The 113,487-nt window shown below is 66.7% G+C and carries 104 protein-coding genes and 1 pseudogene (2 of these 105 only partly in view); 59 read left to right on the top strand and 46 right to left on the bottom strand.

The features are described 5' to 3' along the window. The 3 genes in view from RD110_RS18045 to RD110_RS18035 are tightly spaced (at most 25 nt apart) and all read right to left on the bottom strand, a layout consistent with a single transcriptional unit that may run on beyond the window. Window positions 1–250 carry the 5' portion of an urease subunit beta gene (locus RD110_RS18045; protein ID WP_076200824.1) on the bottom strand. 56 nt of this gene lie to the left of the window's left edge, so the window shows 250 of its 306 coding nt (coding positions 1–250); the start codon lies at window positions 248–250; its stop codon lies off the left edge, out of view. A 10-nt stretch (window positions 251–260) separates the two neighbouring features. Further along, complete coding sequence (locus RD110_RS18040) at window positions 261–863, bottom strand: HupE/UreJ family protein (RefSeq protein ID WP_076200823.1); 603 nt, start codon at window positions 861–863, stop codon at window positions 261–263. Between the two features lie 25 nt (window positions 864–888). Beyond that, window positions 889–1,191, bottom strand: coding sequence for an urease subunit gamma (locus RD110_RS18035; protein WP_076200821.1), 303 nt, complete (start codon window positions 1,189–1,191; stop codon window positions 889–891). A 214-nt stretch (window positions 1,192–1,405) separates the two neighbouring features. On the opposite strand from RD110_RS18035, the gene RD110_RS18030 reads away from it, so the two are divergent. From RD110_RS18030 to RD110_RS18020, 3 genes are read left to right on the top strand one after another with little or no spacing between them, the layout of a single operon-like run. Beyond that, the gene (locus RD110_RS18030) at window positions 1,406–5,059 is read left to right on the top strand and encodes an ATP-binding protein (RefSeq protein WP_076200820.1); all 3,654 of its coding nucleotides are present in this window, start codon (window positions 1,406–1,408) and stop codon (window positions 5,057–5,059) included. Beyond that, on the top strand, window positions 5,040–6,101 hold the full coding sequence (locus RD110_RS18025; RefSeq protein ID WP_076200818.1) for a response regulator transcription factor: 1,062 nt from the start codon (window positions 5,040–5,042) through the stop codon (window positions 6,099–6,101). Before RD110_RS18030 ends, RD110_RS18025 begins: the two co-directional genes overlap by 20 nt. A 57-nt stretch (window positions 6,102–6,158) precedes the next feature. Further along, on the top strand, window positions 6,159–6,962 hold the full coding sequence (locus tag RD110_RS18020) for a transporter substrate-binding domain-containing protein (RefSeq protein WP_076200816.1): 804 nt from the start codon (window positions 6,159–6,161) through the stop codon (window positions 6,960–6,962). A gap of 12 nt (window positions 6,963–6,974) precedes the next feature. On the opposite strand, the gene RD110_RS18015 is transcribed toward RD110_RS18020, so the two are convergent. From RD110_RS18015 to RD110_RS17960, 12 genes are all read right to left on the bottom strand, one after another. Next, the gene (locus RD110_RS18015) at window positions 6,975–8,030 is read right to left on the bottom strand and encodes a class I SAM-dependent methyltransferase (RefSeq protein WP_076200815.1); all 1,056 of its coding nucleotides are present in this window, start codon (window positions 8,028–8,030) and stop codon (window positions 6,975–6,977) included. 81 nt (window positions 8,031–8,111) lie between these two features. Further along, window positions 8,112–9,581, bottom strand: a complete 1,470-nt coding sequence (locus tag RD110_RS18010; protein WP_076205217.1) for an amidohydrolase family protein — start codon at window positions 9,579–9,581, stop codon at window positions 8,112–8,114. Between the two features lie 253 nt (window positions 9,582–9,834). Continuing rightward, a complete protein-coding gene (locus RD110_RS18005; RefSeq protein ID WP_076200813.1) occupies window positions 9,835–11,028 on the bottom strand; it encodes an amidohydrolase family protein in 1,194 nt (397 codons plus the stop codon). 3 nt (window positions 11,029–11,031) lie between these two features. Next, a complete protein-coding gene (locus tag RD110_RS18000) occupies window positions 11,032–11,667 on the bottom strand; it encodes a flavin reductase family protein (protein WP_076200812.1) in 636 nt (211 codons plus the stop codon). A gap of 10 nt (window positions 11,668–11,677) precedes the next feature. Further along, window positions 11,678–13,126: an amidohydrolase family protein gene (locus RD110_RS17995; RefSeq protein ID WP_076200810.1), complete on the bottom strand. Its 1,449-nt coding sequence runs from the start codon at window positions 13,124–13,126 to the stop codon at window positions 11,678–11,680. A gap of 10 nt (window positions 13,127–13,136) precedes the next feature. Next, entirely contained in the window at window positions 13,137–14,144 is a 1,008-nt protein-coding gene (locus tag RD110_RS17990) for an ABC transporter ATP-binding protein (RefSeq protein WP_076200809.1), read from the bottom strand. Next, a complete protein-coding gene (locus RD110_RS17985) occupies window positions 14,141–15,142 on the bottom strand; it encodes an ABC transporter ATP-binding protein (protein ID WP_076205214.1) in 1,002 nt (333 codons plus the stop codon). The genes RD110_RS17990 and RD110_RS17985 overlap by 4 nt, the downstream gene beginning before the upstream one ends. Window positions 15,143–15,275: 133 nt before the next feature. Then, complete coding sequence (locus RD110_RS17980) at window positions 15,276–16,226, bottom strand: ABC transporter permease (protein WP_076200807.1); 951 nt, start codon at window positions 16,224–16,226, stop codon at window positions 15,276–15,278. Then, the gene (locus tag RD110_RS17975) at window positions 16,223–17,188 is read right to left on the bottom strand and encodes an ABC transporter permease (protein WP_076200806.1); all 966 of its coding nucleotides are present in this window, start codon (window positions 17,186–17,188) and stop codon (window positions 16,223–16,225) included. The genes RD110_RS17980 and RD110_RS17975 overlap by 4 nt, the downstream gene beginning before the upstream one ends. A gap of 250 nt (window positions 17,189–17,438) precedes the next feature. Then, the gene (locus tag RD110_RS17970; RefSeq protein WP_076200804.1) at window positions 17,439–19,013 is read right to left on the bottom strand and encodes an ABC transporter substrate-binding protein; all 1,575 of its coding nucleotides are present in this window, start codon (window positions 19,011–19,013) and stop codon (window positions 17,439–17,441) included. 37 nt (window positions 19,014–19,050) lie between these two features. Beyond that, window positions 19,051–19,905: a GntR family transcriptional regulator gene (locus RD110_RS17965; RefSeq protein WP_076200802.1), complete on the bottom strand. Its 855-nt coding sequence runs from the start codon at window positions 19,903–19,905 to the stop codon at window positions 19,051–19,053. 349 nt (window positions 19,906–20,254) lie between these two features. Next, window positions 20,255–20,860, bottom strand: coding sequence for a hypothetical protein (locus RD110_RS17960; protein ID WP_076200801.1), 606 nt, complete (start codon window positions 20,858–20,860; stop codon window positions 20,255–20,257). 183 nt (window positions 20,861–21,043) lie between these two features. Between RD110_RS17960 and RD110_RS17955 the strand changes: the two genes are divergently transcribed. Then, window positions 21,044–22,066: a Bug family tripartite tricarboxylate transporter substrate binding protein gene (locus RD110_RS17955; RefSeq protein ID WP_076200799.1), complete on the top strand. Its 1,023-nt coding sequence runs from the start codon at window positions 21,044–21,046 to the stop codon at window positions 22,064–22,066. Here RD110_RS17955 and RD110_RS17950 read toward each other — a convergent pair whose 3' ends face one another. The 5 genes from RD110_RS17950 to RD110_RS17930 all read right to left on the bottom strand — a co-directional run bounded on the left by RD110_RS17950 (window position 22,067) and on the right by RD110_RS17930 (window position 26,616). After that, the gene (locus RD110_RS17950) at window positions 22,067–22,828 is read right to left on the bottom strand and encodes a maleate cis-trans isomerase family protein (RefSeq protein ID WP_076200797.1); all 762 of its coding nucleotides are present in this window, start codon (window positions 22,826–22,828) and stop codon (window positions 22,067–22,069) included. Between the two features lie 33 nt (window positions 22,829–22,861). Next, window positions 22,862–23,287, bottom strand: a complete 426-nt coding sequence (locus tag RD110_RS17945; protein WP_076200796.1) for a cupin domain-containing protein — start codon at window positions 23,285–23,287, stop codon at window positions 22,862–22,864. A gap of 664 nt (window positions 23,288–23,951) precedes the next feature. Beyond that, the gene (locus tag RD110_RS17940) at window positions 23,952–24,473 is read right to left on the bottom strand and encodes a GGDEF domain-containing protein (protein ID WP_076200794.1); all 522 of its coding nucleotides are present in this window, start codon (window positions 24,471–24,473) and stop codon (window positions 23,952–23,954) included. Window positions 24,474–24,640: 167 nt separating this feature from the next. Then, a complete protein-coding gene (locus RD110_RS17935) occupies window positions 24,641–26,167 on the bottom strand; it encodes an IS1182 family transposase (RefSeq protein ID WP_076200793.1) in 1,527 nt (508 codons plus the stop codon). A gap of 119 nt (window positions 26,168–26,286) precedes the next feature. Further along, complete coding sequence (locus RD110_RS17930; protein WP_076200791.1) at window positions 26,287–26,616, bottom strand: hypothetical protein; 330 nt, start codon at window positions 26,614–26,616, stop codon at window positions 26,287–26,289. A gap of 259 nt (window positions 26,617–26,875) precedes the next feature. Here RD110_RS17930 and RD110_RS17925 point away from each other — a divergent pair, with 259 nt between their 5' ends. The 12 genes from RD110_RS17925 (at window position 26,876) to RD110_RS17870 (ending at window position 39,833) form a co-directional block, all read left to right on the top strand. Beyond that, entirely contained in the window at window positions 26,876–27,514 is a 639-nt protein-coding gene (locus tag RD110_RS17925; RefSeq protein ID WP_076200790.1) for a flavin reductase family protein, read from the top strand. Window positions 27,515–27,549: 35 nt separating this feature from the next. Further along, window positions 27,550–28,149, top strand: a complete 600-nt coding sequence (locus RD110_RS17920) for a hypothetical protein (RefSeq protein WP_157900238.1) — start codon at window positions 27,550–27,552, stop codon at window positions 28,147–28,149. Window positions 28,150–28,176: 27 nt separating this feature from the next. After that, window positions 28,177–28,407 (top strand): hypothetical protein, encoded by a 231-nt coding sequence (locus tag RD110_RS17915; RefSeq protein ID WP_076200787.1) that lies wholly within the window; start codon window positions 28,177–28,179, stop codon window positions 28,405–28,407. A 134-nt stretch (window positions 28,408–28,541) separates the two neighbouring features. Next, entirely contained in the window at window positions 28,542–29,819 is a 1,278-nt protein-coding gene (urtA, locus tag RD110_RS17910) for an urea ABC transporter substrate-binding protein (protein ID WP_076200785.1), read from the top strand. 261 nt (window positions 29,820–30,080) lie between these two features. Next, on the top strand, window positions 30,081–31,655 hold the full coding sequence (urtB, locus tag RD110_RS17905; RefSeq protein WP_204249982.1) for an urea ABC transporter permease subunit UrtB: 1,575 nt from the start codon (window positions 30,081–30,083) through the stop codon (window positions 31,653–31,655). Window positions 31,656–31,677: 22 nt separating this feature from the next. After that, window positions 31,678–32,781, top strand: a complete 1,104-nt coding sequence (urtC, locus tag RD110_RS17900; protein ID WP_076200784.1) for an urea ABC transporter permease subunit UrtC — start codon at window positions 31,678–31,680, stop codon at window positions 32,779–32,781. Next, a complete protein-coding gene (urtD, locus tag RD110_RS17895) occupies window positions 32,778–33,653 on the top strand; it encodes an urea ABC transporter ATP-binding protein UrtD (RefSeq protein WP_076200782.1) in 876 nt (291 codons plus the stop codon). The genes urtC and urtD overlap by 4 nt, the downstream gene beginning before the upstream one ends. Before the next feature lie 2 nt (window positions 33,654–33,655). Continuing rightward, window positions 33,656–34,348, top strand: a complete 693-nt coding sequence (gene urtE / locus RD110_RS17890) for an urea ABC transporter ATP-binding subunit UrtE (protein WP_076200781.1) — start codon at window positions 33,656–33,658, stop codon at window positions 34,346–34,348. A gap of 109 nt (window positions 34,349–34,457) precedes the next feature. Then, complete coding sequence (locus RD110_RS17885; RefSeq protein WP_157900237.1) at window positions 34,458–35,831, top strand: HDOD domain-containing protein; 1,374 nt, start codon at window positions 34,458–34,460, stop codon at window positions 35,829–35,831. 205 nt (window positions 35,832–36,036) lie between these two features. Continuing rightward, window positions 36,037–37,311, top strand: coding sequence for an HDOD domain-containing protein (locus tag RD110_RS17880; protein WP_076200778.1), 1,275 nt, complete (start codon window positions 36,037–36,039; stop codon window positions 37,309–37,311). Between the two features lie 114 nt (window positions 37,312–37,425). Then, window positions 37,426–38,634 carry an alanine transaminase gene (alaC, locus tag RD110_RS17875; protein WP_076200776.1) on the top strand — a complete coding sequence of 403 codons (1,209 nt, stop codon included), beginning with the start codon at window positions 37,426–37,428 and terminating at the stop codon, window positions 38,632–38,634. Between the two features lie 89 nt (window positions 38,635–38,723). Next, complete coding sequence (locus tag RD110_RS17870) at window positions 38,724–39,833, top strand: adenylate/guanylate cyclase domain-containing protein (protein WP_076200775.1); 1,110 nt, start codon at window positions 38,724–38,726, stop codon at window positions 39,831–39,833. Between the two features lie 7 nt (window positions 39,834–39,840). On the opposite strand, the gene RD110_RS17865 is transcribed toward RD110_RS17870, so the two are convergent. Then, on the bottom strand, window positions 39,841–40,671 hold the full coding sequence (locus RD110_RS17865) for an urease accessory protein UreD (RefSeq protein ID WP_076200773.1): 831 nt from the start codon (window positions 40,669–40,671) through the stop codon (window positions 39,841–39,843). Then, complete coding sequence (locus tag RD110_RS17860; protein ID WP_076200771.1) at window positions 40,671–40,979, bottom strand: flagellar basal body protein; 309 nt, start codon at window positions 40,977–40,979, stop codon at window positions 40,671–40,673. The genes RD110_RS17865 and RD110_RS17860 overlap by 1 nt, the downstream gene beginning before the upstream one ends. Before the next feature lie 173 nt (window positions 40,980–41,152). Here RD110_RS17860 and cydD point away from each other — a divergent pair, with 173 nt between their 5' ends. From cydD to cydX, 5 genes are read left to right on the top strand one after another with little or no spacing between them, the layout of a single operon-like run. Then, entirely contained in the window at window positions 41,153–42,862 is a 1,710-nt protein-coding gene (gene cydD / locus RD110_RS17855; RefSeq protein WP_076200770.1) for a thiol reductant ABC exporter subunit CydD, read from the top strand. Further along, window positions 42,859–44,559 (top strand): amino acid ABC transporter ATP-binding/permease protein, encoded by a 1,701-nt coding sequence (locus RD110_RS17850; protein ID WP_076200768.1) that lies wholly within the window; start codon window positions 42,859–42,861, stop codon window positions 44,557–44,559. Before cydD ends, RD110_RS17850 begins: the two co-directional genes overlap by 4 nt. 28 nt (window positions 44,560–44,587) lie before the next feature. Continuing rightward, window positions 44,588–46,189 carry a cytochrome ubiquinol oxidase subunit I gene (locus RD110_RS17845; protein ID WP_076200767.1) on the top strand — a complete coding sequence of 534 codons (1,602 nt, stop codon included), beginning with the start codon at window positions 44,588–44,590 and terminating at the stop codon, window positions 46,187–46,189. Between the two features lie 6 nt (window positions 46,190–46,195). Then, on the top strand, window positions 46,196–47,350 hold the full coding sequence (gene cydB / locus RD110_RS17840; protein ID WP_076200765.1) for a cytochrome d ubiquinol oxidase subunit II: 1,155 nt from the start codon (window positions 46,196–46,198) through the stop codon (window positions 47,348–47,350). 14 nt (window positions 47,351–47,364) lie between these two features. Then, window positions 47,365–47,511 carry a cytochrome bd-I oxidase subunit CydX gene (cydX, locus tag RD110_RS17835; RefSeq protein WP_076200764.1) on the top strand — a complete coding sequence of 49 codons (147 nt, stop codon included), beginning with the start codon at window positions 47,365–47,367 and terminating at the stop codon, window positions 47,509–47,511. An 18-nt stretch (window positions 47,512–47,529) separates the two neighbouring features. Here cydX and RD110_RS17830 read toward each other — a convergent pair whose 3' ends face one another. Genes RD110_RS17830 through RD110_RS17820 form a run of 3 tightly spaced genes read right to left on the bottom strand, consistent with a single transcriptional unit; the run spans window position 47,530 to window position 50,206 of the window. Continuing rightward, window positions 47,530–48,105, bottom strand: coding sequence for a GbsR/MarR family transcriptional regulator (locus RD110_RS17830; RefSeq protein ID WP_076200762.1), 576 nt, complete (start codon window positions 48,103–48,105; stop codon window positions 47,530–47,532). A 50-nt stretch (window positions 48,106–48,155) separates the two neighbouring features. Next, complete coding sequence (locus tag RD110_RS17825; protein ID WP_076200761.1) at window positions 48,156–49,514, bottom strand: ATP-binding protein; 1,359 nt, start codon at window positions 49,512–49,514, stop codon at window positions 48,156–48,158. Beyond that, window positions 49,511–50,206: a response regulator gene (locus RD110_RS17820; protein WP_076205209.1), complete on the bottom strand. Its 696-nt coding sequence runs from the start codon at window positions 50,204–50,206 to the stop codon at window positions 49,511–49,513. Before RD110_RS17820 ends, RD110_RS17825 begins: the two co-directional genes overlap by 4 nt. A 179-nt stretch (window positions 50,207–50,385) precedes the next feature. Between RD110_RS17820 and RD110_RS17815 the strand changes: the two genes are divergently transcribed. Next, on the top strand, window positions 50,386–51,936 hold the full coding sequence (locus tag RD110_RS17815; RefSeq protein ID WP_076200759.1) for a methyl-accepting chemotaxis protein: 1,551 nt from the start codon (window positions 50,386–50,388) through the stop codon (window positions 51,934–51,936). Between the two features lie 107 nt (window positions 51,937–52,043). After that, a complete protein-coding gene (locus RD110_RS17810; protein ID WP_394329418.1) occupies window positions 52,044–52,379 on the top strand; it encodes a DUF1330 domain-containing protein in 336 nt (111 codons plus the stop codon). A 69-nt stretch (window positions 52,380–52,448) separates the two neighbouring features. Here RD110_RS17810 and RD110_RS28640 read toward each other — a convergent pair whose 3' ends face one another. The 4 genes and pseudogenes from RD110_RS28640 to argH all read right to left on the bottom strand — a co-directional run bounded on the left by RD110_RS28640 (window position 52,449) and on the right by argH (window position 56,184). Then, the gene (locus RD110_RS28640; RefSeq protein ID WP_076200758.1) at window positions 52,449–53,447 is read right to left on the bottom strand and encodes a substrate-binding domain-containing protein; all 999 of its coding nucleotides are present in this window, start codon (window positions 53,445–53,447) and stop codon (window positions 52,449–52,451) included. Window positions 53,448–53,449: 2 nt separating this feature from the next. After that, window positions 53,450–54,034: a Bug family tripartite tricarboxylate transporter substrate binding protein gene (locus RD110_RS28860; RefSeq protein ID WP_275425853.1), complete on the bottom strand. Its 585-nt coding sequence runs from the start codon at window positions 54,032–54,034 to the stop codon at window positions 53,450–53,452. Window positions 54,035–54,113: 79 nt separating this feature from the next. Continuing rightward, window positions 54,114–54,365: pseudogene (locus tag RD110_RS28965) on the bottom strand (Bug family tripartite tricarboxylate transporter substrate binding protein); the annotation flags it as partial. A 418-nt stretch (window positions 54,366–54,783) separates the two neighbouring features. Then, on the bottom strand, window positions 54,784–56,184 hold the full coding sequence (argH, locus tag RD110_RS17795; protein WP_076200756.1) for an argininosuccinate lyase: 1,401 nt from the start codon (window positions 56,182–56,184) through the stop codon (window positions 54,784–54,786). Between the two features lie 111 nt (window positions 56,185–56,295). Here argH and RD110_RS17790 point away from each other — a divergent pair, with 111 nt between their 5' ends. The 7 genes from RD110_RS17790 (at window position 56,296) to RD110_RS17760 (ending at window position 63,782) form a co-directional block, all read left to right on the top strand. Continuing rightward, window positions 56,296–57,366: a sensor histidine kinase gene (locus RD110_RS17790; protein WP_076200755.1), complete on the top strand. Its 1,071-nt coding sequence runs from the start codon at window positions 56,296–56,298 to the stop codon at window positions 57,364–57,366. 126 nt (window positions 57,367–57,492) lie between these two features. Next, window positions 57,493–58,233, top strand: a complete 741-nt coding sequence (locus RD110_RS17785) for a LytR/AlgR family response regulator transcription factor (RefSeq protein WP_076200753.1) — start codon at window positions 57,493–57,495, stop codon at window positions 58,231–58,233. 45 nt (window positions 58,234–58,278) lie between these two features. Continuing rightward, window positions 58,279–59,922: an MFS transporter gene (locus RD110_RS17780; protein WP_083686332.1), complete on the top strand. Its 1,644-nt coding sequence runs from the start codon at window positions 58,279–58,281 to the stop codon at window positions 59,920–59,922. Between the two features lie 403 nt (window positions 59,923–60,325). Continuing rightward, a complete protein-coding gene (locus RD110_RS17775; protein ID WP_076200751.1) occupies window positions 60,326–60,934 on the top strand; it encodes a 3'-5' exonuclease in 609 nt (202 codons plus the stop codon). A 10-nt stretch (window positions 60,935–60,944) separates the two neighbouring features. After that, window positions 60,945–61,328 (top strand): SMU1112c/YaeR family gloxylase I-like metalloprotein, encoded by a 384-nt coding sequence (gloA2, locus tag RD110_RS17770; protein ID WP_076200750.1) that lies wholly within the window; start codon window positions 60,945–60,947, stop codon window positions 61,326–61,328. 27 nt (window positions 61,329–61,355) lie between these two features. Next, complete coding sequence (locus RD110_RS17765; protein WP_076200748.1) at window positions 61,356–61,910, top strand: NYN domain-containing protein; 555 nt, start codon at window positions 61,356–61,358, stop codon at window positions 61,908–61,910. A 78-nt stretch (window positions 61,911–61,988) separates the two neighbouring features. Continuing rightward, window positions 61,989–63,782, top strand: a complete 1,794-nt coding sequence (locus RD110_RS17760) for a methyl-accepting chemotaxis protein (RefSeq protein WP_076200746.1) — start codon at window positions 61,989–61,991, stop codon at window positions 63,780–63,782. A 42-nt stretch (window positions 63,783–63,824) separates the two neighbouring features. Here RD110_RS17760 and RD110_RS17755 read toward each other — a convergent pair whose 3' ends face one another. Then, window positions 63,825–65,078, bottom strand: a complete 1,254-nt coding sequence (locus RD110_RS17755) for a YVTN family beta-propeller repeat protein (RefSeq protein WP_083686331.1) — start codon at window positions 65,076–65,078, stop codon at window positions 63,825–63,827. A gap of 211 nt (window positions 65,079–65,289) precedes the next feature. Between RD110_RS17755 and RD110_RS17750 the strand changes: the two genes are divergently transcribed. Together RD110_RS17750 and RD110_RS17745 are read left to right on the top strand one after the other, a co-directional pair. Then, a complete protein-coding gene (locus RD110_RS17750) occupies window positions 65,290–65,856 on the top strand; it encodes a sigma-70 family RNA polymerase sigma factor (protein ID WP_239467061.1) in 567 nt (188 codons plus the stop codon). A 77-nt stretch (window positions 65,857–65,933) separates the two neighbouring features. Beyond that, window positions 65,934–66,683, top strand: a complete 750-nt coding sequence (locus RD110_RS17745; RefSeq protein ID WP_076200743.1) for an anti-sigma factor family protein — start codon at window positions 65,934–65,936, stop codon at window positions 66,681–66,683. Here RD110_RS17745 and recJ read toward each other — a convergent pair. Next, window positions 66,622–68,343, bottom strand: coding sequence for a single-stranded-DNA-specific exonuclease RecJ (gene recJ, locus RD110_RS17740; protein ID WP_076200741.1), 1,722 nt, complete (start codon window positions 68,341–68,343; stop codon window positions 66,622–66,624). The two genes, RD110_RS17745 and recJ, sit on opposite strands and share 62 nt — an antisense overlap. Then, window positions 68,340–69,290, bottom strand: coding sequence for a hypothetical protein (locus RD110_RS17735; protein ID WP_076200740.1), 951 nt, complete (start codon window positions 69,288–69,290; stop codon window positions 68,340–68,342). Before RD110_RS17735 ends, recJ begins: the two co-directional genes overlap by 4 nt. Before the next feature lie 61 nt (window positions 69,291–69,351). Here RD110_RS17735 and RD110_RS17730 point away from each other — a divergent pair, with 61 nt between their 5' ends. The 5 genes from RD110_RS17730 (at window position 69,352) to RD110_RS17710 (ending at window position 77,932) form a co-directional block, all read left to right on the top strand. Beyond that, a complete protein-coding gene (locus tag RD110_RS17730) occupies window positions 69,352–70,611 on the top strand; it encodes a lipoprotein-releasing ABC transporter permease subunit (protein ID WP_076200738.1) in 1,260 nt (419 codons plus the stop codon). Beyond that, window positions 70,604–71,290: a lipoprotein-releasing ABC transporter ATP-binding protein LolD gene (lolD, locus tag RD110_RS17725; RefSeq protein WP_076200737.1), complete on the top strand. Its 687-nt coding sequence runs from the start codon at window positions 70,604–70,606 to the stop codon at window positions 71,288–71,290. Before RD110_RS17730 ends, lolD begins: the two co-directional genes overlap by 8 nt. Before the next feature lie 234 nt (window positions 71,291–71,524). Continuing rightward, window positions 71,525–73,303 carry a cyclic nucleotide-binding and patatin-like phospholipase domain-containing protein gene (locus tag RD110_RS17720; protein ID WP_076200735.1) on the top strand — a complete coding sequence of 593 codons (1,779 nt, stop codon included), beginning with the start codon at window positions 71,525–71,527 and terminating at the stop codon, window positions 73,301–73,303. Beyond that, complete coding sequence (locus RD110_RS17715; protein ID WP_076200734.1) at window positions 73,291–77,250, top strand: non-ribosomal peptide synthetase; 3,960 nt, start codon at window positions 73,291–73,293, stop codon at window positions 77,248–77,250. The genes RD110_RS17720 and RD110_RS17715 overlap by 13 nt, the downstream gene beginning before the upstream one ends. Next, on the top strand, window positions 77,243–77,932 hold the full coding sequence (locus RD110_RS17710) for a TVP38/TMEM64 family protein (protein WP_076200732.1): 690 nt from the start codon (window positions 77,243–77,245) through the stop codon (window positions 77,930–77,932). Before RD110_RS17715 ends, RD110_RS17710 begins: the two co-directional genes overlap by 8 nt. 18 nt (window positions 77,933–77,950) lie before the next feature. On the opposite strand, the gene RD110_RS17705 is transcribed toward RD110_RS17710, so the two are convergent. The 4 genes from RD110_RS17705 to RD110_RS17690 form a co-directional block, all read right to left on the bottom strand. Continuing rightward, the gene (locus tag RD110_RS17705) at window positions 77,951–79,042 is read right to left on the bottom strand and encodes a VWA domain-containing protein (protein ID WP_239467060.1); all 1,092 of its coding nucleotides are present in this window, start codon (window positions 79,040–79,042) and stop codon (window positions 77,951–77,953) included. A 17-nt stretch (window positions 79,043–79,059) separates the two neighbouring features. Then, window positions 79,060–80,055: a DUF58 domain-containing protein gene (locus RD110_RS17700; protein ID WP_076200729.1), complete on the bottom strand. Its 996-nt coding sequence runs from the start codon at window positions 80,053–80,055 to the stop codon at window positions 79,060–79,062. A gap of 113 nt (window positions 80,056–80,168) precedes the next feature. Further along, window positions 80,169–81,176 carry an AAA family ATPase gene (locus RD110_RS17695; protein ID WP_076200728.1) on the bottom strand — a complete coding sequence of 336 codons (1,008 nt, stop codon included), beginning with the start codon at window positions 81,174–81,176 and terminating at the stop codon, window positions 80,169–80,171. Window positions 81,177–81,203: 27 nt separating this feature from the next. Continuing rightward, window positions 81,204–82,142, bottom strand: coding sequence for a S1C family serine protease (locus RD110_RS17690; RefSeq protein WP_076200726.1), 939 nt, complete (start codon window positions 82,140–82,142; stop codon window positions 81,204–81,206). A 153-nt stretch (window positions 82,143–82,295) separates the two neighbouring features. Between RD110_RS17690 and RD110_RS17685 the strand changes: the two genes are divergently transcribed. The 11 genes from RD110_RS17685 to RD110_RS17635 all read left to right on the top strand — a co-directional run bounded on the left by RD110_RS17685 (window position 82,296) and on the right by RD110_RS17635 (window position 92,335). After that, the gene (locus RD110_RS17685; protein ID WP_076205197.1) at window positions 82,296–83,162 is read left to right on the top strand and encodes a TatD family hydrolase; all 867 of its coding nucleotides are present in this window, start codon (window positions 82,296–82,298) and stop codon (window positions 83,160–83,162) included. A 2-nt stretch (window positions 83,163–83,164) separates the two neighbouring features. Next, window positions 83,165–83,704 carry a DNA-deoxyinosine glycosylase gene (locus RD110_RS17680; RefSeq protein ID WP_076205195.1) on the top strand — a complete coding sequence of 180 codons (540 nt, stop codon included), beginning with the start codon at window positions 83,165–83,167 and terminating at the stop codon, window positions 83,702–83,704. 41 nt (window positions 83,705–83,745) lie between these two features. Then, window positions 83,746–84,480 (top strand): class I SAM-dependent methyltransferase, encoded by a 735-nt coding sequence (locus RD110_RS17675; protein WP_239467059.1) that lies wholly within the window; start codon window positions 83,746–83,748, stop codon window positions 84,478–84,480. Window positions 84,481–84,482: 2 nt separating this feature from the next. Next, window positions 84,483–86,282 (top strand): type IV pilus assembly ATPase TfpB, encoded by a 1,800-nt coding sequence (gene tfpB, locus RD110_RS17670; protein ID WP_076200723.1) that lies wholly within the window; start codon window positions 84,483–84,485, stop codon window positions 86,280–86,282. Window positions 86,283–86,390: 108 nt separating this feature from the next. Further along, window positions 86,391–86,879 (top strand): tripartite tricarboxylate transporter TctB family protein, encoded by a 489-nt coding sequence (locus RD110_RS17665; RefSeq protein WP_076200721.1) that lies wholly within the window; start codon window positions 86,391–86,393, stop codon window positions 86,877–86,879. 13 nt (window positions 86,880–86,892) lie between these two features. Beyond that, the gene (locus tag RD110_RS17660; protein ID WP_076200720.1) at window positions 86,893–88,404 is read left to right on the top strand and encodes a tripartite tricarboxylate transporter permease; all 1,512 of its coding nucleotides are present in this window, start codon (window positions 86,893–86,895) and stop codon (window positions 88,402–88,404) included. A gap of 100 nt (window positions 88,405–88,504) precedes the next feature. Further along, window positions 88,505–89,851: a DUF3422 family protein gene (locus tag RD110_RS17655; protein ID WP_076200718.1), complete on the top strand. Its 1,347-nt coding sequence runs from the start codon at window positions 88,505–88,507 to the stop codon at window positions 89,849–89,851. Between the two features lie 49 nt (window positions 89,852–89,900). Further along, complete coding sequence (locus RD110_RS17650) at window positions 89,901–90,812, top strand: DMT family transporter (protein WP_076205192.1); 912 nt, start codon at window positions 89,901–89,903, stop codon at window positions 90,810–90,812. An 81-nt stretch (window positions 90,813–90,893) separates the two neighbouring features. Further along, complete coding sequence (locus RD110_RS17645; protein ID WP_076200716.1) at window positions 90,894–91,688, top strand: SDR family oxidoreductase; 795 nt, start codon at window positions 90,894–90,896, stop codon at window positions 91,686–91,688. Window positions 91,689–91,793: 105 nt separating this feature from the next. Next, window positions 91,794–92,060 (top strand): hypothetical protein, encoded by a 267-nt coding sequence (locus RD110_RS17640; RefSeq protein ID WP_076200715.1) that lies wholly within the window; start codon window positions 91,794–91,796, stop codon window positions 92,058–92,060. Then, window positions 92,057–92,335, top strand: a complete 279-nt coding sequence (locus tag RD110_RS17635) for a type 1 periplasmic-binding domain-containing protein (protein ID WP_157900235.1) — start codon at window positions 92,057–92,059, stop codon at window positions 92,333–92,335. The genes RD110_RS17640 and RD110_RS17635 overlap by 4 nt, the downstream gene beginning before the upstream one ends. Before the next feature lie 53 nt (window positions 92,336–92,388). Here the strand turns inward: RD110_RS17635 and RD110_RS17630 are convergent, their stop codons facing one another. Further along, window positions 92,389–92,982: a response regulator gene (locus tag RD110_RS17630; protein ID WP_076200712.1), complete on the bottom strand. Its 594-nt coding sequence runs from the start codon at window positions 92,980–92,982 to the stop codon at window positions 92,389–92,391. Window positions 92,983–93,147: 165 nt separating this feature from the next. Further along, entirely contained in the window at window positions 93,148–94,083 is a 936-nt protein-coding gene (locus tag RD110_RS17625) for a LysR family transcriptional regulator (RefSeq protein WP_076200710.1), read from the bottom strand. Between the two features lie 116 nt (window positions 94,084–94,199). Here RD110_RS17625 and RD110_RS17620 point away from each other — a divergent pair, with 116 nt between their 5' ends. The 4 genes from RD110_RS17620 to RD110_RS17605 all read left to right on the top strand — a co-directional run bounded on the left by RD110_RS17620 (window position 94,200) and on the right by RD110_RS17605 (window position 99,214). Next, window positions 94,200–95,570 carry an acyclic terpene utilization AtuA family protein gene (locus RD110_RS17620; protein ID WP_076200709.1) on the top strand — a complete coding sequence of 457 codons (1,371 nt, stop codon included), beginning with the start codon at window positions 94,200–94,202 and terminating at the stop codon, window positions 95,568–95,570. Continuing rightward, window positions 95,567–95,932 carry an AtuA-related protein gene (locus RD110_RS17615; RefSeq protein ID WP_076200707.1) on the top strand — a complete coding sequence of 122 codons (366 nt, stop codon included), beginning with the start codon at window positions 95,567–95,569 and terminating at the stop codon, window positions 95,930–95,932. Before RD110_RS17620 ends, RD110_RS17615 begins: the two co-directional genes overlap by 4 nt. Window positions 95,933–95,982: 50 nt before the next feature. Continuing rightward, a complete protein-coding gene (locus RD110_RS17610) occupies window positions 95,983–96,984 on the top strand; it encodes a Bug family tripartite tricarboxylate transporter substrate binding protein (RefSeq protein ID WP_076200706.1) in 1,002 nt (333 codons plus the stop codon). Window positions 96,985–97,108: 124 nt separating this feature from the next. Beyond that, window positions 97,109–99,214, top strand: coding sequence for an alpha/beta hydrolase domain-containing protein (locus tag RD110_RS17605; protein WP_076200704.1), 2,106 nt, complete (start codon window positions 97,109–97,111; stop codon window positions 99,212–99,214). Between the two features lie 96 nt (window positions 99,215–99,310). Here the strand turns inward: RD110_RS17605 and RD110_RS17600 are convergent, their stop codons facing one another. The 8 genes from RD110_RS17600 to RD110_RS17575 all read right to left on the bottom strand — a co-directional run bounded on the left by RD110_RS17600 (window position 99,311) and on the right by RD110_RS17575 (window position 105,523). Next, window positions 99,311–100,657 (bottom strand): hemagglutinin repeat-containing protein, encoded by a 1,347-nt coding sequence (locus RD110_RS17600; protein WP_076200703.1) that lies wholly within the window; start codon window positions 100,655–100,657, stop codon window positions 99,311–99,313. A 109-nt stretch (window positions 100,658–100,766) separates the two neighbouring features. Next, on the bottom strand, window positions 100,767–101,123 hold the full coding sequence (locus RD110_RS28080; protein ID WP_157900234.1) for a hypothetical protein: 357 nt from the start codon (window positions 101,121–101,123) through the stop codon (window positions 100,767–100,769). Continuing rightward, a complete protein-coding gene (locus RD110_RS28075) occupies window positions 101,107–101,334 on the bottom strand; it encodes a hypothetical protein (RefSeq protein WP_157900233.1) in 228 nt (75 codons plus the stop codon). Before RD110_RS28075 ends, RD110_RS28080 begins: the two co-directional genes overlap by 17 nt. A gap of 442 nt (window positions 101,335–101,776) precedes the next feature. Then, window positions 101,777–102,184, bottom strand: a complete 408-nt coding sequence (locus RD110_RS17595) for an Imm63 family immunity protein (protein ID WP_076200701.1) — start codon at window positions 102,182–102,184, stop codon at window positions 101,777–101,779. Beyond that, window positions 102,181–103,773 (bottom strand): TNT domain-containing protein, encoded by a 1,593-nt coding sequence (locus RD110_RS17590; protein WP_157900232.1) that lies wholly within the window; start codon window positions 103,771–103,773, stop codon window positions 102,181–102,183. The genes RD110_RS17595 and RD110_RS17590 overlap by 4 nt, the downstream gene beginning before the upstream one ends. Window positions 103,774–103,841: 68 nt before the next feature. Continuing rightward, complete coding sequence (locus tag RD110_RS17585; RefSeq protein WP_076200698.1) at window positions 103,842–104,321, bottom strand: hypothetical protein; 480 nt, start codon at window positions 104,319–104,321, stop codon at window positions 103,842–103,844. 54 nt (window positions 104,322–104,375) lie between these two features. Next, on the bottom strand, window positions 104,376–105,200 hold the full coding sequence (locus RD110_RS17580; protein WP_157900231.1) for a hypothetical protein: 825 nt from the start codon (window positions 105,198–105,200) through the stop codon (window positions 104,376–104,378). Continuing rightward, window positions 105,197–105,523: a hypothetical protein gene (locus RD110_RS17575; RefSeq protein WP_157900230.1), complete on the bottom strand. Its 327-nt coding sequence runs from the start codon at window positions 105,521–105,523 to the stop codon at window positions 105,197–105,199. Before RD110_RS17575 ends, RD110_RS17580 begins: the two co-directional genes overlap by 4 nt. Window positions 105,524–105,945: 422 nt before the next feature. Between RD110_RS17575 and RD110_RS17570 the strand changes: the two genes are divergently transcribed. From RD110_RS17570 to RD110_RS17540, 7 genes are all read left to right on the top strand, one after another. Then, the gene (locus tag RD110_RS17570; RefSeq protein WP_076200686.1) at window positions 105,946–106,419 is read left to right on the top strand and encodes a (2Fe-2S)-binding protein; all 474 of its coding nucleotides are present in this window, start codon (window positions 105,946–105,948) and stop codon (window positions 106,417–106,419) included. A 30-nt stretch (window positions 106,420–106,449) separates the two neighbouring features. After that, a complete protein-coding gene (locus tag RD110_RS17565) occupies window positions 106,450–108,828 on the top strand; it encodes a xanthine dehydrogenase family protein molybdopterin-binding subunit (RefSeq protein ID WP_076200685.1) in 2,379 nt (792 codons plus the stop codon). A 123-nt stretch (window positions 108,829–108,951) separates the two neighbouring features. Then, window positions 108,952–109,743: an FAD binding domain-containing protein gene (locus RD110_RS17560; protein WP_076200683.1), complete on the top strand. Its 792-nt coding sequence runs from the start codon at window positions 108,952–108,954 to the stop codon at window positions 109,741–109,743. Between the two features lie 82 nt (window positions 109,744–109,825). After that, the gene (locus RD110_RS17555) at window positions 109,826–110,722 is read left to right on the top strand and encodes an AAA family ATPase (protein WP_076200682.1); all 897 of its coding nucleotides are present in this window, start codon (window positions 109,826–109,828) and stop codon (window positions 110,720–110,722) included. A gap of 12 nt (window positions 110,723–110,734) precedes the next feature. Then, window positions 110,735–111,919 carry a vWA domain-containing protein gene (locus RD110_RS17550; RefSeq protein ID WP_204249981.1) on the top strand — a complete coding sequence of 395 codons (1,185 nt, stop codon included), beginning with the start codon at window positions 110,735–110,737 and terminating at the stop codon, window positions 111,917–111,919. Window positions 111,920–111,965: 46 nt separating this feature from the next. Next, window positions 111,966–112,529, top strand: a complete 564-nt coding sequence (locus RD110_RS17545) for an SRPBCC family protein (protein WP_076200679.1) — start codon at window positions 111,966–111,968, stop codon at window positions 112,527–112,529. Between the two features lie 7 nt (window positions 112,530–112,536). Further along, window positions 112,537–113,487: the 5' portion of an XdhC family protein gene (locus RD110_RS17540; protein WP_076200677.1), read on the top strand. 132 nt of this gene lie beyond the right edge of the window; 951 of the gene's 1,083 nt are visible here — the first part of the coding sequence; the start codon lies at window positions 112,537–112,539; its stop codon lies off the right edge, out of view.

Genomic DNA, 113,487 nt, shown 5'->3' with positions numbered 1-113,487 from the left:
AGTCGACGAGTTCGACGGTACGTTGCTGCCCCGGCTCGAAGCGCACGGCCGAGCCGGACGGGATGTTGAGCCGTTTGCCGCGCGCCGCGTCGCGGTCGAAGCCGAGCGCCGCATTGGTCTCGGCGAAGTGGTAGTGCGAGCCGACCTGGATCGGCCGGTCGGCGGTGTTCTGAACCACCAGGGTCAGGCCGATGCGGCCGGGGTTGAGGTCGTGGTCGCCGTCGTCGATGAGCAATTCGCCGGGTGTCATGGGGCCTCCTTCAGACCAGTTGCAGCAGGAAGGCGCCGCCGAGCAGTGTCACCAGGCCGCCCACCACGCGCGGCCACCAGGCGCTGTGTCGGCGCAGGGCCAGGCCGAGACCGACGCCGGCCAGGTGCAGGCCCAGGGTGGCGATCAACATGCCCAGCAGCGGGGTGAAGCCGTTCGTGCCGCCGGCCAGTTCGGTGCCGTGCGCGATGCCGTGGAAGATGGCGAACACACCGACGATGCCCGCGGCCAGCATGGCCGGCAGCCTGGCCTGGCTGGCCACCAGCAGGCCCAGCACCAGCAGCGAAGCGGCGATCATCGGCTCCACCGCCGGCAGCGCGACGCCGTCCAGGCCGAGCAGGGCGCCGACCAGCAGCATGCCGGCAAAAGCGAGCGGCGCGAACCAGACGCGCCGCGCAGAGGTCGCGGTCATCGCGCTCCATAGGCCCACAGCCAGCATCGCGGCCATGTGGTCGGCGCCGGTGAGCGGGTGCAGCAGGCCGTCCATGAAAACGACGTCGTGCAGGCCACCGTCGCTGCCCGGATGGGCCAGCGCGGCAGCGGATGCGGTGCCAAGGGCGGCGAGGGTGAGGATCTTGGCGATCGATGGACGCATGTTCTGTTTCTCCGGCGGAATGAAGTTAAACAATCGGTTGGTGCACTGTGACGAGCTTGGTGCCGTCCGGAAAGGTCGCTTCGACCTGGATGTCCGGGATCATCTCGGCGATACCGTCCATCACGTCGGCGCGGGTCAGCACGCTGCGGCCTTCGCTCATGAGCTGGGCCACGCTTTTGCCGTCGCGCGCGCCCTCCATGACGGCGGCCGAGATCAGCGCCACGGCTTCGGGATAGTTGAGCTTCAGGCCGCGGGCCTTGCGCCGCTCGGCCAGCAGGCCGGCTGTGAAGATCAACAGCTTGTCTTTTTCACGAGGAGTCAGTTCCATTTTTCGTTTCACTCAATAGTTAGATCGTGCGGCCGCAAATGCCGGCCGAACACGAGGCGTGAGTTCCATGTCTTTGGTGTCGGTTCGGTGAAGAGGATTCGGAGCGACGCATCGGCCGCACCCGTCGAAGGATTTTGACGCAATACTTATGCCCGGCCGTGGGCCCGAAGCAGGTTGCCGCACCCTTCGGGCATGAAAGCTGCTCAATCGCTTCGTGCAAGACCTCCCCATTTCTCCGCCCGAGCGCCAGGTGCTCGTCGATGCGCCACAACACGTGGTGAAGGTGCGGCGCGACTACAACAGCTGGGTGGTCAGCGAGACCATGGAAGACTACGCGTTGCGCTTCACGCCGCAGCGCTTTCGCAAGTGGTCCGAATGGCGCGTGGCCAACACGGCCTTCGGCGCGGCCTCGTTCCTGATCCTCGAGGCCGTCGGCGCCACGCTGCTGGTGCAGCACGGCTTCGTCAACGCCTTCTGGGCCATCATCGCCACCGGCCTGATCATCTTCCTGGCCGGCCTGCCGATCAGCATCTACGCGGCGCGCCACGGCGTGGACATGGACCTGCTCACCCGCGGCGCCGGGTTCGGCTACATCGGCTCCACGCTCACCTCGCTGATCTACGCGACCTTCACCTTCATCTTCTTCGCGCTCGAGGCGGCGGTCATGGCCTATGCGCTCGACCTGGCGCTCGGCATACCGCCGGCCTGGGGCTACCTCATCTGCGCGCTGGTGGTGATCCCGCTGGTCACGCACGGCGTGTCCGTCATCAGCCGGCTGCAGGTGTGGACGCAGCCGCTGTGGCTGGTGATGCTGGTGGTGCCTTTCATCTATGTCGCCTGGCGCGAACCGGGCGTGTTTGCGGCGGTCATGCACTATGGTGGTGATTCCGGGGGCGAAGCCAAGTTCGACATGCTCTCATTTGGTGCATCCCTCACGGTCGGGATCGCCCTGATCACCCAAATGGGCGAACAGGCCGACTATCTGCGCTTCATGCCGGTGCGTACCGAGGCGGGCAAGCGCCGCTGGTGGTTCGGCGTGCTGGCCGGCGGGCCGGGCTGGGTGATCCTCGGCGTGCTGAAGATGCTCGGCGGCGCACTGCTGGCCTACCTGGCCATCAGCCACATGGTGCCGACCGAGCGCGCGGTCGATCCGAACCAGATGTACCTGGCGGCCTATGAATACGTCTTCCCCAACTACGGCTGGGCCGTGGCGGCCACGGCCTTCTTCGTCGTGCTGTCGCAGCTCAAGATCAACGTGACCAACGCCTATGCGGGTTCGCTGGCCTGGTCGAACTTCTTCTCGCGCATCACGCACAGCCACCCGGGGCGCGTGGTCTGGGTGGTGTTCAACACCCTCATCGCCTTCATGCTGATGGAGATGAACGTGTTCGAGGCCCTGGGCGACGTGCTCGGGCTGTATTCCAACATCGCCATCGCCTGGATGATGGCCGTGGTGGCCGACCTGGTGGTCAACAAGCCGCTGGGGCTGTCGCCGCCGGGCATCGAGTTCAAGCGCGCCTACCTCTACGACATCAACCCGGTGGGCGTGGGGGCGATGGGGCTGGCGTCGGCGCTGTCGGTGTCGGCCTATCTCGGCATGTTCGGCCCGATGGCACAGGCCTTTTCGGCGGTGATCGCGCTCGGCACGGCCTTCGTCACCTCGCCGCTCCTGGCCTGGTGGACGAAAGGCCAGTACTACATCGCGCGTGGTCCGCAAGCCGATTGGCAGGACCAGAGGTCCGACACGCTTCAGAAGCAAACCGTTCGCACTGAGCCTGTCGAAGTGCCAGTGCAGCACCGCCAGGCAACGACCAGCTCAGCCCGAACGGATGTCCGCAGGCCGAGCAGCGTCCAGGCAAGCCCGCAGGCCAGCGGCAGCTCAAAACCCTATGCCCTGCAGCACTGCGTGATCTGCGAACGGCCCTACGAAGGGCCCGACATGGCGCACTGCCCGGCCTACCAGGGGCCGATCTGTTCGCTGTGCTGCACGCTCGACGCGCGCTGCGGCGACCTGTGCAAGCCGCATGCGGCGCTGGCCGTGCAGTGGTCGGCCGCGCTGCGCTGGCTGTTGCCGCGCCGCATCTGGCCCTACCTGGACACCGGCCTCGGCCATTTCATCCTGCTGATGCTGGTGGTGGTGCCGCTCCTGGCCACGGTGTTCGGCCTGCTGTATTACCAGGAACTGCGCGCGCTGGCGCTGGTGGTGACCAATGCCGACATCCTCGGCGCGATGGAAGCCGCGTTGCGCTCGGGCTTCCTCAAGGCCTACATGGCGCTGCTGGTCACGGCCGGCATCGTCGCCTGGTGGCTGGTGCTGGCGCACAAGAGCCGGCAGGTGGCGCAGGAGGAGTCGAACCGCCAGACGCACCTGCTGCAGCGCGAGATCGAGCTGCACCGCCAGACCGACCAGGCCCTGCAGGACGCGCGCCTCGTGGCCGAGCGCGCGCGCCAGGCCGCCGACCAGGCCAACCAGGCCAAGAGCCGCTACATCAGCGCGATCAGCCACGAACTGCGCACGCCGCTCAACAGCATCCTGGGCTACGCGCAGCTCATGGGCGAGGACACGGCCGTGCCGCCGCACCGCCAGCAGGCGGTGAGCGTGATCAAGCGCGGCGGCGAGCATCTGCTGTCGCTGATCGAAGGCACGCTCGACATCGCGCAGATCGAAAGCGGCAAGCTCACGCTCAACGTCAAGCCGATGCGCTTCGCCGATGCCATGCACGAGATGTGCGAGATGTTCGAACCCCAGGCGCGGGCCAAGGGGCTGGCGTTCCGCTTCGCGCCCGAAGGCGTGTTGCCCGAGGTGGTGCGCGCCGACGAGAAACGCGTGCGGCAGATCCTCATCAACCTGCTCGGCAATGCCATCAAGTTCACTGCCCAGGGCCATGTCTGCCTGCGCGTGCGGTATGCACGCGAGCTGGCGATGATCGAGATCGAGGACACCGGCCCGGGCCTGGCCGCGCCCGAACTCGCCAGCATTTTCGAGCCGTTCGCACGCGGCGCCGCCAGCAGCCAGGCGACGCCAGGCGCGGGCCTGGGCCTGACCATTGCGAAGATGCTGACCGACCTCATGGGCGGCGAGATGACGGTGGCCAGTACGCTGGGCGTTGGTGCGGTCTTCCGGATCAAGCTCTTCCTGCCCGAACTGCATCCTTCCACCATCGGGCCGCGTGCCCTCTCCGCCGCGCCCCGGCCGCAGCGCCGCGGCTACCTCGGCCCGCGCCGGACCCTGCTGGTGGTCGACAACGAAGAGGCCGACCGCGAACTGCTGGTGCAGCTGCTCACCCCGCTGGGCTTCGAGCTGCGCACCGCCGCCAGCGGCCACGACGCGCTGGACCTGCTGGCCACCGGCTACCGGCCCGACGTGGTGCTGATGGACCTGGCCATGCCCGGCATCGACGGCTGGGAAACGATTCGAAGGATGCGGGCTGGCGGCCATGCCGGCATCCGGGTGGCCATCGTCTCGGCCAATGCCTTCGACAAGGCGCTGGAGAACGACGTCGGCATCCGCCCCGAGGACTTCATCGTCAAGCCCGTGCGGCACAGCGAGCTGCTCGACTGGCTGGAGCGGCGGCTGGCGCTGCAGTGGACCGACACGCCGGTGGCCATCGCCGAGCCCGCGCCGGTCGCGGCGCGCGTCTGGCCGAGTGCCGAGCGCCTGCAGGCCCTGGCCGAGGCCGTGCAGCTCGGCTACTACCGTGGCGTGCTGAACCATCTCGGCCATATCGAGGCCGAGGAACCCGCCTGCGCGGGGCTGGTGAACGAGATCCGCGGTCTGGCGCGACAATTCCAGTTCGAAACCATTGGCCGCCTGCTGGCCGAAGCCCCTTCATCGCTCACCGCCAAAGATGTCCCCAGCTCCCGTTGATTCACCCGTCGAAAGGCACCCTGCCGATGCCGGCCCGCTGGACCGCGCGAACAGCGACGTGGTGCTGATCGTCGACGACGTGCCCGACAACCTGGCCATGCTGCACGACGCGCTCGACGAATCCGGCTACACCGTGCTGGTGGCCACCAGCGGCGAATCCGCGTTGCAGCGCGCGGCCCAGGCGCGGCCCGACATCGTGCTGCTCGACGCCATGATGCCCGGCATGGACGGCTTCGAGGTGGCGCGCCGGCTCAAGGCGCTGCCGGCCACGGCCCATATCCCGATCATCTTCATGACCGGCCTGACCGAGACCGAACACCTGGTGGCCGCGCTGGAAGCCGGCGGCGTGGACTACGTCACCAAGCCGATCAAGCCCAAGGAAGTGCTGGCCCGCATGAACGTGCACCTGCAGGGCGCCCGGCGTGCGCGCCAGGAGGTGCGCGAGGCGGGGCAGGCGCGCAATGCGTTGGACGCGTTCGGCTACGCCAGCATCACCGTGCGCGCCAGTGACGGCCGGCTGATGTGGCAGACGCCGCTGGCGCGCGACCTGCTCACCCGGTACTTCGGCCCGCCCGCGCCGCACCAGGCGAACCTGGCACCGCAGCCGGTGATCGACTGGCTGCGGCTGCACCTGCCGATGCTCGACGTGCTGGCCGCACAGCAGCTCGAGCCGCCGCGGCTGAGCGTGGCGCAGGGTGCGCGCAGCCTCAGTTTCCGGCTGCACCAGCAGACCGGCGACGACGAAGGCGGCAGCGGGGAGGGCCACGACTGGCTGATCATCATGCGCGAGGTGTCCGACGCCGCCGTGATCGAAGCCATGAGCCTGAGCTTCAAGCTCACCGGCCGCGAAGCCGAGGTGCTGTACTGGGTGGTCAAGGGCAAGACCAACCGCGACATCGGCGAGATCCTCGGCTCCAGCCCGGCCACGGTGAAGAAGCACCTGGAGCGCGTCTACGTGAAAATGGGCGTGGAGACGCGCACCGCGGCGGCCGGCATGGCGATGGGCAAGATCCGGCAGCTGCATCCGCAGTTCGAAGGTTGAGCGGGCGGCATTGGCCGCAGAATGGCAGTTTCTTTTTCAATCCAACGGGAGGCGCACATGCGTTTGGTATCCACGGTCGGTTTCACCCTCATCGCCGCCATGCTGGCGGGCTGCGTCACGGCGCCTGCGTCCACGTCGGCAACGGCACCGGTCGCGCCGTCCCACCTCGACACCGTCCAGGCCGCTGCCACGCTGCGCATCTGCACCCCCGGCGACTACAAGCCCTTCAGCTTCCAGAAAGCCGACGGCAGCTACGAGGGCATCGACGTGGATCTGATGAACGGCTTCGCCGCCAGCCTGGGCGCCAAGCCGGCCTGGGTCAAGACCACCTGGGCCAACCTGTTGCCGGACCTGGCCGCGGGCAAGTGCGACATGGCCGTGGGTGGCGTGTCCGTCACGACCGACCGGCAGAAGAAAGCCTTCTTCAGCGCACCCTACATGGTCAACGGCAAGACGCCGATCGCGCGCTGCGCCGACGTGGCCAAGTACACCAGCGTGGCCGCCATCGACCAGCCCGGCACGCGTGTGATCTTCAACCCTGGTGGCAGCAACGAGCGCTTCGCACGCGCCAACTTCAAGCGGGCGCAGATGACGCTGCATGGCGAGAACATCACCATCTTCGACGAGATCCTCGCCGGCCGTGCCGATGTATTCGTCACTGAGGCGGCCGAGGCGCTGACGCAGCAGAAACTCAAGCCGGGGCTGTGCGCCGTCAACCCCGACAAGCCACTGCAATACGGCGAGATGGGCTGGATGCTGCCGCGCGACGACGTGGCCTTCAAGGCCTACGTGGACCAGTGGCTGCACCTGAACCAGGCCGGCGGCGACTTCCAGCGCACCATGGACCGCTGGCTCAAGTAGCCGCGGGACAGGCTACGGCCTGGCCTCGAACACGAGGTTGAACGGCGTTTCCGCCACGCGCCGGAAACGCGAGAAACCGGCGCCGGTGACGACGCCGCGCAGACGTGCCTCGCCGGCCTGGGCGCCAAGGCAGGCGCCGACGTCCTGCGCGCGCGAAGCCGGCGTGCAGATGAAGGTCGAGGCCGAATAGAACACGCGGCCGACCGGGTTCAGGTTGTCTTCCAATCGATCGCCCGCAAACGGTTCGACGATCATCCAGCTGCCGTCGGGCGCCAGACTCTCTCGCACATGCGCGGCGGCACCGGCCGGGTCGCCCATGTCGTGCAGGCAGTCGAACATCGTCACCAGCGCATAGCCGCGGCCCGGGAAATCCTTGGCGCTGGCGATCTCGAACCCGGTGTTGCCGGCCACGCCGGCCGCCTCGGCCGAGGCCCGTGCCACTTCGAGGGATGGGCCGTGGTAGTCGAAGCCGGTGAAGCGCGAGCGCGGATAGGCCTGGGCCATGATGGTGGTCGAGGCGCCGTGGCCGCAACCCACGTCGGCCACTTCCGCACCCGCCTGCAGCCGTGCCTCGATGCCGTCCAGCGCCGGCAGCCAGCTTGCCACCAGATTGGCGGCGTAGCCGGGGCGGAAGAAGCGCTCCGTGCCGCGGAACAGCGAGGTATCGTGTTCGTGCCAGCCCAGGCCAAGGCCGGTGCGCAGCGCACTGGCGATTTTCGGAATGGCCTTGAACTGGGCCACGGCAATCTGGAATGCACCAGGGATGAAGGCCGGGCTGCCTTCCTCGGCCAGCGCGAACGCCTGTTCCTCGCTGAGTCGGAATTGCTGGGTGGCCGGGTCGTAGTCCACATAGCCGCTCGCGGCCTGGGCGCTGAGCCATTCGAGCAGGTAACGCGGGTCCGTGCCGGTACGCTGCGCCAGAGTGGCCACATCCGCCGCCCCCGCGGCCATCGCCTTGTACAGGCCGAGCTGGTCGCCCACCACCACCGTGGCCGCGTGCATCACGGCACCGATGTCGTTCACGAACCTGCCCATGAAGGCGTTGAGCTTTGCTTCGTCGAGAGCCATGGCGATCTCCTGGAGCGACAGAGCAACTATAGGCAGCGGGCCACCGTTTTCAAGTGAGGGTGGCGATACGCGTCCCGAAACTCAGATCTCGCCCGCCCAGGGAAACACCGGCCGCACCAACCGTTGCTGTTGAGTATCGTCGAAGCGCCGGGCGCGCTGGTTCGCCAGCAGCTTCTCGAACTGCCGGTCGGCCTGGGCCTGCAATGCCGGTATGTCGACGCCGACCACCGCGAGGTCTTCCATCACGCAGCGCCCGGCGATGTAGCTGGCGCGGCAGTCCGTGCCCCGGCCGGCGAGGAACAGGTTCTTCAGCGGATCGAAGACCGGCCCGAGGTGGGGCGCCGTGAGGTCGAAGACCACGATGTCGGCCTGCGCACCCGGTGCGAGCCGGCCCAGGTCGTCGCGGCGCAGGGCCTTGGCACCGCCGAGCGTGGCGGCGTTGAACAGGTCGGCCATGCTGGTCTGGCCGGCGCTTTTTTCCAGCAGCCGCGCGGCGTAGAGGCCGGTGCGCATGTTCTGCAGCAAATCCGGCGGCCAGGTGTCGGTGCCCAGGCCGAGGTTGATGCCGGCGGCGCGGTAGCGGCCGAACGAATCGAGCGCTTCGCCGCTGCGGATGAAGACCTCGGGGCAGTGCGCGACGCTGGCGCCGCAAGCGATCAGCCGTTGCCAGTCCGCGTCCCCCTTTTCGGCCACCTGGGGGTGGCCGCTGAGGTAGATACCGTGCGGCAGGACCGCGCGTGTGTTGAGCAGGCCGAGCCCTTCGAGCCAGCCCAGCGGCGTCGTGCCGCGCAGGCGCAGCACGGTTTCGAATTCATAGGCCGACTGGCAGCAGTGCAGACGCACGGGGGCATCGAGCTCACGGCTCGCGGCGGCGGTGCGGACCAGCAGTTCGGGTGTGCAGGTCTCGATGCGGTCGGGCGCGAACATGCCACGCACCAGGCCGCCGTGCGCGCCATCGAAGTCCTTGAAGAAACGCAGCGCCTCGTCCAGCCCGGCCAGGCCGCGCGGCTCGTCCCACAACTGGCCGGCCGTGCGGTCGGCGCGCGCGTAGGTGGTGCCGCTCATGTAGGCCGGGCCGAGGTAGGCGCGCAGGCCGAGCTCGCCCGCCAGGGCCGCCACCCCGGTGAACTCGTCGTAGCCTTCGGCCCATGCGCGGTAGTACATCGAGGTGATCGGCAGCGCGGTGGTGATGCCGTTGCGGATCAGGTGCGTGAAGGCATAGCGGTATTTGAACAGCTGTTCCTCCGGCGTGTAGGCGTCCTGCGGGCCGCGGCGGATGTAGTCTTCCGACCAGAGCCGGCCGTTCTCGAACTTGCTGCCGTTGTCCACGCCGAGCACGCCGGAGTCGATGTCGCCGAGCGCGTCCAGGTCGATGAAGCCGGGGCAGATGACCGCCTGGCCGTAGTCCACGGTGCGGTCCACGTGGCCTGGGAAGTTGTGGCCGACGAATTCGATGCGGTCGCCGGAGAACACAACTTCGCCATTGCGCCAGAAGACGTGGGAAGTGCCGTCGAAGCCGACGACGCAGGAGGCTTTGAGGAGGGTGCGCATGGTGGGATCGTCCAAGTTCGTGGTGTGCGACGAGGGCACTTCGACAGGCTCAGTGCGAACGGGGTGGGTGGATAGGTTTGGGGGAGCCGGGGCCCTTCGACAGGTTTAGGCCCTTCGTCAGGCTCGGGATGATCGAATGCCCTTCGACAGGCTCAGGATGATCGGATGCCCTTCGACAGGCTCAGGGCGAGCGGGGGATATTTCCGTTCGCCCTGAGCCTGTCGAAGGGCTTGGTTGAATCGTTATGGCTGGTTCAGCCCGCCAGGAACACCCCATCCCGCGCCACCACCCGGCCCCGGCTGATCACCGTGCGCTGCTGGCTGCGGTTGACCACCGCCTCGGGGAGGTTCTCCGCCGGCAGCAGCACCAGATTCGCCTGGCAACCGACGTCGAGCCCATAGTCGGCGATGCCCAGCGCCCGGGCGCCGCCCTGGCTCACCACGTCGAAGGCGGCGGCCAGGTCTTCGTCCTTGCCCCAGTTGAAGCGCAGCGCCATCAGCATGGCGCGCTCCAGCATGTCGCCGTTGCCCATCGGGCTCCAGGCGTCGCGGATGCCGTCGGAGCCCGAGCACACGTTCACACCGCGGCTGCGCAGCATCGCAACCGGTGGCACGGTCACGTGCGGCGGCGCGCAGGTCATGATGGAGATGCGCAGCGCGGCCAGCCGGTCGGCCAGCGCGCAGAGGTCGGCCGGCGGAAACGCGCCCAGCGAATACGCATGGCTGATCACCACCTGGCCCTGCAGGCCCATGGCCTCGGTCATGTCGGCGATGCGCTCCACTTCCCAGCGGCCCATCTCGCCGAGGTCGTGCAGGTGGATGTCGATGCCGCGGCCGTACTTCACGGCCAGCGCGAAGATCTGTTCCAGGTGGCGGATCGGGTCGAGGTCGATGCCCGCCGGGTCGATGCCGCCGACCACGTCGCAGCCGAGTTCCAGCGCTTGCTCCATCAGCGCATGCGTGCCGGGGGCGATCAGCAGGCCGCCCTGCGGAAAGGCCACGAGCTGCAGCTCGATGAGGTGCTTGTATTTTTCGCGCAGCGCCAGCATGGCTTCGACGTGCTGGATGCCCCACACGGTCTGCACGTCCAGGTGGCTGCGGAAGTACAGCGAACCGCGCGCGATGCAGTGCTCGATCAGCGGGCCGGCGCGCTCGGCCATCGGCACCTTGAAGTCCTTCAGCACCGTGTGTTCGTTGGTGATGCGGTGGTTGCGCGTGGGGCCGGCGCTGTTCGGCCGCCAGGGTGTGGCCCAGAGCGACTTGTCGAAATGCACATGGCTCTCCACCAGGGCTGGCAGCAGCAGCTGGCCCTGGCCATCAACCAGTGTGGACATCTCGGCCGGTGCACCGCCCGCCGGCAGCAGGGCGGAAACCTTGCCGCTGTCGAGCACGACGTCGACGGCCTCGCGCCCCAGCGGGCGCACGTTTCGAATCACAGTGGAAGGCATGTTCTATTCCAGTTGGTCGATGGGGTTGGATTCCACGCCGGGCTTCTCGGGTTCCATCGCGAAGCGGTCGCGCGTGCGGATGTAATAACTCGCGCCGAAACGCGCCACGGGAAAATAGTTCTGCAGCTTCACGCGGTGGCGCTCGATGTCGATCAGGTCTTCGCGCGCGTGCAGCCACAGCACTTCGCCGATGAAGATGTGCCGGCTCGTGGTCTCCAGCGTCTCGCTGAGCCGGCATTCGAAGGCCACCGGCGACTCCTTGATGCGCGGCGGGCGCACGGCCATGCAGGGCGCCGTGGTCAGGCCCACGTGGTCGAGTTCGCTGTGCGTCGATGGCAGGGTTTCGCCGCAGCGGTGCATCTGCTCGGCCATGGGTTCGTCGGCGATGTGCACCACGAATTCACCGTTGGCCAGGATGTTCGCCGAGGTGTCCTTCAGGTGGTGGTCCTGCAGCTTGTTGATGCTGATCATCAGGATCGGCGGGTCTTCGCCGAGCATGTTGAACATGCTGAACGGCGCCGCGTTGACCACCCCGTCCGCGTTCTGCGTGGTGACCAGCGCGATCGGCCGCGGCACGATGAGGCTGGCCATCAGCTTGTAGCGCTGGTAAGCGGTGAGGGTGGCGAAGTCGATTTGCATGGTGGCCTTTTCAATAGTGGCTGGCACGCCAGAGCTTTTCCGGCGCGTCCAGCAGGTGCCGCAGCCCGGTGCGTTCAAGCATGCGGTCGGTGGCGCGCTGCGCGGCTTCCATCACCTCGGCTTCGTCCACGGTGGTCACTCGGCCGGACTCCATCACCACCTTGCCGTCGACGATGGTGGTGGTCACGTCGGCGCCGTTGGCGAAGGCCGTGACGCGGTACACCGGCATGTTCAGCGGCATCAGGTGCGGCTTGAACAGGTCGACGAGGATGATGTCGGCCTTCTTGCCGACTTCGAGCGAGCCGATCTCGTGCGCCAGGCCGATGGTGCGCGCGGCGTCGATGCTCACCATCTCCAGCACCTTGCCGTGCGGCAGCACACCGGCGTCGCGGAAGTGGCGGCGGTGGTAGTGCATCGCCTGGAACATGTGGCGGAACATGTCGTAGCTGCGGTCCGGGGCGATGCCGTCTGAGCCCAGCGCCACGGTCACGCCCGCGTCAAGCAGCTCGGGCACCGGACAGCGGCCGCGGATCGACATGATGGCGCTCGGGTTGTGCACGATGCGCGTGCCGGTGGCCACGCAGGCGGCGATGTCCCCTGGCGTGAGGTCGATCGCATGCGACATGAACGAGCCCTCGCCGAGCAGGCCCATCTCCTCGGCGAGCTGCAGGCTGCCGGCGCGGTGGCCGTCCTGCGTGAAGGCCAGGCCGTAGCCCTGGGCCAGGCCCATGTACTGCTGCGCCTGCACGCCGAACAGGTCGGCATAGGCCAGCTGTTCGGGTGTCTGGTCGGGGTGGTAGACCGGCAGCGTCACGCAGATGTTGACCCGGCCATCGGCACGGCCGTGCTGCGTGCGGATGACTTCTTCGCAGGTCTCGAACATCTGCTCGAAAGAAACTTCGCGGTCGGTGCGCCGGTCGCCGTCCCACCTGGCGTAGACGCGCGGCGCGGGCGGGCGCGACGGGCCGACGGCGAGGAAGGAACGTGTGCCGGTCTCGGCGATGGCGTCGCAATGGCGGATGGCATAGGCCGGCTCGTCCACACGCATGATGCTGTCGCCGCCGCCGAACAGGCAGACGCCGGTGGTGGTGCCGCAACGCACACGTTCCAGCGCAGCGAGCCGGGCTTCGGCGTACCAGAAGTCTTCGTCCGAGCCCACGGTATAGATCTGTTCGCAGGCGGCGGACCAGGCCTCGCCATCGCCGCCGCCCATGGTCTTGAGCAGGCCGTGGCCCGCATGGGCGTGGCTGTCGATCAGGCCGGGCAACACGGCCTGGCGGAAGGCATCGATGGTCTTCTTCGCGGTGTAGCGCGCCTGCAGTTCGGCGGTGGTGCCCACGGCGACGATGCGGTCGGCCAGCACGGCCAAGGCGCCGTCCTCGATGACGCGGCGCTCGGGGTCCACGGTGATGACGGTGCCGCGCACGATCAGCAGGTCGATGTTGGTCTTGTCTTGCATGGCTGGTTTCTCAGGCGGAATGGAACATGACGGGGATGCGGCGCTCCTGCACCGCGTGGCAGGCGACCTGCGACCCGTCGGGCTGGGCGGTGAGCTCGGGTTTCTCGGCCTTGCAGCGGTCGTTGGCGTGCGGGCAGCGCGGGTGGAAGGCGCAGCCGGAGGGCGGATTCAGCGGGCTCGGGATCTCGCCGGTGATCGGCGACTTGTCGCGCCCGCGCGTGTCGAGTTGCGGCAGCGCCGCCAGCAGCAGCTGCGTGTACGGATGCTTGGGCGCTTCGAACAGCGTGCGCGTCGGCGCCACCTCGGCCAGCCGGCCCAGGTACATCACACCCACGTCGTGCGAGACGTAGTTGATCACCGCGAGGTTGTGGCTGATGAACAGGCAGGTCAGGCCGAGCTGCTCCTGCAGGCGGCGCAGCAGATTCAAAATTTGCGCCTGCACCGAAACGTCGAGCGCCGAGGTCGGCTCGTCGCACACCAGGAAGCTCGGGTTGCCGGCCAGCGCGCGCGCGATCGACACGCGTTGCCGCTGCCCGCCCGAGAATTCGTGCGGAAACTTGAGCGCATCGGCCGGTGCCAGGCCCACCTGGCGCAACAGCTCGTGCACCCGCGGCATCACCTGCGCCTCGGGCAGCAGCTTCTGGAAACGGATCGGCTCGGCGATGGCCGTGCCGATGCGGTAGCGCGGGTTCAGGGACGCGTACGGGTCCTGGAAGATCATCTGGATGCGGTGGTCCTTCTGGCCCGCATCGGCAAACTTGATCGAACCCGCGCTCGGCGCATCCAGTCCTGCCACGAGTCGCGCCAGGGTGGACTTGCCGCAGCCCGATTCGCCGACCAGGCTGAAGGTTTCGCCACGGCGGATGTCGAAGCTCACGCCGTCCACGGCCTTCACCGAGCGGCCCGCGCCGAGTTTGCCGGCGAGCAGGCCGGCGCCGACCGGGAAGTGCCGGCCCAGGTCGGTGGCGGAAAGGGCGATGTCTTTTTCCACGATGGCTTCCTTCAAGACGGCGTTCATGCGGTCTCCAGTTCTTTGTGATCAGCGAACTCCGCAGACGCCAGCCAGCAAGCGACCTGGCGTGGGCCATGGCTGGTGACCCGCGGGCTTTCGTTGCGGCATTGGTCGGTGGCACTCGGGCAGCGCGGGTTGAAGGCGCAGCCCACGGGCCGCGCATTGAGCCGCGGCATCGCACCGTCGATCTGCGCCAGCGGCCCGGTGACGGGCTTGAGCGTGGGAATCGCGCCCATCAGGCCACGGGTGTAAGGATGGACCGGGTTGCGGATCACGTCCGCCACCGGCCCGATCTCGACGATGCGGCCCGCATACATCACGGCCACGCGGTCGGCGGTTTCGGCGATCACGCCCATGTCGTGGGTGACCAGCAGCATCGAGGTGCCCTTGTCACGGCACAGCTGGCGCAGCAGCTGCAGTACCTGGGCCTGGATCGACACGTCGAGCGCGGTGGTGGGTTCGTCGGCCACCACCAGGCGCGGCTCGGCGCACAGGGCCAGCGCGATCACGATGCGCTGGCGCATGCCGCCTGAGAACTGGTGCGGGTAGGCGGTGAAGCGCGCCTCGGGCGCCGGAATGCCTACCGCGCGCATCAGGCCGAGAGCACGCCGCACGGCTTCCTCCTGCGTGACCGGCAGGTGGGTGCGGATAGTTTCGACGAGCTGGTCGCCGATCTGCAGCAGCGGGTTCAGGCTCATCAGCGGGTCCTGGAACACCGCGCCGATCTCCTTGCCGCGCACCTTGCGCATCTCGCGTTGCGAGAGTTGGTCGATGCGGCGCTCGCCCAGGCGAATCTCGCCACTGGCCACGCGGCCTGGCGGGTCGAGCAGGCCGAGGATGGCCATGCCGGTGAGCGACTTGCCCGCGCCGGACTCGCCGACGAAGCCAAGGATTTCGCCGGGCGCGATGCTGAAGCTGATGTCGTCGAGCGCCAGCAGCGTGCCGCGGCGCGTGGGAATCTCGACGCGCAGGTTCTGCACCGTGAGTACAGGAGGGATGCTCATGACAAACTCCATTTCATCTGACTTTTCCAGAACACCGCGGAACCGGCTTTGCCGGGCCGCCCGTGTTGCCCCCTGCAAGGGGGAGGCTCCGCGACACGCAGTGCGCGCAGCCATGGGGGTGTTCCAAGTTTTCTCACTTCAGCTTGGGGTTGAACACATCGCGCAGCCAGTCACCGAGCAGGTTGATGGCCAGCACCAGGATCACCAGGCACACGCCCGGCACCACGGTGACCCACCATTCGCCGGAGAACAGCACCTCGTTGCCCACGCGGATCAGCGTGCCCAGGGACGGCGAGGTCGGCGGCACGCCGAGGCCGAGGAAGCTCAGCGTGGCCTCGGTGAGGATGCCCAGGCCGAGCGACAGCGTGGCGATCACCAGCACCGGGCCGAGCACGTTGGGCAACACGTGATGGAACAGGATGCGCATCGGCCCCATGCCGATGAGCTTGGCGGCATGCACGTAGTCTTTCGACTTCTCCACCAGCGTGGCGCCGCGCACCGTGCGGGCGTATTGCACCCAGGTCGAGATGCCGATGGCAAAGATCACCACGAACAGCGCGAGCTGCTCATGCACCGAGCGCGGCAGCAGCGAACGCGACAGGCCGTCGATCAGCAGCGCCACCAGGATGGTCGGGAAGCTGAGCTGCATGTCGGCCAGCCGCATGATGAGGTTGTCGATGCGGCCACCCGCGTAGCCGCTGACGAGGCCGAGCGTCACGCCCACCACCAGCGAGAACAGCGTGGCGCAGAAGCTCACCATCAGCGAGATGCGCAGGCCGTACATCAGCGTGGAGAGCAGGTCGCGGCCCTGGCCGTCGGTGCCGAGCGGAAACTGCCACTGCCCGCCCTCGAGCCAGGCCGGCGGGATGCGGGCGTTCATCAGGTCCAGTGCAGCCGGGTCGAACGGGTTCTGCGGCGCGAGCCAGGGGGCGAACAAGGCCACCAGCACGAACAGCAGCAGCGTGAGCGACGACACGATGGCCGTGGGCGAACGCTTGTAGGCGTAGACGAAATCGCTGTCGAGGAAACGGTGCCAGGCCGAGGGCGGCGCAGCTTCGGGCAGGGAGACGACGGTCGTGTTCATGCGATTCTCACTCTCGGATCGACTTGGAAATACAGGAGGTCCACCACCGCATTGATCAGCACGAACAGCAGTGCGATCAGCATCAGGTAGGCCGCGATCACCGGGATGTCGCCGAAGGTGATGGCCTGGATGATCAACAGGCCCATGCCCGGCCACTGGAACACCGTCTCGGTGATGATGGAGAACGCGATCAGCGAGCCGAGCTGCAGGCCGGCCACGGTGATCACCGGGATCAGCGTGTTCTTCAGCGCATGGTGGAAGTGGATGGAACGGTCGGCCACGCCGCGGGCGCGGGCGAACTTGATGTAGTCGGTGCGCAGCACCTCCATCATCTCCGAGCGCACCAGGCGCATGAACAGCGTGAGCTGGAACAGCGCCAGCGTGATCGACGGCATCACCAGCGACTTCCAGCCGCTGGTGGTGAGGAAGCCCGTGGTCCAGCCGCCCAGGGCCACCACGTCCCCGCGGCCGTAGGCCGGCAGCCAGTTGAGTTCCACCGAGAACACCAGGATCAGGATGATGCCGGTGAGAAACGACGGGATCGAGATGCCGACCAGCGACACCACCTGCATCGTCTGCGCCAGCCAGGAATTGCGCTTGATGCCCGCATACACCCCCATCGGAATGCCGAACCCGAGTGCCAGCACCGCGGCGCACAGGCTCAGTTCCAGCGTGGCCGGCACGCGCGACATCAGCAGCTGGCCCACCGGCTCGAGGTTGCGGTAGGAGATGCCGAACTCGCCGCGCACGGCGAGGCCAAGGTACTTGAAGAAGCGCACGATCAGCGACTGGTCCAGCCCGAGCGACGCACGCAGGGCTTCCTTCTGGGCCAGCGTGGCCGTCTCGCCGAGCAGGTTGTTGACCGGGTCGCCGATGTAGCTGAACAGCAGGAACGAGATGAACGACACGCCGGTCATCACCAGCAGGCCATTCCACAGGCGGGTTGAGAGGAAGCGGAGCATGGGTAGTGCCCTCGGGTTGGTGGTGGGACTTCGCCCGCTCGTTTGCGGGTCTTTTGTTCTAGTGCCGTTCGCCCTGAGCTTGTCGAAGGGTCTGGTTCGGGTCCTGCGACAGGCTCAGGACGAACGGGATGTCGCGAACGGTTGGGTCTTCTTCCGTTCGCCCTGAGCCTGTCGAAGGGTCTGGTCCAGGTGCTTCGACAGGCTCAGCACGAACGGGGGGTAGGGGCTCAAGACGAACGGATGGGCGGTTTCAAGGCGCGGTGATCAGCCAGAGCCGCAGCTGGTTGTCCGGCGCCTGCTTCAGCTCCACGCCCTTGCGCGCGGCCCAGGTGATCGGCTGCTGGTGCAGCGGGATGTAGGCCACGTCGTCGCGCAGGATGGTCACCGCGTCGGCCAGCAGCGCATTGCGCTTGGTGGTGTCGAGTTCGGAGGCGATCTTCGGCAGCACGGCGTCGAAGGCCGGGTTCGAGTAGCGGCCGGCGTTCAGGCCGCCGGCGGTGGCGGTGCGCGTGGCGGCCACGTCGTAGAGAAGGGCGTAGGAGTCGGCCATCGGCAGGCCGGCGTGGCCGACCATGTACAGCGACACGTCCATGGTGTTGAGGCGCACGTTCCACTTGGCCACGGGCTCGATCTGCGGCGTGATCTTGATACCCACGCGGCCCAGCATGGAGATGATGGCCAGGCAGATCTGCTCGTCGTACACGTAACGGTTGTTCGGGCACTGCATGCCCACGGTGAAGCCTTCGGGGTAACCGGCTTCGGCCAGCAGCTTCTTCGAGGCTTCGACATTGAACGGCAGGCGGGTGTTCAAGGCCTTGGGCGCGCCGTTGAGCTGCGGCGACAGCACCATGCCGGCGGGCCAGGAGACGCCGCGCATCACCGAGCGCTTGATGGCCTCCACGTCGATCGCCTGGTACAGCGCCTTTCTCACGCGCACGTCCTTGAATGGGTTCTTGCCCTTCACGTCGGCGTAGAGCAGTTCGTCGCGGAACTGGTCCATGCCGAGGAAGATGGTGCGCAACTCAGGCCCCTGCACCACGGTAAAGGCGCCCGAGCTGTTGATGCGTTGCACGTCCTGCAGCGGCACGTTGACGGTGGCGTCGAGCGCGCCCGACAGCAGCGACGAAGTGCGCGTGGCGTCGGACTGGATCGGCGTGAACACCACGTCGGTGAGGTTGTGTTTCGGCTTGTCCCACCAGGTCGGGTTGGCCACCAGCACGGTCTTCACGTCGACCTCGCGCGACTTCAGCATGAAGGGGCCGGTCCCGTTGGTGTTGCGGTTGGCGAAGTTTTCCTTCTTCTGTTGCAGGTCGCTGGCCTCCTTGGCGTTGTTGGCCTCGCTCCAGGTCTTGCTCATGATGGTGAGGTTGAGCAACTGGTTCAGCAGCAGCGGGAACGGGGCCTTGGTCTCCACGTCCACGGTAAAGGCGTCGACCTTGCGCACGTCCTTCACATCCGCCAGGTTCAGCTTGGAGATGGAGCCGGGCGTCATCACGCGCTGCCAGCTGAAGACCACGTCGTCGGCGGTGAAGGGCTCGCCGCCGTGGAATTTCACGCCGTGGCGCAGCTTGAAGCGCCACACCGTGGGCGAAACGGAGGACCAGGATTCGGCCAGCGCGGGCTCGATCTCGACCTTCTCGTTGAAACGCACCAGGCCTTCGTAGATGTTGTTCATGAACGAGGTCGTGAACGAGTTGTTCGTCGAGTACGGGTCCATTGACAAGGCGTCGGCCGAGGCCGTCCAGGTGAAGGTCTTGGCCTGCAGGCCGCCCGCGCCGAGGCCCATGGCCACGGCCAAGCCAAGCGTCATCAAATGCTTCTTCATCGGTATCGCTCCTAGGGGTGAATCAGGTGGGGAATGGTCAGATCGCGCCGGCCGCGCGCCGTGGCCTGGTGGCCGGTTTTGCGGCGGGCTTGGCGGCGGGCTTGGCGGTTTGGGGCGTGGCTGCTTTTGCGGGCTTCTTTGCCGGGGCTGCTTCGGGCGCGGGACCGCCGAGCGCTTGCGAGAGATCGACCGGCTTGGGTTCGTCGTCCAGCTTCAGTTGGCGCTCACAGCCGATCAGGTGTTCTTCCATCAGGCGTTCGGCCTCGGCGTGGTTGCCGGCCTGGATGGCGTCGAGGATTTCGAGGTGTTCGTGCACCGAGCAGGTGTTGGTACCGGGCTCGTCGTACAGCGCGGTCATGAGCGAAGTCTGAGCCACCACCCGCTTCAGGTGCTGGTTCAGCGCGGTGTTTTTGGTGGCGGCGGCCAGATCGAGGTGGAACTTGCCGGCCAGCCGGATGTAGCGTCCGGTATCGCCCACGCGGTTGGCTTCGCGTTCCTCGCCCACCTGCAGGCGCACCGCGTCGATCCACGGGCCGCATTCGCAGCGCGCCAGCGTGCGCACCACGCCGGCTTCCAGGATGCGGCGCAGCGCGTAGACGTCGCGCGTCACCTCCACCGACGGCTTGGCCACGAAGGCGCCGCGGTTGGGAATCTGCTCGACGAGCTGCTCGCTGGCCAGGCGGTCCAGCACCTTGCGCAACGTGCCGCGCGAGGTGCCGAGGATGCGGCAGAGATCGACCTCTGGCAGCTTGGTGCCTGGTGGAATGCGGTGCTCGAAGATGGCCTCGGCGAGGCGGCGCTGCACGCGGGCCTCTTCGCTGGTGTCGGTACTGTCGAACAGGTCCATGCCGGACTCGATGGCTTGGCGGGCGGTGGCGGTGGACTTGGGCATGGCGTGGCGGTGATCTGTGGATTGGGGTCGGATTTTGCGATGCCTGAAAATTTTGTCAACAAAAAACAGATTAATTAAATAATTTTGTTAACAAAAAATAGTGCGTGTGTTGACGATCAACGGCTTCACTGCAAGAGCCATGCCTGCGGATTGGCCGCTTGGGGGATGGCAGAGGCGCGGAAACGGCAGGCATGCGCACCATAAGTTTGCAAAATTCGACGCATGGTCGAGTTTTTGTTAACAAAATGGTGCACGGGCGCGCGCCATCCTGAGGCGCGCCAGAAGGGCGGCGCCACCGAAACAAATGGATGGGGAGGTGTGCCGCCGGTGCAAACCGGTGGCAGGGACTTCAGTCGCCGACGAGGGCGGTGTAGGCGCGGCGCGTGGCCGGCGCGACGGAGGCCACCAGCTGGCCATACGCCGTCTGGTGCCGGGCCAGCATGCGCGCCGAGGCCACGGCCTTGGACTTGCAGAACCAATGGCAGGTGTGCTGCATCAGGAACAGCTCGGCCGACATGGTGAAGGCCTTGTCCCGGTTGCTGCGGCCAGCCGTTTCATCGGCGGCGGCCGCAATGCCCTGGGCGTGGATCGCAAACGCCTTGCGCAGGTCGAAGGTGGCGTGGGGCAACAGCACATTCGCATAGGGCACGGCGACTGGCAGCCGGCTCACGCGGGCTTCCTCCGCCGGCACCTGGGCGAATTCGGCGGCGAAACGGTTGAACTGCTCGCTGAGCTGGACCTCGTTGCTGCGCAGCAGCCGCCAGATCTGCTCGCGGCGCTCGGCATCGTTCTCGCCGAGCGCGCGCAGATAACCCTGGGTCAGGGTCTCCATCAGTTTCTCGATCTGGAAGCGGCTGAGGTGGCTGCCGAGCAGGGCGATGCGCTGGCGCTGCTCCCTGGATTTGAGCAGGTAGACGCCGAAGGCGATCAGCGCCACGAGGATGAAGATTTCCATAACTTTCCGCAAAGACCTGACAGAGGGATTCGAACGGGCCGAACAAGGCCGAGAGTTTAGTCACCCGGGCAGCAGGCTCGGGGTTGCAACGGTTGCACCCGTGCCGATTTGCACAAACAATGCGCGCTGGCTGCGATCACCACAACGACGCGTCATCAACAACAGACTTTCGGAGACAAATCCATGCATTCCCATTCCGTCAACGCCTTGCCGAACCGGCGAACCACACTGCAGGCCGGCGCCGCCGCCGCGCTGGCCGCTGTTCTGGCCGGCATCGGCGAGACTGCCTTCGCCCAGGCCGGCCAGATCGAAACCCTGAAGATCGTCACCGGCTTTGCGGCCGGTGGCACCTCCGACACCTTGTGCCGCCGTCTGGCGACCAAACTCGCGCCCGAGTTCGCGCGCACGGCCGTGGTGGAAAACCGCACCGGTGCCGGCGGGCAGATCGCGATCCAGTACGTCAAGGCCCAGCCGGCCGACGGCGCGACGCTGCTGCAGACACCGACCTCGATGCTCACCATCTACCCGCACATCTACAAGAAGCTGCCCTACGACCCGGTGGCCGATCTCACGCCGGTCTCGGTGGCCTGCGTGTTCGATTTCGGTTTCGCCGTGGGGCCGGCCGTGCCCCTGGACGTGAAGACCGTGCCCGACTTCCTGGCCTGGGCCAAGGCGAATCCGGCCAAGGCCAACTTCGGCTCGCCCGCGGCCGGCTCCACGCCGCATTTCATCGGCGCGCTGCTCGGCAAGAGCGCGGGTGTGGAACTGCAGCACGCCGCCTACCGCGGCACCCAGCCGGCCATGCTGGACCTGCTCGGCGGCAACATCTCGGCCGTTTCCGGCCCGGTGGGCGACATCACGCAGCACCTGCCCACGGGCAAGGTGCGCATCCTCGGTGTCTCGGGTGCCAAGCGCAGCCGCTTCGCGCCCGACGTGCCGACCCTGCTGGAGCAGGGCCTGAAGGACATGGCGTTCAGCGAATGGTTTGCGATGTTCCTGCCGCCCAAGGCGCCGCCGGAACTGGTGGCGCGGCTCAACGCCAGCATCCGCACCGCGCTGGCCGCGACCGACGTGGCCGACGGCCTGGCCACCTTCGGCCTGGAGGTGATGCCGTCGTCGCCAGGCGAACTCGCCGAACTGTTGCGCAAGGACACGGCGCGCTGGGCGCCTATCGTCAAGCAGATCGGCTTCACCGCCGATACATAGTCATCTCCTCTCGAAGACCCGGCCCCAGGCCTTGCCGCGCGCGGTGTCCACGCCCACCAGCTTGAGCGCGTGCCACACGGCCATGCTCACGCTGTCGTAGATCGGGATGCCGAGTTCAGCCTCCATCTCGGCCACCAGCGGCGCGGCGGCGAAGTTGGTGCAGAAGGTGATGACGGCCTCTGGCTTGGCGCGCGCGACCTGACGCAGCATGGCCACGATGTCGTCCTCCGGCACGGTGGAGAACGAAAAGTTGTCTTTCAGCCCTGAATTGGCCGAGGCCACGCAGGTGTAGCCCTCGCGGCCGAAGGTGTCCTGGATGCGCTGCGCATAGGCATCGACATACGGCGAGACCAGCCCGAAACGCGTGACGCCATCGGCCTTGAAAACCGACTCGATGGCCAGCGTGGTGGTGGTGGCCGGCGCACCCGTCAGCGCCGTGATGCGCGCGATGAGGTCATGGTCGAGCGCGAAGCCCACGTTGCCACCCTTGCTGCCGTTCCAGACGATCGCGTCCAGGTGCGCATCGCCGAGCAGCTTGGCCGCGGCCAGCATGCTGTCGTAGTCGTAACTCGTCGGGAACGGATCGACCGCACCCACCACCGCCGTGCGCGAGAAATGCGGCGACACCTCGGGGAAATCGCGCAGGATGGCCAGCGTGACACGTTCGACCACGGTGTTGGCCGAGGGGGTGATGAAGCCGACGAACTTCGTCGGGGCGGCGATCAATTCGCGCGGGGAAGGGCTGGCGCCGGGGACTGGCATGGGGTTCCTTTTCGGGGAGTGTGCGACGGATGGTTACTTCGGGGCGGCCGGCACCAGGCCGTATCGCGCCATGACGGCGACCAGCGCCGCCTTGTCTGGGGGACCACCCGCGTTGATGACGGCGGCGACGTCTTCGAAATACTTGGGACCGATGTCGGGCGCCAGGGTGATCAGCGCGCGTGCGACGCTCTCGAACGGGTTAGAGAAGCCGTGCACGGAGCCCTTGGGGGTTTGCATGGTTTCGCCGGGTGTGAGGTCGCGCGTTTCGTCGCCCACCGAGTAGCGCAACGTGCCTTCGAGCACGTAGACGATTTCTTCGTTGTGGGTGTGGCTGTGGTGCGGCGGGACGTTGGAGCCCGGCGGGACGGAGAGCTCGAACATGCCTAGGCTCGCGGTTGGCGAGCCGTCGATGAGGTAACGGATGCGAAGCTGGCCGGCTTGGATTTCGGTGGGAGGCATGGGCGTTTCCTGTCTGGCTTGGCGATGGTAGGGAGGTGGTGATGCTCAACTCATGAGATGAGAGGCCGCTGGACGCGGGCGGAGCCTGCCAGAAGCGGTCCGCTCGATATAAGGTCACTCATCATGGCGACTCGCGTATGTGTTTTAGGTCATAGGTTGCGAGCGATGCACGCGCTCCGCAATTTCTCACGCATATTTGCATAGGTGCGCCGTCAAGACTGGAAATTCCGGCGGATGAAAACTCAATTGACACGGTTCAAACACCAAGCTCCCCGGGTTCCGCCGGTTGCTCGACTACGAGCCGATCGCGCTGCCACTTTCCTACACCGACCAGGGTGCAACTGTGCTCATTTTCGGCAGCGATAAATATCCGAACTGCTGCGGAAAATTTTGACAACGGGGTAATCTCGACTTCATCGCTGACATCGAACAGGCCGCATTGATCGTCATCGGTGCGAGAGCAATCCTCACTGTAATCTCGCACCTGGTAGGTCTTGCTGTACTTCCCTGAAATATGATTGGAATCTCTGTGGCCGCCGCCCAAACGGGCAGAGCTATTGCAAGAATTAACGTGGCAAGAGCGAAGCGCATGATTCTATAGACCGTGGAGTCAAGGGGCGATGCGCCTCTGCGGCGTCACTCTTGAACGTAAAGTTATACGTTCTCATATTACATAACGACCACGACCAGCTTCTTTGGCCTCATACATTTTGTCCTCTGCTTCTTGCAATAGCTGCAGATGACTACGTTCATCGGGTCGCATGGTGGCAATACCAATTGAAACTGTTAGTTTGATTGGCCCCTGACAGGGTTTGTCACCACAGTGCGTGGGTTGCGGTGGGGTTAATTTTCTTCTTGCGATATCACAAATTGTTTGTGCTAAATACTTTGCATCTTCCGTCGTAATTTCAGGAAGAATAACAACGAACTCATCACCGGCTATACGGAATACTATTTGTTTAGGGTCTAGCTGTGACTTTAAAAGGGTAGCAAGTTCTTTTAACACTTCATCGCCTAGTAAATGCCCGTTGTGACCATTAAATCGTTTGAAGTTATCAATGTCTATGTACAAGATGGCCAGTGTCGAGTCCGAGACCTGCGCTGCATGGTGCATATGCCGAAGGAGTTCACGCCCAGGGTTTGGGAGCAGAACTTGTGTTAGCGAATCAATCTCGGTTTCGGTCATTTCTGAACGGCCTCAACGAGGCTGACCAAAAACCCCAATCCGCGCGCTTTGGCCGGGGCATTCATCGCGTTGTAAGATCGGAAATTTCATAGCTGCACTGTCTCTGAGTTCCGAAGCCTTCGGAACCGCCATTGTGCCCTTGGCAGCCGCTTCCCGCGGCCTCTTTCTCACTGCCTCCACCCACGGTTGGCCAGCTTCTCAATGTTGTGCACCATGCAGTACAGATGCCACTGCGTGTTGACCTTCTCGCGCCCGCGCAGATTCAGCCGCGTAAGCCACTTGTTGTGCCGGATATTGCCGAACACCGGCTCCACGGTGCCTATGCGCTGGCTGTACAGGCGCCGCCCCTTGGCCGAGTCGATGGCTCCTTTCATCCGCTCGCTGGGGTGGTTGGGGTCTCTGGCTTTGGGCTCGAACCGGGTGACCTGTCTGCCGCGTGCCCTCTTGGGGTCTTTCAGGCACTGATGGCGCAGAGCGCATTCCTGGCAGTCCGCAGCCTGCGCGTTATATAGCTGATATCGCTGGCCGGTTGCCGTGGTGTATTTGCTGCCGTTGCTCCTGAGCGCCATTCCCGCCGGGCAGGTCGCGGTGTTGTCGTCATGGAACTCGAAGTCCTGCGGCCTGAAACGTTGGATCGGCTTGCCATTGCCCGTAGGCTGCTTGTCGTACAGCGCGTCCCCCTTGGCTTTGTGTTTGCCTTGGTCCTTGAAGCGTTCATCGCGTTGGCGCATCTGGTGGTCGGCGATCAACGCCGGGATGTTCTGTTGCATCAGCGCTTGCATGTTGGCATCGCTGTGGTAGCCCGCATCGGCTGTGACCAGGGTGGTGTCGTCGCGGTACGGCGCACTCTGTTCGATCATGGGCAGCAGCATCGATTGCTCCGAGCCCGCGCCGATCACATCGGCAGCCACTATCACCTGGTGGGCACTGTCCACAGCGGCCTGCGCGGCGTAACCCTGGACCACACCCTTGTTGGTGGCCATCTTGGCGCTTTCGGGGTCGGTGACGTTGGCCTTGAGTTCCTGTCCCTTGGCGTTGGTGCGCGGCTCGCTGGTGGCAACAAACTCCCGCGTGCGCGCTGCCTCTTTGCGCAGAGCGTCGATACGGGCCTGGCGTTTGGCCTCCAAGGGTTGCTCCGACGTGCTGTTGTCATGGCTCTGGTGAAGCTCCACGATGCGATCGGCGGCCTCGTCCAGGCGTTGTGCGCGGTGGCGCAGTTCTTCGTGGGTGCCGCTGCGCTCCTTGCTGGCGTTGCTTGGCAGCTTCACGCCGTCGATGGCGAACATCTCGCGCCCGATCAGGCCCTGGGCGTCGCAGGTTATCAGCACTTGCGCGAACAAGGGCTTGATCTGCTCGCCCAGGGTGCTGACGAACTTGGCGATGTGCGCGTGGCTGGGCTGGCTGTCACCTCCGATGGCGATGAACTGCACATCGCGCTGGCAAACCCGTTCGATGGCACGGCTGGAGATCACGCCCTGGCTGTAGGCCAGCAGCACAACCTTGAGCATCACGCGCGGGTCGTAGGCGCTGGCGCCCACCTCGTCGTTCCTGAAGCGGGCATCGAGCTCTGACAGATCCAGTTCGTGATCGACCAGGTAGTCCAGTGCGAAGGCAAATGTGCCTGGGACGATCTGCTCACTGAGCACCACCGGCAGCAGCAGGCTATGGCGTTCTTGGGGTTTGTAGCGCGGCATGCTTATGAACATGCAAGCGCGATGCCAATTCAACTGGATCAGCACGGCGCAGGAGGTTTTTTTACAGCCTCAACGTCTGACTTCAGCGGTTGCCAAAGGCGGTCCGCTGCAAGGATGGGTTAGCCCTTGTGGACATGATCACGATACGCTTCAAGGCCGCGGGCAAGCACAACGTGAAGATTGATGTCGTGAGCCATGGCTTCCAAAGGAGAAAACTTGGCAGCTACTGCAACCTCACGCGCCTGCTCGAAGTCTTTCACTCGACTGGAGCCAACCAGGTACATCGCAAGCACCTCGGAGAACTCGTCTGCGGTAAGCGAATCCAACTCGTCAAAGATTGCAACGTACTCCTCAGCCACCCCGGAACGCTCGCCGTCAACCTTCCCAACGCGAGCGGCAGATTGGGACACCAGGTATTCGATTACCGCGAGAGTGGACTGGGCATCCATAGGGCTAACGTGATTTCGTTTCCGTTTTCGAAATATATCCGTTAAAACGTTCACGCTGTCCATGTGCCTGCAGCGCGCGGGAGATCCAGTCCTGACGCCACTTCCGGCGATTGTGGCGAAGCCGATGCGGGTATAACCGACAGGGCGTGTGGGGTGGGCGTGTTGCAGGAATGGCCGTCGGCCTTCCCGCGTTCGGTCCCGCATGCTATGCCAGCGGCGACAGCCACCATCTGCACCGACCACCTCCTGGGAGCCCCTCTTGCCAGACACCCCCACCACCGAAACCACCCACTTCTACGAACCCAAAAACGGCCACGGCCTGCCGCACGATCCGTTCAACGCCATCGTCGGCCCGCGGCCGATCGGGTGGATCTCGTCGCACGACGCCGAGGGCCGGCTGAACCTCGCGCCTTACAGCTTCTTCAACGCCTTCAACTACATCCCGCCCATCGTCGGTTTCGCCAGCATCGGCGCCAAGGACAGCCTGCGCAACATCGAGCAGACCCGCGAATTCGGCTGGAACCTGGCCACGCGGGCGCTGGCCGAGCCGATGAACCAGAGTTGCGCGGCAGTGCCGCCGGAGGTGGACGAGTTCGCGCTGGCCGGCCTGACGCCTGTCGCCTCGAAAATCATCCAGGTGCCGCGTGTGCTTGAGAGCCCGGTGTCGTTCGAATGCAAGGTTTCCCAGATCCTGCAACTGCAGGGCGCGGACGGCACCAAGGTGCCGACCTGGCTGGTCCTCGGCGAGGTGGTGGCGGTGCACATCGCCAAAACGCTGCTGAAGGAGGGCATCTACGACACGGCCGCGGCCCGGCCGATCCTGCGCGGCGGCGGGCCGGCGGATTACTTCGAGATCGGGCCCGAGGCCTTGTTCAAGATGTGGCGGCCCAGGGTTTGATCGGCGCCTGCCTTCGTGGAAGAATGGCCTGCACCATGCGCCCCCATTTTCCATTCCGTCTTGTAGCCCTGCTGGCCCTCACCGTGCCGGCATGGGCGCAGACGCCCGCCAAGGGGTCGGCCAAGGCGCTGCGTGGCGACCTCACGGTCGAACTGCGCCAGATCGACGAGCAAGCCGGCTACGTGGTCGGCACCCGGCCGCGCACGCCGCCACTGGCGCCGCAGCAGGTGCAGGTGCGCAACGGCGAGAAGGCCGTGCTGCGCATGGGCCAGTCGCTGCCGGTGAAGTGGACGCAGTCGGTGTCGCAAGGGGGCTACAACGAAGGGGCGGGCGTGAGCTACGGCCTGGTGTGGATGGAGGCCGGCCAGGGCTTCACGGTGACGCCGCGCTGGCCCGGCGGCAAGCAGCCGGTGAGCCTGCAGATCGATGTGACTTCGGCCAGCGTCGATGCTTCCACCGGCGCCGAATTGCCCAACCAGCAGCGCAGCCAGTTCAGCACCACGGTCAGTGCGCCGCTCGGGCAGTGGGTGACGCTGGCGTCCACCGGCGGTGAGCAGGCGCAAAAGGGCGTCTACAGCAGCCGCGCGGCGGCGAACGTGCGGCAATTGATCCAGGTGCGGGTGTCGGCGCCCTGATAATCCGTGCTTTTTTCAGAGCGCCCGATGGAACACGAGCAAACACCCGAGCCCGAAACGATCGAGGCCTATGTCCCCGGCATGGCCAATGGCCGCAACTTCATGGCCCGGCTGTGCCGCGTCGGCGACGGGCCGTGGACCATTGACGTGGTGCACGTGGAAGGCCTGGCGCCCCTGGCCGGCAATGGCCAGAGCTGGTCTACGCGCGACGAAGCCGCGCAGGCGGCCGAGCACATGGTGGCCGCGCTGGCCCACTGACCGGGCGGCGGGATACGCCACCCGGCGTATTTCCGATTCCGACCCGCTTCCCTAAAGTTGGTCCATCGACGCGACAGTCCCGAAAGACACGGGGCCATCGCGGCGAGGATTCAATCAACTTTGGAGAAGCTCAGATGCAACGTCGTTTCACCCTCAAGGCCCTCAGTGCCGCCACCGCCGTTACCGCCGTTGCGGCCATGACGGGTTTGTCCGCCTTGCCTGCCTATGCGCAGGACACCATCAAGGTCGGCGTGCTGCACAGCCTGTCGGGCACGATGGCCATTTCGGAAACCGTGTTGAAAGACACCGTGCTGATGGCCATCGACGAGATCAACGCCAAGGGCGGTGTGCTGGGCAAGAAGCTCGAGCCCGTGATCGTCGACCCGGCCTCCAACTGGCCGCTGTTCGCCGAGAAGACCAAGCAACTGCTCGGCCAGGACAAGGTCGCCGTGATCTTCGGCTGCTGGACTTCCGTGTCGCGCAAGTCGGTGCTGCCGGTGGTCGAGGAAATGAACGGCCTGCTGTTCTACCCCGTGCAGTACGAAGGTGAAGAGCTGTCGAAGAACGTGTTCTACACCGGCGCAGCGCCCAACCAGCAAGCCATCCCCGCCGTCGACTACCTGATGAGCAAGGCCGGCGGCGGCGCCAAGCGCTGGGTGCTGCTGGGTACCGACTATGTGTACCCCCGCACCACCAACAAGATCCTGCGCGCCTACCTGAAGAGCAAGGGCGTGAAGGAATCGGACATCGACGAGAAGTACACCCCGTTCGGCCACAGCGATTACCAGACCATCGTGGCTGACATCAAGAAGTTCTCCGCTGGCGGCAAGACGGCCGTGGTCTCCACCATCAACGGTGACTCCAACGTGCCGTTCTATAAAGAACTCGGCAATGCCGGCCTGAAGGCCAAGGACGTGCCGGTCGTCGCCTTCTCCGTGGGTGAGGAAGAACTGCGCGGCGTGGACACCAAGCCACTCGTCGGTCACCTGGCCGCCTGGAACTACTTCATGAGCATCAAGAGCCCGGCCAACACCGAGTTCATCAAGAAGTGGAGCGACTACGCCAAGGCCAAGAAGCTGCCCGGCTCGGACAAGCCTCTGACCAACGACCCGATGGAAGCCACCTACATCGGCATCAACATGTGGAAGCAGGCTGTGGAGAAGGCCAAGTCCACCGACACCGACAAGGTCATCGCCGCGATGGCCGGCCAGAAGTTCAACGCACCTTCGGGCATCGTCTCCGAAATGGACGCGAAGAACCACCACCTGCACAAATCGGTGTTCATCGGCGAAATCAAGGCCGACGGCCAGTTCAACGTGGTGTGGAAGACGCCTGGCCCGGTCAAGGCCAAGCCATGGAGCCCGTACATCGAAGGCAATGCCGGCAAGCCTGACGAACCTGTCAAGAAATGAACTTGGCACACCCCCAAGTCGCTCACTTCGTGTAGCTCCTCCCCCCTTGCAGGGGGCGACACCAGCGGCCTGGCGGAGGCTCTCCTGAGCTTGTCGAAGGGCCAGTTCCGCGGTGTCTCTGGAATAAGGCAGGCACGTTCTTGCGGCCCGTTCGTGGGGATTACGCTGCTCGTGCCGATTCCAATTCCCGTTCGTGCTGATTTTCTGCCACCCCTTCGTGCTGAGCTTGTCGAAGCACCTGCACGACCCACCAGGCGCCTCATGTCGATACGAAACACATTCCTGATACTGCTGCTGGTGATCGCCGGCCATGCGCATGCGCTGACCGCCGATGAAGCCAAGAGCATCGCCATCGGCGAAACCGAAGACCGCATGACCGCCCTGGCCAAGGCCGTGGTCAATGCCGACGAAAAGACGGTGGCCTTCATCCAGGCGCTCTCGGACGACCAGGTCAAGACCCAGGGCGACAAGGTATTCGTCGTGCAGGGTGACAAGGCTGTCGATCCGGTCACTGGCGCCGCGTTGACGCTGCCCGCCGATGCGGAAGACGTGATCAACAACAACCAGATGCGCGGCGAGCTCGACAATGCGCTCGCCGCCGCCAAGCTGTTCTCCAAGGACGACGCGGTGCGTGCCGCCTCCGTCAAGACCCTGCTCGCCGAGCCGGACGAGAACAAGCTGCCGATCGTCGAGAAAGCCTTCGCCGCCGAGACCGTGCCGGCCATCAAGGCCCAGCTCGGCCTGCTGCGCGGCGCCTTGCTGGTCAACAGCGAAGACAAGGCCAAGCGCCTCGACGCCATCAAGACCCTGGCCGAAAGCAGCAACCCGGCCACCAAGACCGTGCTGCTGGCCCGGCTGCAGAACGAACCCGAGGCCGACGTCAAGGTGGCGCTGCAGGCCGCGCTCGACAAGGTCGACGCCGCGCTGGCCTGGGGCGACAAGCTCGGCGCCGTCTTCAGCGGCATCAGCCTGGGCTCGATCCTGCTGCTGGTGGCACTTGGCCTGGCCATCACCTACGGGCTGATGGGCGTGATCAACATGGCCCACGGCGAGCTCATGATGATCGGTGCCTACGCCACCTATGTGGTGCAGACCGTGTTCATCAAATACTTTCCGGGTGCCTTCGACTGGTACCTGCTGGCCGCTGTGCCGGTGTCGTTCCTGGCCTCGGCCCTGGTCGGCGCGGCGCTGGAGCGCAGCGTGCTGCGTTTCCTCTACGGCCGCCCGCTGGAGACCCTGCTCGCCACCTGGGGCATCAGCCTGATGCTGCAGCAAGGCGTGCGCAGCCTGTTCGGCGCGCAGAACGTCGGCGTGGAAAACCCGGTGTGGATGAGCGGCGGCGTGCAGGTGCTGGCCAATCTTTCGCTGCCCTACAACCGCCTGGTGATCATCGCCTTCGCCGTGGCCGTGCTGCTGGGCGTGGGCTGGCTGATCGGCCGGACGCGGCTCGGCCTGTTCGTGCGCGGCGTCACGCAAAACCGGCCGATCGCCTCCTGCATGGGCGTGAACACCGCGCGCATCGACACCTATGCCTTCGCGCTCGGCTCGGGCATCGCCGGCCTGGCCGGTTGCGCGCTGAGCCAGGTCGGCAACGTCGGCCCCGACCTCGGCCAGGGCTACATCGTGGACGCGTTCATGGTGGTGGTGCTCGGCGGCGTGGGCCAACTGGCCGGCACCGTCTACGCCGCCATGGGCCTGGGCATCCTCAACAAGTTCCTCGAGGGCTGGACCGGGGCCGTGTTGGCCAAGATCGCCGTGCTGGCGTTCATCATTATCTTCATCCAGAAGCGTCCGCAAGGCATCTTCGCCATGAAAGGCCGCTCTGCGGAAGCCTGACATGCGAAACCCAACCACCCCTATGCCGACCGTTTCCCTCCCCCCCAAAGGCCCGCTGCTGACCCGCACCGGCTGGAGCAGTTTCTTCGTGGCACTGATCGTGGTCTGCGCCGTGGTGCCGGTGCTGAACCTGTGGATTCCCGCAGGCAGCCCGTTCCACATGAGCGACTACGCCATCGCGCTGGTCGGCAAGATCATGTGCTACGCCATCGCCGCGCTCGCCATGGACCTGATCTGGGGCTACACCGGCATCCTCAGCCTCGGCCACGGCCTGTTCTTCGCGCTCGGCGGTTATGCCATGGGCATGTACCTGATGCGCCAGATCGGCCGCGACGGCAACTACAAGAGCGATCTGCCCGACTTCATGGTGTTCCTCGACTGGAAGGAACTGCCCTGGCACTGGATGCTCAGCGGCAGCTTCACGGCCACGTTGTTCCTGGTGGTGCTGGTGCCGGGCATCGTGGCCGGCATCTTCGGCTTCTTCGCCTTCCGCTCGCGCATCAAGGGGGTGTACTTCTCCATCATCACCCAGGCCATGACGTTTGCCGCGATGCTGCTGTTCTTCCGCAACGAGACCGGCTTTGGGGGCAACAACGGCTTCACCGACTTCAAGCGCATCCTCGGCATGCCGATGGCCACCACCTCGATGCGCATGACGCTGTTCGTCATCACCGGCCTGGTGCTGCTCGGCTTCTTCCTGTTCGCCAAATGGCTGGTGGGCAGCAAGTACGGCCGGGTGCTGCAGGCCATCCGCGACGCGGAAACGCGGGTCATGTTCTCGGGTTATTCGCCGCTGGGCTACAAGCTCAGCATCTGGGTGATTTCGGCCGTGATGTGCGGCGTGGCCGGGGCGCTGTATGTGACCCAGGTCGGCATCATCAACCCGAGCGAGATGAGCCCGGCGAACTCGATCGAGATCGCCATCTGGGCGGCGGTAGGTGGGCGCGCCACGCTGATCGGGCCGATCCTCGGCGCCTTCATCGTCAACGGCGCGAAGAGCTGGCTCACCGTGGCCTATCCGGAGTTCTGGCTGTATTTTCTGGGTGCGTTGTTCATTGCCGTGACCTTGTTCCTGCCCGATGGGGTGGTGGGCCTGGTGAAGAAGTTGAAGGGAGGCCGGGCATGACCCCCGATCTGATGGAAGAGGGCGCACGGCGCGCCGCAGCGAAGAGCGGTGCCGCCAAGACCGGCAGCACCGAGTCCGGCGGCCGCGAAGCCGGCTTCTCGCGCGTGCACACGCCCGGCGAAGTCGATGTGGCGCACGGCCGCATCCTCTACCTCGAAGACGTGCACGTGAGCTTCGACGGCTTCAAGGCCATCAACGGCCTGTCGCTCGACATCGCGCCGGGTGAGCTGCGTTGCATCATCGGGCCGAACGGTGCAGGCAAGACGACGATGATGGACATCATCACCGGCAAGACGCGGCCCAACACGGGCAAGGTGTTCTTCGGCAGCACCATCGACCTGCTGCGCCACAACGAGCCGCAGATCGCCCAGCTCGGCATCGGCCGCAAGTTCCAGAAGCCGACGGTGTTCGAGAAACTCAGTGTGTTCGAGAACCTCGAACTGGCGCTGAAGATGGACAAGCGGGTGAAGTCTTCGATGCTGCACAAGCTCGATTCGGCGCAGAGCGACAAACTCGCCGAGATGCTGCACACGATCCACCTGACGGACAGCGTGTCGCGCATGGCGGGCAACCTGAGCCACGGGCAGAAGCAGTGGCTCGAGATCGGCATGTTGCTGATGCAGGACCCGAAGCTGCTGCTGCTGGACGAGCCGGTGGCGGGCATGACGGACGAGGAGACGGCGCGCACCGCCGAGTTGTTCCTCACACTCAAGGGCAAACATTCGCTGATGGTGGTGGAGCACGACATGAGTTTCATCGAGACGATCTCCGAGATCGTGACGGTGCTGTGCGATGGCAGCGTGCTGGCGCAAGGCACGCTGGACCAGGTGCAGGCCGACGAACGCGTCATCGAAGTCTATCTGGGCCGCTGAACATGCTGAACGCAAAAAACATCAACCAGTATTACGGCGGTTCGCACATCCTGCGCGACGTGAGCCTGACCGCCACCCTGGGCAAGGTCACCGTCCTGCTGGGCCGCAATGGCGTGGGCAAGACGACACTGCTCAAATCCCTGATGGGCCTGATCCCGATCAAGACCGGCACCATCGAGCTCGACGGCAAACCGATCCAGAGTGCCACGCCCTATGAGCGTGCGCGGGCCGGCGTCGGGTTCGTGCCGCAGGGCCGGGAAATCTTCGCGCGCCTCACCGTGGAAGAGAACCTGCGCATGGGCCTGGCCTACAAGAGCGCCGGCACACCCATCCCGGCCGAACTCTTCACGCTGTTCCCGGTGCTGAAGCAGATGATGCACCGCCGCGGCGGCGACCTCTCGGGCGGGCAGCAGCAGCAGCTCGCCATCGCGCGGGCGCTGGCCGCCGGCCCGAAGCTGCTGATCCTCGACGAGCCCACCGAAGGCATCCAGCCTTCCATCATCAAGGACATCGGCCGCGTGATCCGCATGCTCGCCGACCGTGGCGACATGGCCATCCTGCTGGTCGAGCAGTACTACGACTTCGCGCAGGAACTGGCCGATGACTACCTGGTCATGGAGCGCGGCGAATTCATCGCGCGCGGACTCGGCAAGGACATGGAAGCCAATGGGGTACGCAGTCTCGTGGCCATTTGAGGGAAGAGGGCGTACTTGTCCAGGATCAAGTCAAGTAACAATTTCATACGCTTGTGGCATTTACGGATAGAGTTGAGGTGTTGACCGCAACTCCCGGATGCCTACCTCCATGACCACTTTCTTCCAGCGGGTGCTCGGCAGATTCTTCGGACCGCGCCCGGCGCACGCGCGGCAAGCCGCCGCGCCGGCACCTGTTTCCCCGTCGACTGCATCGGCGCCGCGCACGCCAGCGGCAGATCCTCTTCCCGTGCGGGCTGCCGCGCTCGCGGCCAGGCGACCGCTGATGGCCCCCAACGGCGAGGTGGCAGGTTTCGAATTCCGCGTGAGCGAAGAGGTGATGCGCCAGTGCGCGCACGACACCGACGCACAGGCGGCCCAGGTGGCCGCGGTGCTGGTGGCGGCGCGGCTCGTGGCACTGGACGGCCGCATCGGATTTGCGCGGCTGCCGGCGGCCTGGCTGACCCGGGCGGCGGTACCGAGGGACGAGTCCGGCCTGGTGCTGGGCGTGGAGTTCGACGCGGCCTCGCCGGTTTCAGCGGCCGAGCGGCAGGCGGTGGTGGCCACGCTGCTGCGTTTTCGCGAGGTCGGCGCCAAGCTGGCCTGGGACGCGGTGCGCCAGCCGCTCGACGCCAAGCCCGACTTCCTGCTGTGGAAGCCGCTGCCGAGCTGGCCGCTGGCCGAACTTGTCAAGGCGGTCGGCGCCCGGCCGGCGACTCTGCAGCAGTACCCGGTGATCGCGACCGATCTGGCCAGCGTGGAGGAGCTTGAGTCTGCACTGGGCGGCGGGGCTCATCTTGCCAGCGGCCAGCTCACGCCGCAGGCGGTGGCCGACCGCACCGGCGTGCTCGCGCCGGAGATCGGTCGCATCGCGCGGCTCCTGGCGCAGCTGTCCTCCGGGGCCGATACCGATGTGATCGTGCGCGCCATCAAGGGCGACGTCAGCGTCTCGGTGCGCCTGCTGCAGCGCATGAACAGCGCCAGCTTCGCGCAACTGGGCGGCGTGGCCAGCATCGACCAGGCCGTGCCGCTGCTCGGCCGCAACGACCTGCACCGCTGGCTGTCGCTGATGATGATGCAGTTCGCCCAGGCCCGCACCCTCTCGCCCGGGCTGCAGGAGGTCGCGCTGTGGCGCGCGCGGCTGCTCGAGCTGCTGGCGGTGGAGCGCGGCGAGCGCGAGCCCGGCCGGTTCTTCACGCTGGGCCTGGCCTCCATGCTCGGCGCCATCCTGCAGATCGATGCGCCGGAAGTGGCCAGCACGCTGAGCCTGCCGCCCGAGGCCGCCCAGGCCCTGGTGGAGGGCGCCGGTCCGTGGTACGTCTACCTGCGCACGGCCGCCCAGGTGGAAGACCAGAGCGCCGACGAGAGCAGCGCCGTGGCCGATGGCTTCGCCAGCGCCGCCCGCGTCTACGAATTGTCTGCACAGGCCTGGACCTGGGCATCGGAAAACATGGCGCGCGAAACCGACGCGGTCGGAGTGGCCTGATGCCAGGATCGCCGTGCCCGGCGCGGCGCCCGCCATGACCGAACTGTGACGCCCGACGGATGAAATCACCACAAGAGCCGCCACAAGGTCTAAAGTCCGGCGACCCCATTGCCCTAGCCAAGCCATGAAATTCCTCCGGCGTGTCCTGCCCAAAGGCATTGTTTCCACCAACCCTGGCGATCCGCGGGGCGGGAAGGGAGTCGGCATGGCCGCACCGTTGCAGCCGCCCGAGGTCGTGCTGCCGATGGTGCTGACACTGCGGCGTCCCTTGTTGTCCTCAAGCGGAGACATCGCCGGCTTCGAATTTCGCATCGACCCGGAGATGCAGCGTGAATTGATGGCCGACGGCGACCCTGCGTCGCAGGCGGCCCAGGTGGCGGCGGTGCTTGTGGCGGCCCGGCTCGTGGCGCTGGAGGGGCGGCTCGGTTTCGCGCGCCTGCCCGCTGCCTGGCTGGTGCATGCCGCAGTGCCCAAGACCGAGCCTCGCACCCTGATCGGACTGGAGTTCGACCCGGCACAGCCCTTGGCGCCCGGGACCCTGCAGGCCGTGGTTGAAGTGGCGCGTCAATTCCGTGCGGCCGGTGCCCAGCTGGCCTGGGACGCGGAGGCGGACATCGGCATGGCCCCCGACTATCTGCTGGCCCGCCACGCCGTGCGGCCCTTGGCCGAAGTGCTGGCGGCCACGGGCGTCGTGCCGGGCGCGGAATCGCATCCGCCGGTCATCGCCACCGACCTGGTCCAGCTGGAGCAACTCGAACTGGCCGTGCTGGGCGGTGTGCATTTCGCCACCGGTGACATGAACATCGTGGCACCCAGGTCGCGTGCCACCCGGCGGCTGCCGCCCGAAGCCGGCCGCCTCACGCAGTTGCTCGGCCAATTGAACGCAGGGGTGGACACGGCCGTCATCGTCGACGACATCAAGGGCGACATCGGGGTGTCGTTCCGACTGCTGCAACGCATGAACAGCCCGGCCTTCGCCCATCTCGGCGGCGTGGCCAGCATCGACCAGGCGGTGCTGATGCTCGGGCGCAACGAACTGCAGCGTTGGCTCGGACTGATGCTGATGCAGTTCGCGCCGCGGCGCAGGCTGGCTTCGGCATTGCAGGAAATTGCGCTGTGGCGCGCGCGCACGGTCGAACTGCTCGCCGTCGAGCGCGGCGAACGCGAGCCGGGGCGCTTCTTCATGCTGGGCCTGGCGTCGATGTTGGGCGGGATCCTGGAGACCGAAACGGCCGAGGTGGTGCAGGCCCTGGGCCTGCCCGAGGAGGCTGAGTCCGCCCTGGTGGAGCAGGCCGGCCCGTGGCACGTGTTCCTGCGCGCCGCCATCCAGGTGGAATCGCGGGCGTTGACGGACGCCGATGCGGTGTCCGATGGCTTCGTCAGTGCCGAGCGGGTGCAGCTGTTGTCGAACCAGGCCTGGGCCTGGGCCGCGGCCAACGCCTTGCGCGAGTCCGGTGCGGGGAACGAAAAAAGCCGTTGAAAAGCCGTTGAAGCGGCCGGGCGCCCGCCTCGGCCGGGTTAACATCTTCACGGGCCTGCCTTTCTGCGGGCCACGTCGCTCGGACGGTTCCGGGCGCTTACGTGAAAGTTTTCCATGACAGCATCATCCGCTGGCAAGCGCCGTTTCGCGCGCATCGACCGCCTGCCCCCCTACGTCTTCAACATCACGGCCGAACTCAAGCTGGCCGCGCGCCGCCGTGGCGAGGACATCATCGACATGAGCATGGGCAACCCCGACGGCGCGACCCCCGCGCACATCGTGGCCAAGCTCACCGAGGTCGCGCAGCGGCCCGACACCCACGGCTATTCGGCGAGCAAGGGCATCCCGCGGCTGCGCCGCGCCATCAGCAAGTGGTACAAGGATCGGTATGCGGTGGACATCGACCCGGACACCGAGGCCATCGTCACCATCGGCTCCAAGGAAGGCCTGGCGCATCTGATGCTGGCGACGCTGGACCGCGGCGACACGGTGCTCGTGCCCGACCCGAGCTACCCGATCCACATCTACGGCGCGGTGATCGCCGGTGCCGACATCCGCTCCGTGCCGCTGGTGCCGGGCGTCGATTTCTTTGCCGAACTCGAGCGCGCCATCCGCGGCAGCTATCCCAAGCCGAAGATGATGGTGCTGGGCTTCCCGAGCAACCCGACGGCGCAATGCGTGGAACTCGACTTCTTCGAACGCGTGGTGGCGCTGGCGAAGAAGCACGACATCTTCGTGGTGCACGACCTGGCCTATGCCGACATCGTGTTCGACGGCTGGAAGGCGCCGAGCATCATGCAGGTGCCGGGTGCCAAGGACATCGCGGTCGAGTTCTTCACTTTGTCCAAGAGCTACAACATGGCCGGTTGGCGCGTCGGCTTCATGGTCGGCAACCCGGACCTCGTGGCCGCGCTGGCCCGCATCAAGAGTTACCACGACTACGGTACCTTCACGCCGCTGCAGGTGGCGGCCATCGCCGCGCTTGAAGGCGACCAGCAATGTGTGAAGGACATCGCCGCCCAGTACCAGGCGCGGCGCGACGTGCTCTACAAGGGCCTGATCGAGGCCGGCTGGATGGTGGAAAACCCCAAGGCCTCGATGTACATCTGGGCGCGCATCCCCGAAGCCTACCGGGCGCTGGGCTCGCTCGAATTCGCCAAGCGGCTGCTGGAGCGCGCCAAGGTCTGCGTGTCGCCGGGCATCGGCTTCGGCGACCACGGCGACGATCACGTGCGGTTTGCGCTCATCGAGAACGAGGCGCGCATCCGCCAGGCCGTGCGTGGCATCAAGGCCATGTTCAAGGCGGATGGCGTGGCCGCTTGATTTGTTTGCCGGGCCGGGCGATTACCGGCCCGGCAGCAGCCGATTCGCGGCAGAATCACGGTCGCATCCAACACAGAACACACGAACGCATGAACAACGACCATGGGACACAGGCGCTGAGCCGCCTGCAAGCGCTGATTGCCCGGGAAACCGGCGCGCCACTGGGCTCGGCGGCGGAGGCCGAGGCCGCGGCGCTGCTGGCCGAGGTCGCCGGGACGGCTGGCGCCCCGGCTTCGCCCGCCGTGCCCGCCAGCGGCGGGGCGCTGGGCGTGCAGCAGCGCGAGGTGACCATCCTGGTGGCCGACCTGCGCGGCTTCGTGGCCCTCACCGCCACGCACCCGGCCGGCACCATCGTCACCATGCTCAACCTGTGCCTGGAGCGCATGAGCGAGGTGATCTTCCGCAACCAGGGCACGGTCGACAAGTTCTCCGGCGACTCGATCACCGTGCTGTTCGGCGCGCCGGTCAGCCGCGAGGACGACGTGCTGCGCGCCATGGTCTGCGCCGTGGAGATGCAGCTGGCCATGCGCGAGCTCAACGACCAATACCAGCGCGGCCGCATGCCCGAGCTGTACATGGGCATCGGGCTCAACACCGGCACGGTGATGGCGGGGCGCTTCGGTTCCGAGTCGTTCTCTCAATACACGGTGATCGGCAACGAGGTCAGCCTGGCCTCGCGCATCGAGGCCTTCAGCCTGCGCGGCCAGGTGTTGATCAGCGAAAGCACCTACCAGCGCGGCGGACGCTCGGTGCTCGTGACCGAACCGCGCGAGGTCTTCGTGGCCGGCAAGATGCATCCGGTGAAGGTGCGCGAGCTCATCGCCATACCGGCACGCCACCTCAAGGTGCCGCGCCAGGAGTTCCGCCGCAGCCACCGCGCCGAGGTGCGCATCCCGTGCAACCTGCAACTGGTCGAAGGCAACGAGGTGCTGCCGAGCCCGCTCAAGGCCAACATCCTCGACATCGGCTACCACGGCGTGCTGCTCGAGCTCGACTTCCCGATCGAAATCGGGCTCGAGGTGAAGCTCAATTTCGACATGACGCTGGTCGACTACCCGGCCACCGACATCTTCGCCAAGGTGATGAAGATCAAGCGCGAAGGCGGGCGGCTGCTGGCCGGTCTGGAGTTCACTTCGCTGAGTTCGGAGACCAACACCAAGCTTCAGATGTTCGTGCAGATCCTGGTCGGAAGCCAGTAGCCAGGGGCTACATCGCCCAGATCCGGGGCTTCACGGCTGGCTTGTTCCAGAAGTGCCCGCGCCATGCGGCCCAGACCCGCTGCATGAGCTGCATCGCCGGCTCCACCAGCGGGGCCAGGGCGCGCACCATCACCACCTGGGGATTCGGGCTGGTCGCGCCGACCGTGTCCTTCAACGCGCTTGCTTCGATGACTTCGCGCGCCATGTCCAGCGCCTGCTGGCGGCGGTGGCGTTCCAAAGGGCTGCCGGCCAGGAAGAACAGCGAGGCCGTGCAGCGCTGGCCGTTCAGGCCCAGCGGGCTGTTCATCAAGCGATGATCCGCAGCATCGATGCGGCCGCGTTCCAGCCAGACGCCGGGCATCTCCAGGTGCTGCACGATCTGGCCGCGTTCGAACGGCTGGCCGGCATTGGGCAGGCCGAGCGCGGTCACGTCCCAGCCAATGAGTTCGGCACCGGGCGCGAGGTCGAACACAATGTGGTTCTCGGCGCGGCATTCGTTGTAGCACAGCGCCTCGGCCGGCAGCCATTCGAGCCGGGCCTCGGGGGCAAGCCGGATCTGCGTCTGCTGCAGCGCCAGCTCACCGGCCGAGCGGTAGAAGCGCGTGGCCCCGGGGGTGGTGATCAGGCCATGGGCGCCCGGGCCGGCGCTGACCTGCAGGTCGAGCCGATCGCCGCCGACCAGGCCACCCGGCGGATGCACCAGCACGTTGTGGCACACCGCGTCACCTTCGGGGTACAGGCTTTGCAGGATGCGCAGCGGGCCGCTGTGCAGGTGGCGCGCGACGCTGCGTTCGCGCTCGAAAAGGTAGTCCAGCTGCAGCCGGGCGTGCCACGCCATCAGGCTTTGGCGTCCAGCAGGCGGCCGAGCATCTGGTTGCCGGTTTTGAAGACGGACAGGTTGGCCAGGAAGTCCTGCCTGGCGGCGATCTGGTCCAGCGCATCCGCAATGGGTGCATCACCGGGGGAGGGGGCACGCGCGACCTGCGTTTGGACGCCGCCGCCGGCCTCGGCGGCCTGGACCACTTCCTGCCGGTGAAAGCCCTCGGTGGCGCTGTTGGCGATGTTGTGCGCCGACGCCTGCAGGCGTGTCTCCGCAGCCTGCATGCCGGACATCGAGATCGCGGAAACGGATGAAATGGTCGTCATGGGGTCGTCATGGCTGGGCGGTGGTCATCGGCACGGAGCCTGGGTATTATCGTTCAGCCCTGCCTTGATCCAGATCAAGTGGATTGCGATCAGGTGGCGCACACTGCGGTTTTGCTGTGGTTTTTCGGCTTGAATTTTCAGTAATTACTGAAATTACGGCAAAATACAGACCCATGCAAGCTCCCGAACACACCGCCGGTTCCCGTGGATCGACGCATCCGCAAGGGCGCGCGGGCGCTGGCAGCGTGCCCCAGACCGTGGCCAGCCTGCTGTGGCTGCCGCAGGCCGGCCTGCTGGCCCATGCGTTGCAGAGCCTGCTCGAAGGCGGCGGCGCGCGCGCGGTGGTCTGGCCCGCCGCCATGCTCCTGGCGCTGGGCCTGGCGCGTGGTGGGCTCGAGGCCTGGGGTCTGCGCCGCAGCTTCCGCGCGGCGTGCGAGCGCCTCGGCGACTTGCGTGCCCAGGTGGCGCGGGCCCTGGCCGCACGCTCGCCGCTTGACGCGGCACGGCCCGCATCCGGCCTGGCGGCCAGTGTGATGGCCGAGCAGGCCGAAGCCGTCGTGCCCTACCTCACGCGTTACCAGCCAGCCAGATGCAAGGCCCTGGTCGTGCCGCTGGCCATCCTGGCCGCGGTGTTCCCGTTGTCGTGGATCGCCGCGCTGGTGCTGCTGGTGGCCGCGCCGCTGATCCCCGTGTTCATGGCCCTGGTCGGCTGGCGCGCCAAGGCGGCGAGCGAGGCCCAGATGGTGGAGATCGGCGGCATGAACGCCTTCCTGCTGGACCGCCTGCGCGGCCTGGCCAGCCTGCGCGCGCTGGGCGCGGTGGACTTCACCGCGCAGCGCCTGCGGGCGGCCGGCGATTCGCTGCGCCGGCGCACCATGGCCGTGTTGCGCATCGCGTTCCTGTCCAGCGCCGTGCTTGAGCTTTTCGCTGCGCTCGGCGTGGCCATGGTGGCCGCCTACGTGGGTTTTCATCTGCTCGGCCAATTGAACTATGGCGCATGGGGCGTGCGCCTGAGCCTGGGGCAGGGCCTGTTCGTGCTGCTGCTCGCGCCCGCCTTCTTCGAGCCGCTGCGTGAGCTGTCCCTGGTGTGGCACGACCGCGCGGCGGGCGAAGCGGCGTTGGCGGCGATGGCGCGGCTCAGCGAGGCCGGCACGGCGCTGCCCGGTGCCAACGATGCGGCGGTGCCGCCGATGGCTGCATCCCGCGCGGCGCGGCCGCCGGCGCTGTGTGTCCGTGCGCTCGAATTCAGCCATGCCGGCACGGGCGGGGCGGTGTTCGACGGCCTGGATTTCGATGTCGCCGCGGGCGAACACGTGGCGCTGCTGGCCGACAGCGGCGCCGGCAAGACCACGCTGCTGTCGCTCCTCGCCGGCCTGGTGCCGGTGCAGGGCGGCAGCATCCGCATCGGCGACGAGACGATGTCGGCGGCAACCGCATCCAGGCTGCGCCAGCGCACCGCGTGGCTGGGCCAGAAGCCGCACATTTTCGCGGGCACGGTGCAGGCCAATGTGGCGCTGGGGCAGCCCGGTGTGGGCGCGGCCGAAGTCAGCACGGCGATGTGGTTCGCCGCGCTCGGCGCCACAGCCCAGGCCCATGCGGGCGCGATGCTCGGCGAGGGTGGCGTCGGCCTGTCGGGCGGCGAAGCCGTGCGTCTTGCGCTGGCGCGTGCGGTGGTGCGGCCGCAGGCCGATCTGCTGCTGGTCGACGAGCCCACGGCCCACCTGGACGCGGCCACCGCCGAAGCCGTGACGGAAGCCCTGCTGCAACTCGCCCACGGCAAGACCATGCTGGTGGCCACGCACGACCCGGTACTGGCCGCCCGGCTGGACCGCAGCCTGCGCCTGCATGCGGGCCTCATCGAGGCCAGCGAGGTGACGCCATGAGGCTGTGGCAGCAATGGGCACCCATGTCGCAATTGCTGCGGCTGTTCATGGCCGAACGCGGTGCCCAGTTGCTGGGCGGCGCGGCACTGGCCGCGGCCACGGCCCTCATCGGCATGCTGCTGCTTGGCCTGTCGGGCTGGTTCATCGCCGCCACGGCGATCGCGGGCGCGAGTGCGGCCACGGCCTGGGCCTTCGACGTATTCATGCCTTCGGCCGGCATCCGCCTGCTGGCGCTGGGGCGCAGCGGATCCCGTTACGCCGAGCGGCTGGTCACGCACGATGCCACGCTGGCCGTGCTGACCGCGCTGCGCGAACGCCTGTTTCGCGGCTGGGCCGAGCCCGAGGCCGCGCGCCGCCTGCTGCGGCAACCGGCGAGATTGCTGTTCCGCCTCACCGCCGACGTCGACGCGCTCGATGCGCTCTACCTGCGCGTCTGGGTGCCGCTCGGTACGGCACTGGTGGCCGCGGCGGCTGCCGGCATCGCGCTCGCCGTCTTCGTCGATCCCTGGCTCGGCCTGGGCGTTGCCGCGTGGTTCGTGGTCGCCGGCCTGGGCATCGCCTGCGCGCTGGCCCATGCGGCGCAGAGGCCGGCGCGCCGCCGTGCCCATGCCATGGAAGCGCTGCGCGCCCGCACGGTGGACCTGGTCGCGGGCCAGACCGAGCTGGCCATGGCCGGCCGGCTCGACGCGCAATGTGCGGCGCTGGCTGCGGCCGACGCCCGTCTGGCCCGTGCGGACGACACGCTGAACCGGCTGGAGGCGCGTGCGGTCTTCGGCTTCGGTGCGGTGGGCAGCCTGGCGCTGTGTGCCACGCTGCTCGTGGTGGCCGCGCTGGTCGAGCAGGCCCGCATCGGTGTGCCGATCGCGGCGCTGGCCCTGCTGCTGGTGCTCAGCGCCGCGGAGCCTTTCGCCGCCTTGCGCCGCGGCGCTCTAGAACTCGGTCGCTGCGTACTTGCCACGCGCAGGCTCGCACCGTATTGGGAGAAAAAGCCGGCGCGCGCCCCGGTACAACCGGCCTCGGCCGACGTGCAGCTGCGCCAGGTCCACGCCCATCCTGCCGGCCGCGACGCCGGTGCTTCGCTGCTGCGCGACATCGGCCTGGTCATCGCGCCCGGCGAGCGTGTGGCCCTGGTGGGCCCCAGCGGCGCCGGCAAATCGACCCTTCTGGCCTTGCTGGCCGGCGAGCTGTCGCCCCAGTCCGGCAGCCTGCGCGTGCCGCTGTCCAGCCTGCTGACCCAGCGCACCGAGCTGTTCCAGGACAGCCTGCGCGACAACCTGTTGCTGGCCGATCCGTCGGCCGGCGACGACCAGCTGTGGTGGGCGCTCGGCTCCGCCGGCCTGGCCGAGGACGTGCGGCGCCTGCCGGCCGGCCTCGCCACGCGGCTGGGTGAGGGCGGGCTCGGCCTGTCGGGCGGTCAGTCGCGCCGCCTCGCCCTGGCCCGGCTGCTGCTGCGCGACGTGCCGCTGTGGCTGCTGGACGAACCCACCGAGGCGCTGGACGCGGCGACGGCGCGCGATGTGTTGCGCCGCCTCGCCGCACAGATCGATGGCCGCACCTTGGTGATGGCCACCCACATCCGCCGCGAGGCCGCGCTGGCCGACCGGCTCGTCGTGCTGCAGCACGGCCGCATCGTGGCCGACCTGCGCCGCGGCGCGCCGGGCTTCGACGCGGCATTGAACCGGCTGCGGCCGGACTGAAGATTCTGGAAAACGGAGGAAACCCCCCATGGAACTCGACATCGTGTCCCTGTCAAGGCTGCAGTTCGCCGCCACGGCGCTGTATCACTTCCTGTTCGTGCCGCTCACCCTCGGGCTGTCGATCATCATCGCCATCATGGAGACGGTCTACGTGATGACCGGCCGCGTGATCTGGCGCGACATGACGAAGTTCTGGGGCACGCTCTTCGGCATCAACTTCGCGATGGGTGTGGCCACCGGCGTGGTGATGGAGTTCCAGTTCGGCATGAACTGGAGCTACTACAGCCACTACGTGGGCGACATCTTTGGCGCGCCGCTGGCCATCGAAGGGCTGATGGCCTTCTTCCTGGAGGCCACCTTCGTCGGCCTGTTCTTCTTCGGCTGGGACAAGCTCAGCAAGGTCGGCCACCTGGCCGCCACCTGGGCCGTGGCCATCGGCTCGAACTTCTCGGCGCTGTGGATCCTGATCGCCAATGGTTGGATGCAGAACCCCGTGGGCTCGGCCTTCAACCCGCAGACCATGCGCATGGAGGTGACCGACTTCGCCGCCGTGTTGACCAACCCCGTGGCGCAGGCCAAGTTCGTGCACACCGTGTCGGCGGGGTATGTGTGCGCGTCGGTGTTCGTGCTCGGCGTGTCGGCCTGGTACGTGCTAAAGGGAAGGCACCTGGCGCTGGCCAAGCGTTCCATGACGGTGGCGGCCTCGTTCGGCCTGGCCGCGGCGCTGTCGGTGGCGGTGCTCGGTGATGAAAGCGGTTACCTCTCCACCGAACACCAGAAGATGAAGCTCGCCGCCATCGAGGGCATGTGGGAGACGCAGCCCGCGCCGGCCGCCTTCACGCTGGTCGGCTTTCCGAGCCAGGAGGCGCGCGAAACCCATTACGCCATCCACATTCCGGCGCTGATGGGCCTGATCGGCACACGTTCGCTCGACACCGTGATCCCCGGCATCAACGAACTCGTGGTGCATGCCGAGGCGCGCATCCGCCAGGGCATCAAGGCCTACGACGCGCTGCAGAAGATCCGTGCACTGCCTGCCGGCGAGAAGCTGCCCGACAACCTGCGCGGCGAGTTCGAGGACAACGGCCACGAACTCGGCTACGCGCTGCTGCTCAAGCGCTACGTGGACGACCCGCGCCAGGCCACGCCGGAGCAGATCGCCAAGGCGGCCTGGGACACGGTGCCGCAGGTGGCGCCGCTGTTCTGGCTGTTCCGCGTGATGGTGGGCATCGGCATGCTGCTGATCCTGCTGACCGGCACCTTCTTCGTGCTGTCGGCCCGCCGCATGCTCGACCGTTACCAGTGGCTGCTGAAGGTGGCCGTTTGGGCCATCCCGCTGCCCTGGCTGGCCATCGAGGCCGGCTGGCTGGTGGCCGAATTCGGCCGCCAGCCCTGGGTCATCGAAGGTGTGCTGCCCACGGCCGTGGCCGTGTCGAATCTGGGCGTGAAGACGCTGCTGCTCACGCTGACCGGTTTCGTCGCCCTCTACACCGTGCTGCTGGTCATCGAGGTGAAGCTGATGCTCAAGGCCATCCGCACCGGCCCCACGGCCGAGCACGATCCCGACGAGGGCGTCGAGCAGCGCCATGTGCGCCCATTCAATCCGAGCAAACTGGCTTCAGCGAAGTAAAACAAAATGATCCTGCATCAACTCCTCAACTACGACACCCTGCGCCTCATCTGGTGGGCCCTGATCGGTGTGCTGCTGGTGGCTTTCGCCGTGACCGACGGCTTCGATCTCGGCGCGGGCATGCTGCTGCCGTTCGCCGGCCGCACCGACATCGAACGGCGCGTCATCATCAACAGCGTCGGTCCGGTGTGGGAAGGCAACCAGGTCTGGCTGATCCTGGGCGGCGGCGCCATCTTCGCGGCCTGGCCGCAGCTCTACGCGGTGTCGTTCTCGGGCTTCTACCTCGCGATGTTCGTCATTCTGACGGCGCTGATCCTGCGCCCGGTGGCTTTCAAGTTCCGCAGCAAGCGCGAGGACCCGGCCTGGCGCGCGCGCTGGGACTGGGTGCTGTTCTTCTGCGGCTTCGTTCCCGCATTGATCAGCGGCGTGGCCGTGGGGAATGTGCTGCAGGGCGTACCGTTCCGCCTGGCGGGCGACATGCACATCTTCTACGACGGCAGCTTCTTCGGCCTGCTCAACCCCTTCGCGGTGTTGTGCGGCCTGGTGTCGGTGGCGATGCTGGTGATGCACGGCAGCGGCTGGCTGCTGCTCAAGGCCGGCGGCGCGGTGGCCGAACGCGCGCGCCGCTACGGCCTGATCGCCGCGCTGGCGACCATCGTGCTGTATGCCTGTGCCGGCGTCTGGTTGTGGGCCGGCGTGCAGGGTTATGCGATCACCAGCGTCGTTGATCCGCTCGGCCCTTCGAATCCGCTGCTGAAGACGGCGGTGGTGCGCGCCGGGGCCTGGTTCGTCAACTACCGGACCCATGCCTGGACCATCGCCGCGCCCGCCGGCGGCCTCCTGGGCGCTTTCGGTGCGCTCGTCGGCCTGTGGTTCCGGCGCGAGATCATGGCCCTGCTGTGCAGTGCGCTCGGCATCGCCGGCATCGTGCTGAGCGTCGGGGCGTCCATGTTCCCGTTCATCCTGCCTTCGTCGATCGACCCGCGCGCCAGCCTCACGGTGTGGGACGCGTCGTCGAGCCATCTGACGCTGTTCATCATGCTGGCGGTCACGTGTTTCTTCCTGCCGATCATCGTCGCCTACACGAGTTGGGTCTACAAGGTGTTGTGGGGCAAGGTCGATGAAAACGCGATCCGCAACGAAACCACGCACGCTTACTGAACAAAGGAAAAATCATGTGGTACTTCTCCTGGATCCTCGGCCTGCCCCTGGCCGCCGCCTTCGCCGTGCTCAACGCGATGTGGTACGAACTGATGGACGACGAGGCGGTGCGCCGGGGCAAGCTCGCCAAGCAGAGCGGCGAGACTTCGGAACAGTTGTAGGCCGGCCCGGCCTGGCGGTCAGGCCGCCGGCTTCTTGCCCTTGCCGCCGGTCAGCCGGTCCTTCAAGGTCAGCACCTTAGTAACCGTCGCACCCATGCCCATGAGCTGCATCGCGGTCTCCGGCGCCAGGCGCTGCACGTCGTCGAACCACTTCATGAGCCGGTCGATCAGGTCGTGCATCTCGCGCATGCGCTGCTGGGCGTGGCGTTCCGCCTCGCTGGTCGGTTCCTCGAGCAGGGCCATGCGCAACATCGACAGCGTGGGCTCGATCTCGCGGCGCCGGCGCTCCTCGGCCAGCACGCGAAAGATTTCCCATACGTCCTGCGGCGCCTCGAAATACTCGCGCCGGTCGCCCGCCTGGTGCCGCAGCCGCACCAGCCGCCAAGACTGCAACTCCTTCAGGCCCATGCTCACGTTGGAGCGGGAAAACTCGAGCGTCTCCGCGATCTCGTCGGCATTCATGGCGTTCTGGGCAATGAACAGCAGCGCATAGATCTGCCCCACCGTGCGGTTGATGCCCCAGCGACTGCCCATCTCTCCGAAGTGGGCGATGAATTGGCGGTTGAGTTCGGGCAGGCGGGGTGGCGTGGGCATACAGGAATTGTAGAGGTTTCAGTAAGTACTGAAGCCTTGGCTCCCCCGGATTACGGTGCGGCGAAGTTCACCGTCGCCCGCAGCCCGCCGAGCGAGGGCGAGGCGTCCAGCGCCGTCGTGGCGCCGTGCTGCATCGCAATCGCCTTCACGATCGACAGGCCCAGGCCGCTGCCGCCGGTGCCGGCCATGGCGTCCGGGCTGCGGTAGAAGCGCTCGAACACCCGTTCACGGTCGGCCTCGGGGATGCCGGGGCCGGAATCTTCCACCACCAGGCGCGTCATGCGGGCTTCGCTGGCCGCGTCGACCCGCACGCTGCCGCCTTCGGGCGTGTACTTGATGGCGTTCTCCAGCAGGTTGCGCAGCAGGATGCGCAGCGCTTCGGCGTCACCCCGCACCGGGGCGGCGGGGCCTTCGGCCGCGCGCAAATCGATGCCGCGGGCCAGGGCCTGGCCTTGCATCTCGGTGGCGATCGCCTGGGTGAGCGGGCGGAGGTCGACCGTCTGCAGTGGCGCGGCCTCGTTGCCTTCCTGCCGCGCCAGGGCCAGCAACTGGTTCATCATGCGGATCGACCTTTCGATGCCCTGGTTGAGCCGGCCGATGGCCACGTCGCGGGTGGCCTCATCGGGCGCGCGGTGCAGCGCCTGGGCCTGCAGCTTGAGGGCGGTCAGCGGCGTGCGCAGTTCGTGGGCCGCATTGGCGACGAAGGCCTTCTGCGCCTGCAGCACGGTGTGCATGCGATCGAACAGCAGGTTCAGCTCCTGCACCAGCGGGCGCACCTCGTCGGGCAGGCCGTTGTCGGCCAGCGGTGACAAGTCTTCGGCGGTGCGCGCGGCGACCTGGCGGCGCGTGCGCTCCAGCGGCGACAGCGACTGCCGGATCACGGCCCAGATCACCAGCATCAACAGCGGCGCGATGAGGGCCATCGGCAGCATGGCGCGCAGCGCCAGCGCGCGAGCACGGCTCTGCCGCGCGCTCATGTCCTGCGCGATCTGGATGGTCTGGAACGGTGTCTGGATCGAATACACGCGGTAGGTGGTGCCGCCCTGCACCACGTCGGAGAAACCGAGCACGGCACGCGGGGGCAGCGCGGAACGCGAGGAGCGGAACAGCTGGATGCCGTCCGCGCCCCAGATCTGCACCAGGTAGTCGATGTCGCTGTCCGCGCTGGTGGCGTCATCGTGTTCCTGCACGGGTGGCGGCGCGGGTTTGCTCGGCGCCTGCGGCATGCGCGCGCGCATCGACAGCGCCATCTGCTGCAGGTGGTAGTCGAACATCTCGTCGGCCTGCCTGAGCGCGCCACGGTAGGCCGAGACGGCCTGGAACAGCGCCGCGAGCACGATGGCCGTCATCACCGACAGCAGCAGCCGCCGGCGCAAAGAATGCGTGGCCGAACCCGGAGACGGCGTCATGGCTGGTTCTCGGGCTTCGGCATCACGTAACCCAGGCCGCGCACGTTCTGGATCAATTCGGCGCCGAGCTTCTTGCGCAGCCCGTGGATGTAGACCTCGACCGCGTTGCTGCTCACGTCGTCCTTCCAGCTGTAGAGCTTCTCCTCGATCTGCGCGCGGGAGAACACCACGCCGGGCCGGGCCATCAACGTCTCCAGCACGGCCCATTCGCGGGCCGACAGCGAGATCGCCTCATGGCGGCGCTGCCCATCGCGCACGACCTCGCGCGTGGCCTCGTGGGTCACGGGATTCAGCCGCAAGCCCTGGTATTCGACCACCGAATCGGCGCGGCCCAGGCTGCGGCGCACCAGGGCGCGGATGCGGGCCAGCAGTTCGTCGATGTCGTAGGGCTTGACCACGTAGTCGTCCGCGCCGGCGTCCAACCCCGCGATGCGCTCGGCCACCGCGTCGCGCGCCGTGGCCACCAGCACCGGCGTGATCTCCTTGCGCGCGCGCATGGCACGCAGCACCGCCAAGCCGTCGCGCCGGGGCAGGCCCAGGTCGAGCAGCACCATGTCGTATTGCTCGGACTGCAGCGCGGTATCGGCCATTTCGCCATCCTTCACCCAGTCGACCGCGAAGGATTCGGCGCGCAGCACGTCCAGCAGGGTTTCTCCGATCATCACGTCGTCTTCGACAAGCAGCAGGCGCATGCGCATGGTCCGTTTTGTAGGTCTCGCGAATTATGCGAGTTCAGGCTTAGATCGGACTTAAGCGGTTTGACGCCGCGGATTGACCTGCATCATCTGGTACTGTATTCCAGGGTGTGACCTCTTGTAATCTTTATAAGTCATCTCATAAGATTTGTAACCATTTACATGAGGGATTGCCGATGCGCACCAACCTGCCTGTGACCCAGCGTGAGTATGAGTTCCCGGACAACGCAACCCTGATGTCCACCACCGACACACAAAGCCACATCGACTACGCGAACGCGGCCTTCGTCGAAGTCAGCGGTTTCGAGCGCGACGAGATCCAGGGCCAGCCCCACAACCTCGTGCGCCATCCCGACATGCCGACCCAGGCCTTCGCCGACATGTGGAAGACACTCAAGGGCGGCGAGCCCTGGACCGCGCTGGTGAAGAACCGCCGCAAGAACGGCGACCACTACTGGGTGCGGGCCAACGCCGTGCCGGTGGTGCGCAACGGCGCAGTGGCCGGCTTCATGTCGGTGCGCACCAAGGCCAGCCGCAGCGAGATCGACGGCGCCGAAAAGGTCTACAAGGAATTCCGGGAGGGCAAGGCCGGCAACCGCGCGTTCCACAAGGGTCTGGTCATCCGCACCGGCCTGATGGGCTGGACCGCGTTGACCCAGCGCATGTCGGTGCGCTGGCGCATCCGGCTGGCGCTGGCGGCGCTGGCGGCGGTCGGCGCCGGCCTGTCGGCGGTGTTCGGTCTGCGCGGCGCCGCCTTGGCCGAATCGATCAGCGGCTTGGTGGTGACCGCTGCGCTGGCCAGCTGGTGGCTCGAGGTGCAGATCGCCACACCGCTGGAGCGGGTGCTTCGCCAGGCGCTCGACGTGGCCTCCGGCCGCAGCCAGCAGGGGCTGGAACTGGGCCGGGTCGACGAGATCGGCATGACGCTGCGCTCGATCAACCAGCTTGGTCTGATGTTCCGCTGGCTCATCGACGACGTGGCGCAGCAGGTGAGCAACGTGCAGACCGCCATCGACGAGATCGCGCAGGGCAACAACGACCTGAGCTCGCGCACCGAGCAGTCGGCCGCGAGCGTGGAGCAGACGGCGGCCTCGATGACGCAGATGACGGCCAGCGTGAAGAACAACGCCGACACCACGCGCGAGGCGACCCGTCTCGCGGGCTCGGCCAGCCACGCGGCCAGCCAGGGGGGGGAGGTGATGGCGGGCGTGACCTCGACGATGGGCGACATCACGCAGAGTTCGCGCAAGATCGCCGACATCATCGGCGTGATCGACAGCATCGCCTTCCAGACCAACATCCTGGCGTTGAACGCCGCGGTGGAAGCCGCGCGCGCCGGCGAACAGGGCCGCGGCTTCGCCGTGGTCGCCAGCGAGGTGCGGGCGCTCGCCGGACGCAGTGCCGAGGCCGCCAAGGAGATCAAGCAGCTGATCGGTGCCAGCGTGGAGAAGGTCGAGTCGGGCTCCAAGCTGGTGGCCGACGCGGGCGAGAGCATCAACAACATCGTCACCCAGGTGCGGCAGGTGTCCCAGCTGATCGGCGACATCAGCGAAGCAACGCAGCAGCAGAGCGAAGGCGTGAGCCAGGTCGGCGACGCCGTGGCGCACCTGGACCAGATCACGCAGCAGAACGCGGCGCTGGTGGAGCAGAGCGCCGCCGCGGCCACGAGCCTGCAGCAGCAGGCGCAACGGCTGGTGGAGGCGGTGAACGTGTTCCGGCAGGGCTGAGTGGACCGATATCGCTCCCTTTCCCGCAGCGGGCGAGTGCGCTTGCGCGGCGCCTGCTAGGATGGCCGCTGTCGGCCAAAGGCCGGCTGCAAATCAAGTCAGACGGCATGGTCGCCTTCTACTTCTTCCATCCCACCACAGAGAAAATTCAAATGCCAAAAGCCTACTGGGTCAGCGCGTATCGCGCGGTCAACGATGCCGAAAAACTTGCCGCTTATGCGAAGCTGGCCGGCCCGGCGCTCACGGCCAACGGCGCCCGCTTCCTCGCGCGTGGCGAACCGGCCAAGGTCTACGAACAAGGCCTGATGCAACGCACGGTGCTGATCGAGTTCGACAGCGTCGAACAAGCCATGGCCGCGCACGACAGCCCTGAATACCAGGCCGCGCTGGCTGCGCTGGGCGATGGCGCAGAGCGTGAGATTCGTATCGTCGAAGGGGTTTGAGCAAGAGGCGTCTGGGATTCGCGGTTGAGGATCGGCAGACGCTGCTTCTCTGACGAGGGATGGGCAGGGTCAAACCTTGAAGCTTCCTGCCACATTCTTCGGGAACAGCTCGTCGACGGCCAGGCGGCGGGCGCAGATGCCCTGCTCGAAGCCGAACTTGCAGAATGCGGCCAGCGTTGCCCGGTTGATCGATCCGCCCTGGCTGTTGTCGACGCCATAAGGGAACCAGTCTTCCCCGAACACCTTTTCCATCCGCGACGTGTAGTCCGGTAGCCAGGCCAGCGGTGCATGGCTGGCCGTCACGTCCGACAGCCGCTCGATCGAGTTCTTCTTGGCTAGGGCGAATGACTTGACCAGGTTCATGGCGACCCAGGGGTGGGCAGACATCACATCGCCGCGCAGGACGAGTCCGTGCATGATCGGGAAAATACTGGTTTCCTTGAAATACTGCTCCTCGAGTTCCTGATAGTTGTCCATCAGGCGCGATAGGCCTTTGCCGAGCGATGTCGGTGGCCGGGCCGACATGACAGCATCGATTTCGCCGTCCATGAGCATCTGGTCCAGCGACTTGTCCGGCACCGGGGTGTAGCTCAGGCCGTCAGGAAGATGCAGGGCCACCTTTTCCTTGCGCCCGGCCTGGTTGACACCCGCTTGCACCCAGCGAATCCTGGTCAGGTCGATGCCCAGGTAATCGCTGAGCCAGCCGCGGCCATAGATGCCTGCGGTTTGTGCCCATTCCGGCACGCCGATGGTTTTGCCGACCAGGTCTTCCGGGCGTTTCACCGAGCCGCCGTCGCGCACATAAAACATGGAGTGGCGGAAAGCTCTCGAGATGAAGATCGGCAAGGCCCAGACCGTCGGATCGTCCTGCGCCCGTAGCGCGATGTATTTGCCCATGGACATTTCCGAGATGTCCCACTCACGGTGCAGCGTGAACCGGTAGAAGATTTCTTCGATCGGAAGATGCAGGGTGCGCAACGCGACGCCTTCGACCGGAACGGTGCCGTCCGTGACGTCACGGGTGTGGTCATAGTGCCCGAGGGCCAGGGTAAGAGAGAGTGGATTCATGCTCAGTCCGGTTTGATGTCTGCCGTCTTGATGACCTTGGTCCACCGCGCGAATTCCTGTCGGGTGAACTCCGACAGTTCGGACGGCGTGCTGGCCAGCGCTTCCTGGCCGTGTTTGCTCAGTTGATCGCGGTAATCCTTGTCGGCTGCCAGGCTGACCATGACACCGTTCAGCTTCTCGATGACTGGCGCAGGTGTACCGGCTGGTGCGTAGAGCCCGTACCAGGAACTTGCTTCGACGCCTTTGACACCGAGTTCGCTGAGCGTCGGAACGTCGGGAATCACATCGAGGCGACGGGGCGAAGTCACGGCCAGGGCCCTCAACCGGCCCGACTGAACGAACGGAATGGTGGACACGACGCCGCCGAACACCATCTGCGCTTCCCCACCGATGACCGCTGCCGCCGCCGGGCTGCTGCCCTTGTACGGGACATGCTGGATATCTGTTTTGGTCACCATCTTGAACAGCTCGCCCACCAGATGAAGCGGCGAGCCGTTGCCACCGGACGCGTAGTTGAGTTTGTTCGGCTGGGCCTTTGCCAATGCGATGAGTTCCGGAACCGTCTTCGCCGGGACATCGGGGTTCACCACGAGGATCTGGTAGGGCCTGCGCCACCATGCTGATGGGCGCGAAGTCCTTGAGCGGGTCGTACCCGACCTTGCCCAGGCTCGGCGTCATCGCCATGTTGGCGACAAAACCCAGCGTCAGGGTGTAGCCGTCCGGCTTGGCCTTGGCGACAAGTTCCGTGCCGAGATTGCCGCCAGCGCCGGCCCGGTTTTCGACGATCACCGGCTGATGCAATTCGGACGAAAGCCTTTGGGCAACCAGGCGTCCCAGCGTATCGTTGCCACCGCCCGGCGGATAGGGAACCACGATGCGTATCGGCCGGTTCGGGTAGTCCTGGGCGCCTTGTGCCATGGCGCTGGCGCCGGGCTGCAGTAGCGCGAAAGGCGACAGGATCGCCATGATCGCACTGCGCCTCGCCCATGATTTCTTCTCCATTGATGTCTCCTGGATGTCGTTCGAGTATTCGAGCCGTGATGGGCCATGGCGCTGAACGGCAGCGATTTCCACAGCGTGTTGATCGCTGCCTCTATCGATGGGTTGCCGGGCGCGAAGCGATAACTTCAGGGCAGAAGCTGGCCGGCGCAGCGGGTGCGGGAGTCCGAATGAATGACGCTGTGAATGACGCTGGATAACGCATGCATTCGATTTTCTGCCTCACCGGTTATGGTGACAAGCGGATTGGGCGATAGCCAGTATTGCGTTTTCGAATACTGCGCGGCGACGCTCGCCCTGACCCTCTCCCGCGCGTGGGAGAAGGGACAATACCAAGTCAGCCCGCCAGCCGCGTGCGGTGCCGCGCAATCTGCGCCTTCACCTGGGCCGGCGCGGTGCCGCCCAGCACGTTGCGCGCGTTCAGCGAGCCGCGCAGGCTCATCACGTCGAACACGTCCTTCTCGATCGAGGGGTGGAAGCCCTGCAGCACCGCCAGCGGCAGTTCGGACAGATCCACCTGGTGCGAGATCGCCGACTTCACGGCGTGGGCCACCACTTCGTGGGCGTCGCGGAAGGGCAGGCCCTTCTTCACCAGGTAGTCGGCCAGGTCGGTGGCGGTGGCATAACCGCGGCGCACCGCGGCTTCCATGGCTTCGGGCTTGGTGGTGATGCCGCCCATCATCTCGGCGAAGATGCGCAGCGTGTCCTTCAGGGTGTCCACCGTGTCGAACAGCGGCTCCTTGTCTTCCTGGTTGTCCTTGTTGTAGGCCAGGGGCTGGCCCTTCATCAGCGTGATCAGGCCCATCAGGTGGCCGACCACGCGGCCGGTCTTGCCGCGTGCGAGTTCGGGCACGTCGGGGTTCTTCTTCTGCGGCATGATCGATGAGCCGGTGCAGAAGCGGTCGGCGATGTCGATGAAGCCGAAGCTCTGGCTCATCCACAACACCAGCTCTTCACTCAGGCGGCTGACGTGCACCATGGCCAGGCTGGCGGCGGCAGTGAATTCGATGGCGAAGTCGCGGTCGCTCACGGCGTCCAGACTGTTCTGGCACACCCCTTCCATGCCCAGCGTCTTGGCCACACGTTCGCGGTCCAGCGGATAGCTGGTGCCGGCCAGCGCCGCGGCGCCCAGCGGCAGGCGGTTCACGCGGCGGCGCACATCGAGCATGCGTTCGGCGTCGCGGCTGAACATCTCCACATAGGCCAGCATGTGGTGGCCGAAGCTCACCGGCTGCGCCACCTGCAAGTGGGTGAAGCCGGGCAGGATCACCTCCACGTTCTTCTCGGCCAGGTCGAGCAGGGCGGTCTGCAGCGCCACCAGCAGTTCGCCGATCCCGTCGATCTCGCCGCGCAGCCAGAGGCGCACGTCGGTGGCCACCTGGTCGTTGCGGCTGCGGCCGGTGTGCAGCCGCTTACCGGCGTCGCCCACGAGCTGCGTGAGCCGCGCCTCGATGTTGAGGTGCACGTCCTCCAGATCGAGCTTCCATTCGAAGGCGCCGGATTCGATCTCGGCCGTGACCTGAGCCAGGCCCTTCTGGATCGAGGCCAGGTCGGCCGCGCCGATGATCTTCTGCGCCGCCAGCATGTCGGCGTGCGCCAGACTGCCGGCGATGTCGGCCTGCCACAGGCGCTTGTCGAAGAACACACTGGAGGTGTAGCGCTTGACCAACTCGCTCATGGGTTCGGAAAACAGCGCCGACCAGGCTTCGGATTTTTTGTCGAGTTGGTTTGTGGACATGAGAGGCTTTGCAAAAGAAAAAGATGGACGCCGAAGCGCATGCGGGGAATCGTGCCGGCGTCCCCATAATCGGGCATCGCTCCCGGCGACCTTGACAACATCTTCCACCGCATGAAAGAACCGCAAATTTTATCGGCCTTCCAGGACCTGCCGGCGAATTCGGCCGAGGCGGCTGCGGCGCGTGCGCCATCGCCCGTGCCGGCACGCGCGCTGGTGTTCGACGCCTGCCGCGCCGGCGTGATCCTGCGCGCGGTCCTGTTCGTGGAGACGGCCGTGGGGGTGGGTGCGATGTTCGGCAGCGCGAATTTCCTCGAATGGCTGACCCGGCTGTCCCTGCTGACCGGCGGCGCGCTGCCGGCCACGCTCACCTGGCTCATCGCCGCGTGCAGCCTCAAGCGCCCGCTGGCGCGGCTGCCGCGCGGCTGGCAGCACCTGGCCGGCGTGGCCATCGGCGCGCTGGCCGGGCTCTACGGCTGCGGCATGCTGGCCCTCATCAATTTCACCGGTTTCGCGGAACCTGCACCCTGGCTGGCCAGCGCGGCCGCCGGCGCGCTGCTGGCGGCGCTGGTGGTGGCCGGGCTGCTGCTGCGCGCGCGCGCCCAGGCGCCGGCGGCCACCACCGCGCGGCTCGAGGAACTGCAGGCGCGCATCCAGCCGCACTTCCTGTTCAACACGCTCAACAGCGCCATCGCCCTGGTGCGCGCCGAGCCGGCCAAGGCCGAGGCCCTGCTGGAGGACCTGAGCGACCTGTTCCGCCATGCCCTGGTGGACCGCGGCGAAGCGGTCACGCTGGCGCAGGAGGTGCAGTTGGCCGAGCGTTACCTGTCGATCGAGCAGGTGCGTTTCGGCGATCGGCTGCACGTCACCTGGGCGCTCGACCCGGCGGCGGACCAGGCGCGGCTGCCGCCGCTGCTGCTTCAGCCGCTGGTGGAGAACGCGGTCAAACACGGCGTGGAGCCGAGCGCGGCCGGGGCGGAGCTGCGCATCTCCACCGAGCGGCGCGGCGGCATCGTCGTCATCAAGGTGGCCAACACCGTGCCGGCCGGCCCCGGCGCGCCGGGTCACGGCCTGGCGCAGGACAATGTGCGCGACCGGCTGAATCTGCTCCATGATGTGCAGGGGCGGTTCCAGGCGCAATTCAAGGATGGCGTGTACCAGGTGCGCATCGAAGTCCCCGCTTGATGTGGAACACCCCCAAGTTGCGCACTGCGTGTCGCGCCCACCCCCTTGCAGGGGGCAACACCAGTGGCCCGGCGAAGCCGGTTCCACGGTGTTTCTGGAAGGAACCGGTTGTAGCATGATGGCGTTATGACTCTACGGGTGTTGATCGTCGACGATGAGAGCCTGGCGCGTTCGCGGCTGCGCACGCTGCTGGGCGACTGCGCTTCGGCCGAGGTCGGCGCCGAGGCCGCCACGGCGGACGAGGCGCTGGCGCTGTTGCGGCAGCAGCCTTTCGACCTGGTGCTGCTCGACATCCACATGCCCGGTGCGGACGGCATGCAGCTTGCGCAGAGCCTCAAGGCGCTGCCGCAGCCGCCGGCCGTGGTCTTCGTCACCGCGCACGCGGACCATGCGGTGCAGGCCTTCGAGCTGGAGGCCGTGGACTACCTGACCAAGCCCGTGCGCCTCGAACGGCTGCAGGCTGCGCTACAAAAAGTGGAGCGGTCGGCGCAGCTGCGGACGGCGCCAGAGCACGATTTGACCGAGGAAGCCCTGGTGATCCACGACCGCGGCCGCACGGAGCGGGTGCCGCTGTCCGAGGTGCTCTACCTGAAGGCCGAGCTCAAGTACATCACCGTGCGCACCGCCGCGCGCAGCTACATCTTCGATGGCTCGCTGAGCGAGCTCGAGGCGCGCCATGCGGGCGTCTTTGTGCGGATCCACCGTAACGCGCTGGTGGCCCGCCGCGCCATGCGGGCGCTGGAAAAAAGCTTCGATGCCGAGGACGGCGAGGGTTGGGCCGTGCGGCTGCAGGGACTCGAAGAGGCCTTGATGGTGTCGCGCCGGCAGCTCGCGACGGTGCGCGAAGCCATCGCGATCGGCGGCTGATTCAAAAAAACAGGGTGCAGTCCGACCCGGGACGGTAGCGCAACCATGGACAATGGGGCCGTGCTGAAGCCGCCATTGCCACCTTCGTCGCCGTCGACATCGGCAGCGCCGACCTCGATCTGGACCACGCTGCGCCACGCGTCGTTTCGCGGGCTGTGGGGTGCGGGCGCGGTCTACTTCATCGGCAACGCCATGCAGACCATGGCCGCCGCCTGGATGATGGTGGAACTCACCGGCTCGTCCTTCCTGGCCGCGCTGGTGCAGACGGCGGTGTTCCTGCCGATGTTCCTGCTGTCGCTGCCGGCCGGCGTGCTGGCCGACATCACCGACCGGCGCCGGCTGATCCAGATCGCGCTGGTGGTGCAGGCCGTGACCGGCACCCTGCTGGCGCTGCTGCTGCTCTCCGGCGTGGGCGGTGCGGCCACGCTGCTGTTCTTCATCTTCGTGGCCGGCAGTTGCACCGCGCTGCTGTCGCCCGCCTGGAATTCATCCATCGCCGATTCCGTGCCGCGCGAGGAGTTGCCGTTGGCCATTACCGTGGTCTCGATCGCCTACAACGCCGCGCGCGCGGTCGGCCCGGCGCTGGCCGGCGTGGTGTTCTCGGCGTTCGGCGGGGCCTGGAACTTCGCGCTCGCCGTGGGCAGCACGCTGGCGATGTTGTGGTCCATCCAGCGCTGGCCGCCGCGGCCGCATCCGCCGTCGCGCCTGCCGGCCGAGCGCCTTTGGGGCGGCATGCTCAGTGCGCTGCGTTTCGCCTGGCATTCGCACACCGTGCTGGCGCAACTGGTGCGCACCGTCGCCTACAGCGGTGCGGGTTCGGCGCTGTGGGCGCTGCTGCCGGTGATCGGCGCCAAGCAGTTGAACCTGGGCGCGGCCGGCTACGGCCTGCTCATGGGCTGCCTGGGCACCGGCGCGGTGCTGGTCGGCCTGGTGATCGGCCGGCTGCGGCTGCGCTTCGGGCTGGAGGCCATCGTCGGCACCGGCTGCGTGGTGTTCGCCACGGTGATGGTGATTGCGGCGTTCTCGCACTGGGCGCCCTTGGTGTACCTGGCCCTGGTGTGCGGCGGCGCGGCCTGGATGGCGGTGATGTCGACCTTCAACACCGCCACGCAGACCAGCGTGCCGCCCTGGGTGCGGGCCCGCGCACTGGCCATGCACACCTTGTGCGCGCTCGGCTCCTTCGCGCTGGGCTCGGCGTTCTGGGGCGCGCTGTCCGACATCTTCGGCCTGGATTTCGCGCTCTGCCTGGCCGCCTTGGCCATGGGTTGCGGGCTGCTGCTGGCGCGGCCTTTTCCGCTGCGCATGGGCGAGAAGACCGAGATCACCCAGGTGCCGCAGGCCACGCAGTGGGAAGAGCTGTTCATCAAGGACGCCCCCGCGCCCGAGGCCGGCCCCGTTGCGGTGGAGATGGCCTACAAGATCCGCAGCGGCGAATCGGCCGCCTTCCTCGAGGCCGTGAGCCACCTGCGCGCGCCGCGACGGCGCGACGGTGCCACCTTCTGGCGCATCTACCGCGACCTGGCGGACCCCTCGCGGTTCGTCGAACGTTTCATCGTCACCTCCTGGGCCGACTACCTGCACCAGCGCGCCCGCGCCACCCTGGCCGACCAGGAACTGGAGGCCCATGTGCGTTCGTTCCTGGCGCCGGGCGTGACGGTGACCATGCAACACTATCTGGCGGAACGATGAAAGCTTTTCCTTGCCGATACCAGGCGCCTGCGCGCTGGGGTTCATCACATGTACTTCGACAGGCTCAGTACGAACGGGGTGTTGACTTGTTCCCGTTGGGCTCGAGTTTGCCGAAGGGCCCTGGCTCATGTGCTTCGACAGGCTCAGCACGAACGGAGAGGGCCTCTTTCCCCGTTCGCCCTGAGCCCGTCGAAGGGCTTGGCTCGTGTGCTTCGACAGTCTCAGCACGAACGGAGAGGGCCTCTTTTCCCGTTCGCCCTGAGCCCGTCGAAGGGCTTGGTTCGGCTGCTTCAACAGGCTCAGCACGAACGGAGAGAGGCGCTTTTCCCGTTCGCCCTGAGCCTGTCGAAGGGCTTGGTTCTGGCTTCGACAGCCTCGGCTCGACCGGCGTGGAGGTCCACCGATGAACGATAGGCTGCAAGCCCCCGAGAAGGAAGCCATTGCACTGCTGCCGCCTTTCCCGAGCCTGACCATGCCCGATGTCTGGCTCGTGGCCACCGCGCGCGATGCCGAATTGGCCGATGCTGAACTGCGCGGCCAGACCGTGCTGGGCTTCGACACCGAATCCAAGCCGACCTTCGTGCGCAACGAAACCTCGGAAGGTCCGCACATCGTGCAGTTCGCCAGCCTGACCAAGGCCTACGTGTTCCAGCTGCACGATCCGGCCTGCCGCGCCGTGGCTGGCGCCGTGCTGGCCTCCCGGTCGGTGACCAAGGCCGGCTTCGGCCTGGCCTCGGACGTGAAGCAGATCGCCGCCAAGTTCGGTGCGGCGCCGAACGCGGTGGTCGACATCGACACCCTGTTCCGCCGCCAGGGCTACCGCAAGGAACTCGGTGTGAAGGCCGCGGTGGCGGTGATGTTCGGCGAACGTTTCAGCAAGTCGAAGAAGGCCGCGACCTCCAACTGGGCCGCACGCCAGCTCACGCCGGCGCAGATCCTCTACGCGGCCAACGACGCCTATGCCGCGATGTGTGTGTTCCACGCGCTGCAGTCCGGCGCGCAAGCGTCCTGAGGGCGGTGCCATGCTGCTGCGCCTGCACCACGCCGCCATCATCTGCGCCGACTACGCCGTCTCGCGTCGCTTCTACACCGAGGTGCTGGGCCTGCGCGTGGTCGCCGAGAACCTGCGCGCCGAACGCCGGTCGATGAAGCTCGACCTGGCCCTGCCCGACGGCTCGCAGATCGAACTGTTCTCTTTCCCCGCGCCGCCGCCCCGGCCCTCGCGGCCCGAAGCCTGCGGCCTGCGCCACCTGGCCTTCGCCGTGGCCGACCTGGATGCCGCCGTCGCGCGGCTGCAGGGTTTCGGCGTCGATGTCGAGCCGGTGCGGGTCGATGAGTTCACCGGCCGGCGCTTCACCTTCTTCGCCGATCCCGACGGCCTGCCGCTGGAGCTCTACGAAGCCTAGTGCGCCTGTTTTACCAGCCTGCCAACAATGTCCATCTCCCACCCGAAAACCGTCTGGATCGCCGACGCCGCTTACCTCTACAACTACGGCCGTTCGCGTGGCGCGGGTTTCGATTACCTCAAGCTCAAGAACGAACTGGTGCGGCAAAACGGCGGCCCGCTGTACGAGAGCTACTACCTCAACGCCGCCATCGACCCGACGGCCGAAGCGCAGAGCGCCTTCCACACCTGGATCAAGTCGGCCGCACCCAAAGGCCCGCAGATGCGGGTCCAGATGTACAAGCTCAAGGACCAGCACAACCGTTGCCCATCCTGCGGGACGAACTTCGACCGCCATGTGCAAAAGGGCGTGGACGTCGCCATCGCCACGCTCATGATCAAGCTGGCCACGCAAGGTGTGTATGACCGGCTGATCCTGTCGGCCGGCGATGGGGATTTCGAAGATGCGATCAACTACGTCAAGTCGGACCTGCGCAAGGAAATCTGGCTCAACGGGGCGCAGACGACGTTGTCCGTCGACCTGCAGTGTTACGCGGACAAGGTGCTCTGGCTGGAAGAAATGCAAGCTGCAATTGACAAATAGTTACATTACGGCCTGAGGCGCGGAGTTTTGGAACCGCCGCGCTTCCATTTCGTCCATTCATAACTCTTCAAAGCAATCATGAAATTTAACGACATGCGGGTGGCCTACAAGTTGTGGGTTGCCATCCTGGGCCTGTTGCTGGCAATGTTGACCGTCACCGTCTGGGTTTGGGCCAGAACGCAACAGGTGGCGGAGCACACCCAGCAACAGGTGGCCCAATTCGAGGACTCCATCACCACGGCAGTCACCTGGCGCGGCATGGCCGACATGGCGGTGAGCCTCAATGTGCTCACGGTCACGACCACCGACGAGGCGATGGCGCGAGAGATGGAGAAACGCGTGGCCGGACTGACCGCGAAGATCACGCCGATCCAGGAAAAAATCAACAAGACCGCCGTCACGCCAGCCGACAAGGAGGCTTTGGCCCTGGTGGCCTCCACCCGCGCCAGCATCCGCGGCGTGGGCGACAAGGTCAAACAGGTGAAGGACGCGCACGACCCTGTCGCGGCGCAGGCCTTCATGGACACGGACTACATGCCGCGCGCGCAGGCCTACCTCTCGGCCATCGACAAATACGTCGATCTCCAGGTTCAGCAGCGCGACCAGGCGAAGCGAGCCGCTGTCGAGGAGGGCGACAACGTCGTGCTGGTGGCACGCATCAGCATCGCGGCGGTGTTTGCGCTGGGGGTCTTTTTGGCGGTGTTTCTGGTGCGCTCGATCGTTCAGCCGCTGCAGCGTGCGGTGGAAGTGGCCGATGCCATCACGGCCGGCGACCTGACGCTTTCCGTCCAGTCCGACCGCAAGGATGAGTTCGGCCGATTGCTGCGGGCCATGTCGGAGATGGTCGGCAAGCTGCGCGGCCTGGTCTCCGAAGTGCGCAGCGGCGTGGAATCGGTGTCGACCGCGTCGGTGGAGATCGCCAACGGCAACCAGGACCTGTCCTCGCGCACCGAGCAGACGGCCGCCAACCTGCAGCAGACCGCGGCCAGCATGGAGCAGCTCACCAGCACGGTCACGCAGTCGGCCGATACCGCTCGCCAGGCCAACCAGCTGGCCGCCAGCGCCGCCCAGGCCGCCACGCGCGGCGGCGAAGTCGTGGGCCTGGTGGTAGGCAGCATGCAGGACATCAGCGAAGCCTCGCGCAAGATCGGCGACATCATCGGCACCATCGACGGCATCGCCTTCCAGACCAACATCCTGGCGCTGAACGCGGCGGTCGAGGCCGCACGCGCGGGCGAGCAGGGCCGCGGCTTCGCCGTGGTGGCCGCCGAAGTGCGCAGCCTCGCGCAACGCTCGGCCGAAGCCGCGAAGGAAATCAAGCTGCTCATCAGTGCTTCCGGCCAGACGGTGGAAGCCGGTACGCAGCAGGTGGCGCAGGCCGGCGAATCCATGGGCGAGATCGTCAGCAGCGTGCGCCGCGTGAGCGACCTGATCGGCGAGATCAGCGCCTCGTCCACCGAGCAGCGCGACGGCATCGGCCAGGTCAACCAGGCCGTGACCAACCTCGACCAGATGACGCAGCAGAACGCCGCGCTGGTGGAGGAGTCTGCCGCCGCGGCCGCGGGACTGCGCGATCAGGCGCAGCGCCTCTCGCAGGTGGTGTCGGTGTTCAACGTGGGTGCGGTCACGGCTGCGCCCGCAAGCTACCGCGCTCCGGCGTCCGCGCCCGCCCGTGCGGCGGCCGTGCCAGCGCCGGCGCGCACGGTGCCTGCCGTGAAAGCGGCCGGATCCGCGGTGCCCCGGCCCGCGTCGCCAAGGCCCCAGGCCGTGGCAGCACCGCAGCGCAAGCTCACCGCCGCCGCGCCGACGCCGAAGGCCGCCGCGCCGGCCCAGGCTTCGGCAACGGCCGAAGGCGACTGGGAAAGTTTCTGAACGGTCTTCCCATCGCCGCGCCGGGAGCGCCGGCCCTGCGCCTCACGAGCCCGAGGGCGCCCGCACCACCACCTTCCCGGTCATGTACGGGTGAACGGAGCAGGCGTAGTCGTACACCCCCGGCGCGTCGAAGACACGGCTGAAGCTCTTCCCGGGCAGAAGCAGGTCCTGGCCGGGCGACCGGTCTGCGAAGGCCACGCCGTGGGGGGCGCCGTCGCGGTTCGTCCAGGTCACGCGCTGGCCGGGCGCCACCGTGATCTGCGCCGGCTGGAACGCGAAGTTGGCGATCGAGACCTCGTGGCTCGAGACATGGGCGCCGGCGTGCTGCACTGCGATCTTGCGCGGTGCGTGGCCCACCGCCACGGTCCGCGTCTGGCCGGAGGCCAGGTCCACGATGCTGACGCTGTCCGAGCCCTCGTTGCTCACCAGCAGCTGGTTGTCCTCTTCGCCGCGGTCCATCCAATGCGGCTGCTGCCCCACCTTGACGCTGCGCAGCGGCTGGCGGCTCGCCGGATCGAACAACTGCACCTCGCCCGGCCCCTGCACCACCACCACGCCGAAGGGCATGCGGGCGAAGTGCTGGGCCAGGTGCGGCGAGATGCCGGTCGGAATCTGCGCCACGATGCGGTTCTGCCCGGTGTCCACTTCCTGCACCGCGGCCACGCCGGCCAGCGTCACGTACAGCGCCTTGCCGTCGGCACTGAATTCCAGGTCGCGCGGCGGCTTGTCCAGTGCCACGTGGCCGGTCACCTCGCGGCTGCGCAGGTCGATCGCCACCAGCGCGAAATGCCCCGGCGCCTGCGAGGCCACATAGGCCACGCCGCCGTCCGGATGGATGGCGATGGTGTGCGGCTTGGGCACGGCCAACGTGGCGGCGACCAGGCGCGAAGCCACGTCGATCCAGGCCACACGGTCCTCGCCGTTGACCGCCACCAGCACGTACTTGCCGTCCGGCGTGAGTGCCAGGCCCTGCGGGCCCTGGCCGACCTCGACCTTGCGCGCCAGGGTGTCGCTGGCGCTGTCGATCACGTCCACGGTGCTGGCGCTGGAGCCGCTGACGAACACCGGGCCGCCGCCGGGCGCGGCCACCAGCCCGTCCGGCCCGGCCGACACGGGCAGGGTGGACAGCACGGTGCCGCCCGCGATGTCCAGCACGCTCACGGTGTTGTCCTTGAAGTTACCCACGTAGGCCTTGGGGCCGGCGGCCTGCGCCGGGCCGATCAGTCCGGCCAGCACGAGGGCGGCCACCGGGGCGAGCCAGCGGCGTCGATGGAGTGGAAAATGGATTCTGGTCATGGCATCCTCTGGAGTTTGAAGGGCGCGCCAGCCGACGGCCGGCACCCCTGCATGACGCCGCCGGCCGAGCACTTATTCCCGTCGCCTGCGTTGCCCTGGCAACACGCTCGGGATTGGAATAAAACCGGCCCCGCGTGCGTCGTGCAGGGATGGTTCGAACAACCCATCGTGGGATGATGGCGCGCAGCCCCCGACCAGAAGACCTTATTCCTTGACCCATCCCGCCGACCGGTTCGAAGCCATCGCCATGCCCCATCTGCCCGCCGCCTACAACCTGGCGCGCTGGCTGCTGCGCGACGACCACAACGCGGACGACGTGGTGCAGGAGGCCTACCTGCGCGCGTTCCGGTTCTTCCAGGACCTGCGCGGCGACGACGCCCGGCCCTGGCTGCTCGGCATCGTGCGCAACGCGTGTTTCGACTGGATGCGCGCGCAGCGGCATTTCGACGGCCAGTTGCCCTTCGACGAGTTCGGCGACTACGCAGACCATGGCGGCGCGGCGGTGCAGGCTGCGCCGGCCGACCCCGCCGTGCTGTACGCGCAGCACAGCCAGAGCCGGCGCGTGAATGCCGCCATCGCCGCGCTGGCGCCGGCGCTGCGCGAGATGATCGTGCTGCGCGAACTGGAGGAAATGTCCTATGAGGAAATGGCGCGCGTCGTCGGGGTGCCCGTGGGTACGGTGATGTCCCGGCTGTCGCGCGCCCGCGCGCTGCTGCGCCAGTCGCTGCAGGACGAAGGGCCGATCGAGTCGCAGGTGAACCCGCATGAAAGGCGCTGAAATGAAACAATCGTCACGCTCATCGCTTCCCCCCGAGGGGGCGTATCAGTGTCTTCGGGCGGCCGGGCGCCACTGACATGGACAGCCCCGAAGATCTCGCCCTGGGCGAGTTGATCCGAGCCCAGGCGCTGAGGCACGCGCCCGCGCCGGACCTGGCCGAACGCCTGCACCGGCGGCTGCAGAACACGCCAGGCTCGGCAGAGCCGCCCGTGCCGGCGCGAGGAGGGAAAGTGCGTGCTGCAGGATCGAGATGGGCCCGGTGGTGGCAGGCCGTTGCGCTCTACGGCGCGGGCGCGGCCACCGCTTGGTTGGTGGCCAGCGTCGTACTGGTGGTGCCGCCGGACGGCACGGGCGAGCAGGTGCTGGCCAGCCATCTGCGCTCGCTGATGGCCGACCACCTGATCGACGTGGCCTCCACCGATCGCCATACGGTCAAACCGTGGTTTTCCGGCAAGCTCGACTTCTCCCCGCCCGTCGTCGACCTGGCCGCGCAGGGATTCCCGTTGTCGGGCGGCAGGCTCGACTACATCGACGGCCGGCCGGTGGCGGCCCTGGTCTACAGGCCTGGCCGGCACGTGGTCAACCTGTTCGTCTGGCCGGCGCCGGCGGGCGCGGCTTCGGCGCCGGTGCGCAGCACGCGCCAGGGCTACCATATCGTCGAATGGGTGCAGGCGGGCATGCGGCTCTCGGCCGTCTCCGACATGGATGCGGCCGAACTGCAGACTTTCGCGACACTGGTGCAGGCCGGCATCGCGGCGCCCGCGGCTAATCCTCCGCCGCCCCCTCCACCAGGAACTGCACCCGGCGCTGCCCCTGCCACTCGTTGACATCGAGCCGGAACGCCAGCGTCACCTTCGAGGGCAGCGCCTCGGTATGGCCGAACCAGATGCCATCCACCGGCTGCCCCTGGTGCTTGAGCTTGAGCGACAGGTGCTTTTCGCCGACCAGGCGCTGCGACACCACCTCGAGCTCCTCGCTGAAGGTCGGCGGCGCGAAACCCTGGCCCCAGACTTCGCGGTGCAGCACGTCGACGAGTTCGGCGCGCCGGTATTCGGGGGCCAGCGGGCCGTCGGTGTCCAGGCGGCGGGTGAGGGTGGCGGCGTCCAGCCATTCCTGGGCCACCTGGGTCAGGCCCTGTTCAAATTCGTCGAGGCGGTCCGCGTCGATGGTGCAGCCGGCCGCCATGGCGTGGCCGCCGAAGCGCAGCAGCACGCCGGGGTGGCGCTTGGCCACCAGGTCGAGCGCGTCGCGCAGGTGGAAACCGGGGATGGAGCGGCCCGAGCCCTTGAGCTCGTGTTCCTTGCCGGGCGCCTGGCTGGCGGCAAAGACGAAGGTGGGGCGGTGGAAGCGGTCCTTGAGACGCGAGGCCACGATGCCGACCACGCCTTCGTGGAAGTCCGGGTCGAACACGCAGACGGCCGGGGGTGTTTCGCCGTCGCCGTCTTCACGGCCGAACAGAGATTCGCAGACCTGCATCGCCTGCTCGCGCATGCCGCCCTCGATGTCGCGCCGCTCGCGGTTGATGCCGTCCAGCGTCTGCGCCAGCGCCTGGGCCTGGGCCGGGTCGTCGGTCAGCAGGCATTCGATGCCGAGCGTCATGTCCGAGAGGCGGCCCGCGGCATTGATGCGTGGGCCGAGCGCGAAGCCGAAGTCGAAGGTGGTGGCCACGGCGGCCTTGCGGCCGGCCGCGACGAACAGTGCGTTCACGCCGGCGGGCATGGCGCCGGCGCGGATGCGCTTGAGCCCCTGGGCCACGAGGCGGCGGTTGTTGGTGTCGAGTTTCACCACGTCGGCCACGGTGCCGAGCGCGACGAGCGGCAGCAGCACGTCGAGCTTCGGCTGATCGGCACTCGTGAATACCTCGCGTGCGCGCAGTTCGGCGCGGGCCGCCAGCAGCACGTAGAACATCACCCCCACGCCGGCCATGGCCTTGCTCTCGAAGGTGCAGCCGGGCTGGTTCGGGTTGACGATGACTTCGGCATCCGGCAGCTCGGGGCCGGGCAGGTGGTGGTCGGTCACCAGCACCTGCAGGCCGAGCGCGCGCGCCGTGGCCACGCCCTCGACGCTGGCGATGCCGTTGTCCACGGTGACCAGCAGGTCGGCGCCGGCGTCCTTCACGCGGCGCGCGATCGGCGCGGTCAGGCCGTAGCCGTCGACCACGCGGTCCGGCACGATGTAGCTCACGTGTTTTGCGCCCAGGAGGCGCAGGCCGCGCACGCCAACCGCGCAGGCGGTGGCGCCGTCGCAGTCGTAGTCGGCGACGATGCAGATGCGGCGGTCGGCCTGGATGGCATCGGCCAGCAGCGCCGCGGCCGCCGCCATGCCCTTCATGCCGGAAGGCGGCAAGAGCCGGTGCAGCGCGTCGTCGAGCTCTTCCTGGCCGAGCACACCGCGCGCGGCATAAAGCTGCGCCAAAAGCGGATGGATGCCGGCCTGCTGCAGCGCCCAGACAGCGCGCGGCGGGATGTCGCGTGCTGTGATTTTCATAGCGACTCCAGCACAGTCAGCAAGCGCGTGGGGCTTAAAAGGCTTGCAATCCGCTGGCGCAGGCCGAGGCCGGTGCTGGTGAAGCTGCGCGCATGGTTTTCGCCGCAGAGCGTGAGTTGCACCGGCTTTTTTTGATCGAGTCGCTGCAGCAGCGCCGCGCAGTCGGTGGCGTCGATGTGCTGCCAGGTCGCCATCCAGCCCGGCCCGTCGTTGCGACGCACCGCTTCGGCCAGTCCGCGCGGCGCGATGGTTTTGGGCTCGTTTCCCCGCGATGGTGATGCAGGGCTATCGCCCGTCCCACTGACCCAGAACGAATTCACCGGCGCCAGCCCGCGAGCGCCGCGTTCGTCGTTCACCGCATGGGTGTAGAGCAGCATCTGCATCTCGTTCTGCAGCCGGCGCAGGCCGCGTGCCTGCTCGGCCCTGGGCATCCAGTCGTCCACCCGCCGGCCGGCCACGCGGTCGAGCGAGGCCGTGGCCAGGCCGCGGAACCACTCGCCGCGCGCCAGCCAGGTGGTGGGCGTCACATAAAACAAGGCGATGCCGTCCTCCTCGAAATAGGTTTGCATGGCGGCCAGCAGCGTGCGCGATTCGGCTTCCGTGAGTCGCAGGCCGTCCGGATCGTCCATGTCCACATGGGCCGAGGCCATCTCCCAGTGGCAAGGCGTGACGATGGCCCAGGCGCCATCCGCCGCGCCGGCCAAGCCGAGGCGGCCGGCTTCGAGCGCGGCCCAGGGCAGCAGCCCGTCGGGTGAGGCGAGGCCCTGGGCGTGCGCCAGCACGCGTTCGTGCGGGGGGGTGAGGCTTTCTTCGGAGCCCTTGTCGGTCGGGCCGGGCGCCAGCCGGGCCAGCAGTTTCTCGAGATTGGGCAGTTGCAGCGAGGACAGGGCCGGCCGACCTAATTCGGCCGCTGCGAAGGGAATCACCAAATGGGGTGTGTCTGACATGCGGGTATTGTCGGGGATGCCACAATCATCGCTTTGCCTGGAAGTTGACTTCCGACAATCGATGCAAGTCCCCTACGAATTGATGGTTGGCTGGCGCTACACCCGCGCCGGCCGCGCCACGCGGCGAAACGGTTTTATTTCCTTCATCTCCGGTGTGTCGATGCTGGGCATCGCGCTCGGCGTGGCCGCGCTGATCATCGTGCTCAGCGTGATGAACGGTTTCCAGAAGGACGTGCGCGACCGCATGCTCAGCGTGGTCTCGCACATCGAGATTTTCGCGCCGCAGGGCGCAGCCTTGCCCGACGTGAACCAGACCATCGCCGAGGCGCGGCGCAACCCGTCGGTGATCGGCGCGGCGCCGTTCATCGCCACGCAGGCGCTGCTGGCGCGCGGCGAGGACATGAAGGGCACCATCGTGCGCGGCATCGATCCCAAGCTCGAACCCGAGGTCACCGACCTGGTGAACGGCGAGATGAAGGCCCACGGCCTCGACAAGCTCGTGCCCGGCGGCTTCGGCGTGGTGCTGGGCGTGGAGCTGGCGCGCAGCCTGGGCGTGCGCGAGGGCGATCCGGTCACGCTGATCGCTCCGAGCGGGCAGGTCACCCCGGCTGGCGTGGTGCCGCGGCTGAAGCAGATGACGGTGGTCGGCACCTTCGATTCCGGCCATTTCGAATACGACTCGGCGCTGGTGATGGTGCACATCGAGGACGCGGCACGCATCTTCCGGCTCGAAGGCCCGACCGGCGTGCGGCTCAAGCTGAAAGACCTGCACCAGGCGCGCGAGGTCACGCAGCAGCTGGCCGGCACGCTGAGCGGCCATTTGCTGATCCGCGACTGGACGCAGCAGAACAAGACCTGGTTCGCCGCGGTGGAGCTCGAAAAACGCATGATGTTCATCATCCTCACGCTGATCGTGGCCGTGGCCGCGTTCAACCTGGTGAGCACGCTGGTGATGACGGTGACCGACAAGCGCGCCGACATCGCCATCCTGCGCACGCTGGGCGCGAGCCCAAAGAGCATCATGGGCATCTTCATGGTGCAGGGCGCCATGGTCGGCGTGATCGGCACACTGGCCGGCCTGGCGCTGGGCTTGGTGATCGCGTTCAACATCGACGTGATCGTGCCGGCGCTGGAGCAGCTGTTCCACGCGAGCTTCCTGCCGCGCGACGTCTACCTGATCAGCCGCATGCCGAGCGACCCGCAGCAGGGCGACATCGTGCCGATTGCCATCATCTCGCTGGTGTTGGCGTTCCTGGCAACGATCTACCCCAGCTTCCGCGCGAGCCGCGTCAACCCTGCGGAGGCTTTGCGTTATGAATGATTCCAGAGAGATCGTGTTGCAGGCCCACGGCCTCACGAAACGCTTCACCGAAGGCCGGCTCGATGTGACGGTGCTCAAGGGCGTAGAACTCCAGGTCTTCGCCGGCGAAACCCTGGCCATCGTCGGCGCGTCCGGCTCAGGCAAGAGCACGCTGCTGCACCTGCTCGGCGGCCTGGACGCGCCGACCAGCGGCACGGTGCAGCTTAAGGGGCAGGCGCTGGCGCAACTGAGTCCGGCGCAGCAGGGCGCGCTGCGCAACCGGCACCTGGGCTTCGTCTACCAGTTCCATCACCTGCTGCCCGAGTTCAGCGCGCTCGACAACGTGGCCATGCCGCTGTGGATTCGCCGCATGGCACCGGCCGACGCGGCGGCGATGGCCACGCGCACGCTGGCCTCGGTCGGTCTGTCGGAGCGCATCCACCACCGGCCTGCGGAGCTGTCCGGCGGGGAGCGCCAGCGCGTGGCGATCGCGCGTGCGCTGGTCACGCAGCCGGCCTGCGTGCTGGCCGACGAGCCCACCGGCAACCTCGACCGGACCACGGCCGACGGTGTGTTCGAGCTGATGCTGCAGCTCGCGCGCGACCAGGGCACGGCCTTCGTGCTCGTCACCCACGACGAAAGCCTGGCCGCGCGCTGCGGTCGCACCCTGCGGCTGAACCAGGGCCTGTTCGCCGCCTGACTTTGACCGGCCCGACGGGCCGGTTCCGTGACTTTTTCCCCGGGATTGCTCGCGCAAACCCTGTTTTGCCCCGTACGCCAGCCTGGGTTAAGCTGGTAACGTTGTGTAAACCAAGGTTTCCATGCGAAGCAATGCCGTGCATGCTGGCTTCAGGTATGCCGTGGTTCTGCCGATGGTGGCTGAACGGAGGGATGTTTTCCGATGTTAGGACAGGCGAAATTCAGGGCGCGGGTCTTGCAGGTCTTGCGCGACAGCCGGGTGTTCGGCGTGCTCGACGACGTGCTGCTCAACGACCTGGCCGACGTGCTGCAACTGCAGGAAGTGCCCGGCGGCAGCCTGGTGGTGCGCGAGGGCGACACCGCCGACAGCATGTTCTTCGTGGTGAGCGGGCGCCTGCGCGTGTCGCGGCGCATGGCCGACGGCAGCGTGCTGCTCTACAACGAAATCCGGCTCGGCGAAAGCGTGGGAGAGGTCGGCCTGATCCTGCGCCAGCCACGCACCGCCGACGTCACCGCGGTGCGCGACTCGACATTGGCCGTGCTCCACCGCGGCCATTTCGAAGCCTTGCTGGAGCGCCACGCGCTGGCCCTGAACCGGGTCTTCTCCCAGGCGATCTTCGACCACCTGCGCCACAAGAGCCAGCTGGTGGAGCGGCACCAGGCGCAGTCCTTCGTGGTGATCCCGCTGAACGAGGGCGCGAACGCCGCCGAGGTGGCGCGCGGCCTGGTGGCGGCTTTCGCCCAGTCCGGCCGCACCCACCACCTCACGCCCGGCGCCGAGCGCGACCGCCAGGCGCACGAGGGCCAGGGTGGTGGCAAGGACCGCTTCGACGAACTCGAGGAACAGTTCGATTTCCTGGTGTACGAGACCGACGCCGGCACCGACGCCGCGGGCGCGGCATGGACCCGGCGCGCCTTCCGCCAGGCGGACCAGGTGATCTTCGTGGCCGCGGCCGGCACTTCCACCGAGCGCGGCGTGCTGGAGCAGCAGTTGTTCCAGGAGCCGGGTTTCGCGATGAAGCGAAAGCACCTGGCGGTGCTGTACTCGGCGATCACCACACGGCCCGACCCGACCCACGCCTGGCGTGCCGGGCGGGAACTGGAACGCGTCTACCCGATCCGCAGCGGCCACGGCGGCGACCATGCACGGCTGGCCCGCTTCCTGCGCGGCTGCGCGGTCGGCGTGGTGCTGGGCGGCGGCGGTGCACGCGGCTTCGCCCATCTCGGTGTACTGCGGGCGCTGGCCGAAGCCGGCATCGAGATCGACCTGATCGGCGGCAACAGCATGGGCGCGTTGATCGGTGCGCAGTACGCGTGCGACCTTTCGCTCGATGCGATCCGCGACCGCACGCGCGATTTCGCCACCGGCGGCGAGCGGCTGACCCTGCCGCTGATCTCGCTGGTGTCGGGCCGCCGCGTGAAGCGCGACCTGCAGGCCATGTTCGGTGAGACCCAGGTCGATGGCCTGTGGCGCCCCTTTTTCGCGGCGGCCTGCAACCTCACCAAGGGCGGCACCACGGTGCAGGAAACCGGCCCGCTGTGGCGCGCGGTGCTGGCCAGCAACTCGCCTGCCGGCCTGTTTCCGCCGGTGGTGCACGAAGGCAACCTGCTGGTCGACGGCGCCATCCTGGAGAACGTGCCGGTGGACGCCATGCGCATGCGCCTGGGCACGCCGCTCGAAAAACGCCGCGGCAACGGCACCATCATCGCCATCGATGTCGACGTGCGCGAGGAGATGGGCGTGGACCCGTCGCTGACCCGGCTGTCCGTACGGCACACGCTCAAGGGCTTCTTCCGCAAGCCCGAAAACCCCACGCCCGGCATCGCCGACATCCTGTACCGCGCCGGCCACATCGGCGGCCTGAACCAGCGCGCCCACACCGTGGCGCAGTCCGACCATTACCTCGAGCCGCCCGTCGCGAATTTCTCGCTGATGGCCTACAAACGCGCTGACGAGATCATCGAGGTCGGCTACCGCCACGCGATCGAGGCCATCTCATCATGGAAGCCCTGAATCTCGTCGATGCCGCCCTGATGCCGCCGGGGCCGGCGGGGCCGGCGCCCGATCCGGGTGCCGACGACGGCCTGGCGATGTCGCTGAGCCAGCACGAGGTCTGGCTCGACCAGCGCACCTGGGCCGGCAGCGCCCACCTCAACATCGGCGGCGGCGCCTTCCTCACCGGCCCGCTGGACCTGCCGCTGTTCAGGCAGGCGCTGGCGCGGCTGGTCTCCGAGAACGAGGCCTTGCGGCTGGCGCCGATGCACGACGGCCGCCAGCGCCTGCTGGCACAAGGCGTGGTGAACCTGGAGGTCGTCGACCTGAGCGCCGCGGAAGACCCGCAGGCGGCGATGCGCGCTTGGTGGCAGGCGCGCATGGCCGTGCCCTTCGTGCTCGACGGCACGCCGCCGTGGCGCTTTGCACTGCTGCGCGCCAGCGACACCCTGCACGGCCTGACCATCCAGTTCCACCACCTGGTGATGGACGGCTGGGGCACTTCCCAGGTGATGCGCCGCTGGAGCGACATCTACAACGCGTTGCGCCTGGGTACCGAGCCGGCGCCGCCGGCCGACCCGGGTTACCTGAAGTTCATCGAGGAATCGAACGCCTACCGCGGCTCGGTGGCCTTCGCGCGCGACGAGACCTACTGGCGCGAGCAGATGCCCGCGCTGCCGCCGCCGCTGATCGAGCGCCGCTACGCCAAGACCACGCCACACGAATTGCCGGCCGCGCAACTCGCGGCGCAGCGCATTCCGCGCGCCGACTACGACCGGTTGCGCAGCGTCGCCACCGAGCGCGGCAGCACCGCGTTCAACTTTTTCCTGGCCGCGCTGATCCTGTATTTCGCACGGGTCGGCGGCCGCTCGGAGGTGGTGGTCGGCGTGCCCAGCCTGAACCGCGGCGGGCGGCGCTATACCGACACGCTGGGCATGTTCGTCGGTGTGGTGCCGGTGCGCGTGGCGACCACGCCCGACATGACCATCGAAGGCCTGCTCGCCGCCGTGGGCACGGCCATGCGCGCGGCATTGCGCCATCCGCGTTATCCGCTGAGCGAGATGGGGCGCACGCTGGAGCTCTCGCGCAATCGCCGCGAAGGCCTGTTCGACGTGTTGCTGTCCTTCGAGCGGCAGGACTACGCCGTGTCCTTCGGCGACGCCGTGCTGGTCGATTCGCGCCAGCTGTTCTCCGGCAAGGCCCGCTTCCCGCTGGGGGTGACGGTGTGCGAATTCCATGCCGAGCAGGACGTGGAGCTCGCGCTCGAAGCCAGCGCCGCATGTTTCCTGGCCGGCGAAGTGGAGTTGCTGGGCCGGCGCATCTGGCACCTGGTGCAGACCGCGATGACGCAGGCCACCGCCCGCATCGAAGACGTGGCGCTGCTGCCGCAGGAGGAGTATTGGGCGCTGATCGACGGCCTGCACAAGGACGTGGCCAGCCACGAATCGGTGCAGCCTTTCGTCACCCTGTTCGCGCACCAGGCGGCGCTGCGGCCCGAATCCGTGGCCCTGGTCTGGGACGGCGGCAGCCTCGATTACGGTACGCTCGAGCGGCTCTCCAACCGGCTCGCGCACCAGTTGCTCGCCCTCGGCGCGGGCCGCGACCGCATCGTGGCCATGGCCATCGACCGCTCGGCCGACATGGTGCTTGGCCTGCTGGCCATCGCGAAGGCCGGCGCGGCCTTCCTGCCGCTGGACCCCGAGGCGCCGGCGGCCAGGCTGGCGGCGATCCTCGAGGAAAGCAGCGCCGTCGCCCTGTTGCTGCAGCCTGGCCGGCTGGCGGCGCTGGGCCCGCTGCATGCGCAGGTGCTGCAGGTGGACTGGACGGTACTGCAGGCCGTGGACGAAGGCGCCGGGCCCACGGACCCGCCGGCCCTGTCCGGTGTGCAGCCGGGCGCGGACGACCTGGCCTACGTGCTGTTCACCTCCGGCTCGACCGGCCGGCCCAAGGGCGTGATGATCGAACACGGCACGCTCGCGCGCCGGCTCGGCTGGTTGTCGCGCGCCTACGGCGTGGACTGGCGCGACCGCTCGGCCCAGGCCACCCAGGCCACCTTCGACCCCTCGCTGATCGAGCTGCTGCTGCCGCTGATCCACGGCGCCAGCGTGGCCCTGCCGCCGCCGGGCCGGCTGCTGCCGGAGTCGCTGGCCGATTTCGCCGTGGCGCATGGCGTGACCATCATGGCCTTCGTGCCGTCGACGATGAGCCGTTTCCTCGACACCGCCGGCCACCGGCCCGACCTCAAGCTGCGCGTGGCCTGCTGCGGCGGCGAGGTGCTGGCGCCAGAGCTAGCCAGCCGTTTCCTGAAGGAGACCGGCGCACGGCTCTACAACGTCTACGGTCCCACCGAAACCGCGATCTTCGCCACGGCCTGGGAGTGCGAGAACCACCGCACCGACGTGGCGCTGCCGATCGGGCGGCCGATCGACGACACGCGCATCTACGTGCTCAACGCGCAGCTGCAGCCCATGCCGCTGGGTGTGCCCGGCGAGGTCTACATCGGCGGCGATGCCATCGCACGCGGCTACCTCAGGCGGCCGGATCTCGACGCCCAGGTGTTCCTGGCCGATCCCCACCGGCCCGGCGGACGCATGTACAAGACCGGCGACCGCGGCTGGCTCGGCAGCGACGGCAACCTGCATTTCATGGGTCGGCTGGACCGGCAGATCAAGCTGCGCGGCTACCGCATCGAACTCGGCGAGGTCGAGTCGGCGCTGTCGGCCGTGCCCGGCGTGCTGCAGGCCGCGGCCAAGCTCATCGAACGCAAGGGCAAGCCGATGATCCACGCCTGGGTGGCTTCCAGCGAGCCGCAGACGGTGGAAGGCCTGCAGCGCGTGCTGCGCGCGCGCCTGCCCGACTACATGATCCCGAGCGGCATCCAGATCCTGCCCAAGCTGCCGTCGAGCAGCGTCGGCAAGATCGACTACGAGGCCCTGCCCGAGCCCGGCCACGGCGCCCACACCGGCGTGGCGCGCCAGCCGAGCCGGCGCTACGAGCGCGAGCTGCTGGCGCTGTGGCAGGGCGTGCTCGGCCGCGAAGACACCGGCCCGCTGAGCGTGCACGACAACTTCTTCGACCTCGGCGGCGATTCGCTGGCCGCGGTGAGCCTGCTCACCGGCATCGAGGAACTGGTCGGGCGCAAGGTGCCGCTCTACCTGATCACCGAACACCCGACCATCGAACAGCTCGCCGCCGCGCTCAACGCCAACGCCGCGCCGCCGGGCCTGCTGGTCAACCTCGGCGCCGATACCGGCCGCGTGCCGGTGTACCTGGCCGCTTCCGGCCACGGCGACCTGCTGCGCTTCAAGAACCTGGCCCGTGCGCTGGGCAACGCCTGCGACCTGCACATGCTGCAGCCGCCGTTCAACGGGGGCATCGAGCGCATTGACGACCTGGCCGGGCTGTACGCCGACTGCATCGCCGCACACGGCCGCGCACCCGGCTACCTGGCCGGCTTCTCGGTCGGCGGCATCGCGGCACTCGAGGCGGCGCGCCTGCTGCAGCAGCGTGGCGTGCCGATGCGCGGCCTGATGCTGATCGACACCACGTACCCGGCCTCGATGATGGGCGGCACGGCATTCTGGCGGCTGTCGGGCTGGCTGGTGCGGCGCCTGCACGTGCAGGAGCTCAGCATGAACGGCCGCCGGCTGGGTGCGATGTTCAACGACCCCGGCCTGGTGAGTCAGGTGATGGCCCTGAAGGGCTATAAGCCTTCGGCCTATGATGGGCCGACCCTGCTGGTCAAGTCCTCGGGCCTGGCGAGCTGGAGCCGTTGGCTTTTCCGGCCGTGGCGCCGGCTGATGCCGGGGCGACTCGCGGAACGCCAGATCAAAGGCCTGCACGGCTCGATTTTCGAGAACGGCCACGTCAACGAACTTGCGGCGGTGGTCACCGCCCGCCTGGAGGATACGAGCTTGCCACCCGCACCACCGATGGCCGTCGCCGCCAATCGCCGTTCCGATGGTTGAACCACGCGGCAGCGGTCGCGGCCGGCTGTTCGCCCTGGGCCTGCTGCTGTTGGTCCTGGCCGGCCTGGCCATGGCCTGGAGCTGGTCGCCGCTGCGCGAATGGCTGAACGTGGACCGCATCGTCGACGGCCTGCAGGCGCTCGGCCAGCGCTACGGCCCGTTGGCCGCGCTCGCCGGCTTCGCGCTGGCCAGCGCCATCGCCGTGCCGCTGAGCTTCCTCACCCTGGTGACCTTCGTCGCGCTCGGGCCGGTCGCAGGATTCTTCTGCGTGATGGGGGGCGCGCTGATCGGCGCGGCTGCGAGTTACGGCGTCGGCCGTTTCCTGGGTTTCGAGGCCATGCAGAAACTGGCCGGCGAGCGGGTCAATGCGCTGAGCCAGCGCCTGGCGCGGCACGGCCTGTGGGCGGTGGTGGCGGTGCGCGTGGTGCCGGTGGCGCCGTTCGCCATCATCAACATGATCGCCGGCGCGACCCACATCCGGCTGCGCGACATGGTGCTCGGCACCGCGCTCGGCATGGCGCCGGGCACGGTGCTGATCGGCCTGTTCTCCGGCCAGATCGTCGACGCGTTGAAGAATCCGGGGCCGTTGACCATCGGCCTGGTGGCGCTGACGGTGCTGCTGATCGGCGCCGGCGGCTGGGGGCTCAAGCGCTGGCTGGCCAGGGGCGAGGCCGGGCGCTAGCCGTTGTACGGCGCCCGCTCACAGGATCCGGTTGAACCACAGCAGGGACAGCCCGGCAGCAATCACTGACAGCAGCGCGCCGGCCATGGCCAGCAGGGCCGAGATCTCGGTTTCCTTCTTCTCGACCGTGAGGCGCGAGCTCAGGGTCTCGTAGACCTTCTTCAGGTTCTCGGCTGTGCCGGCGTAGAAGTATTCGGCATTGGTGCGCGTGGCGACGGCCTTCAAGGTCTCCTCGTCGAGCCGCACGCGCATCGACCATCCCTCGAAGCCGATGGTCTCCCCGTCCACCGTGCCGATGCCCACGGTGTAGACGCGCACGCCGCGGTCGGCGGCGAGTTTGGCGGCCTCCAGCGTGTCGACGCCGGTGGTGCGCTGGCCATCGGTGAGCAGGATGATGGCCGCGGAGTTGTACGAGCCGGGCGCCACCGGCACGAACGCCTTGGGGTCCTTGCCGTCCTTCTTGCCGACCTCGTCGATCGACGAGCCGCGCGGTCGATCGCGGCCATAGGTCATGCTGGTGAGGTCGATGCCGGCGTCGGGGAAGATTTCGGCCAGGGAGACCACGATGGCGCTGCCGATGGCGGTGGCGCGCTGCAGCTGGAAGCGGTCGATCGCCGTCACCAGGTCTTCACGGCTCAGCGTGGCCGGCTGGACCACCTGGGCCGAGCCGGCGAAGGCCACGATGCCGACCCGCACGGTGCGTGGCAGTTCGGCGATGAAGGCTTTAGCGGCTTCCTGTGCGGCCACCAGCCGGTTGGGCTTGACGTCGGTGGCGCGCATGCTGCCCGAAACGTCCATGGCCAGGATGATGGTTTCGTGCGAGGAGGGCAGGGCGATCACCGCCATCGGCCGCGCCGCGGCGACCAGCATCGCGGCGATCGCCAGCAGGAACAGGACGGGCGGGACATGCCGCCGAAAGCTCTGCCCGCGGCCCATCGCTTCGCGCACGATGGACAGGCTGGCATAACGCAACGCCATCTTCTTCTTGCGCCGCAGCAGCCACACGTAGAGCAGCACCAGCAGTGGCAGCACCAGCAGCAGCCACAGCAGGCTGGGCCAGAGGAAGGTGACGGGGAAGTTGTTGAAGTTCGGCAGTGGGGGCATTTGCATCGGAGGCTCCTTCGGGCTCAGGCGGCCCTGGCCGCGCCGGGAGCGAAGTGCGCGGAGAGATGCGACGGCACCCGCGCCGAGGCACCGGCGGACAGCCGGCTGCGGCGTTTGCGCAGGTCGGTGAAGCGCACGATGGTCTCGACCAGGTCACCGTCGGTGGACAGCTCCAGCGTGTCCACGCCGGCGCGGCCCAGGCTGTCGCGCAGGTCGGCCTCGCGCTGCGCGGCGATGCGCGCGAAACGCTTGCGGAAACCGGCGTCGGCGGTGTCGACCAGCAACTGCTGGCCGGTTTCGGCATCGACGATGGGGATCAGGCCGAGATCGGGCAGTTCCAGCTCCATCGGGTCGAGCAGGCGCACCGCCACCACCTCATGGCGCTGCGCCAGCTGGCCGAGCGGTTTTTCCCAGCCGGGCTCGCTGATGAAGTCGGAGACCACGAACACCGTGGAGCGCCGCTTCACGAGGTTGGCGGCCGATTGCAGCAGGTCCTGCAGCCGGGTCACCTTGCCGGTGGACGCGCCTTCGGGCCGCTGCTGCATGGCCTTGAGCAGGTGCAGCACATGCGTGCGCCCGCTGCGCGTGGGCAGGACGGTGTCGACGCCGGCGCCGTAGAGCATCGCGCCGACGCGGTTGCCGTGGCGTGTCAGCATGCGCGCGAGCACGCCGACGAACTCGGCCGAGATCTGCCGCTTGGCGCTTTCGCCCGAGCCGAAATCCACCGAGGGGCTCAGGTCGAGCAGGAACCAGGCGGCCATTTCCCGGTCTTCGGTGAACACGCGCACATGCGGTACCTGCAGGCGGGCCGTGACGTTCCAGTCGATGTGGCGCACGTCGTCGTGCAACTGGTATTCGCGCAGGTCGGCCAGGTCCATGCCGGTGCCGCGCAACAGCGTGCGGTAGTCGCCCTGCAGCAGGCCGTCCAGGCGCCGCACCACCGTCCACTCGAGCCGGCGCAGGATGTGGTCGGCGCTTTCCGCGACAGATGGGGTCGTTGGCGATTCAGCTTTTCTCATTGAGGTCACTCTTCACGGGGAACACCGCGGAACCGGCTTTGCCGGGCCGCAGGTGTTGCCCCCTGCAAGGGGTGGGCGCGGCACGCAGTGCGCAACCTGGGGGTGTGCCAAATTCAAGCGGCGAGTTTTTCATGTTCCAGCGGCTTGGGAGGCGGCGGCACCTTGGCCATCAGCTTGCCGATCAGGGCATCGGAACTCAGCCCCTCGGACAAGGCGTCGTAGGTCAACACCAGGCGATGCCGCAACACGTCGGGCACCAGGTCCGTCATGTCCTCGGGCAGCGCATAGGTGCGTCCGCGCAGCATGGCCAGCGCGCGCGCGCCCTCCACCAGGTTGATGGTGGCGCGCGGACTCGCGCCGAAGGTGATGTAGCGTGCCATGTCCTTCAGGCCATGCGCCTCGGGCTTGCGCGTGGCCGACACCAGGCGCACCGCGTACTGCATCAGCGAAGGATCGACGTAGATGCGCCGGCATTCGGCCTGCAGCGCGGCGAGCTGTTCGGTGGTGGCCACCGGCGTCACGTTCACCGCCGGGCCGGTGACGCGTTGCACGATCACGAATTCCTCGTCGTCGGTCGGGTAGTCGACCAGCACCTTCATCATGAAACGGTCGACCTGGGCCTCGGGCAGCGGGTAGGTGCCTTCGGTCTCGATCGGATTCTGCGTGGCCATCACGAGAAACGGGTTGGGCACCTTGTGCGTTTCGCCGGCGATCGTCACCTGTCGCTCCTGCATCACCTCCAGCAGCGCGCTCTGCACCTTGGCCGGGGCGCGGTTGATCTCGTCAGCCAGCAGCAGGTTGGTGAACACCGGGCCGAGCGAGGTCGCGAAGTCGCCGCTCTTCTGGTTGTAGATGCGCGTGCCGACCAGGTCGGACGGCACCAGGTCGGGCGTGAACTGGATGCGCTTGAAGCCGCCCTGCACGGTGTTGGCCAGCGTCTTCACCGTGAGCGTCTTGGCCAGGCCGGGCACGCCTTCGACCAGCAGATGCCCCTGCGCCAGGATCGCCACCATCACGCGTTCCAGGAACCGGTCCTGCCCGACCACCACGCGTTTGACTTCGTAGAGGATTTGCTCCATGAGCTGCGCGGTGTCGGTGGTGGGCGTGGTGGCGGAGGTCATGCGCGGGTCCTTTTCGAAGAGATGTGTTCAGAAGGGGTGCAGGCCGACGGCGGATGCCGCGTTCTCGATCGGCACGGCGAATCCGATGCCGATGAAGGTGCGCTGCTGCGTCGGGTTCAGGATGGCGGTGACGATGCCGACGACCTCGCCGTCCATCGTGACCAGCGGGCCGCCGGAATTGCCGGGATTGGCCGCGGCGTCGAACTGGATCAGGTTGCTCATCTCCTGCTTGCCTTCAGGGGAGCGGAAGCTGCGCTTGAGCCCCGAGATCACGCCCGAGGACACCGACGGCCCGATGCCGAACGGAAAGCCCACGGCCACCACTTCGTCGCCGGGCGCGAGATCGGCCGTGGAGCGCATGGTGGCGGCGATCATGTCGTCGGGAATCTTGTGCGCCTGCAGCACGGCGAGGTCGTTCTCGGGCTGCATGCCGGTGACGGACGCGGTGGATTCGAGGCCGTCGAAGAAGGTGACCTTGATGCGGTCGGCCCCTTGCACCACGTGCAGGTTGGTGAGGATGATGCCCTTGTCGACGATCACCACGCCGGTGCCCACGCCGTGCTCCACGTCTTCCTTGCCGTCCTTGCCTTTCACGTAGCCCATCACCCGCACGACCGCCGGCCGCACGGCTTCGGCCGCCTTGGCCGCGGCCGAAGGCAGCACATTGTTGGCCAGGGTGTGCATCACCGCGTTGTCGATGTCCTTCTGTGTGAGCTGGTGGCTGGCCGGTCGCAGCAGCAGGCCCAGGCTGACCAGCAGGCCGGCACCGAGCACGCCGATGACGGACCACAGAACGCGCGGGTGCGAGAGATGGAATTTGCGCGTTCTGCGGCTGCCTGCCGCTGTGGCAGCCGCCGGAGATGCCGCTTCAGGCGCGGCTGGCGACGCGATTTCGGCAGGCGCAGCCGAAGCCTCGGGGCCTGGCGCGGAACGACTCGAGCTGCTGTAGAGGGCTGGCCTGCGCATGCGTACACCTGTGATCGTTGAAGACGAGGAGACTGGCGAAATTCACGTTACCACGCTTTTTGTGCGAGTGCATCCCTTGCGCGCATGGACCGCCGGCGCCCTCGGGATTCGCGCCCCGGCCTCCCCCTGCGTGGGCGCTACAGTGTGGCCACCATGTGGATCGATACACACTGCCACCTCGACGCCCAGGAGTTCGGGCCAAATCACGCGCTAGCGCTGACTGCACGGGCGAAGGCTGCTACCGAAAACGTAGCGATGTGCGTCATCCCGGCCGTCGGCGTGTTCAATTTCGACACCGTGCGGCAACTGGCGCACCGCACGGGCGATGCCTACGCACTGGGGATTCACCCGCTGTGCGTGCCGAGCGCGGCCGACGACGCGCTGGCGCAGCTCGACGCCGCCTTGACCCGGCACCGGGACGATCCGCGCCTGGTGGCGGTCGGCGAAATCGGCATCGACCAGTTCGTGCCCGCGCTGGCCGAGCCCGCCATGCTCGCGCGCCAGCAGCACTTCTACCGCGCCCAGCTCAAACTCGCGCGGCGCCACGGCCTGCCGGTCATCGTGCACGTGCGGCGCAGCGCCGACCTGGTGCTCAAGCACCTGCGCGCGGTCGGCACCGCGGGGGAGGGCGAGCTGGGCGGCATCGCGCATGCGTTCAACGGCAGCGCGCAGCAGGCCGAGGCCTTCATCGGCCTGGGATTCAAGCTCGGCTTCGGCGGTGCGATGACCTTCGAGCCTGCCCGCCAGTTGCGCCGGCTTGCCGCCGAGCTGCCGCTCGATGCCCTGGTGCTGGAGACCGACGCGCCCGACATTCCGCCGCATTGGCTCTACGCCACGGCCGCCGAGCGCGCCGAAGGCAAGCCGCAAGGCGTCAATTCGCCGGCCGAACTGCCGCGCATCGGCGGGGTGCTGGCCGAACTGCGCGGCCTCGCGCCGGAACCGCTGGCCGCCGCCACCACGGCGAACGCGCTCGTGGCGCTGCCTCGGCTGGCCGCCCTGCTGCGCGAGACGGTGGCTTGAAGGTGCCCAAAGCAAAGACCCAGACGGCCGAGGCGCTGCCCGAGCGGCTGGTCGGCCTGCCGGCGCTGGTGGGGCCCGACACGCGGCTGCTGATCCTCGGCAGCTTTCCCGGCGTGGCCTCGCTCGGTGCGCAGCAGTATTACGGCCATCCGCAGAACCATCTGTGGCGCATCCTGTTCACGCTGCTGGGGTCGGGCGATCCGGCCGAATACCGGGGAAGTTATGCGTTCCGTTGCGAATGGCTGCTGGCCCACAAGCTGGGCCTGTGGGACGTCTACGCCAGTTGCGAACGCGAGGGCAGCCTGGACAGCCGCATCCGCAACGCGGCGGTCAACGATTTCGCCGCCCTGCGCCAACGCTGCCCGAGGCTCGTGGCCGTCGCGCACAATGGCGCGGAAAGCTTCCGCTTCGCGCATCTGGTGCAGCCGCTGGGCGTGCCGGTGCACAAGCTGCCTTCCACCAGCCCGGCGAATGCCTCGTGGAGCTTCGAGCGCAAGCTCGCCGCCTGGCGTGCCGTCTTTGAACAATATGGACTTCTCTGATCTTGTCGACCTCCCGTAAAACCGCCCTCCGTCCCGCGCCCTTGCCCGAAGTCAACTTCTCCGATTACGGCGACGTGCGCACGCTGCACCTCGGCACCGAATGGGTGCAGGGCTCGATGCTGCTCAACGCGCCCTTCGACATCGAACTCGACTACGTGCAGCGCATGATGGCCTGGCTGCTGTTCGTGCCGCCCGGCAGCGTGGCCAAGCGCCATGCGATGCAGCTCGGCCTGGGGGCCGCGGCGCTCACCAAGTTCAGCCGCAAGAAGCTGCGCATGTGCACCACCGCCATCGAGATCAACCCGCAGGTGGTGTCGGCCTGCCGCTTCTGGTTCAAGCTGCCGCCCGACGACGAGCGCCTGAACATCGTGATCGGCGACGCCGCGCTGAAGATCCAGCAGGCCGAATGGGCCGGCACGGTGGATGCGCTGCAGGTCGACCTGTACGACCAGGACGCCGCTGCACCGGTGCTCGACAGCGAGGATTTCTACGCCGACTGCCGCCGCCTGCTCACCGAAGAAGGCTGCATGACGGTCAACCTGTTCGGCGAGGATTCGAGTTACCCGCAGAGCGTGGCCAAGATCAGCGCGGCCTTCGGTGCCGATGCGGTCTGGGCCTTCCGCCCCACGCGCGAAGGCAACACCGTGGTGCTGGCCCAGCGCACGCCGAGCCGCCCGGCGCGCGCCGAATTGCTGGAGCGCGCCGATGCGATCCAGACGCGCTGGGGCCTGCCGGCACCGAAGTGGCTGAAAGTCTTCAAACCCATCGAGGCCTGAACATGACGGCGACCGTGAAACCCGCTGCGAAGCACGATGCCGCCAACTACGTCGGCCCGGTGCAATGGCGCCTGCTGGTGCAATGGCTCGGCGTTGATGGCGTGATCTCCCCCGAAGAGGTGCAGCGCACCATCGCGCGTTGCTCGCAGGCCGAAAGCGCGCAGCCGGCGCTGGTGCGGCTGGCCAGCGTGGCCATGCTGCGCGCCAGCGATGGCAAGCCCCTGGACGTGGAGATGCTGACGCAATGGCTGGCCGGCCGCGCCGGGCTGGCCTACCTGCGCATCGATCCGCTGCGCGTGGAGGTCGGCAAGGTGGCCGACACCATGAGCGCGGTGTACGCCGAACGGCACAAGGTGCTGCCGGTGCAGGTCACGGCCCAGGAGGTGGTGGTGGCGACCAGCGAACCCTTCATCACCGACTGGGTGGGCGAGGTGGAGCGGCAGTCGCGCCGCAGCGTGCGCCGGGTGGTGGCCAGCCCGCTGGAGATCCACCGCTACACGGCCGAGTTCTTCGCGCTGGCCAAGTCGGTGAAGATCGCGCAGAAGGCCGGCGGCAACGCGGGCGGCGGCAGCTTCGAGCAACTGGTGGAACTCGGCCGCACCAACAAGCAACTCGACGCCAACGACCAGGGCGTGGTGCAGGTGGTCGACTGGCTCTGGCAATACGCGTTCAACCAGCGGGCCAGCGACATCCACCTCGAGCCGCGGCGCGAGCAGGGCGTGATCCGCTTCCGCATCGACGGCGTGCTGCACCCGGTCTACCAGATGCCGATGGGCGTGATGAACGCCATGGTGGCCCGCATCAAGCTGCTCGGCCGCATGGACGTGGTGGAAAAGCGCCGCCCGCTGGACGGCCGCATCAAGACCCGCAACCCGCGCGGCGACGAAGTGGAAATGCGGCTGTCGACCCTGCCCACGGCCTTCGGCGAGAAGATGGTGATGCGCATCTTCGACCCGGACACGGCGGTGAAGGACCTGGATGCACTCGGCTTCGCGCCGCACGACGCCGAGCGCTGGGAAGCGCTGGTGAAGCGGCCGCACGGCATCATCCTGGTGACCGGGCCCACCGGCTCGGGCAAGACCACCACGCTGTATTCGACGCTCAAGCGCGTGGCCACCGAAGAGGTCAACGTGAGCACGGTGGAGGACCCGATCGAAATGATCGAGCCGTCGTTCAACCAGACCCAGGTGCAGGCGCAGCTCGATTTCGGCTTCATCGAAGGCCTGCGCGCGCTGATGCGCCAGGACCCGGACATCATCATGGTCGGCGAGATCCGCGACCTCGCCACGGCCGAGATGGCGGTGCAGGCCGCGCTCACCGGCCACCTGGTGTTCTCCACGCTGCACACCAACGACGCGCCCTCGGCCATCACCCGCATGATGGAGCTCGGCGTGCCGGCCTACCTGCTCAACGCCACCATGCTCGGCGTGCTGGCCCAGCGCCTGGTGCGCACGCTGTGCAAGCAGTGCAAGGCGCCGGACGAGGCGCTGTCGCGCGAGAACCTCAACGAGGTGATCAAGCCCTGGAAGATCAATGCCACAGGCAGCTACACGCCGTTCAAGCCGGTCGGCTGCGTGGACTGCCGCATGACCGGCTTCATGGGCCGCATGGGCCTGTACGAACTGTTGACCGTGAACGAGGCCTTCAAGGCGCAGGTCAACCAGGCGCCCAGCATGGACGCGCTGCGCCGCCTGGCGGTGAAGGATGGCATGCGGCCGCTGCGGCTGGCCGGTGCGCTGCGCGTGGCCGAAGGGCTGACCACGATCGGCGAAGTGTTGAGCGCGACCCCGCCGCTGGAATAGCCAGCCTTCTCCGGGTTCTCCCGAGGTACCCGGTAGGTGGAATCCACATCCGGTGGCGCATGCCTGCGGACCACAATTCCCCATCGAAATTCCTCGAGGGAACAACACGTGAAAATCAAAAGTCAGAAGGATTTTTTCTCTGGCGTCATGTTCAGCGTCGTGGGCATTGCGTTTGCCTGGGGCGCGACAACATACACGGTGGGTAACGGGGCGCGCATGGGCCCGGGTTACTTTCCGTTGATGCTCGGCATCCTGATGGCCTTTCTGGGGCTCATCATCATCTTCAATTCGCTGGTGGTGGAGACCGAAGGCGGTGACCCGATCGGCAAGTGGGCCTGGAAGCCAATCTTCTTCATCCTCGGCGCCAACCTAGCGTTCGGCGTGCTGCTTGGCGGCCTGCCGAGCATCAAGGTGCCGGCCATGGGCATGATCGCCGCGATCTACGCGCTGACCATCATCTCCAGCATGGCGGGCGAGCGCTTCAAGCTCAAGGAAGTGCTGATCCTGGCCACCATCCTGGCTGTGGGCAGTTACCTTGCGTTCATCGTTCTGCTCAAGCTGCAGATTCCGGTGTGGCCGACCTTCATCACCGGTTGAGGAGAAATAGAACATGGACTTGATTGCAAATCTTTCGCTCGGTTTCGGTGTGGCCTTCACGCCGATCAACCTGCTGTACGCGTTGATCGGTTGTATCCTGGGCACGCTGATCGGGGTCTTGCCCGGCATCGGCCCGGTGGCCACCATCGCCATGCTGTTGCCCGCCACCTACGCATTGCCGCCGGTGTCGGCGCTGATCATGCTGGCCGGCATCTACTACGGCGCGCAATACGGTGGCTCCACCACCGCGATCCTGGTGAACCTGCCGGGTGAATCGTCCTCGGTCGTGACCTGTATCGACGGCTACCAGATGGCGCGCCAGGGGAGGGCCGGTCCGGCGCTCGCCGCCGCGGGCCTGGGCTCTTTCTTCGCGGGCTCCGTCGGCACGCTGATCCTGGCCGCCTTTGCGCCGCCGCTGACCGAACTGGCCTTCAAGTTCGGCCCGGCCGAATACTTCTCGCTGATGATCCTGGGCCTGATCGGCGCCGTGGTGCTGGCTTCGGGTTCGCTGCTCAAGGCGATCGCGATGATCGTGCTCGGCCTGCTCATGGGCCTGGTCGGCACCGACGTGAACTCGGGTGTGGCACGCTTCAGCTTCGACATCCCCGAACTCACCGACGGCATCGGCTTCGTGACCATCGCCATGGGTGTGTTCGGCTACGGCGAAATCATCAGCAACCTGTCGCAGCCCGAAGACGAGCGCGAAGTGTTCACCGCCAACGTGCAAGGCCTGTGGCCGACCGCGGACGACTTCAAGCGCATGACGCCCGCGGTGCTGCGTGGCACGGCGCTCGGTTCCGCGCTCGGCATCCTGCCCGGCGGCGGTGCGCTGCTGGCGGCTTTCGCGGCCTACACGCTCGAGAAGAAGATGCGCATGAAGCCGGGCGAAGTCGCCTTCGGCAAGGGCAACATCCGCGGCGTGGCCGGCCCCGAGTCGGCCAACAACGCCGGTGCGCAGACCTCCTTCATCCCGCTGCTGACGCTGGGCATTCCCCCCAACGCCGTGATGGCGCTGATGGTGGGCGCGATGACCATCCACAACATCCAGCCTGGTCCGCAGGTGATGACGAGCAACCCCGAGCTGTTCTGGGGCCTGATCGCCTCGATGTGGATCGGCAACGCCATGCTGATCATCCTGAACCTGCCGCTGATCGGCATGTGGATCAAGCTCTTGACCGTGCCCTACCGCTTCCTGTTCCCGGCGATCGTGCTGTTCTGCGCCATCGGCGTGTACTCGACGAACAACAACACCTTCGACATCTGGATGGTGGCCATCTTCGGCTTCATCGGCTACCTGTTCAACAAGCTCGGCTGCGAACCCGCGCCGCTGCTGCTGGGCTTCATCCTGGGCCCGATGATGGAAGAGAACCTGCGCCGTGCGCTGCTGCTGTCGCGCGGCGACTGGAGCGTGTTCGTCACGCGTCCGCTGTCGGCCGGCCTGCTGGCTGCCGCCGCGCTGCTGGTGATCATCGTGCTGCTGCCCGCGGTGAAGAACAAGCGCGAGGAAGCCTTCGTCGAGGATTGACACCCCGCGCGGCGACCCCATCGAACGGCACCCACGGGTGCCGTTTTTCTTTGGCGGCGGGACCAGCCGGGGCGCGCGTCGGTCACAATCCGGATCGACCATGGCATCCACGACCCATCCTCCGCAGCATCCGCAACGCACGGCGCTGCACAACGAAATCCACGCCCGTCCACCCGAGGCGATGGCGGCACCGCTGGCCATCTCCCATGTGGTGATGGTCTGCGACGCGGCCGGCCGGGAGGCCAGCCGGGCGCATGTGGCGGCCCTGCTGCGCGACCACCACCTGGCCCAGCCCGATGCGCACTCCACCCACATCCGCATGGACGTCGGGCCGTTCCGGCTGCGCTGGGAGATGCACACCGAGTTCGTGACCTACACCTTCATGCGGGCGCTGGAGCCGGCTTCGGCCGCCGCGCAGGTGTTCGGCCGCGATCCCGTCACCGCGGCGCAGGCCGTGCCGCAGGACTGGTTCGCCGCCTTGCCCGGCCAGTGCCTGGTGAGCCTGCACCTGTGGGCGCTGCCGGCCCTTGCGGCCGACGGCGCCAGGGTACGGCAGGTGCTGTTCGAGGACACGCTGGTGGCCTCCAGCGTGGCCGGCGGGCATGGCGAGGTCTATACCGACTTCGCCATCCATGCCGATGGCTTTTCGCGCATCGTGCTGCTGGCCGGTGGCCCGCAGGCGGAGGAGGGCGCCGGGGGGGACGTCGCCACGCTGTCGCCGCGCCGGCTCGGCCGCCTGGTGCAGCGCCTGCTGGAGATCGAGACCTACCGCATGGCCGCGCTGCTGGGCCTGCCCGCCGCGCGCGAGGCCGCGGACGTGCTGGCCTTCGCCGAGCGCGAGCTCGCCTCGCTGGCCGACGCCATCCGCACCGCCAACCGCGACGACGAGCCCCAGCTGCTCGACCGGCTGACCCGGCTGGCCGGCCAGGTGGAGAGTCAGTATGCAGCCACGCATTCGCGGTTTTCGGCCAGTGCGGCGTATTTCGAGCTCGTCGACAAGCGCATCACCGACATCAACGAATCCCGGCTGGCCGGCATGCAGACCATCCGCGAATTCATGGACCGCCGCCTGACGCCCGCGCGCAGCACCTGCGAATGGGCCACGCGGCGGCAGGACGCGCTGTCGCAGCGGGTTTCGCGCATGAGCAATCTGCTGCGCACCCGGGTCGAGATCGAGCAGCAGCAGAGCAGCCAGGCCTTGCTCACCACCATGAACACGCGCCAGGGCCTGCAGCTGCAAATGCAGGCCACGGTGGAAGGGCTGTCTGTGGCGGCCATCACCTACTACATCGTCGGCCTCGTGAGCTACCTGGCCAAGGGCGCGCACGCCATCGGCTGGCCGTGGAGCCCGGAGAGCACGGCCGCGGTGGCGATTCCGCTGGTGGCCGCCGCCGTGTGGTGGTCGCTGCGGCGGCTGCACCACCGGATGTTCCACGCTTCGAAGTGATCATTGTTCCGTGACTGTCGAATACAAGGAAAAAGTGCCTGCGGCGCAGATGGTGCCTGCGAAGGCTGCTATCAAAAGCATGACGGGCGGCGTTCTGTTGGCCCTGGCCGGCTCGATCGCCTTCAGCGGCAAGGCCATCATCGTCAAGCTGGCCTACCGGTACGGGGTGGATGCGGTCACGCTGATCATGTACCGCATGTTGTTCGCGCTGCCGTTCTTCGCGGTGATGGCCTGGTGGAGCAGCCGCAACCAGCCGCCGCTGACGGGCCGCGACTGGCTCGGTGTGATCGGCCTGGGCATCACCGGTTACTACCTGGCGAGTTTTCTCGACTTCGCGGGCCTGGCCTTCATTTCCGCTTCGCTGGAGCGGCTGATCCTGTACCTGAACCCGACGCTGGTGATGGGGCTGGGCTGGCTGCTCTACAGGAAGCGCATCACCCGCCGCCAGGTGCTGGGCATGGCCATCAGTTATGCGGGCGCGGTGCTGGTGTTCGGCCACGAGATCTCGCTGCAGGGCGCGAATGCGGCCTGGGGCGCCTTGCTGGTGTTCCTGAGCGCGGTGAGTTATGCGGTCTACCTGGTCTACAGCGGGCAGATGGTGCAGCGGCTGGGCTCGCTGCGGCTGGTCGGCCTGGCCACCGGCGTGGCCTGCCTGTGCTGCCTGCTGCAGTTCATCGCGCTGCGGCCGGTGTCCTCGGCACTGGCGGTGGCGCCCCAGGTGATCTGGCTGTCGGTCCTCAACGCCACCGTGTGCACCGTGGCGCCGGTGATGATGGTGATGATGGCCATCGAGCGGATCGGCGCGGGCACCGCGGCCCAGGTCGGCATGGTCGGCCCGCTGTCGACCATCCTGATGGGCGTGGTCATCCTCGGCGAGCCGTTCACCGCCTGGGTGGCAGCCGGCACGGTGCTGGTGGTGGCCGGGATTTTCGTGTTCACTTACCGCAAGCAGAAGGTGTAGCTGGCCAAATGCACGGCCGACGCCAAAACACACCCGCGGGTATGATCCCGCCGGTCTTTCGTCACAACAAAAGGAACCAATATGGATCTGGGTATCGCCGGTAAATGGGCGCTGGTCTGCGGCGCGAGCAAGGGGCTGGGCCGGGGCTGCGCGCAGGCGCTGTTGCGCGAAGGGGTGAACGTGGTGATCGTGGCGCGCGGCGCCGAGGTGCTGGAAGCCACCGCGGCTGCGCTGCAGGCCGATCCGCTGCGTCCCGTGTCGGCCGTGGTGCAGGCCGTGGCGGCCGACATCACCACCGAGGCCGGCCGCGCCGCGGTGTTCGCGGTGCGCAAGGACTTCGACATCGTGGTCACCAATGCCGGCGGTCCGCCGCCCGGCGACTTCCGCGAATGGGACCGCGAGGCCTGGATCAAGGCGGTCGACGCCAACATGCTCACGCCGATCGAGCTCATCAAGGCCACGGTGGACGGCATGGCCGCGCGCGGCTTCGGCCGGATCGTCAACATCACGTCGAGCGCGGTGAAGTCGCCGATCGACGTGCTCGGCCTGAGCAACGGCGCGCGCGGCGGCCTGACCGGCTTCGTGGCCGGCGTGTCGCGGAGTTCGCTGGCGGCCAAGGGCGTGACGATCAACAACCTGCTGCCGGGCGCATTCGACACGGATCGCCTGAAGAGCGGCATGCAGAGCGCTTCGAGCAAGACCGGCCAGCCGATCGATGCGATTCGCGAGGTCCGCATGAAGGCCATCCCGGCGCAACGCTTCGGTCACCCGGAAGAGTTCGGTGCCATCTGCGCGTTCCTCTGCAGCGTGCATGCGGGCTACATGACGGGGCAGAACGTCCTGGCGGATGGCGGAGCGTATTCGGGCACGTTCTGAAGCCGACCGGCCGGCGTTGCTACAAATGCAACAAATCCCGGCTGGCATGCCATGCGGCTGAAACACGGGGCATCGAAACTGCCTGGGTCCATCCGAGGAACCACCATGCGCAGCTTCTTGTCCCCGAGCCCTTCCCATCCTTCCAACGCTTCCACGTCCGGCCGGGCCCGGCCGGTCGCGCGCCCTGCGCGGTCGTTCTGGCACAAGCAGTCGGGCGCGGTCGGTGTGTTCGGCGGGGCTTCGGCCCTGGCCGATGCCGAAGCGGCCCAGCGGGCGCTGCTCTACCGCAGCGAAGCCTTTGCCGAGGATCTCGGCCCCGGTTACGCCGACATGCGTTTCGCCGCGCAGGCCCCGGCGGCCGCCCGCCGATGAATCACCGTCATCAGATGCCTGTGCAGATGGCCGGCGCGCTGGTCGCCCTGTGCGCGGCCGGTGCCTGTCTGCCGCTGGCGGTGAGCGAGGGGGCGCCGGTCCTGCCTTCCTGGCTGTGGGTGGCAGGCGGTGTGACCGGGCTTGGCTGCGCCGTTCGCCTGCTGCTAGGCGGACCGCTGCGCCGCGACGCGGCTGCCCCCAGCCCGGATTTCATGGATGCTTCGAGTGCTTCGCGCAACGCGGAGCTGCGCGCGGAACTGCTGACCGAACGCTGAGGACTTCGCGCCGCCTGGCGCGGCGCGTTGCGGTCGGCCGGTGCGGTGTCGCTTCAGGAGGTCTGCGCCATCGCCGGGCCCCGCAGCGTCGACAGGGCGCCGACCCGCTTGAGCAATTCCCTGTCGTTCCATGGCTTCTTGAAGATGCCATACAGGCCCTTCACGTCGTTCACGCGGGCCTGCATTTCGTCGTGGCCGGTGATGGCGATGATCGGCAAGTCCTCGGTTTCCATCGCGCCCTGCACGGCGGCGATCAGCTGGAAGCCGTCCATCACCGGCATTTCCAGATCGGTCACCAGTACCGCGAAATGGGCGCTCGGCAGCACGTCGAGCGCATGGGCGCCGTCGTTGGCCACTTCCACCGTGTAGCCCGCGCCTTCGAACAGCTTGCGCAGCTTGGCGCGCGCCACGGCCGAGTCGTCGACCACCAGGATGGCGGGCTTGGCTGGCGGCGGGGGCGGTGGAGGTGGCGCAGGCGGCGTGGCTGGCGGCGCGACGACGGCGCGCGGCCTCGGCGGTGGCGTGTGGTTGTCGGAAAACTGGTCGTTGCGGCGCGTGCCGAGGAACAGCAGCAGCAGGGCGACCGGCACCCCGATCACGAATGGCACGAGGTAGAGATGGAAGAGATCGAGCAGGCTTGTGATCATGGAAACAGGAGACAGGCCGGCCGTGCGGGGAGCGGATGCGCCACGGCACGGCGATACAGCGGGAACATCATCAGGAATTGACAATGTGTAACAACATTTATCAGGTTCGAAGTATCAGCCGCATCCCCCGTGTGGTCAAGCCGAAGTTTGCATCCGGGCGAACCTTTACGAGCGGCGGCGCCGGGGCGGGGCGGACGTTGCCGTTCGCGTGGGCGCCTCGCGCGGAGGATCGGCGAGCACCTGCTCGTACAGCGTCTGCGCGGCCAACGACAGGCTGCGGTCGCGGCGGCGCACGAGGTAGATGCGCCGGGTCAGGCCGGGCCAGTTCAAGGGCCGCGTCACCAGGCCGGGCTGCGCGAAGTGGAACAGCGTGAGCGCCGGCATCAGGCTGATGCCCAGGCCGGCGCGCACCATGCCCATCGCCGTGGCGAGCTGGTCGACCTCCATCAGCGTCTGCATCTGCAGCGGATGCACGGCGGCGTCCAGGTACTGGCGCACGCTGCTGGTGCGCGCCATATGGATGAAAGGATAGGCCGCCACGTCGCGCGGCTTCACCTCGGCTTGCGTGGCCAGGGGATGTCCGACCGGGCACACCAGGTGGAAGCCGTCGCTGCAGAAGGCTTCTGCGCGCAGCTCGGGCGTGTCGGCGCGGATGGCGGCCAGCGCGAAGTCGGCCTGCCCGCTGCGCACGCGTTCCACGCAGGGCTCGGACAACACGTCGGCCACCTCGATCTCCACGCCGGGGTATTGCGCACGGTAGCGCTGCAGGATCTGCGGCAGCCAGCCGGCGGCGAGCGAGGGCAGCAGCGCGATCGACACCCGGCCGCTGCGCCGCGCGAGCTGGTCGTCCACGCCGGCCAGTGCCGCGTCGAACTCGGCCAGCACACGCCGCGCCGAGATCTCGAAGCTCAGGCCCTCGGGGGTCGGCGCCACGTGGCGCGTGCTGCGGTCGAACAGGCGGATGCCGAGCGCTTCCTCCAGCTGGCCGATCAGGGCGCTGAACGCCGGCTGCGACAGATGGCACAGGGCGGCGGCGCGCGTGAAGCTGCGTTGCTCGGCCAGTGCCACGAAGGCTTGCAATTGGCGCGTCGAGACGTTCATGCCGGATTCATCTGTTCTTCAAATGGGTTGATCTGAATTTTCGAATTCACAGATTAACGCATGCGGCCTACATTGGCCCTCTGCCGCGAACCGGGGCAACCAGAACGAAGGAGACCATGGACGACGACAACATCCTGCGCATCGGCTGTGCCGCCGGCTTTTCCGGCGACCGCACCGACGCCGCCGCACCGGTGGTGCAGGCGCTGATCGACGCCGGCGGGCCGGCCGTGCTGATCTTCGAGACGCTGGCCGAACGCACGCTGGCGCTGGCGCAACTGGCGCGCAAGAGCGATCCGGAGGGCGGCTACGAGCCGTTGCTAGACGACCTGTTGCGTCCCGTGCTGGCCAACTGCATGACCCACGGCATCCGCATCGTCAGCAATTTCGGCGCGGCCAATCCGGTCGGCGCCGCCCGCCGCATCCATGCGCTGGCTGCCGAACTCGGCCTGCGCGCACCGCGCATCGCCGTGGTGGAGGGCGACGACCTCAGCGGCGGCGCGCACCGCTCGCTGCTGGCTCAGGCCCTCGGCACCCAGGGCGATCAGGGGAAGGGCCTGCAGATGGTCTCCGCCAACGCCTATCTCGGCGCCGAGGCCATTGCCGACGCGCTGTTGGCCGGCGCGGAGATCGTAGTGTGTGGCCGTGTGGCCGACCCATCGCTCACCGTCGGGCCCGCCTTGGCGCATTTCGGCTGGGCGCGCGACGATTGGACCCGCCTGGGCCGCGCCACCATGGTCGGCCATCTGCTGGAGTGCGGCACGCAGGTCAGCGGCGGTTACTACGCCGACCCCGGCTACAAGGACGTGCCCGGCATGGCCAGCCTGGGTTATCCGATCGCCGAGATCGATGCCGAAGGCCATTGTGTGATTGGCAAGCCGCCCGGTACCGGCGGCCGCATCGACGTGCATACGGTGAAGGAGCAATTGCTCTACGAGGTGCACGACCCGGCGGCCTATCTCACACCGGACGTGGTGGCCGACATCGGCGCAGCGCAAGTCAGCCAGCTCGGGCCGGACCGCGTGCGCCTGTCCGGCGTGCGCGGCCATGCGCGGCCGGCGAGCCTGAAGGTCAACGTCTGCCACGCGACCGGCTGGCTCGCCGAAGGCGAAATCTCCTATGCCGGCGCACGCGCCGAGGCCCGCGCCCGGCTCGCCGGCCAGGTGCTGGCCGAACGGTTGGCGGGCCTGGGCCGGTTGCGCATCGACCTGATCGGCGTGGCCAGCGTCCTGGCCGACGACGGCGGCGCGTGGCTGCAGGCGACACCGGACGGCGATGCGCGCGACGTGCGCCTGCGCGTGGCCATGAACCATGCCGACCGGCCGAGCGCCGAGCGCCTGGTGCGCGAAGTCACGGCGCTCTACTGCTGTGGGCCGGCCGGTGGCGGCGGTGTGCGCACGGCCTTGAGGCCGCGGCTGGGCACGGTGTCCTGCAGCATTGCCCGCGAATTGGTGCCGGCCAGTTTCCGTTTCGTGGAGGCCGGCCAATGACCACCATCACCGTTCCGCTCTACCGCGCCGCCCATGGCCGCACCGGCGACAAGGGCAACCGCTCCAACATCAGTGTGATCGCCTGGCATGCCGAGCTGTGGCCGCTGCTCGTCGAGCAGGTCACCGAGGCCGCTGTGGCGCGCCAGTTCGTCCACCGCAGGCCCGAGCGTGTGGCGCGTTACCTGCTGCCGCAGTTGCAGGCCATGAATTTCGTGCTCGACGCGGTGCTCGACGGCGGCGTGAACGACGCACTGAACCTCGACAGCCACGGCAAGGCCTTGTCCTTCCTGCTGCTCGAGCTGCCGATCGAGGTACCGAGGACGCTGCTGCACAGGCTCGCCGGGCCGCCGATCGAGCGCTGAGCCCGGCCCTTTCGCTTTCTATTTCCATCCACCAAACAGGAGACAAAACCATGCCAGAGACTTCCAGATCATCCACCTTCCCGACGCGCCGCCATCTGCTGGCTGCCGTTGCCCTGTTCGCGGGGGCCGTCGGCTTCACCACTGGCGCCAGCGCGCAGAGCTATCCGGCCAAACCCATCACCTTCGTCGTGCCGTTCGCAGCCGGCAGCGCCACCGACCAGTTGGCGCGCGCACTCGGCCTGTCGATCACCGAGCAGACCAAGCAGGCGGTGGTGGTCGACAACAAGGGCGGCGCCAGCGGGATGATCGCGGCCCAGCAGGTGGCCCGGGCCGCGGCCGACGGCTACACCGTGCTGATCACCACCAACACCACGCATGCGGCCAACGAACACCTGTACAGGAAACTCTCGTACGACCCGGTGAAGGATTTCGCGCCGGTCACCGGCCTGGGCAAGGGCGGCCAGGTGCTGGTGGTGCGCGCGGATGCGCCGTACAAGACCGTTGGCGATCTGCTCGCGAAAGTGCGCCAGACGCCTGGCAAGCTCAGCTTCGGCAGCGGCAGTTCGTCGAGCCGCGTGGCCGGCGAGATGTTCAAGCAGATGAGCCACACGGACATCCTGCACGTGCCCTACAAGAGCAATCCGAACGCCATCACCGACCTGCTCGGCGGCCAGATCGACATGATGATCACCGACACCTCGACCGGCGTGCCGCAGATCAAGGCCGGCAAACTGCGTGCGCTGGGCATCTCCACCGCGCAGCGCAATCCGCTGCTGCCCGAGGTGCCGACCATCGACGAGGCGGGCGTCAAGGGCTACGACATGGGCTACTGGTTCGCCGCCTACGCGCCCGCCGGCACGCCGCCCGCCGTGGTGGCGAAACTGCGCGAGCTGCTCGTGGCCGGCACGCAGAGCGCCGCGGCCAAGAGCTTCTTCGACGCCAGCGGCTCGGTGGCCTGGACGACGACACCGGAGGGCCTGGGCCAGTTCCAGGCCAGCGAAACCGAGAAGTGGGGCCGCGTGATCAAGGCGGCCGGCATCGAAGCCGAATAGGCCTCAGCGGGCCGCATCGAACGCGGCCCATCCCAACCAGACTTGCACGCGGGGCGCCAAGACCACCGCGGCGCGAGCCTGCGCGTCGCGCAGGGTTCTTTCATTCATCAGCAGGAGACAAACCATGCATTTCGGAACCACCTTGTCGGCCCTGGCCGTGGCCGCCGCGCTCACGGCGTGTGGCGGCGGAGGAGGCGGCAGCGCCACCACGCCCGCGCTCAAGCTCAACATCACCGCCACCGAAGACTTCGCCGGCAGCTACGGCAGCGTCGGCGCCTACGAAAAACTCACCGGCACCATCGCGGGCGAGGTCGATCCCAAGGACGCGAAGAACGCCATCATCCAGGACCTGGCGCTCGCGCCGGTGAACAGCCGCGGCATGGTCGAGTACCAGGCCGACTTGGTGATGCTCAAACCCAAGGACATGACGAAGGCCAGCGGCGTGTTGCGCTACGACGCGCCCAACCGCGGCAACATCCTGACCATGGTGAACCCGAGCGCCACGCCGAGCGATGCGGTGTTCCTCGAACGCGGCTATGTGATGCTGTATTCGGCCTGGCAGGGCGACGTGCCCAAGAGCTCACCGGCCCGGCTCACGGTGACGGTTCCGGTGGCGAAGAATGCCGATGGTTCCTCCATCACCGGCACGTACCGCAGCGAACTGATTCCAGCGAGTGCCACCGCCGTGATGACCCTGCCCGGTGGTGTTTTCAACGGCACGATGATTCCCTACGCGCCAGCCAGCCTGGACAACACGCTGCCAGGCTATTCGCTCACGCGACGCGTCAACGGCGACGATCCGCGCGTGCCCGTGCCCGCGAGCGACTGGAAGTTCGCCGACTGCAACACCACGACCAACCCGTTCCCCGGCACGGCCGACGGCAGCAAGGTCTGCCTGAAGGGCGGCTTCGATCCGCAATACCTGTATGAACTGGTCTACGTGGCTAAGGACCCGAAGGTCATGGGCGTGGGCTTGGCCGCCTTGCGCGACACGGTGAGCTTCTTCCGCAAGGCCAGCGCCGATGCGTCCGGCACGGCCAATCCGCTGGCTGGCCGCATCACGAATGTGATCGGGCAGGGCACCTCGCAGTCGGGCAATGCGATGAAGACCTTCCTGCACCTGGGCTTCAACCAGGCGCTGGACGGCGGCAAGGTCTTCGACGGCCTCTATGCCCATGTGGCCGCGCGCCAGACCAATGTCAACACGCGTTTCGCCGTACCCGGCGGCGGAGGGGCGATCCGCACCGACCACACGGCCTTCGGCCAGACCGCGCCACGCGCGCTCGACAAGGACTACGTCGATCCGCTCACCGGTCGCAAGGGCGGCGTGATGACACGCTGCGCCGCCACCGGCACCTGCCCGAAGTTCTTCCTCGGCCTGTCGGGCACGGAATTCTGGCAACTGCAGGGCTCGCCGGTGCTGACCAACGCCACGGGCACGGCCGACCTGGTGCAGCCTGACAACGCGCGTATCTACTACTACAGCAGCACCCAGCACGGCGGCAACGGCGGCACGGCCAACATCGGCTACAACCCCGCGGCCAATGTCTACCCGACCGGCACCGTGGCCCACCACACCGACACCTTCCGCGCCCTGTTCATCGCGCTGGAGGATTGGGTGGTACGCAACACGCCGCCACCGGCGAGCCAAGTGCCGCACATCGCCGACGGCACGCTGGTGCGGCCGGCGGCCCTGACGTATCCGCAGATGAAGGGGCTGACCTGGGCGGCCAGCGGCGTGCAGACGCCGATCCCGGCGTTCGATTACCTTGCGCGCTACAACAACTATGCCGTGCTGGACTTCGGCCCGCAGTTCATCCCGCAGGACGAATCGGGCATCGCCACCATCCTGCCGCCGAAGGTGGGTGCGGACTACGCCATCCTGGTGCCGCAAGTCGACGCTTCCACCGGCCTCACGAGGGCCGGCATCCGCGGCGTGGAAGTGCAGGCGCCGCTGGGCACCAGCATCGAATACAACTACGTCGCCACGCCCGGCATCGTCGATCTCACCAGCCTGACCGGCAGCTACATCCCGTTCCACAAGACCGAGGCGGCGCGCATTGCGGCCGGCGACACGCGGCCATCGCTCGAATCGCTGTATGGCAGCCAGGCAGGCTATGTGGCCAGGGTGACGGCCGCCGCGAGCAGCCTCGTGGCGCAGCGTTTCCTGCTGCAGCGCGATGCCGACCTGCGCGTGCAGCAGGCGGCGGCCGCGGCGGTATTGCCTTGAGCCGACAGGGCAGCGGCGCTCGCGCAAAGATTTCCAGTTGCACCGGGGCTGCCGGCGGCGGTGTCCCTGCAGTAGTCGCTGCGGCTCTGGCTCTTGCTAGCCCCTACCGAGACGCTGAGCGACACGGCGCCCGCGGGATTGCCGCTGACCAGGGTGCTGGCGACATCCTTGATGTCCTTGGCATTGCCGCAAAGGGCTGGGCCGCGGACCAGCCGGCTGCCCAGGGAGACCTTCAGGCCGCTGCAGCCTTGCTTGGTTTCCCGTGACGATTTGGTTGTCTTTGCCGTTGATGGTTTGCCCTTGGCCTGCCTTCAAGGTGTTGTAAGTGTCATAGGCGGTCAATGCCGTCGTCGCTGCCGCCAATGTCAGCATGCGCTTGTCACTGGTCTTGCTGACGGTGTCCGCCATTTGTACACCGCTTTGAATGGCGTTCGTCGCGCCCGATGAGACCGCCAGTGTGAAGCCACTGCTGCTCTGCTTGGTCACCGTGCTGCTCTCGCTGCGCTCGCGGGCCTCGGTGATGGCCACGTCCTGCGCCTGGATGGTGATGTTGCCTGCTGGAGTTTGCACCGTACTCCCCACCTGGGTGTAGCGCTGGCCCGCGACGATTTTCACGTCGCCGGACAAGGCTGCCACGGTGCTGCCCGCTGCCGTGTCCCCAGAGCCTCGGCTGTCCGTGCTCTGCTGCTGCTTGCCGTAGCTGATGCCGCCGTCAATGGACAAGCCGCTGCCCTTCTGCTCGAAGAAGCTGCTGCCGGTGCTGCGGTTCGTATCTGAGGTGATGGCGATGTCGCGCTGCGCCACCAGGGTGGTGGCGGCATCGCTGACGACGTTGGAGCCGGAGACCATGATGTCCCGCCCGGCGACCGCGGTGACGGTGTGGCCGCGCACGCTCGTGGCGTGGGCGTTGTCGGCGCTCTGGCTGTTGCGCAGCCGGGTGCTGCCCGAGCTCAGGAAGCCGGAGCCCTCGGCATAGCTGGCGGTGGCCAGGCTGCTGGTGCTGCGCCCGGCCAGCAGATTGACATCGCCGCCGGCGGCGAGCAGGGTGGCACCTGCCGTGCTGTTGATCGTGGCCGCCATCGCCGTGAGGTCCTGCCCTGCGGAGAGTGTCACGGCGTCCGTGGCCTGCACCGTGCTGCCCGGGCTCTGGCTCTGGGCAAAGCGGGTGTAGTTGCTGGCATTGCGCGTGGCATCGACGCTCTCGGCCTGGGTCAGGGCCTGCAGGTTCAGGTTGCGGCCCGCCTGCAGCGTGGCCGTGCCCGCCGAGCCGATGGCGGCGCCCAGCAGGTTCAGGTCACGCCCGGCGGCGGCGACCAGGGTGCCACTGGGATTGGTGAAGTACAGGCTGGCCACGCGGTCCACCCCCGTGTAGCTGGCGGTGGCCGTCTGGGTGGACTGCGCGGTGCTGGCAAGGTTGGATTCGGCCACCGTCACCAGACACATTCACCGGTTTCATTGAAGATGAGGCGGTGGCTGCTCTCCTTCATATACAGGGCGGGATTAGACAGATTGTTGTATGTTGGGCCTGTAGCTGCCACCCTCGTTTCTTTATCTAATAAGATTCTAAAAATTCATCAAGAAGTTTTAAGTTTTGCTCAATTCCTTCGGTAGAAGCCTCCAGCGTAAAGCGTTGAGAATTTTTATAATCCCAGAATTCGCCAGGACTAAAGTAGTGAGGGCCTATTGCAAAAGAAGGAATGGCAATAAAAAAACCTCGATCTTGAACTATTCTATATTCTAATATATGTTTTTTTTCCAAAAGAAACCTTACAAAATAGCCTGCTTCAATATTATTGCCGGGTTTTAAATTTTCAAATATATAGGCAGTGCGATTGCCATTTTTTTCATAATAATCGCCGATGGTATTGAAAAGTAATTCGAAACTTTTCTCATCATTTTTTAACAGCATGATACATGCCTCCTTCTTGGATAATTTTGTATCCGTTTCCTGTTAAGTGTTGAAATTCTAATTTTGTAAAATAACCAGCCGAGGGTGAGGCTGGGTTGTCAGTAAACACAAAACTCTTATTTGGTGCCATTTGTTGATCTAAAAAAGTCTTATTGATATTCCACATATTTTCGGCCCCTAGCTGCCCTTGAACATTGGGCCAGTCAGACATTCAGAAATAGGTGGAGCCGCGAGCCTGTGCGACCGCTTCATACGAATTGCTACTTCCTGCAATATATTTTCCCAGCACAACTTCAGAAGACGTGGCATTATGAGTTGAGCTGATTGCGGCTTGATCATATGTTTGTTGTATTAATGAAGGGGAAGTGACCTGCCCCCTTCCGCCGTACCACCCATAAAGCGAAAGTCCAGGTGCAAGGTTAATCGATTTGTTTTTGAGTTGAAGGGTGTTGAGCTACATCGCCAGCGCGCTGGCGATGTAGCTCGGCGAACCGAGCCGGTGGTATGGGCCCCGATGGTGGGAAAGGTCAGTAGGTAAGAAGCAGTACAGAGTGTTGTAAGGCGGAGGTGGAAATGGATATCGGGAGTGGGGAGGACATGCGGGCGGGACAACAAGAGAATTGCCAAATTTTCCGTTTAAATTATAATGCGATTTAGATATTGTCGATATATGGTGATTTCTCAAGATTATCTTCAATTTCATTCTTTTTCTTTAAATTCCAGGACTCTTCCAATGCTTGCATAAGCTTTAGTTCTGTTGAAAAAATAACTCTCCTGCTATCTTGATGGGGAACTCTGTGATTTAATTCGTAATTGCTCGCCATAGTAAATACAACATCACTCATTAACCAATACAGTAAAGTATTGAAATCAGACGTTTCTCTTTTTTCAAAAATACACCCTCTTTCTTCAATAATATAAGAGAAAATATTTTCACTTATATTGATGTAGGGGGTGCCATCCACTTGTGGACTATCATAAACCTTCAGCTTGCCAACTGGAATTCCAATTCGCACGCCATATTGATTTACAGCATTGCGTATGCGGTCTATCGGGGTCATTTTGTTCTCCCAATATATCCATTGTCTAATAGCCATTGCACATTTGCTTTGACCCCAACGTTCGGTAGAATTTGAATTCCTCCACCGCTTTGACCAAATGCAGGAGCAATTTCTCCTTGCACAACTGGTAATGGTTGCATGACCTCATACTGATACACATTGGATGCACCAGATCCTGGTGCCAATCCACGTGCTTCATACGAAGTACCTGAAGGAGCTAGGAAGCTACCCGTCGGCCCACCTACCCGATCCAATTTCGTTCCAACAGGAAGCGTTTTTTCTGTTTTAGCTCCGACAAACCCTAAATTTTCAGGCCAAATCCAACCTTTGCCACTTTGATATTGAACATATTGCATCGCATCATCACCGCTTGCATTTAAATCTATTTTGCTGACCGAATATGCCGTTGGGATACCAGATCTGGTGCCTGCAGCCGCCACATCAGTCGCAACGAGTTCCTTCACCACGACGGAGCTCAGCGTCTTAGCCGCAACCAACTCCCCCAACGTCGCCACATCAAGAGCGATCAAACTGACCTCGGCCGCATTCTTCAGCACCGGTGCCTTCTGAATCACACCAATCGCCGTATTCAGCTCGTTGATGCTGCGTTGAGCCTGCGCCTTGTCTGCTGCACTGAGGGTCGGGTCATTGAGCAACTGCGTCAGCTGATCCCGCTCCGACGCCAGGGCACCCTGCGTCAACACGCTGTTGTAGTCGATGTTGCCCGTATTTTGGGCACTCTTGAGATCGTAGTATTTGAGCGTATCGATCTCGCATTGCGCATCGCCTTTGGCGCGGCAACCTTCGAGTTGCTGAGCGCGCTTGCGGATGTCATCGTGGCCGAGGTAGTTATTCACCACCTCATTCCCCGCAGCCACCGCCCCGGCTGTCCCGCCCGCAGCCGCCCCCACTGCTGTACTGGCCGCTGCCGTGAGCACTTGCGCCAGCGGGCCCTCGATGCCCGCGCTCTGCAGTGCCGAGGCCACCGCCGGGGCGGTGAGCGTGCCCGCTGCCGCAGCGGCAGTCCCACCGAGCCCGCCCGTCAATGCACCCACCAAGGTATGCGCCACCAGGCGTGAGGTGCCCTGGTCACCCCATTGGCTCTCGAGGTTTTGCGCTTGCTGCACCAGGGCCGCCTGTTGGCCCGGATCACTCTCCTGACGGGCCTGCTCCCTGAGGGCCTGGGCCTGTTGCATCTGACTGTCGGCATAGTCCCCGATCGCCTTGCTGGCCTGGCTGCCGAACGTGGCCGTGATGGCGATCTGCGCATTCACCTCGGTGCTGACGTTGTCAGTGTCGAAGATCTGCTTCAGCCCGGTCTGTGCATCCCCGGTACGGACGGCGGTGTTACCGGCCATCCCCGAGATGCCGGCGCTGGTGGTGCTGGCCGCTGCGCCTTCAGTTTGGCCGATGCCCGCGCTGCCGCCGGGCGTGGTTGTGCCTGCGGCATTCATGCTCAGGCTGGTCGACACGCTGTAGCCGCTGCCTTGGTAGCTGGCGCTGTTCTGCAGATCTGTGCTGACGAGCGTGCCGCCGGTCTCGAAGCGGTTCACCCCCGCATCCACCGCCCCCTGGGTGCTGCTGATCACGCCGGGAGTCTGGCGGCCATGCAGACAGGACAACTTGCTCGACCGACTGCATTTTTGCCAATGCCGAGTTATGGTCGCGTTGGCTCGGGTATCTTCGCAATTTCCAAACGCACGCCTGCTGCCACAGCAGCCTCTTTCAGCGCTGCGGCATCTTCGGGTTCACCGACCAGCAACAAGGTGGTGGCGGTGCGAGCACCCGTGCTAGCCCACGTCTTCAAGGCCGATTGCACGGTGGCGGCATTCACGGCCAAGCTGTTGCCCACGACCGCCAAGGTCACTGCCCTGCCGTTGCGCAGCGTCGTCACGATTTGATCTGCTGTATTGGAAGAGGAACCCGTCTTCAAAGTGGCGATCATCAATTGGTTGCTCAGTGGGTTGGGTGCCGCCGGCACCTCGATCATCAGCAACTCGCCTCTGGCAGCCCACGGCGCCAAGGCCGCCATGCGTTGCTCATACGTGCCTGATGGCTTGTTGTCCATGCTGGTGCAGCCGCCTGACAACAGGGCGGCAATGAAGAGCAAAGTGGCGAGCAGTTTTGAGTGGGTCATGGTGTTTCCTTTCGTTTGGCTTGATCGCTGGCGATGGGCCATTGCCTTGAAACCTCATGGCGTGGGTTTGATACGCAGCGTGCTGATGTCGACGGGTGTGATGGGCTCGAGCTTGACGGAGGCGACCATCTGGTGCAACAGATCGACCACGCGGGCGAATTTCTCCGGGTTGCGATTGCTGCCGGGGGCTGTGCCGGTGCCACCGGAGGAGCCGCTAAGTCGCATGACGAACCAATATGGCGTCTCGGGTATTTTCAGCACCCAAATCTCGATAGGGGCGGCCCATTGTTTATGGTTTTGGGAGTAATCCTCAATGGGGATATCTTTACGCAGCCACTGCAGGCCGCTGACTACCACCGGTTTGGCGCCGGCTATCCACGCATCCGTGCCTTTGGCTGGATCGGGTTTGATAAGAAATACGCTGGCACCCGTCCAGATGTCCTGAAAGGTATGCGTGCAATAGGCGCTGTACCCTTTAAATGGACCTGTGCTCGGATAAGCACCATAGATTTTTTCTGTAGTTACTGCCGACAAATAGATGTAGGGTGTGGAGATCGCCGCTCCTTCGTAAAGGCGGCCATTGACTTCAAACATGGGTCCATTCGGTTCATTTGCGAGCGCAGGGAAACCGCCAATTCGTTTAAAGACATTGCCGCCGTATTTGCAGTTGGCAATGTCCACTGGACCGCTCAACCAAGCATGGCTGAGACGCCATTTGTCCACGAAGCGGAAGGTGTAATGGCTCTGAATTGCCAGTGGACCCGGCACCACCAGTACGCCACCACGGTAGGTGACCTCGTGTGTCTCGGCGCAGCTTGTGAGCAGCGTGAGCAAGGCCAGAGCCATCAAGGTTTTAAAGGTCCTTAGGAGATGCATCATGTGCTTTCTTGCGGCGTGACTAGCACGCCACCCCGGTAGGTGATCACGTTTTGCGATTGTTGATTTTTCGCTTCTGAACCGCCCGCCACCGGATTGGCAATGGTGATGCAGTCTGTCGCCCCGGTGCCATAGCAGCTGTGGGCGCTATTGCTCTTGGCCCGCACGTTGGCGAACTCCTTAAGCGCGGCCCAGGCATCGCCGGGGTTGCCTGCGGCGATGACCGGTACGGGGTCGTTTGCCATGTAGGTAAAGACGACTTGATTCTGTATTTTTTCCGTCCCGATCACACGAGTTGCGGCATCTGCATAGTTCTGTTCTTTCACAGCACCTCCGACACCCAGTACCGCTAATTGATCGTTGGTCTGCTATTAAAAGACAATGATTCATGACTGAAACTTCGTGCGTAGATAAGTTTTGTCGTAATAAATGTGTACAAAAAATTCTGACACGAAATTTAACGGTGGCTGCGCAATGCCGTTGTGGGGTTTTTGGCCAGGTAGCGGCGAAAACGGCCAACCGCTCGACAGTTCTGCGGAAATCGTGGATGACTTGGGATCGCTAGACCCAAGAAGGGCCGAGGCAAAAGAATCCGCAGCGTGTTAAAAATGACCTGCACGGCCATTCGGAGCGTTCCAGTGGAGCAAGCGTGCACGCGCCGTCGCCCTAGGGTTGTCCCTAGCAAGATGGCTGAGGCCGGGTCCAACAATGGCGCAGCGCCGATCAACCCACAGATGGAGACATTCCGATGCAGGTACAACTCACGGTCAACGGCAAAGCCGCCACGATCGACTGTCCACCCAACACCTTCCTGGTCCACGCGATCCGCGAGCACCTGAAGCTCACCGGCACCCATGTGGGCTGCGACACGGCACAGTGCGGCGCCTGCACGGTGCTCATGAACGGCCGAGCGATCAAGTCGTGCAATGTGCTCGCAGCCCAGGTGCCGGGCGCCGAGATCACCACCATCGAAGGCCTGGCGCAGCCCGACGGCACCATGCACCCGATGCAGGCCGCGTTCAAGGACTGCCACGGCCTGCAGTGCGGCTTCTGCACCACCGGCATGGTGATGAGCGCGGTCGACCTGTGCCAGCACCATCCCAAGGCCGGCGAAACCGAGATCCGCGAGCTGCTCGAAGGCAACCTGTGCCGCTGCACCGGCTACCAGAACATCGTGAAGGCGGTGAAGCAGGGCGCGGTCGCCATGGCTGCCAGCACCTGAGTCCCTGCAAAATAAAAAAAGGAGACAGACATGGGTGCTTCCGACTTCGCCAACCTGCCCAACATCGGGGTGGACATCCGCCGCAAGGAAGACTACCGCTTCCTCACCGGCGCCGGCCAGTACACCGACGACATCGTGCTGGCCAACCAGGCGCATGCGGTGTTCGTGCGTTCGCCGCATGCGCACGCGCGCGTCAAGGCCATCGACATCGCGGCGGCGAAGGCGGCGCCCGGGGTGATCGACGTCTTCGTCGGCAGCGACGTGGCCGGCGACAAACTCAACGGCCTGCCCTGCGGCTGGCTCATCACCAGCACCAACGGCGAGCCGATGAAGGAGCCGCCCCACCCGATCCTGGCGCAGGGCAAGGTGCGCTACGTGGGCGACCACGTGGCGATGGTGATCGCCGAGACCCTCGAACAGGCGAAGGACGCGGCCGAACTCGTGAACGTGGACTACGAGGTGTTGCCTTCCGTGGTCAAGGTCACGGATGCGGCCAGCAGCGAAGCATTGCACGAGGCATCCCCCGACAACCATTGCTTCAAATGGGCCATCGGCGACAAGGTCGCAGTGGACGTTGCGTTTGCCAGCGCGGCGCATGTCACCAAGCTGGATTTGGTGAACAACCGCCTCGTGCCCAACGCCATGGAGCCGCGTGCGGCCATCGGCAGCTACCAGCGCGGCACCGGCGAATACACCTTGTATGTGTCGAACCAGAACCCGCACGTCGAACGCCTGCTGATGACGGCCTTCGTCATGGGCCTGCCCGAACACAAGGTGCGCGTGATTGCGCCCGACGTGGGCGGCGGCTTTGGCTCCAAGATCTACCTGTATGCCGAAGACGTGTGCCTGACCTGGGCCGCGAAGAAGACCAACCGCAACATCAAGTGGATCTGCGAACGCAGCGAAGCCTTCCTGAGCGACGCGCATGGCCGCGACCACGTGAGCCATGCCGAGATGGCGATGGACAGTCAAGGCAAGTTCCTCGCGCTGCGCGTGCATACCGACGCGAACCTCGGCGCCTACCTGTCGACCTTCGCCAGCGCCGTGCCCACCATCCTTTACGCCACGCTGCTCGCCGGCCAGTACAAGACGCCTCAGGTTTACGTGGAGGTGGATGCCTGGTTCACCAACACCGCGCCGGTGGATGCCTACCGCGGCGCGGGCCGGCCCGAGGCCACCTATCTGCTGGAGCGCCTGGTGAGTCGCTGCGCGTGGGAGCTGGGCATCGGCCAGGACGAGATCCGAAAGCGCAACTTCATCGACGCCTGGCCCTATCAGACGCCGGTGGCCCTGCAATACGACGTGGGCGACTACCTCGGCTGCATGACCAAGGCCGAAAAGCTGGCCGACGTGGCCGGATTTGCGGCACGGCGCGCGGCCACGGAGGCCAAGGGTCTGCGGCGCGGCATCGGCTACAGCAGCTACATCGAGGCCTGCGGCATCGCGCCGAGCAACATCGCCGGTGCGCTCGGTGCGCGCGCCGGCCTGTTCGAATGCGGCGAAGTGCGGGTGCACCCGACCGGCAGCGTGACCGTGTTTACTGGCTCGCACAGCCACGGCCAGGGCCATGAGACGACGTTTGCCCAGGTGGTGGCGGCGCGGCTGGGCATCGAGGTGGACGCGGTGGACGTGGTGCACGGCGACACCGGCCGCGTGCCCTTCGGCATGGGCACCTACGGCTCGCGCTCGATTTCCGTCGGCGGCGCGGCCATCATGAAGGCGCTCGACAAGATCGAGACCAAGGCCAAGAAGATCGCCGCGCACCTGATGGAGGCGAGCGACGCCGACGTCGAATTCGCCAATGGCGAATTCACCGTGAAGGGCACGGACAAGAAGGTCACTTTCGGCCAGGTGGCGCTGACGGCCTACGTGCCGCACAACTACCCGCTCGACAAGCTGGAGCCGGGCCTCAACGAGACGGCCTTCTACGACCCGACCAACTTCACCTTTCCGGCCGGCACCTACATCTGCGAGGTCGAGGTCGATCCGGCCACGGGCGTGGTGCGTGTGGACCGCTTCACCGCCGTGGACGACTTCGGCACCATCATCAACCCGATGATCGTCGAGGGCCAGGTGCACGGCGGCATCGTGCAGGGCATCGGCCAGGCGTTGCTGGAAAACTGCGTCTACGACCCCGACACCGGGCAGTTGCTCACCGGCTCGTTCATGGACTACGCCATGCCGCGCGCCGACGACTTCCCGAACTTCCACATCGACACCATCAGCACACCCTGCACGCACAACCCGCTGGGCACCAAGGGCTGCGGCGAGGCCGGCGCCATCGGTTCGCCGCCCGCGGTGATCAACGCCGTGCTCGACGCGCTGCATCCGTTGGGCGTGACGGAGTTCGACATGCCCGCATCGCCCAACCGTGTGTGGACGGCGATTCAAGCTGCGAAAGCCCACTGAGGTCTCCGTCCACCATGACAGCCGCTCCAACCCGTTCGCCCTGAGCCTGTCGAAGGGCTTCGACAGGCCCAGCCCGAACGGTGTTTCTCCAAGCATCACGAAAATACCCACAGAGAGCAAACCATGTACGCATTCACTTTGGAACGTCCTTCCACCGTAGCCGAGGCCGCGCAACTCGCCACTGGCGGCGCCAAGCCGCTGGCTGGCGGCCAGACCCTGCTGGCCTCGATGAAGCTGCGGCTGTCGCAGCCGGGCCAGGTGGTCGACCTCGGCGGCATCCAGGACCTGGCGACCATCAAGCGCGAGGGCGACGCCTTCGTCATCGGCGCCATGGCGCGCCATGCCGACGTCGCCGAAAACGCCGAGATCCTCGCGGCCCTGCCGGCTCTGGCCGACCTGGCCGCCCACATCGGCGACAAGCAGGTGCGCGCCATGGGCACGCTCGGCGGCTCGGTGGCCAACAACGACCCCGCAGCCTGCTACCCCAGCGCGTTGCTGGCACTGGGTGCCACGGTGGTCACCGACCAGCGCGAGATCGCGGCGGACGACTTCTTCCAGGGCATGTTCGCCACGGCGCTGGGCGAGGGCGAACTGATCACCGCCGTGCGCTTTCCGATTCCGCAGCGCGCGGCCTACATGAAGTTCCGCCAGCCGGCCTCGCGGTTCGCGCTGGTCGGCGTGTTCGTGGCGCAGACGGCCGCTGGCGTGCGGGTGGCTGTCACCGGCGCGGGCAATGGCGTGTTCCGCCACGCGGGGCTGGAGGCGGCGCTCTCGGCCAGCTTCACGCCGGAAGCCGCGGCCAAGGTGAGCATTGATGCGAGCGATCTGAACGCCGACCTGCACGCCACGGCGGCTTATCGCGCCAACCTCGTCAGCGTGATGGCGCAGCGCGCGGTGGCCAAGGCGTTGGGCTGAATATTTCTCAAGTGTTTTGTGCCTCTGGCGCAAATACTGTCTGCGCTGCCTGCTCATTTTTCAATAGCAACAGGATGTTGACTTGACTGTTTTCGCTTCCATCGACACCCTGACCCAGGCGCTGCAGGCCGTCGGCTACTACGCCGACCGGCGCCTGGCCACAGCCGTTTTCCTGGCCCTGAAGCTGCAACGCCCGCTGCTGCTCGAAGGCGAGCCCGGCGTGGGCAAGACGGCGCTGGCCAAGGCCTTGTCGCAGGCGCTCGAGCGACAGTTGCTGCGCCTGCAGTGCTACGACGGGCTGGAGCTGCGTGAGGCCTTGTACGAATGGAATTACGCCGCCCAACTGCTGCACATGCGCGCGGCGGAGAATCACGAAGACGCCGCCACCGTGGAGCGCGAGGTCTACCAGAGCCGTTACCTGATCCGCCGCCCGCTGCTGCAGGCCTTGCAGACGCCGGCGCCGGGCGCGGTGCTGCTGATCGACGAAGTGGACCGCGCCGACGAACCCTTCGAGGCCTTCCTGCTCGAATACCTGGGCGAATACCAGGTCAGCATTCCCGAGATCGGCACGATCGCCGCCATCGTGCCCCCGGTCACCATCCTCACCAGCAACCGCACGCGTGAGCTCAACGACGCGGTGAAGCGCCGCTGCCTCTACCACTGGCTCGACTATCCGGAGCGGGAACGCGAACTCGCCATCGTGCGCGCCCAGGTGCCGGGCGCCAGCGCCGCGCTCACGCAGCAGGTGGCCGATTTCGTGGGGCGGCTGCGCAGTGCGCCGTTCGTGAGCGCGTTCCAGCGCGCACCGGGCATCGCCGAGAGCGTGGAATGGGCCAAGGCGCTGGTTGCGCTGGACACGCTGGTGGTCGACCCGGAAGTGGTGGCCGACACGGCCGGCATCCTCTTCAAGCAGCGCGAAGACGTGGTGGCGCTCACGCGCGACATGGCGGCCGAGTTGCTCAGGCCCGAGGTGGCGTGAGAGATTCACGGCATGCAACTCGGTGACGCCCGCACCGGCAAGCTGGCCGACAACCTGACCGGCTTCGGCCGCGCACTGCGCCGCGCCGGCGTGCGCATCGACAGCGCGCGCATGGCGCTGGCCGCCGAGGCGGCGCTGCTCGTGGGCCTGGCGGATCGGCACGACCTGAGCGCCGCGCTCGAAGCCGTGCTGGTGAGCCGCGAGCAGGACCGGCTGGTCTTCCGCGAACTCTTCGACGCCTACTTCCGCAACCCCGACATCGCGCAGAAGCTGCTCGCCCAGATGCTGCCCAGCGCCGAGGGCCAGGCCGAGGCCAGCAAGCGCCGCCCGCGCGTGCGCGAGGCTTTGTCGCCACCGCGCACGCCCGCCGAACTGGCGCGCCCATCGTCCGAAGACCAGAAGGTGGATTTCGACGCGGCGATGACGGCCAGCGACGTCCACCGGCTGAAACACGCCGACTTCAACGCCTTGTCGGGCACCGAATACCGCCTCGTCGAAACCCTGGCGCGCGACATCGCGCTGCCCCTGCCCGAGGTGCGTACGCGCCGCACCCGGCCCGGCAGCCATGGCGCATCAATGCACTGGCCCGGCGTGATGCACCAGGCCGCCCATACCGGCGGCGAGTTGTTGCGGCTGCCCCGGCTGGAGCGGCTGCGTCAGCCGCTGCCGCTGCTGGTGCTGGTCGACGTGTCGGGTTCGATGGAGCGTTATGCACGCCTGTTGCTGGCCTTCCTGCATGCGGCCACCAGGCACAACCCGCGCCGCGACGTGTTCGCCTTCGGCACGCGGCTCACCGATCTGACCCCCGCCTTCCGCCTGGCCGACACCGACGCCATGCTCGCGGCGGCCGGTGCCGCCATCGAGGACTTCGCTGGCGGCACGCAGTTCGGCGCTTCGCTGCGCACGTTGCGGCTGCAGCACGCCCGCCGTCTGGTCGGCCGGCGCACGCTGGTGCTGGTGATCACCGACGGGCTGGACACCGGCGAGCCCGCCGAACTCGACCGCGAACTGGCCTGGCTGCACCGCAGCTGCCGGCGCCTGCTGTGGCTCAATCCGCTGCTGCGTTTCGACGGCTACGCGCCGCTGGCGCGGGGGGCGGCCGTGCTGCACCAACATGCGGACGCGATGCTGGCCGTGCACAACCTTGCCAGGCTTGGCGATTTGGCGGCGAGTCTGGCACGGCTGCTCAAACGCTGATCCAATCGCACCGATCAGAGCAACAACAATCAACGAGGAACACTCCATGGAAATGCAAGGCAGCCGCCAATTGGCCATCACCCAGCAACAGGCCTGGGAGGCGCTCAACGATCCGGCCGTGCTGAAGATCTGCATCCCCGGCTGCGACAAGGTCGAGGCCACCGGCGAGAACCAGTACGCCGTGGGCATGGCGGTGAAGATCGGCCCGGTGTCGGCCAAGTTCGCCGGCAAGATCACGCTGTCCGACATCGTGCCGCCGGCCAGCTACACCATCGTCTTCGAAGGGCAGGGCGGTGCGGCGGGCTTCGGCAAGGGCCAGTCCAAGGTACAGCTGACGCCGAACGACGGCGGCTGCGAGCTGGCCTACAGCGTCAACGCCCAGGTCGGCGGCAAGGTGGCACAGCTCGGCCAGCGGCTGATCGACGGCGCGGCCAAGTCGCTTGCCGAGGATTTCTTCAAGCGTTTCGATGCCGAAATGCAGCGCCGCTACGGGCCGCCGCCCGAAGATGCTACCGATTCCGTAGCAGCTTCCGCAGAGAAGACGGGCGCCGTGGCCGGTTTCATGCAGAAGATCGGCTTCGGCAAGAAAGACAAGCCAGAAGGGAGTTGAGCCGGCCATGGAAAACCTCGACGTGATGGTGCTGCGCACCCTGCGCGACTGGCGGCAGGCTGGCCATCGCGCGCTGCTGGCCACGGTGGTGCGCACCTGGGGTTCGTCGCCGCGGCCGGTGGGCTCGATCATGGCGCTGCGCGAAGACGGCGCGGTGGTGGGCTCGGTGTCGGGCGGCTGCATCGAGGACGACCTGATCTACCGCCACACCAGCGCCTATGCGCAGACCGACAAGAGCCAGCCCGTGCAGCAGATGCCCAGCGGCGCGCCGGCCTTCGTCAAATACGGCATCAGCGCCGACGAAGCGCACCGCTTCGGCCTGCCCTGCGGCGGCACGCTGGAGCTGCTGCTCGAATACGACCCTGACGCGCAGAGCCTGGCCGAGCTGGTGAAGGCGCTGGAATCGGGCCAGCTGATGCAGCGCAGCGTGCGGCTGGCGGACGGTGCGGTGGTCCTGGCGCCGTCGCTCGCACCGGCCGAGCTCAGCCTGTCGGCCACTGAGCTGCTCAACACCTTCGGTCCCGAGTACCGCATGCTGCTCATCGGCGCGGGCCAGCTCACCGAATACCTGGCGACGATGGCGCTGTTCAGCGGCTTCGCCGTCACCGTGTGCGATCCGCGCGACGAATACCGCAGCGCCTGGTCCGTGCCCGGCGCCAAGGTGCTGAGCGAGATGCCCGACGACGTGGTCGCTGCCTTCAAGCCCGACGGCCGCAGTTGCGTGGTGGCGCTGACGCACGACCCGAAGCTCGACGACCTGGCGTTGCTCGAGGCGCTGGACAGCGAGGCTTTCTACGTCGGCGCGATCGGCTCGCGGCGCAACAACGAGGCGCGGCGCGAACGCATGATCGAACACTTCGGCCAGACCGAGGCCAGCCTGGCGCGCCTGCGCGGCCCGATCGGCATCTACATCGGCAGCAAGACGCCGCCGGAGATCGCCGTGAGCGTGATGGCCGAG

The organism is Rhodoferax koreense (assembly GCF_001955695.1).
GTDB classification, from domain to species: Bacteria; Pseudomonadota; Gammaproteobacteria; order Burkholderiales; family Burkholderiaceae_C; genus Rhodoferax_B; species Rhodoferax_B koreensis.
The sequence above is the reverse complement of the archived record's forward strand: the minus strand, read 5'-3'. Positions and strand labels throughout refer to the sequence as shown.

Bases quoted from the DNA above. Each gene is read 5' to 3' on its own strand.
- RD110_RS17650 (WP_076205192.1), top strand. From the start codon at position 89,901: ATGGTGCCTGCGAAGGCTGCTATCAAAAGCATGACGGGCGGCGTTCTG.
- RD110_RS17735 (WP_076200740.1), bottom strand. From the start codon at position 69,290: ATGTCAGACACACCCCATTTGGTGATTCCCTTCGCAGCGGCCGAATTA.
- RD110_RS17695 (WP_076200728.1), bottom strand. From the start codon at position 81,176: ATGACCTCCGCCACCACGCCCACCACCGACACCGCGCAGCTCATGGAG.
- RD110_RS17560 (WP_076200683.1), top strand. From the start codon at position 108,952: ATGTACGCATTCACTTTGGAACGTCCTTCCACCGTAGCCGAGGCCGCG.
- RD110_RS17615 (WP_076200707.1), top strand. From the start codon at position 95,567: ATGACCACCATCACCGTTCCGCTCTACCGCGCCGCCCATGGCCGCACC.
- urtE (WP_076200781.1), top strand. From the start codon at position 33,656: ATGCTGAACGCAAAAAACATCAACCAGTATTACGGCGGTTCGCACATC.
- RD110_RS28075 (WP_157900233.1), bottom strand. From the start codon at position 101,334: ATGTCTGACTGGCCCAATGTTCAAGGGCAGCTAGGGGCCGAAAATATG.
- RD110_RS17820 (WP_076205209.1), bottom strand. From the start codon at position 50,206: ATGCGCCTGCTGCTTGTCGAAGACGACGTGATGATCGGAGAAACCCTG.
- RD110_RS17610 (WP_076200706.1), top strand. From the start codon at position 95,983: ATGCCAGAGACTTCCAGATCATCCACCTTCCCGACGCGCCGCCATCTG.
- RD110_RS17790 (WP_076200755.1), top strand. From the start codon at position 56,296: ATGAAAGAACCGCAAATTTTATCGGCCTTCCAGGACCTGCCGGCGAAT.
- RD110_RS17885 (WP_157900237.1), top strand. From the start codon at position 34,458: ATGACCACTTTCTTCCAGCGGGTGCTCGGCAGATTCTTCGGACCGCGC.
- RD110_RS17810 (WP_394329418.1), top strand. From the start codon at position 52,044: ATGGTCGCCTTCTACTTCTTCCATCCCACCACAGAGAAAATTCAAATG.
- RD110_RS17545 (WP_076200679.1), top strand. From the start codon at position 111,966: ATGGAAATGCAAGGCAGCCGCCAATTGGCCATCACCCAGCAACAGGCC.
- RD110_RS18015 (WP_076200815.1), bottom strand. From the start codon at position 8,030: ATGGCTCTCGACGAAGCAAAGCTCAACGCCTTCATGGGCAGGTTCGTG.
- RD110_RS17765 (WP_076200748.1), top strand. From the start codon at position 61,356: ATGTCCATCTCCCACCCGAAAACCGTCTGGATCGCCGACGCCGCTTAC.
- RD110_RS17860 (WP_076200771.1), bottom strand. From the start codon at position 40,979: ATGACGACCATTTCATCCGTTTCCGCGATCTCGATGTCCGGCATGCAG.
- RD110_RS17940 (WP_076200794.1), bottom strand. From the start codon at position 24,473: ATGACCGAAACCGAGATTGATTCGCTAACACAAGTTCTGCTCCCAAAC.
- RD110_RS17660 (WP_076200720.1), top strand. From the start codon at position 86,893: ATGGACTTGATTGCAAATCTTTCGCTCGGTTTCGGTGTGGCCTTCACG.
- RD110_RS17955 (WP_076200799.1), top strand. From the start codon at position 21,044: ATGCATTCCCATTCCGTCAACGCCTTGCCGAACCGGCGAACCACACTG.
- RD110_RS17785 (WP_076200753.1), top strand. From the start codon at position 57,493: ATGACTCTACGGGTGTTGATCGTCGACGATGAGAGCCTGGCGCGTTCG.
- urtA (WP_076200785.1), top strand. From the start codon at position 28,542: ATGCAACGTCGTTTCACCCTCAAGGCCCTCAGTGCCGCCACCGCCGTT.
- RD110_RS17780 (WP_083686332.1), top strand. From the start codon at position 58,279: ATGGACAATGGGGCCGTGCTGAAGCCGCCATTGCCACCTTCGTCGCCG.
- RD110_RS17935 (WP_076200793.1), bottom strand. From the start codon at position 26,167: ATGCCGCGCTACAAACCCCAAGAACGCCATAGCCTGCTGCTGCCGGTG.
- RD110_RS17965 (WP_076200802.1), bottom strand. From the start codon at position 19,905: ATGCCCAAGTCCACCGCCACCGCCCGCCAAGCCATCGAGTCCGGCATG.
- RD110_RS17775 (WP_076200751.1), top strand. From the start codon at position 60,326: ATGAACGATAGGCTGCAAGCCCCCGAGAAGGAAGCCATTGCACTGCTG.
- RD110_RS17620 (WP_076200709.1), top strand. From the start codon at position 94,200: ATGGACGACGACAACATCCTGCGCATCGGCTGTGCCGCCGGCTTTTCC.
- RD110_RS18035 (WP_076200821.1), bottom strand. From the start codon at position 1,191: ATGGAACTGACTCCTCGTGAAAAAGACAAGCTGTTGATCTTCACAGCC.
- RD110_RS17920 (WP_157900238.1), top strand. From the start codon at position 27,550: ATGCGCCCCCATTTTCCATTCCGTCTTGTAGCCCTGCTGGCCCTCACC.
- RD110_RS17565 (WP_076200685.1), top strand. From the start codon at position 106,450: ATGGGTGCTTCCGACTTCGCCAACCTGCCCAACATCGGGGTGGACATC.
- RD110_RS17635 (WP_157900235.1), top strand. From the start codon at position 92,057: ATGAATCACCGTCATCAGATGCCTGTGCAGATGGCCGGCGCGCTGGTC.
- RD110_RS17570 (WP_076200686.1), top strand. From the start codon at position 105,946: ATGCAGGTACAACTCACGGTCAACGGCAAAGCCGCCACGATCGACTGT.
- RD110_RS17975 (WP_076200806.1), bottom strand. From the start codon at position 17,188: ATGCTCCGCTTCCTCTCAACCCGCCTGTGGAATGGCCTGCTGGTGATG.
- RD110_RS17605 (WP_076200704.1), top strand. From the start codon at position 97,109: ATGCATTTCGGAACCACCTTGTCGGCCCTGGCCGTGGCCGCCGCGCTC.
- urtB (WP_204249982.1), top strand. From the start codon at position 30,081: ATGTCGATACGAAACACATTCCTGATACTGCTGCTGGTGATCGCCGGC.
- RD110_RS17690 (WP_076200726.1), bottom strand. From the start codon at position 82,142: ATGCGCAGGCCAGCCCTCTACAGCAGCTCGAGTCGTTCCGCGCCAGGC.
- lolD (WP_076200737.1), top strand. From the start codon at position 70,604: ATGAATGATTCCAGAGAGATCGTGTTGCAGGCCCACGGCCTCACGAAA.
- urtD (WP_076200782.1), top strand. From the start codon at position 32,778: ATGACCCCCGATCTGATGGAAGAGGGCGCACGGCGCGCCGCAGCGAAG.
- RD110_RS17950 (WP_076200797.1), bottom strand. From the start codon at position 22,828: ATGCCAGTCCCCGGCGCCAGCCCTTCCCCGCGCGAATTGATCGCCGCC.
- RD110_RS17960 (WP_076200801.1), bottom strand. From the start codon at position 20,860: ATGGAAATCTTCATCCTCGTGGCGCTGATCGCCTTCGGCGTCTACCTG.
- RD110_RS17980 (WP_076200807.1), bottom strand. From the start codon at position 16,226: ATGAACACGACCGTCGTCTCCCTGCCCGAAGCTGCGCCGCCCTCGGCC.
- RD110_RS17705 (WP_239467060.1), bottom strand. From the start codon at position 79,042: ATGCAAATGCCCCCACTGCCGAACTTCAACAACTTCCCCGTCACCTTC.
- cydD (WP_076200770.1), top strand. From the start codon at position 41,153: ATGCAAGCTCCCGAACACACCGCCGGTTCCCGTGGATCGACGCATCCG.
- RD110_RS17640 (WP_076200715.1), top strand. From the start codon at position 91,794: ATGCGCAGCTTCTTGTCCCCGAGCCCTTCCCATCCTTCCAACGCTTCC.
- RD110_RS17685 (WP_076205197.1), top strand. From the start codon at position 82,296: ATGTGGATCGATACACACTGCCACCTCGACGCCCAGGAGTTCGGGCCA.
- RD110_RS18005 (WP_076200813.1), bottom strand. From the start codon at position 11,028: ATGCCTTCCACTGTGATTCGAAACGTGCGCCCGCTGGGGCGCGAGGCC.
- RD110_RS17595 (WP_076200701.1), bottom strand. From the start codon at position 102,184: ATGACCCCGATAGACCGCATACGCAATGCTGTAAATCAATATGGCGTG.
- RD110_RS17850 (WP_076200768.1), top strand. From the start codon at position 42,859: ATGAGGCTGTGGCAGCAATGGGCACCCATGTCGCAATTGCTGCGGCTG.
- RD110_RS17630 (WP_076200712.1), bottom strand. From the start codon at position 92,982: ATGATCACAAGCCTGCTCGATCTCTTCCATCTCTACCTCGTGCCATTC.
- RD110_RS17730 (WP_076200738.1), top strand. From the start codon at position 69,352: ATGCAAGTCCCCTACGAATTGATGGTTGGCTGGCGCTACACCCGCGCC.
- RD110_RS17760 (WP_076200746.1), top strand. From the start codon at position 61,989: ATGAAATTTAACGACATGCGGGTGGCCTACAAGTTGTGGGTTGCCATC.
- RD110_RS18040 (WP_076200823.1), bottom strand. From the start codon at position 863: ATGCGTCCATCGATCGCCAAGATCCTCACCCTCGCCGCCCTTGGCACC.
- RD110_RS17710 (WP_076200732.1), top strand. From the start codon at position 77,243: ATGGTTGAACCACGCGGCAGCGGTCGCGGCCGGCTGTTCGCCCTGGGC.
- RD110_RS17830 (WP_076200762.1), bottom strand. From the start codon at position 48,105: ATGCCCACGCCACCCCGCCTGCCCGAACTCAACCGCCAATTCATCGCC.
- RD110_RS28080 (WP_157900234.1), bottom strand. From the start codon at position 101,123: ATGCTGTTAAAAAATGATGAGAAAAGTTTCGAATTACTTTTCAATACC.
- RD110_RS18000 (WP_076200812.1), bottom strand. From the start codon at position 11,667: ATGCAAATCGACTTCGCCACCCTCACCGCTTACCAGCGCTACAAGCTG.
- RD110_RS18025 (WP_076200818.1), top strand. From the start codon at position 5,040: ATGTCCCCAGCTCCCGTTGATTCACCCGTCGAAAGGCACCCTGCCGAT.
- RD110_RS28640 (WP_076200758.1), bottom strand. From the start codon at position 53,447: ATGAATCCACTCTCTCTTACCCTGGCCCTCGGGCACTATGACCACACC.
- RD110_RS18020 (WP_076200816.1), top strand. From the start codon at position 6,159: ATGCGTTTGGTATCCACGGTCGGTTTCACCCTCATCGCCGCCATGCTG.
- RD110_RS17815 (WP_076200759.1), top strand. From the start codon at position 50,386: ATGCGCACCAACCTGCCTGTGACCCAGCGTGAGTATGAGTTCCCGGAC.
- RD110_RS17990 (WP_076200809.1), bottom strand. From the start codon at position 14,144: ATGAACGCCGTCTTGAAGGAAGCCATCGTGGAAAAAGACATCGCCCTT.
- RD110_RS18010 (WP_076205217.1), bottom strand. From the start codon at position 9,581: ATGCGCACCCTCCTCAAAGCCTCCTGCGTCGTCGGCTTCGACGGCACT.
- RD110_RS17645 (WP_076200716.1), top strand. From the start codon at position 90,894: ATGGATCTGGGTATCGCCGGTAAATGGGCGCTGGTCTGCGGCGCGAGC.
- RD110_RS17930 (WP_076200791.1), bottom strand. From the start codon at position 26,616: ATGGATGCCCAGTCCACTCTCGCGGTAATCGAATACCTGGTGTCCCAA.
- alaC (WP_076200776.1), top strand. From the start codon at position 37,426: ATGACAGCATCATCCGCTGGCAAGCGCCGTTTCGCGCGCATCGACCGC.
- tfpB (WP_076200723.1), top strand. From the start codon at position 84,483: ATGACGGCGACCGTGAAACCCGCTGCGAAGCACGATGCCGCCAACTAC.
- urtC (WP_076200784.1), top strand. From the start codon at position 31,678: ATGCCGACCGTTTCCCTCCCCCCCAAAGGCCCGCTGCTGACCCGCACC.
- RD110_RS17600 (WP_076200703.1), bottom strand. From the start codon at position 100,657: ATGTGTCTGGTGACGGTGGCCGAATCCAACCTTGCCAGCACCGCGCAG.
- RD110_RS17845 (WP_076200767.1), top strand. From the start codon at position 44,588: ATGGAACTCGACATCGTGTCCCTGTCAAGGCTGCAGTTCGCCGCCACG.
- RD110_RS17985 (WP_076205214.1), bottom strand. From the start codon at position 15,142: ATGAGCATCCCTCCTGTACTCACGGTGCAGAACCTGCGCGTCGAGATT.
- RD110_RS17995 (WP_076200810.1), bottom strand. From the start codon at position 13,126: ATGCAAGACAAGACCAACATCGACCTGCTGATCGTGCGCGGCACCGTC.
- cydB (WP_076200765.1), top strand. From the start codon at position 46,196: ATGATCCTGCATCAACTCCTCAACTACGACACCCTGCGCCTCATCTGG.
- RD110_RS17580 (WP_157900231.1), bottom strand. From the start codon at position 105,200: ATGATGCATCTCCTAAGGACCTTTAAAACCTTGATGGCTCTGGCCTTG.
- RD110_RS17755 (WP_083686331.1), bottom strand. From the start codon at position 65,078: ATGACCAGAATCCATTTTCCACTCCATCGACGCCGCTGGCTCGCCCCG.
- RD110_RS17585 (WP_076200698.1), bottom strand. From the start codon at position 104,321: ATGACCCACTCAAAACTGCTCGCCACTTTGCTCTTCATTGCCGCCCTG.
- RD110_RS17745 (WP_076200743.1), top strand. From the start codon at position 65,934: ATGGACAGCCCCGAAGATCTCGCCCTGGGCGAGTTGATCCGAGCCCAG.
- cydX (WP_076200764.1), top strand. From the start codon at position 47,365: ATGTGGTACTTCTCCTGGATCCTCGGCCTGCCCCTGGCCGCCGCCTTC.
- RD110_RS17700 (WP_076200729.1), bottom strand. From the start codon at position 80,055: ATGAGAAAAGCTGAATCGCCAACGACCCCATCTGTCGCGGAAAGCGCC.
- RD110_RS17915 (WP_076200787.1), top strand. From the start codon at position 28,177: ATGGAACACGAGCAAACACCCGAGCCCGAAACGATCGAGGCCTATGTC.
- RD110_RS17870 (WP_076200775.1), top strand. From the start codon at position 38,724: ATGAACAACGACCATGGGACACAGGCGCTGAGCCGCCTGCAAGCGCTG.
- RD110_RS17655 (WP_076200718.1), top strand. From the start codon at position 88,505: ATGGCATCCACGACCCATCCTCCGCAGCATCCGCAACGCACGGCGCTG.
- RD110_RS17825 (WP_076200761.1), bottom strand. From the start codon at position 49,514: ATGACGCCGTCTCCGGGTTCGGCCACGCATTCTTTGCGCCGGCGGCTG.
- RD110_RS17715 (WP_076200734.1), top strand. From the start codon at position 73,291: ATGGAAGCCCTGAATCTCGTCGATGCCGCCCTGATGCCGCCGGGGCCG.
- RD110_RS17945 (WP_076200796.1), bottom strand. From the start codon at position 23,287: ATGCCTCCCACCGAAATCCAAGCCGGCCAGCTTCGCATCCGTTACCTC.
- RD110_RS17865 (WP_076200773.1), bottom strand. From the start codon at position 40,671: ATGGCGTGGCACGCCCGGCTGCAGCTGGACTACCTTTTCGAGCGCGAA.
- gloA2 (WP_076200750.1), top strand. From the start codon at position 60,945: ATGCTGCTGCGCCTGCACCACGCCGCCATCATCTGCGCCGACTACGCC.
- RD110_RS17550 (WP_204249981.1), top strand. From the start codon at position 110,735: ATGCAACTCGGTGACGCCCGCACCGGCAAGCTGGCCGACAACCTGACC.
- argH (WP_076200756.1), bottom strand. From the start codon at position 56,184: ATGTCCACAAACCAACTCGACAAAAAATCCGAAGCCTGGTCGGCGCTG.
- recJ (WP_076200741.1), bottom strand. From the start codon at position 68,343: ATGAAAATCACAGCACGCGACATCCCGCCGCGCGCTGTCTGGGCGCTG.
- RD110_RS17880 (WP_076200778.1), top strand. From the start codon at position 36,037: ATGGCCGCACCGTTGCAGCCGCCCGAGGTCGTGCTGCCGATGGTGCTG.
- RD110_RS17625 (WP_076200710.1), bottom strand. From the start codon at position 94,083: ATGAACGTCTCGACGCGCCAATTGCAAGCCTTCGTGGCACTGGCCGAG.
- RD110_RS17970 (WP_076200804.1), bottom strand. From the start codon at position 19,013: ATGAAGAAGCATTTGATGACGCTTGGCTTGGCCGTGGCCATGGGCCTC.